Raw genomic sequence first — 115343 nt, forward strand, 5'->3', positions numbered from 1 at the left:
ATACTACATCGAACTAGGAAGGAGGACTCACTCATGAAGCAACGTGTACTTACGAGTCAACAGAGTTATACAGAAGAGCAGCTTGAGATGATTGAAGCCATCCGTGCGGTCGGTGAACTCATCCAGGACCGTCCACGCCGTACTGTCTATCGCCGTTATGCTTTAGTTAATGACTGGCCTCAGCCAGAAAACATCATCCGTCAATTTGGTTCGTGGCCAGAAGCCTTGTCTGCCGCTGGATACGAGTGGAATGTCGATCAACAGCCAGAGGAGCTTGAGCGGGCACCGAAATATACGAAAGACGAAATCTTAAAGTCATTCGAACGGTACGCACAAGACGTCGGCTCTACGATCACACTTAAGAAATATCAAATGTGGCGTAAATCTGTCCATCATGCACCGAGTCACTATCACATCGTCAAGATGTTCGGTTCGTGGCACGATGCGTGTACCGCTGCAGGACTTGAAGCAAGCGTCACTTATTCGAAAGCTGAACTTGCTGCTTCTCTGCGTCAAGCCATCGAGGAAGTCGGCTTTGCCCTCTCTTTTGAAGCGTACCGGGAATGGGCGAAACGAAACAACAAACCATCGACGAAAGCCTTACTTCATCGCTATGGTTCTTGGTCAGCCGCGATTCATGCGATTGAAAACGAGATTCGTCTCAGCAAACAACAAGCACAATGAACTTATTCTTTTTCGATCCTTCTCGTTCATCCGAACTGGGAGGATTTTTTACATCAAAAAAGAAGATAGCGTCTCTGCTACCTTCTTCTACTTGATTTAAATGACCTTCTCTTTCCACTCCTGATACGATGCGACACGGTCGCGCCCTTGGAACTTCGCTCCGACGTACATCGCACGGTCGGCATTTCGAATCAAACTCGCGAGATCACCAAGTTCCTTTAATGTATCGATGCCGATGCTAGCCGTGATCCGGAGCGTATGCCCTTCGACTAAGATCGGATTCGCATGCAACGTCTCGCGGATTCGTTCTGCGACGATTTGGGCTGAATCAAGATCCGTATTCGGTAGTAAGATGACGAACTCCTCTCCTCCGTAACGCGCGACAAGATCCGTGATGCGTGTTGCTTGCATCAATAACTTCGCCACTTCAAATAAGACGACGTCTCCAACTTCATGACCATACGTATCATTGATTTGTTTGAAGTGATCTAAGTCGATCATTAAGGCTGAGAACGGATAAAGGTCGCGTTGTTTAATACGACGATCGCCCCACTCTTGAAGGGCACGATAGTTCGGTAATTTCGTCATCGCATCCGTCCTGCTATCGGTCAACAAGCGTTCTCGCTCGTGTGCCCGTTCCACTGCCCACGACAGGACACGAAGGGCACGGTATAGCTCATATCCAAAATCCTGCGTGAATTCACCACTTGCGTTCGAGGCAAGGAGCAACGAGCAGTTGATCGTCTCCGTCGCTTCCGGTTGAATGAAGAGGACCGACTGTGTCTCTTCCGGCAAGCTATCGTAAAGACGAATATCCCACTCCTGTTGCATCCCGTAAAGAAGGACTTCTTCTTTTTCGATGATGTCTTCAATGATTCGTCCTTCGACATGATCGGCTTTTAACTTTCGTCCGTCCTTCAACGAATAGTACACGCTTTGCTTTCCTTCTTTGAAATCAAACTTAATCCAAGCGATATCCGGTTTGACGAATTGATTGAGCTGTCGTAAATACCGCTCGATGATGAACTGGGCATCACCGTCTTTCCAAGCCGCCTCTTTCAATCGCTCGATCTGCTCCCAATGTTCGATCCGGTCTGTTGCTTCAACGGAACTTCCCAGTGCACGCTTGATGATGAATAAGGCAAACGCCGCCATGACGAGTCCGCTATTCCCGTTCCCTTGAACGACGAGTGTGCTGAAGATTCCGTATAACAATTCTGCTGTGATGACGACCGCTTCGAAACGTAGCAGTTGGAACATGACGTCACTTGGAATGTTTTCTCCAAGAAGAAATCGGGATAACTGGTATTGCAATAAGAGGACGATCCAGAGAATCGCAACCATCGCCAGTAACGGTACGATGTTTTCTGTCAGCACGAATGCTTCGCCATGTGTTCCGCCGAGTGCATTATAGGCAAGACCTGCTGGAACGATTAAAAACAATTCGAGTGCGACGTTGAAGGGATAGTTATGTAACATCCGCCGACGTCCGATTGGTGTATGAATCGTTCGCAACTGATAGATGAGCATCGTCAATTGCCCGACACAAATCGCTGATAATAATCCATACGTCAAGAATGTAAAGAGGACGAATCCAAAATGGAAAGTAAAACTCATATGACGACGACGGACAGGATCGACGACGAAAATCGTCGATAAGGCGGCAATCAATAAGAACGTAAACAAATCGACGCTGAGACTATAATCTCTCGACTTCGCAAAAAGATCGATGCCTATGACGATTACGAAAAAAACGACCCAGCTTCGAAGGAGATATTGTTGAAAACGACGCACAAAACATTCCCCTTCCTTTAAGTTATGTAGTTGTATATTACTGGAAATCGATATGCCCATTATTCTACTTTTCGAGCAAAAAGTCGAACTTCGATGGTCTCCTTTGATACAATTGACGCGAGGTGATTTTTTTATGACAAATACATTCACGCAACACGCATTTGATACATTTCAGATCGATGGACTAGAACCACGGATGGAAGCGATTCGCGAACGCATCCAGCCGGTCTTTCGAGACATTGGTCAGGAAGTCGCACCTGACTTAACGGTCGCAACAGCAGAAGATGTCCATGTTCACATCGCGCAACATGCACGTCGGAAGGTCAACCCTCCGAAGGATACATGGATGGCATTCTCACCCGATAAACGTGGATACAAAAAACATCCGCATTTCCAAGTCGGTCTGTTTGATGATCATCTGTTCATTTGGCTTGCCTATATCTACGAGTTACCGAATAAACAACAATACGCATCGAAACTGTTACAGCATACAGAACTGCTGACATCCCTTCCGGATGATTTCGTCGTCTCATACGATCATATGAAAAAAGACGCCGTCTCCGTTCATGAGACGGATATCGAAAAAGGATTACAACGTTTCCACGACGTCAAAAAGGCAGAATTCCTTGTTGGTCGTCATATTCCGGCAGAACAAGTGCATCACCTGTCACGCGAAGAATTACTCGATATGATTCGAAATACCTATTCGCATCTCGTACCACTCTATAAAACGATTAAATAAAAAGGATGGCCGAATCGGTCATCCTTTTTCATTAGTTATATTTTACTAGAATTGACATGACTTGTGTACGGTCGGAATTCAAATTTAGATAAATGTTGACCTGTTTTGAGGAAACAGTCATGACGTTGAATGTTTTATCGAGTTTCGCTGTCGGATACGCTTTTTTGACTTCCTTGACCGTCACAGTCCGCTTGACCTGCTTCGGATCATAGACGATTGCACTAACTTTTGCTTTTGTGTCCTTCACCCCATACGTGGAGCAGTAATGAAGAGCGCGATCCGCTGAGGCAAGACCATTTCCGCTTTGACACCAATTCGAGTTCTTTTCCCCCTTATAGGCTTTATGTACTTGGGCAAGTGTTGTTTTTTCAAGAACAACTTTTCCATCGAGTGAACGTGCTTGTTTCGCTTGTGTTTGAATTTCTTGCAGCCATTTGACGTCTGTCTGTTTTGTTGCTTCGACCGGTTGGTTATATGAAGTGCCTGACACGATGCTGACAGTGAGTGCGGCAGTTAAGATGATTCCTAAGACTTGTTTCATGATGATATCCTCCTCTGCGCCTATAAATGGCGTTGATAATAAACTCATTCCCCTATTTCAAAAAATTATTCAGTTTTTATAGTTTTTTTCTGGGAACTTATATTTATTTTTTTGATGAGAAATAAAAAAAGAACCTAGTGTCGCCTGACACTAGGTTCTTCCTCATTTCTTATGCATCTTAAACTCTAAGAACAACTCATTGTAATGCGCGAGCATCTTTTTTCCGAGGTTCTCATAGACTTCAAGTGTATCGGTAACTTGTTTATCAGGATAGAATCGCTCATCGGTCCGAACCGATTTGTCGAGCAATTTCAAGCCTTCTTTGTTTGGTGTCGAATAGCCGACGTAGTCCGCATTTTTCGCTGAAATATCAGGACGCAGCATGAAGTTGATGAACTCGTGTGCCCCCTCGACGTTTTTAGCCGTCTTTGGAATGACGATATTATCGAACCAGACGTTTGATCCTTCTTTTGGAATGACGTAGTCGAGATTTTCGTTTTCACTCATGATCTCGTTTGCATCACCCGACCAGACGACACCGAGCCCTGCTTCTTCGTTCGCAAGCAATAACTTGATCTCGTCCCCGACGATTGCCTTGACGTTTGGTGTCAGGCGCATCAAGTTCGCTTTTGCTTCCTGTAGTTTCGACTCATCCGTTTCGTTCAGCGAATAACCGAGACTATTCAAGCTCATCCCCATGACTTCACGGGCACCGTCAGCGAGTAGAATCTGATTCTTTAGCTTCGGATCCCAGAGATCCTTCCAGCTCGTCGGTTTCTTCCCACCAATTAAGTCTTTATTGTAGACGATACCGACCGTTCCCCAGAAATACGGAATCGAGTACTTATTGTTCGGATCGAATGATAAATCTAAAAAGCGTGAATCGATGTTCTTGAGATTCGGAATTTTTTGATGATCAATCGGAACGACGAGCTTCTCATCGATCATCTTCGCAATCGCATAGTCGGACGGAACGGCGATATCGTATGTCGTTCCTCCCTGCTCGATTTTCGTCAGCATCGCTTCGTTCGAATCGAACGTTTGATAGACGACCTTGATACCGCTCTCTTTTTCAAACTGTTTGATCAGTGCAGGGTCGATGTAATCGCCCCAGTTGTAGATGTTCAGAACATTTTTCCCTGAATACCCTTGTGTCTCATTTAACTGATTCAAGGTGAACAGGATGACACCTGAAATCAAGAAAATCGCGGTGAACAATTGAATCAATTTTTTCAACGGTCATTTCACCTCCGGTCGCGAAAGCTTCGTAGCAGCTCGTTGGTTCAAGAAGTAGTAGCCGATGACGAGCAGGAACGTAAACAAGAAGATGACAGTCGACAGGGCGTTGATCTTCATCGAAATCCCTTGACGGGCGAGTGAGTAAATCTCAACGGACAACGTTGTGAAGCCATTTCCTGTCACGAAGAACGTCACCGCAAAATCATCCAATGAGTACGTCAATGCCGTGAAGAATCCAGCAAAGATACCTGGTGTAATGTACGGCAAGATGACTTTCGTCAAAACATCCCAACGGCTTGCGCCTAAGTCACGCGCTGCATCGACAAGCGTTGGACTCATCTCCTGCAACTTCGGTAAGACGAGAATGACGACGATCGGTACCGAAAATGCGATGTGGGACAGTAAGACCGACGTAAAGCCGAGCTGGATGCCAAGTAGCGTGAAGAAAATCAAGAATGATGCCCCGATGATGACATCCGGACTGACGATCAAGATGCTATTTAGCGTTAACAACGACGTCTCGACACGTTTCTTACGGACGGCTTGAATCCCGATCGCTCCGAATACGCCAAGGATCGTCGAGATCGCAGCTGACAACAAGGCAATGACGAGTGTGTTCAAGACGATGATTAACAAGCGTGAATCTTGGAAGACTTCCTTGTACCAATCCCACGTGAACGAATCGAAGTTCGTCATATTGTCAGCGCTGTTGAACGAATAGAATGCCAAGTAGAATATCGGAGCATACAAAATGATGAAGACTCCGATCAGATAAAGATTTGCTAGTTTCAGACGTTTCATCAAGTCGTCGCTCCTTTCTTCCGTTTCGTACTCGTCAAGGCAAGGATGATCGCCATTGCGATGATGAGGAAGACGGCGATCGTCGCTCCCATGCCCCAGTTTTGTGTCACGAGAAACTGCTGTTCAATCGCTGTACCGAGCGTGATGACGCGGTTTCCGGCAATCAGACGCGTAATCATGAACAGCGATAATGCCGGAATGAAGACGAGCTGACAGCCTGACTTCACACCATCGAGCGTCAACGGGAAGACGACACGCCGGAACGTCGTGAAGTTCGACGCCCCAAGATCACGTGCAGCGAAGACGAGTGACGGGCTCAGTTTTTCAATCGCGTTGAAGATCGGCAGGATCATGAACGGAATGAAGATGTACACCGAGACGAAGACGAAACTGAAATCGGTAAAGAGAATCTGTTGTCGTCCAATCCCAATCGCTTCAAGCGTTTGGTTCGCAAGACCATACGTACTGAACAACCCGATGAAGGCATAAGCTTTCAACAACAAGTTGATCCACGTCGGTAAGATGATCAAAAGTAACCACAGCTGTTTATGCTTCGTTTTCGTCAACAAGTAAGCGGTCGGATAACCGATCAAGAGCGAAAACACCGTAATCAAAAAGGCATACCAGAACGAGCTGAGTGTCATCGTCAAATAGGTCGACGTAAAGAAGTTCTGGTAGTTCTCAAATGAGAAGTTGCCGTCCAAATCAAGGAATGAATAGTAGACGACGAGTACGATCGGTGCGATGACGAACAAGGCAATCCAGAATAGATACGGGATGAGATACCAATTACGTGATTTTTGCATCATAACACCCCGTCGTAGGATTCCAGACGTTTATCGAATTCTTCTTCCGTCTCGTTCAGTCGCATGACGTGAATCGCTTCCGGATCAAATGTCAGTCCGATCTGCTCACCAACCGTCGCCTTTTTCGTACTGTGGACGAGCCATTCGTTACCGACTTCATCCATACAAGCGATTTCGTAGTGCACGCCACGGAAGAGTTGCGAATCGACGGTGACTTGCAGTTTCCCTTGTGTCACGTTCGTGATTTCAAGATCCTCCGGACGGATGACGATCTCGACCGGTTCGTTCAATTCAAGACCACGGTCGACACATTCGAATTCCTTCTCGGCGAACCAGACCCGATAGTCTTCCACCATGCGCCCTGGAATGATGTTCGACTCACCGATGAAGTCCGCGACGAAGCGGTTGATCGGTTCATCATAGATATCCGTCGGTGTGCCCGATTGTTGAATGACACCGTGATTGAGGACGAAGATTTCATCTGACATTGCCAGTGCCTCTTCTTGGTCGTGCGTGACGAAGATGAACGTGATGCCAAGACGACGTTGCAAATCGCGGAGCTCATACTGCATCTCTGTTCGCAATTTCAAGTCGAGCGCTGACAGTGGCTCATCGAGCAAGATGACTTCCGGCTCATTGACGATTGCCCGGGCAATCGCGACACGTTGCCGCTGTCCACCTGACATCTCGGTGATTTCTCGTTTTTCATAACCGGACAAGTTGACGAACTTCAACGCATCCGTCACACGTTTTGCGATTTCTGCTTCTTTCACCTTCTTGATGCGAAGACCGAAGGCGATATTTTCGAAGACGTTCAAGTGCGGGAAGAGTGCATAGTCTTGGAAAACAGTATTGACTTGACGTTTGTTCGCCGGTACATCGTTGATCCGTTTTCCGTTGAAGATGATGTCCCCTTCTGTCGCTTCCGAAAAGCCGGCAATCAGTCGTAAGATCGTCGTTTTCCCACAACCCGATGGTCCGAGTAACGTATAGAACTTCCCGCGTTCGATTTCAAAGCTGACTTGGTCGAGGACGGTCTGATCGTCATATCGTTTCGTAACGTCCTTGAATTGAATGATCGTAGTATCTGCCAATCTAGTTCCTCCTTTATAAGTATGAGTCAGTCGCGGTCACGAGGACCTTCGTCTCTTGTGTTGACTCATTGCGTAGTTGATGGATTTCTGAAGCCTTATAGTAAAGTGTCTCTCCTTGTTTCGCTACAAAAGACTGACGACCAAGCGTCAGCGTGACGTTTCCGGCGAGCACATAGACGAACGTCTCGGCACCTGATGGCTCATACGTCTTGAATGCTCCCCCTGGCGCGAGTGTCAATAGGACCGGCTCCATCTCTTTCTCGTTCGATTCCGGAATGAGCCACGTGACATGATATCCTTGTTCCTCATCGGCATACGTCGTGACATCCTCTTCCCCGTAGATGACTTTTTGATTGAGTGTATCCTCATCAAAGAAATCCTTCGGTGAGATGCCGAGAACTTCGAGGAGATGAAACAGCGTCTCGATCGACGGTGAACTGAGTTCCCGTTCGAGTTGCGAGATGTACCCTTTACTCAGGTCTGTTCTTTCCCCTAGTTCCTCTTGCGTCAATCCCTTTTGAAGACGGAGGTTCTTGATTTTTTGTCCGATTGAGTACAATCGACGTCCTCCTCTCAGCGGCTTAGTTTAGTATAAGATGACTAAAAGTTTACTAATCACGTACCGATTATAGCGTATTTCATTATTTAATCAACTAAAACGTTCAATATTTTTTAATGTTCATTTGACAGCGAGAACGCTTACACCTACAATTAATATCAGGTACTAATTTAAGGAGGAACTTGTTATGCGGATCGCTTGGATCACTGATAGTACAACGATTTTACCGGATACGATCGCTCAGCGCGATGATCTTTCGGTCGTCCCTTTACTTGTCATGAAGGATGGCGAAAGTTTCGTCGATGGTGTCGACGTTGATGCGGAGACCGTCTATAGCTGGATTGACTCAAAACACAAGGTAACGACGAGCCAACCTTCGATCGGGAGCTTCACCGAGCATTATGAACGGTTGAAAGAGGATTACGACGTCGGCTTCGCTGTTCACTTATCGAGTGAACTGAGCGGAACGTACAACGCTTCCGTTCAAGGGGCAGAGATTGCTGGCTTTCGTCTGATTGCGATTGATTCCCGTTGTGGGATTTATCCGGCTGGTCAACTTCTAGCAGAAGCGATTGAACTCGTCGAGGCGGGACACTCGATCGAATCCGTCGAACAGATCATTCTCGAGCGTCGTTTCGACCATCACATTGAATTCACGGTCGCGAACCTCGATCAATTACAAGCAGGTGGACGCATCTCTTCGACGAAGGCATTCGTCGGTAACTTGTTGCAACTTCGCCCGTTGTTCCACTTCGAAGAAGGAAAAATCGTGCCTTACCAAACCGTCCGGACGTTTAAAAAAGCGCATTCAAAGATTTTTGATCATCTTGTCGCAATCATTGAACGGGGGCAGGTCACGGATATTTCACTATTCCACGCGACAGCGTATGACCTTGCACTCGAGTGGAAACAACGACTGGAATCGCAATACGATGTGCGTGTCCGCATCGATGACTTAACACCGGTTCTCGGTTCGCATACAGGGAATCCAGCAATCGGTATGTCCTTTTTGAACCCGACACGCCGACCGTGATGACTAATGAAAATGATTTTTGGGTAAACCTTCTTTAGAGAATAAAGGAGGTTTTTTGTTTGAAAAATAATAAATGGATTTGGCTCAACTGGGTCGGCTTCATCTTCACGATTGCCGTGAACGCCCTCGATGGTGGAAAGACAGGACGAATTTCCGATTCGATCATCACATTGTTCAAACCGGCTGGGTATGCGTTTTCGATTTGGGGATTGATTTATACAATTTTACTCATCTGGTTGATTTTGCAATCGATTCCGAAATTCAAGGAACACGAACTGGCGAAGAAAATCGGACCGTGGTTCTTGATCAGCTGTCTGTTCAACGCTGGCTGGATCGTCTCCTTCACGTTTGAACTGTTCGTCGTTTCCGTCGTCGTCATCGTCGGTCTTTTGCTGTCATTGATCGTCATCTACTCAAAAATTGATCGTGAGACGAAAGGATTACGCTTCAAGCTACCGTTCTCGCTTTATCTCGGCTGGGTTTCGGTCGCGACGATCGCTGACATCTTCCTGACGATCAACGCAGAAGGTGTGACATCTTGGCTTGGAATTGGAGATGCAGGCTGGACGATGATCATGCTCGTCGTCGGAGTCGTCGTCGCTCTTCTCTTCATGTTTGCGAACCGTGATCCGATTTATCCGCTCGTCTTCGTCTGGGCGTATATCGCGATCAATTTCGAGTCCGATAACGGTCTCGTCGATACGACGGTTCTCGGTAGCGTCGTCTTATTGTTAGCCGGTTATATCTTCCTTCTCGTCCGGATGCGCCGCCAAGTCAGCGTGAGCAAGTGACGTTCCTTTCTTGTTCAAACGGCGTATACTAAAGGAAAGGAGTGAATGACCATGAATATCACATTTACACCGTCTGCTCAGGAGCGGATCCGCCAATTACGCGGTGAAGTATCCGGTCAACTGCACCTCTATTACGATACAGAGGGTTGTGGTTGCGGAAACTCTGGTATTTTCAGTATTCGCATCGTCGATGAAGCGACACCGGAAGACATGACGATTGATTCAAACGTCGGTCCCGTTCTCGTCAAGCGGTGGTCGAGTCATTTCCTCGATCAAGAAATGACACTCGATTACAACGCGGAGAAAAAAGCGCTCATCCTAAAAAGTGATGGACAATACTTTAATACGAATGTGCTCGTGACGGATCAAACAGGCTGCGTCCTAACGGTTCGTTCATAAGCGAAAATGAAAAAGGCAACTTCCATCGTGGAAGTTGCCTTTGTTTGTGTTCGAACAGACAGGTGCTGCGTCGAAAGCTGAGTTGATCGAGTATAGTCGAATGTACTGGATGTCTGTCTGCATCGTGCACGAGCTGGTGAAAACCTCCAGCGCTTTGCGTCCCCCCAGACGTCGCATGCATCATCCTCGCATGCTTATCTAGTATACGAACGGAAGTCACGTTTGGATTGCCTTATCCGACATTTAGAACCGTTTCTTCGATCGTCCGCTGGTTTAGATCCTTCACGTGCATCGGCTTACTGTAATAGTAACCTTGACCATAATCGCAACCGAGACGCTTTAAGAAAAGATGCTGTTCGAGTGTCTCGACACCTTCCGCGACGACTTCGATTCCAAGACTCTTCGCAAGCTGAATGATCATTTCTGTGATCGCTGTTCCCCGTTCGTCATGTGGGACTTCATCGATGAACGACTTGTCGATCTTCAGGATATCAATCGGGAGATGCTTTAAGTGTGTCAGTGAAGATAGACCCGTTCCGAAGTCATCGAGTGCAATCGTCAGACTGAGTTGCTTCAGTTCACCGAGCATCATCATCGCTCGGTCGAGATTCTCCATGACGGATGTTTCTGTGATTTCGAGCTGTAGTTGTAACTCGCTTCCACTCTTTAAGGAATGGTGAACGATCTCTTTAATCATCACGTTATGTGACTCGGACCGGAAGTGCATCGCGGATAAGTTGACAGAGACTTGACGAATGAAATAATCTTCCTTCTTCCAAATCTCCATCTGTGCGACGGTCTCCTTCAACACCCACTCGGTCAAACGGTGAATTAAACTGTATTTTTCAGCAAGCGGGATGAACTCCGCCGGTGAGATGAAACCAAACTTCGGATGATTCCAGCGAATCAAGACTTCCGCCTGATCGACCTTTCCTGTAGCGAGTGCGATCTTCGGTTGGTAGACGAGAGCGAACTCCTTGAAATCCGTCATCGCCCGGCGTAAGGAACCGACGATCAATTGCTCCCTGCGATCGGAGTGTAGCGCATCATCGTACACGATGAATCGATCACGTCCCTCGTTCTTACCAGCACGTAGCGCACTTTCCATCTGACCGATTCGCATTTCAAGCGATTCCTTTGTGTTCGGTAAAATGACGCCCATCGTTGCCGTCAAATGAACCGGCTGATCCTCGAGCGCAATCGGTTGACGCACGTCCTCTAAAATCTGTTCGAAGACCTCTGTCATGTCTTCTTGTGAAACACGTTTGATGAGGAAGAACTGGGTGCCGTTATAGCGAATGCACGCTTCATCTTCCTTCAACGTCCCTAGCATCCGTTCTGCGAACTGCCGGATGACCGCATCGCCCTTATCAAAACCGAATGTGTCATTGACCCACTTGTATCCATCAAGATCAAGTAAAGCCATCGCCATCTCTTGTTTCGCTCGACCGTAATGGGCATCGACCTTCGTCATGTGATGGTCAAGCCATCTCCGATTATGCAGTCCGGTCAAATGGTCCGTATACGCCATCATTTGTAGAGCACGTCGTTCCAAGTGAATATAGAGCCCAGCAATCAAGATGACAATCAAGAAGACGGGGATCGCGACTTCGTTTAAGATATTCGACGTGATTGGAGCGTCGCCGATGATCTCGGCATTAGAAGCTGGGATACAAAACGATGTACCAAGCATTCCGACATAATGCATCGAAGAGATGGCAAACCCCATCACGACCGCGATGGGAATCAAGATCCGTTTCTGATCGACATGTCTTAAGCGATGGAGCAGTAGCAAAGCGATATACGCGACGGTAACGGCAATCAGAACCGATAAGAGGAATAATCCTGTCTCATACCGAACGGTTCCACCGAACTGCATCGCCATCATTCCGAGATAATGCATCGTGGCGATTCCGCCCCCCATCAGTGCCCCCGCTAAAATCACCTTATTTCTCGTAATCGTCGACGAGTACAAGAGATGGAAGGCAATGAAAGCAGCTAAAATGGCAGGAATGACGGATAAGAACATTAAAAACCAATCATAGCGAACCGTAACCGACAGGGCGAATGCCCCCATCCCGACGAAATGCATTCCCCAGATTGATAATCCCATCGTCAATGATGAGAGGAACAAGGCACGCTTCTTCAAGGAAGTCGCCTTCGCTAGACGCCGATTTAACTCTAGTGAACCATATGATCCGATGATGGCAACGAGCACTGACACTACGACGAGTGTCACTTCATAATGTTTCGTTAAGATGATCCATTCATTCATTGTATGAGGCCTCTCCTTAATAGACTGTCATTCTCCTAACTATCGTCTGCTCGGTCTCATTTCTTCAGTAAAAATTAGAAATTCATTCGATTTCTTATCATTTCAACGCGCTTTTGCTTATTCCATTCAGCACCTTGCACAAAAAAAGCGAATCCGTAAGATACGGATTCGCTAGAGCTATCGATTATAATGCGACCGATGCGACGATTTCGCCCGTCGGTTTTTCTAAATCCGGTTCTGGTTCGACCGTGATGGCGACCGCGTCCACCTTGCCGTCTCCTTTAAGTGGGAAGACAGCTGCTGCCTCTCCATCTTTTTCGATGACACCGTTCGCAGTAGGTGTTTCGCCTTCGATCGTCCATAACTGATAAAGTTGCCCTTCTTGAAGGGGTGGTAAATCCTTCAACTGGACCAGCATGTACGATTTATCGTTTTGCGTGAAAATCATGCTTGATCCTTTGATGGACTCTGTGCTTTCGAAGTTCCCCATCCCTTTGATCTCATCCATGGCTAACGTCTCGGGTGTATCCGTGCTTTCTTCCTGTGAGAGGAAGTAGGCGTTCGCACCAAGTGAGAGAATCAAGGCAGCGGCGATACTCATCAACCAGCCGAGTGGGACACTTTTTTTCTTCGTTTGTTGCTGACGTGCTTGTTTGATGTCTACCGGAGTAGTCATCGGTGCTTCCTGAGGAGACGCCGTCTCTGCTGAACCAAGGACTTCTCCAAGAATCCGTGCTTTCATACCTGCAGGAACGGGTCGCTCCGGAAGCGATTCAGCGATGGGAAGCATGAGTTCTTCCATTTCTAAAAGCGCTTCGCGACATTCTTCACACGTCGCAAGATGCGCTTCGAACGCGTCGCGATCTGCTGCGGATAATGTTCCATTGAAATAATCGATTAAGTCATGACAACGTTCTTCCATCTCGTTCCCTCCCATCCATTCGTTTTCGTAATGCTTGAATCGCGCTCCTGATTCGCGTCTTGACCGTTCCAAGAGGTAAATCGAGTCGCTCTGAAATCTGTTGCTGCGTCATACCCTGGAAGTAAACGAGTTCAATCAGCTCTTGCTGCTCTGGCTTCAGTTCACTAACCGCCCCGCGCACTTCAGCAGCTGTTTCCCGCTGCATGACCGTTCGCTCGACCGGCTCGTCGTATCCACCATCGCGCTCCTCGACTTCGATTGTCGGTTGTCGTTTTTCACGACGGAGACAATCCAGTGCCGCGTTACGTGTAATCGTTAAAATCCACGATGAAAACTTTCCTTTTTGTGTATCAAAATCAACACGACCATTCCAAATCTTCATCCACACTTCTTGTATGACTTCTTCGGACAACCGGTCATTATTCGTAAAGCGATGGGCGAATGAAAACAATAACCGCTCGTATTTATCGTACAATGTCTCGAGGGCTTGCTCATCACCGCTACGCATCAGATGATAAAGCGATTCATCGGATTGAGTGTGCATCCTTCTCCTCCTTCTGACGTCAGCCTTATCATATAGTATACGCAAGCTGACACCAAATCGTTTTCGATTTTATTCATTTTCTAAGTAAAAATCTTCACCACATCCATATTCCCTAATTCTAATAAAAGTATAGCTTAAAATTCTGCTGAATTGACAGTTATACCGTAATGGGCATAGCATAAAGATACTACATGACGTCAGGTCAACGGGAATCGGAGGAATAAAAATGGATTATGATCGGAAGATGAAGAACCGTGTTAGTCGGATCGAAGGACAGCTACGAGGTATTTTACGGATGATGGAAGAAGGGCAAGATTGCCGCGATGTCATCACCCAGCTCTCCGCTGCCCGTTCTGCGATTGACCGGACGATCGGCGTCGTCGTCAGTTCGAATCTAATTGAGTGCGTCAAGGACGCCGAACAAAACGGCGATGGACAAACCGAAGAACTGGTCAAGGAAGCGGTCAACTTGCTCGTTAAGAGCCGCTGATATAACGCTCGTACGGATAGTCTGCTTTGATAGCAGGCTATTTTTTTAGACGTTTATTTTAGTATATCAGCCGTTTGATCCAGGTTTGATTGCGCGTCAAAACAGGTATACTAAATTGTTATTATCTGGACTGCTCGTAAAAGACGTCCACTTAGGAGGAAGAGTACTTATGACCGTTTCCCTATTCATTGATGTCGCATGTAAGACAGGCGAATCTCCTGTTTACGACGCAAAAACAAAGCGCTTTTATTTCGTTGATATTCCGAATCAACTTCTCTTCTCATATGATCTCGTCACAGAAGCACTCAAACCGTATACGTTACCAAGCGCCATCACATCGATTGCCTTGACGGATGCACCGGATTTATTACGTGTCACGGCAGAACACGGATTCGGAACGTTTGATCTCAAAGAAGGACATCTGTCTCTTGAGCATCAACTGTCGCTACCCGATTCCGACCGGATGAATGACGGAAAGCTTGATCCAACCGGACAATATGTCGCCGGTAGCATTAATGAAGAAGACGGTAAGACCGCTGGATTGTTCCGCCTGCGTCACGATGGCTCCATCGATGTCTTGCACGAAGACTTGACGAACTCGAATGGACTCGTCTGGTCAGAAGATGGCAAGACGCTCTATCACATCGATACACCGACGAAAAAAGTCTATGCCTTCGACTACGCTCCGGACGCACCACTTTCGAATAAACGTGTCGCCGTTGATCTCGAAGAAGAAGAAGGGTTCCCGGATGGTATGACGAAGGACGCGGAAGGTCACGCTTGGATCGCGCATTATGCTGGATCATGCATCACCCGTTGGAATCTTACGAATGGTGAAAAACTCGCTCATGTCGACTTCCCGGTCGCAAATCCGACGTGCCCGATTTTCTATGAAGATCGATTGCTCGTCACGACGGCTGCAAACGGAGATGATGCGCCACACGCCGGTGCCGTCTTCGCTGTAACATTTGAATGATTCGTAGAGGAGGGATCATCTTTTTAGAGGTGATGCCTCTTTTTCCACACAATTCGTCTAGACGCCTATTCAAAAACAGACGATACTAAAGAAGAAGACTATTCATTTTTTGAAGGAGTGAAGCCGATGCGCGTCACGACAATCGAACGTTTACACCAACTGCAGACGACCCCATCCTTTTTCCCGGTCAACTGCTACCTGTTTGAAGAAGCAGACAGTTTAACATTGATTGATGCTGGACTCGGAATTAACGCAAAGGCGCTCTATCACTATATTCGACAGCAAGAGAAACCACTCGGTGCAATCATCCTGACTCATGCGCACGCCGATCATGTCGGCTCACTGGATTTCCTTGCGAACGCCTTCCCTCTCGCTCAAGTCTGTATCAGTTACCGAGATGCTGCATTGCTCAGTGGGGATGAGACGCTACGCGAAGGCGAAACGACACCCTTAAAAGGGGGTATTCCGAAAAACATCAAAACACGACCGGATCGATTGCTCGAGAGTGGTCAACAAGTCGGAAGTCTCAGTGTCATCGCCTCACCCGGGCATACACCTGGTTCGATCTCGCTTTGGCATGAAGGGAGTCGGACGTTGATCGCTGGAGATGCTTTTCAGACGCAAGGGGGACTCGCCGTCTCCGGTGATGTCCGCTGGCAATTTCCGTTCCCCGCACTCGCGACATGGGATCCGGACGTCGCCCTTCGCTCGGCTGATCAACTGACGGAACTATCTCCAGATATTCTTGCCGTCGGACACGGTCCCCTCATTCTCGGACCGAGTTACGAGATGCGCCAAGCTGTCGATCGATTCGGACACGTCTTACAGACGAAAAAATCTTCTCCATTCAAATCACACACTTAAAACGGGACTGTATCATAAGTCAGTCTTTCCAAAGATAAGGATGGCAGAATGAAAATCTGCCATCCTTATCTCATAACAAAAAGAATGACGCGTCGCACGCAACTCCTACAGGAATAAGCGCATTTATGCGCTTCAGAGACAAACAAGACCCGTTTTCCTGCTTGAATGAAGCAGGAAAACGGGCTTGTGTCTCGCCTGAGGAAAGGGCGTGAAAAGACGCGTCATTCTTTTTTTGAGTTAGCCCCATTTTTTCGTCCAGTGGTTCAATTCTGTTCTGCAACAGCATAACGATAGACGCGTGCTTCGTAGGGACGCAAGATATCCGGGCTATCCGGATAGTTTGATACGAGCAATTTTTCATGCGGTAAAATGAGGGCGGTCTGCATCGGTTCATCATGTACGTTGAGGACGATCCGCCAGACTTCTCCCTCTAATTCCCGTTCATAGATATAGAGATACGGATCATGAAGCGCTAAGTCTCGGTACGTGCCGTAAACCATGATCGGATGTTGCTTTCGCATCTGAATCAGCGACTTGTAAAAAGCAAGCACGGACGATGGATCCGCTTCTGCCTGCGCGACATTGATGTCCGTATAATTCGGGTTGACGGCTAACCATGGTTTCCCACTCGTAAAGCCAGCTGCATGTGTACCGTCCCACTGCATCGGTGTGCGGGAGTTATCACGGGCAAGTAACTGCATCGACGAGAGTACGACCTCCGGGTCCTCTCCACCAGCGACGCGCTCCGCGTATCGATTTCGAAAGGCGACGTCTTGATAAAGCGACGGATCCGAGAAACGAATCCCCGTCATTCCGATTTCTTCTCCTTGATACACATATGGAATTCCGGGTAACGTATGCAACATCAAACCGAGTAGTTTTGCGCTCTCGACGCGATACCGTTCACTGCCGAAGCGGGTCACTTGTCGTGTATGATCATGGTTGTTGAGGAACTGTGAATTGACACCTAATGGGTATAAGACGTCGTACCAGCGTTTTTGAATCTCCTTGAATCGTAAGAGATCCATCGCCTCCATGTCATCCGCGATTTCGAAGTGAAATAGCGTCCGGAGTTCTTCTCGGTCCTCACTGACATATAACAGCCCATCTTCTGGACCAACGAACGGAATCTCACCGACTGTAAACAAGTCTTTACCAGCGAGAACATTCGCATGCATCTCCTGCAAAAAGTCATGCACGCCGGGCTGATTTCCAAGGTACGAGAGATCAAACGGATTGGCAACATCCTCAAGCGACGGTTTTTTGATCAAGTTGATGACATCCATCCGGAAACCGTCGATTCCTTGAGCGATCCACCAGTTCATCATATCGTAGATCGCTTGCCTCACAGCTGGGTGCTCCCAGTTTAAGTCGGGCTGTTCTTTGGCGAAGGAATGAAAATAATACTGCCCGCGTTCTTCACTCCACGTCCACGGGCTTGGCGCAAAGTACGAGCGCCAATTGTTCGGAGGCGTCTCTTTCGTGCCATCCTGCCAGATATACCAGTCATCCTTATCGTTAATCCGCTCTCGCGACTGACGGAACCAGTCATGCTGGTCACTCGTATGGTTCACGACTAAATCGAGAATGACCTTTAATCCACGGGCATGAGCGGCCGTGATCAACTCCTGGAGATCTCCCATCGTTCCCGCTTTTTCCATGATCTCGTAATAATCGGCAATATCATAGCCGTTATCGACGTCCGGGGAACGATAACACGGATTCAACCACACGACATCGACACCAAGTGAAGTGATGTAATCAAGCTTTTCGATGACACCTCGCAAATCACCAATCCCATCCCCGTTCGAATCCTTAAAGCTACGCCAGTAGACTTGATAGACGACTGCCTCTTTCCAGTTAGCTCGCTTCATCTTCCCACTCCTCTCCCTACTCTTTATTCCCGCTCCACTTATCTGTACCTGTTTATCCGACAATTTTTTTGAATTTCGAAAAAGTTCTTTTCTTTTGACTGAATATTCGTTATCCTTGACGACAATACCACGAAGGAGGCATTCATCCATGAAACATTTCGCTCCATCCATCGCCATTGATCGGCTTCCTGCTCCTGTCTTCGCTGAACTCGCGAACCGAATCGGTGCTGTAAAAGCTGCCGGACACGATGTCATCACACTTGGTCAAGGAACGCCTGACCAGACGACGCCTGTACATATTCTCGATGCCTTAAAACAAGCCATCGACGAGCCAACGAACCTTCAATATCCACCGTTTCGTGGACATGATTTTCTAAAGCAAGCCGTCGCACGCTTTTATGCGACTGAATTCGGTGTCACAATCGATCCGGCAACGGAAGTCGCGATTCTCCTCGGTAGTAAAGCCGGTATCGTCGCCTTACCGCAGACAATCGTCAACCCTGGAGAAGGTGTCATCGTTCCGGATCCAGGATACCCGGATTACCTGTCTGGCGCAGCACTTGCTGGTGCATTCCCGATCACGCTTCCGTTGCTTGAGAAAAATAACTTCTTACCGGATTACGACTTACTTGATACGACGGACGTCGAGCGTGCCCGGATGTTGTTCCTCAACTACCCGAGTAATCCGACGGGTGCGACCGCGACGGCAGAAGCCTTCGAACAGACAGTCGCTTTCGCCGATGCCCATGATATCTGTGTCGTCCATGACTTAGCATACGGCGGCATCAGTTTCGATGGTCCGACGCGAAGCTTCCTGCAGACGGAAGGGGCAAAAGACGTTGGGATCGAGCTATTCTCACTCTCAAAACGCTTCAACATGTCCGGCTTCCGGATTGCCTTCGCGATCGGAAATCCGTCCGTCATCTCAAGCATCGAAACATACCAAGAACATCTCTACGTCAGTGCCTTCACACCGATTCAGCATGCTGCGACCGTCGCCCTGTCGAGTGACCAGACATGTGTCCGCGAGTTAAGCAGTCTGTACGAAACACGACGCGATGCGTTGTTCGCAAAACTCGATGCGATTGGTTGGAGTGGACCACGACCGGGCGGTTCCTTCTTCGTCTGGCTTCCTGTTCCGGAAGGTTACACGTCCCAAAGCTTCACCGATCACCTGCTTGACGAAGCACACGTCGCCGTGACCCCTGGATCCTTCTTCGGCGAATACGGTGAAGGCTACGTCCGGATCAGCTTGATTGCTGACGTCGAACGTCTAGAAGAAGCCGTCGATCGAATTGGAACGCTCAACCTGTTCCGGACACCTGTTGCGGAATAATTCTGAAAAAACATTTGACAGATGGGAATCATTTCCGTTAAAGTAAATCCCAACAGCATAACTACTTATCGAGAGCGACCGAGGGATTAGGCCCAACGACGTCCGGCAACCACCTGTAAGGAACGGTGCCACATCCTACAGAATGATCTTCATTCTGAGAGATAAGTTACGAAATCTTACACTTTCGTCGCTTTTTTCTGGTTGCTCTGCTACTAGGAAAAAGCGACTTTTTTGTATGAGGAGATGAGCGGATGATTGAATTCAAACACATTACAAAACGGTTCGTTCGAGACCGGACCCCGATTTTTGCATTACGGGATGTCGATTTGACGATCCAAAAAGGAGAAATCTTCGGAATCATCGGTGAGTCCGGTGCCGGTAAAAGTACATTGCTTCGCCTGATCAACGGGCTTGAGCATCCGACACAAGGAACCGTCAAGGTCGACGGTGTCTCGCTCGGCGGGATGTCAAAAGCAGATTTGCGTCAACTTCGCTTGCGGACAGGAATGATCTTTCAGCATTTCCAATTGATCCAGTCGCGCAACGTCGCGGATAACATCGCTTTTGCGCTCAAGGCTGCTGGCGTCAAACGAGCAGATTTCCCGGAGCGAATTCGCGAACTCGTCTCGCTCGTCGGACTTGAAGGATTTGAGACGAACTTCCCGAGTCAATTAAGCGGTGGGCAAAAACAGCGCGTCGGGATTGCCCGGGCACTCGCGAACGATCCGACCGTCTTGTTATGTGACGAAGCGACATCAGCTCTTGACCCCGTTACGACACTACAGATCCTTGAACTGCTGAAGGATTTGAATGAACGACTCGGATTGACGATCGTCCTCATCACGCATGAGATTGATGTCGTCAAACAGATTTGCCATCGCGTCGCGGTCATGTCGCAAGGTGAAGTCGTTGAAGTCGCCTCAACCTATGACCTGTTCAGTCAAGCCAAGCATCCAGTGACGCAACATTACGTCGATACGGCACTACAAATCGAATTGCCGGAACGCATCTTACAGGCAACTCCAGGCAAGATCATCCGCTTGCAGTTCACGGGCGAGAAGACCGGTGAGAGTACGTTATCAGAAGCAATCCGCCGTTACGATATCTCAGTCAGCATCTTGCACGGCAAGGTCGACTACATTCAAGACGTCGCCTTCGGTGTCCTGATTGTCAGCTTGACGGGATCATCCGACCAAATCGCTCCTGCCCTCGACTGGCTCGCGACGGAACTTCATGCACTCGAGGTGATTCAGGATGTGGCTTGATCGTATTCAAACGATGTTACCTGAGCTCTTGAAGGCACTCGGCGAGACGGCGTGGATGGTAGGAATTTCACTTGCCTTTGCATTGGTCGTCGGGATTCCGCTCGGGATTCTCTTGTTCGTCACCGACCGGGGATTATTTTTTCAAAACCTTGCCGTCCGCCGTGTCCTTGACTTCGTCGTCAACATCGTCCGGTCGCTACCGTTCATCATCTTGCTGGTTGCCCTCATTCCGTTAACGAAGTTCTTACTCGACAATACGATTGGTCCGACGGCAGCATCCGTCAGTCTCAGTGTCGCAGCGATTCCGTTTCTCGCGCGACTCGTTGAGACGTCACTGCGCGAAATTCCGCCTGGTCTAATCGAAGCAGCGGAAGCATGTGGGGCGAAACCATTACGGATCATCGTCAGTGTCCTCTTACCGGAAGCACTCCCTGGCATCATTCAGGGCATCACATTAACGACGATCAGCTTGATCGGCTTCTCAGCGATGGCTGGTATCGTCGGCGGTGGAGGTGTTGGTGACCTCGCGATCCGTTTCGGTTATTATCGCTACGATAATCTCATCATGATCGTGACGATCGTCGTGCTCATCGTCATCGTTCAAAGTATTCAAGCACTTGGCAATCAACTGGCGCGAAAAACAGATAAACGCTAATCATACATACAAAGGGAGAGTGGAATCATGAAAAAACGATATGCCTTTTTAGCAACAGCCTTACTCGGTGCAGGAGTCCTCGCGGGATGTGGAGACAGCAGTGCTGACGAAAAAGACAAGACGATCAAGATTGGTGCGACGAGCGGTCCGTATAGCGACATGGTCAAACAAGCGATCCAGCCGCAACTCGAAAAGAAAGGCTATAAAGTCGAAATCGTCGAGTTCAGCGATTACATCCAACCGAACATCGCCCTCGGTAGCGGGAACATCGACGCCAACTTGTTCCAACACTCGATCTATCTCAAGACGTTCTCTAAAGAAAAGAACCTCGGTTTAAAAGGACTCATCACGGTTCCGACAGCACCGATGGGACTATACAGCAAGACAGCGAAGACACTCGACGACGTCAAGACAGGTGCTGAAGTCGCGACACCGAATGATCCGACGAACCAAGCACGGGCACTGAACTTGCTTGCGGAACAAGGCTGGATTGAACTGAAGCCGGACGCTGATCCACTAACCGTTTCAGAGAAAGATATCGTCAAGAATCCGAAGAAACTCGTCATTAAACCACTCGAGGCGGCTCAATTGCCACGCGCCGTCGAAAGTGTCGACATTTCAGCCGTTCCAGGAAACTTCGCACTTGCTGCGAAATTCGACTTACTTGATGCGTTAGCGCTTGAGACGATGGACGAACAATACCGTAACCTCGTCGCTGTCCAAACGAAAGATGCGGACAAGCAAGTCGCAAAAGACTTAAAAGCAGCCGTCGAATCGGACGCTTTCAATACAGTCATCGAAAAATCATTCAAAGGCTTCAGTAAACCTGAATGGGCAAACTGATGTAAAAAACGACCGGAATTCAACGAGATCACCTCTCTTTGAATTCCGGTCATTTTGTGTTAGAACCGATACCACATCAGTTCTTCATCATGATAGGTATCATCGATTTTCAGCGCCCGCGGTTCAATCGCGTATGATTCAAAACCAAGTGATCGATACAACGCTTTAGCAGCTTCATTCGTCCGGACGACCGAGAGATGGACTTGCTCGATCACAGGATGCTGCTTTAATCTACGTAATGCCTCTTCTACGAGTTGTCGTCCGACCTGTTGCTTTCGGGCGCGTGGCGTAACGTACATCGCAAATAGATTCGCTCGATGTCGCATCTTGACTGGCTCGGAGCAGACGATAGTGACGACACCGACGAGTTCATTTTCATGAAACGCACCGAACGTCATCGACTGTTCGCTTTCAAGACGAGTTGCGTACCGTTCGATGGGTCGATCTTTTTCTGCTTCATAATCAGAGCCGAATGCCTCCGGATGGTTTCGTAAGGCTTCTAACCGCAATGCTTTGTAACGAGTTGCATCTTCTGCCGTCAATTGACGTATTTTCAACTGCTCCACCCCCTACCTGTAGTATAGAACGAACTAACTCGTAAAAAAGAGGACGACATCGAGCGATATCGTCCTCCATTCTTCTATTTAAGGTGTTCGGAAATTAATCGTGAAGTACGGTGCGTTGTCTCGGAATGCTACACCGACATCCGCCTGCTTGAAGCTCTTTTGAAGGATGTTATCGCGGTGTCCTTTCGAGTTCATCAAGCCCCAATGCGCCGCAAAGACATTCGGATAGCCCATCGAGAGATTCTCACCGGCTCCCATGAACTTGATACCGCCTTGTTTCATTCGATCGAACGGGTCACGCCCTTGTGGATCCGTATGCGAGAAGAAATTATTCTTCGCCATGTTTTCGCTGTGACCACGTGTAACCGGCTTCAGTGCCGTGTACGGTGCTAATGGATTTAATTTATAGTCGGCTCGTTCCCAGTTCATCAACCGAAGCATCAGTTTCTCATCTGTCGTTCGTAACGCATTCGACGCCGTACCGTAGAAGCCTTTTTTCTTCGCTTCGACGTCTTTTGGAATCGCAAGCGTCGCTTTGACTTTATTGCCGTCATGTTGATCGAAGAAATATGTCACGTAATTGCCTTTCTTCTCATAGACGGCGGCATGATCCAGATTCAACATGTAGTTCGTATTGCCTTTACGATAGGACTTCACTGCGGTCCAACCTTTTTTCTTCAAGGAAGATTCCGTATCCTTATTCAAGACCGCGCCTTGCGTCGTCACCCCGTTCTTGAAACGATACTTCCCATAATCTTTTCCATCCTTCGTCAAGGCGACGAATTCCTCCGTTGATGTCCGTCTGACTTCCCAGTCGTATCCCGGATACTCACTGCTATATCGATCAATCAGCTTGCCGCCGCTTTTCGGGTAATCGGCTTCTGCTTGTTCCATTGGAATGTTTTCGTAGCCGAAAAAGGCTACTGCTGCTACTCCGATGATTAGCCATTTTTTCATGCCCTCGTTTCGCCTCCTTCTATTTCATTACCTTTATTTTAAAAGAAAATCATTCCTTCGAACAGTCATCGGCTCTCATTTGTCTAAATCACATCTTTCGTCCACAAATCCGACATATTTCATGAGAGCGCTACCATTTCAAAAAAGCTTTTGTTTAAACGATTCTTGAAAGTATTTAATACACATACTAAATGATTTTCCCCTTTTATTAAAATGTGTGAACATTCTTTTATTTCATTCTAAACGATTTTTGATTGCTCTCCGATTCTCGACTCGGTATCATTAGAATTCGTAAGCCAAACTTTCAATGCTTTTCCAAATAACATAATGATATGAAGGAGTTGACCTATGGTTTTACTGTATTTCATTTATGAATCCATTGCTTTTTTGCCGATTCAACAATACTTATTTTCCGGCTGGATGATTCTTGTCGCGTTGACCGTATCGTTTAGCTTGGCTAATGCACATGAAGATGTCCGACTCAATCAACGGCTCGGTTTCGAGTTACTTGTTCCTGGATCGGGTATGCTGCTCTCTAAGAAGTTCATTCCTGGTCTTGCTATCATCCTTTTTTTAATCTTGATCCACTTCACGTATATGTTCCGCGCCATCCCTCTACCGATTGCTTTAATTTCGACACTCTCGATCAGTACACTCTCACTTCTTTCGCTTTTTATACCAGCACGCAAAAAAGCGGACCGCTAAGTCCGCTTTTTAATTTATTGATATTTTGTTGTTTCAGTTAGTTTATATTTATTCGACAGTTCGAGCCAAATCGTTTTTCCTTTGATCGTTTTCACTTGAATGTATGGACGACCTTGCGAAACACGAAGTGCGAGCAATTCACCTTGTTGGTCGGCATGTGTTTCACTTGCTTTATCCCAGTTGCGTCCTAGTTTTCGTTCAATGAAGATATGTTTTCCTTTTTGGACAGCGCGCCAGATGCCGACTTCTGCTTTTCCTTTGACCGGTACGGCCGTCTCTGCACCTTGAATTGAGATGATCGCTGGGTCGTGATCACTCGCGCTACCGTCTGCTTCCATATACTCTGAGTTGATGTTGACGATATCCGACGACGTATACGACTTCAAGTTATTCGAGATTAAGATATGGTCGAGCACTTGAGCGTTTCCGTTATAGATATACGAGTACCGCTCTGATTCCGGCAAATCATCGACTGTGTTCCACAAGTTATCGCCTTTTAAGATATCAAGCGTCTTCGAGAACTGGAAGTCATTCAAGTCACCGAGTACGACGACGTTCGATCCTTTGACTTCCGTCTTCAATTCAGAGACGAAATCTTGGACGATGTTCGCGATCGCATGACGCTGGACTTCACTTTTACGTACGACCGGCTGGTTCTTACCGAAGTCAGCTCCGTCGCCACCTTTTGAGTTAAAGTGGTTGACGATGACATGATACGAATCACCGTTGAAGAGGAATTCTGCGACGAGCGGTTTCCGTGAACTCGCGAAGTTCGGATCCGTCGGTTGGATGCGACCCGGGTTTTTCGTTAACTTACCATTTTCCACCGTAACGGCTTCTGTCGCGCCACCTTTTTCACCTGGTGCGAGCGATACACGTGCTGGATTGTAGAGGAATCCGACACGGATGTTCCCGCCCGGCTGTCCACCATCCTTCTTGTCTTCTGGTGCGATGTCCGTATAGGCATAGCGGACACCCGTTTTCGCTTCGATCGCGGCGATCAATGTCTCAAATGATTTCGAAGCATCGACCGTGCCGCTATCCGTCGCACCATCGTTATCCTGCATCTCTGTCAAACCGACAATGTCCGGCGTTTTCAAGAATGTTGCGATACCTTCTGAGACACGGTCGACTTTTCCAGCGTCTGCCGTTGAAGCGAAGTTCTCGACGTTGTACGAAGCGACAGTCAAACGTGATTCACCCGTTTTGATGTTCGTCGGCTGACGATCCGCTTCGCGCGTGACGAGTTTCGGAAGGTCCGCTGCTTTTGAAAGTACTTTATATGCCGAATAGTTGTAGCTCATGACACCTTCGATCGTTCCGTTGAACGTATCACCAGCTTTCGCGCGGTAAGACGAGCTGCCCATCTCAACGAAGAGACGTTCTGGATTCACGTTGTCCTTCGTCAGGATCGGAGTTCCGCGTTTCGTGTAGACCTTATCCGCCGTCTGCGTCCGAACTGGAATCGTCCGGTTCGCTTGTGGACCTGTGACGATTGCGTTCGGTAAAGCGACACGCATACCTTCTAAGCTTTCGTATAAGTCAATCGCATCTTCTTCTGGATCAAACTGCGCGAACGAATCGTTGTCGACGACTTGCGTCGGAATCAAGACTCCTTTATCACCGAGGACGATACTTGCTGGTAATCCTTCGTTGAGTGCACCCTTCACGAGATTGACCGTACTGATTTCCGTGACCGCTAAATCTGTATCGAACTTATCGCTGTAGCCACCAAGCAACCACTCTTTGACATATCCTGTCGTCGCGACTTTTTGTCCAATGGCAGCACCATGGTTTTTCGCGTAGACGAGAATCCCTTCCGATGTCCGGCTGTCGTTATCCGGATTCGGATCTTGCATGTAGAAGTTGTTCGCATCGACGACGTACGTGACGACACCTGTCGTCCGGACGAGTTGATCTGCGTAAGGCGACGTATGCGCAACGCCTTGGATGTTGCTGATTTTCGTGATCGGTGGTGCGATATAGTACTTGAATGTCGAAACCGCTGACGTTTTACCGTCCTTGACGGCAACTGCTTGAATCGTCACTTCATCGTTGATCGTGATCGGTGACGTATACACCGGACTGTCGACAGTTGGTGTCGTGCCGTCGACTGTATAATGAATCGTTCCTTCACCTGACAATGTCACTTGATCTCCACGTTCAACTTCACCGACTGGAGAAGCTGTAGGTGCTGCAAGAACGTCGCCCGCTTCTGTCTGATGACTACCGAGATTCGTCAGTGTATCGACCGGGAAGCTCGTCCACTGTGATGGTTCGTATGTTTTAGTACCAGACGTGACGCCCGCATTCCGCACGAGTGTCGTATCTTTTGCGAAATCCGTTGATGAACCGAGTGGTCCGATGATATCAAGAACGACGTCGCCTTTTTTCAGTGCAATTGGATCATTCCCGTTGAAGTTTAATGATCCCGTCGTCAATTGTGCTTTTGCTTTGATGTCCGCATTCGCACTCGAATTCGCGATAACGAACGTTTTACCTGGATCCACTTTCCCCGATAGTGTGATTTTCGCTTCTGATGGTCCACCGTTCGTATATTGAACGAGTGTATAGTCTGCTAAATCAATGATTTGCCTCGATCCATTGTACAGCTCGATTGCCTTGTTATTGCTTGTTCCTTCTATGTATTCAGACAAGATGACGCCTTCGCCTTCTGCCCCGACAAGACCCGCTTGTGGAAGGATTCCTGCTGTTAACACTCCGGCCAATGCCCACTTTCCAAACGTACTGCCGTATTTCATGATGAGACCCCCTATTGAATTTTCTGACACTTCTTAATAATATCAGATTATATTCTCAATAGTGTATATTTTTCGTAAAAAAAGATACCATCCTTCGTAAATGAAAGAAATGGTATCGCTTACAACTTTTTATTGTTCGTCTTTGTGACTTTCGTACCATTTTTCAGCTTGCGATGTCGCGATCGGAATGGCGCGTCCCTCTTCATACCCGTCTTTTAATAACGCGTTCGCGATCTCGATTGCTTTCTTTCGAAGTGGCGGATCAAAGTTCTTGAATGACTCCGGATAGTCGTTCTCATTCCATGGCATGTCGTCACCCCCTTCTTTCAGCATTACCCGAAAAAAGGCACAAAAAAAACGCCTCATCAGCGTGTCGTTGTTTTGGTTGTCATGAGAATCGAGGATTACAGGTGATCAAAACACCTGAAACGACGAAAGCCCTACCTCTCTTTCGTTGTTACGGCTCCTTGGCCGCGCCAGCTGAATCAAGCATTTTAGCAAGAATCGTGATGCGTCTGCAACGGACGCATGATACTGGGATTTTTAGAAATAGCTCGGGAATGAGCGGAAAAGTATCGATTGGAAGGTTTATCTTGCTGGGTCAACTTCTCCTCGTAGTATGAAGAAGGACAAAATAAAAGCGATGACTTATGTCTGACTCATTTGTCAGTAGCGGTCTAAAAATCCTGACCTGTCGATTTAATTGTATGATATGGATTGAAGATTCTCACATGAGTGATCATCCCCGATTCATGACTTATATTAATCTATCACACTTTCTTTTATAAAGTCAATCTTTCTTTTGAAAAATCGTTTTCTCCTGTCTCAGAATTGGAGTTGCACCTGCCGTAAAAGCCGAGTATCGTGAAGAGGACTCATTACTATAGAAGAAACGAGGGAAATCCATCATGTCGAATCGACTTATCCATGAAACGAGTCCCTACCTATTGCAACACGCTCATCAGCCTGTCGATTGGTACCCGTGGGGCGAAGACGCCTTCACTGCCGCTCGGGAAAGCGGCAAGCCGATCTTTTTATCGATTGGTTACTCGACGTGCCATTGGTGCCATGTGCTGTCTCACGAAAGCTTCGAGGATGAAGAAACGGCACGCCTCTTGAACGAACGCTACATCGCAATCAAGGTCGACCGGGAAGAACGTCCTGACATTGACCATGTCTACATGACGGCGGCTCAAGTCATGAACGGACAAGGCGGCTGGCCACTGAGCGTCTTCATGACAGCGGACCAGCAACCGTTTTATATCGGTACGTATTTTCCGAAGACGCCTCAGTTCAACCGCCCGAGTTTTCGTCAGGTGACGCTTCAGCTAAGCGAGCAATTCCGCCGTTCACCAGAAAAAATCGCACAAGTCGGTCAGAACATGTCGCAAACGCTTCGCGACGTATTGCAGCCTACAGCGGCTACTAGTACTTGGAATGAATCCATCATTCACGAGACGTTTGATCAAGCGATGCGCCAATTTGACCGTCAACACGGTGGATTCGGCGGGGCACCGAAGTTTCCGTCGCCAGCCCTGCTTCGTTTCTTGCTTGATTATTATCAATACGCGGAAGACGAGACGGCGCTCCATATGGTCATGCGATCATTGATCGCGATGCGTGACGGTGGGATGACCGATCAAGTCAGCTACGGTTTGTTCCGCTATACGGTCGATGCCGAGTGGCAGATTCCTCATTTCGAGAAAATGCTGTACGACAATGCTTGGTTCGCGACCTTATGCATCGAGACGTATCAAGTGACCGGACAAATCCGCTTCCGACGTTACGCGGAAGAAGTCCTATCGTTCACAGAGCATGAGATGACTGCCCCGGACGGTACCTTCTACGCCGCACTAGATGCAGATAGTGAAGGCGGTGAAGGACACTATTATACGTTCACAGCAACTGAACTGACGGACTTACTCGGACCAGACGCACTGTTCCCGCACTTTTACCATGCTTCACCATCAGGAAATTTCGAAGGACGAAACGTCTTTTACCGGACGGGACGAACACTCGAGGCATTCGCACGTTCTGTTCACTTGTCGCCTGCTGAGACAGCGGCGCAACTCGAACGCGAGCGCCAGCTTCTTCTTCGTGCGCGAAATGAACGTCCGCGTCCATTTCGTGACGATAAGCGCTTGACATCGTGGAACGCGATGATGATCTCGACGTTCGCTAAAGCCGGTCGCATCTTTAATGAACCGCATTATACACGTGTCGCAACGCGTGCGATGACATCACTTGAACGATTCGTTCGTACCGAACAGCAACTTGCCGTTCATTACCGCGAAGGACAAGCGACCGGACACGGATTCCTCGATGACTATGCTTATTTGATTGACGCACATCTTGAACTGTTTCAATCGACACGACGAGCGCTTCATCTAGAGGAAGCTTTAGTACTTGCAGATGTGCTACAAGATCAGTTCCAGACAGTAGATGGCTATTTTTATCTGACATCTTCACGCTCCGACGAGCTACTCGTTCGTCCACTTGATCTGTATGATGGGGTCACACCGGCTGGAAATAGCGTTGCCTTGCATGCCTTCTTCACGCTCAGTCGCCTCACCGGGCGTCTCGTCTATCAGGAAAGTGCCGAACGGGCTCTTACGGCATTAGTAGAAGAAGTCGAGCAACAACCAACGGGCTTCGCCTCACTTGTCAGTACGTTCACCTATCGGCAGATGGAACCGAAGGAATTGATCATCTTGATTCCTGAAGAGTCGGAAATCCCAATCGAAATCAATCAACTGCAACAGATGCGCTTACCGGAAGTCGCCTTATTGATTGGGACGAAACGTGATCTTCTACCGCTTGTCCCACTGCTCGCAGATTATCCTGAACCCAACGTACCTACCGCTTATCTCTGTCATGATTTTTCGTGTGAACGACCAACGACGAATCTGACAGAACTCCTCGCTCGTCTCAACATCTGATCATTTCCCCTCTTGTTTAAACAAACAGGAGGGTTTTTCAAAAAACCAGATCCCTTTTTTCAAAATAATTCAATATCTTATTCATAAAAATCCGATATTGTCGATAGTAAGGATAGGCAATAGATTCCACAACTTAGACTTAGACATCCTAGAAGCCGATTCCGTCCATCCGGACGAATATCTACTAGGAGGAAAGATACTTTGAACACGACATCATTCTCGAAGACCTTGAAGGTGTTCGCGAGCTTTCTCATCGTTTTCAGCATCGTTTTAACATCTTTACCCGTAGCTGAAGCAGCGACGACGAAAGCGACGACCTACCGTCTGTCTACCGATAGTTATCTGTACGACAAGACGGCATCTTCTCGGAAACGCTTGTTGACGATCAAGACCGGAACTGTCGTTTCATCCACGTATGCTTCTGGCGCATTCAGAAGAGTGACATACGCTGGAAAAACGGGATATGTCGCGTCGAAATACCTCACGCTGTACGAAAAGAAACAAACCGTTTCTGGACAGCGCTACCTCGTCCTCAAAAAAACACCGATCAAAAAGACGGCAGTGGATACTGCAGTGACGATCGGTACGTTGAACGAAGAGGATGTGTACTACACGTCACAACGTGTGACAAATCCATATGGCGAAACATGGTACCGCGTCAAATATGACGGGAAGACGGGCTATGTCGCTGCTGGTGCAAAAGCAGTTGCCTATAAAAAGGTGACGAACACGACGTCAAGAACGGTCGACGCTTATATCTTGCGCCAATACGCTGGAACAGGCTATCCAAAAGTTCAGACCATTCCATCTGGAAAAGACGTCAAAATCGTCGGTCGGATCGAGGACTGGGTCAGCGTCCAGTACGATGGGAAAAAAGGTTACATGCATCAAGATGCGTTCGCCTCTTCTGAAAAGCAAAGTGTGACCCTGATCCCACAAACACGGTATCAGACGAAAAGTGCGACACCCCTTTACAATCAAGCGGAACCGAAGAACAGCTTAGCCAGTCTTCCGAAGGGCACGATTGTCACATCAAGCGCTAAGACGGCAACGTATCATCAAGTCACATACGCTGGTAAGACGGGTTATGTCTTATCCGCTACATTGGCAGAGTACACAGAAAAGACGAAGCTTCCGTCTTCACGCTTCCTGTTGACAGCATCACTCGCCATCAAGACGACACCTGCAACAAACGGAAAAACACTTGCGACACTAAGTGCCGGAAACGTCTACTACACGAAGACACGTGTGACGAATCCACTCGGTGAAACATGGTATCAAGTATCGAAGGAAGGTAAAACCGGCTTCGTATTAGCGAATCAGGCAACACCTATCGCTTACGAGTCACAATCAAACCTTTCATTGAAAACGACAGCCGCAACAACGATCCGCTCGTATGCAGGTCCATCATATGCAACAGTACAAACGATCCCGAGCAATACGGTCATCAAGATTTCCGGACGGATCGGTAATTGGTACCGGGTCAGTTATAACGGTAAAACGGGATATGCTGCTTCTAGCACCTTTACGACGCTTGCAACGAAGCAGAAAATTGCAGGGGCACGCTTTGAGCTTGAAAAAGCAGTTTCCATTAAATCTTCACCAGATGCAAAAGCATCCACGCTTGAAACACTACAGAGCGGTGACATCTACTACACGACACAACTCGTGACGTCAAACGGTCAGCAATGGCATCGTGTGAGCAAGGATGGAAAGACAGGCTACATTCCTGTCGGTCAAGGCAAGAGCGTTCGTTATCAATCGGACCGGATCGTCATGCAGACGATGACTTCGACTCCTCTACGTTCATATGCTGGAAACACTTACGCGACCGTCAAAACGATTCCTTCTGGTACGAGCATCACGGTCACTGGAATGATCGATGATTGGTATCGTGTGACGTACAACGGGAAAACAGGTTATATCGCTTCACGTTACGCTAAGGAAAAAGTCATGACGCAATCGATTCCATCTTCTTCTTATCGCCTTGGGCGTACCGTCGAAGTAAAAACATCGCACCAAGCGACAGCTGACACTCTCGTTCGCCTCTCTTCTGGAGACGTCTACACGACGAATCAAGTCGTCACGACTGGTCGTTCAGAGCAATGGCATCGCCTGACGGTTGACGGAAAAACCGGTTACATTCAAATCAATCAAGGCTCACCTGTCACATATGAAAGCGTCAATAACCACCGCTATCAAGCAACGACGGATACGACACTCCAGTCGGATGCCGGTTCAGCTTATGCGACGGTGACGAAGCTGCCAAAAGCAGCCGTCGTTCAAGTAACAGGTAGTCTCGATCAGTGGTTAAAAATCAGCTACGCTGGTAAAAACGGTTACGTCTTAAAATCAACACTGACACCGTACACGGAAACGAAAAAGATTACGGGTGCACGTTTCTTGGCGAATCAATCACTTGTCGTCAAACAAGCACCGGACGATCAAGCAGCAACTATAACGACACTCTCGTTCGGAAATGTCTATTACACATCTTCTTTGATCACATCGTACACGAACACCTCGTGGCATAAAGTGACGATTGATGGCAAAACGGGTTATATCCGGACTGGTCAAAATACGTCATCGATCAAATACGAAGCAAAACAAAAATTGTACGTACGGGCTACATCAAACGTGGCTTTACGCTCTTACGTCGGTAGCTCATACAATGTCATTAAGACGATTCCTCAAAATCTCGTCGTCACCGTCTCTGGTCAAATCGGTGATTGGTATAAGATTTCCTACGATGGCAAAAGTGGATATGCATATAAGGGGGCGTTCGTGACGACTTCTTCTAAATTAAACGTCTATAACTCCGTCGCGACACCGTATACGTTCGATAGCTTCATCAGCGCACAGATGAAACTAAATCCACCACCGCAAACGGATATCTACAAAAACAAATTGATGTACGTCAGCACGGGTTACGTCCGCCTCGGTGGTGCACTTGATCCCGTCAACGGAACGATTGCGACTGTCACAGCGACGACACCGCTCAACATTCGTTCAGGCGCTTCGACTGCCAGTCACGTCTATGGTCAATTCCAGCCTGGTCGGATGATTCGTGTCTATCAATCCGTCAGTGGCTTCTATACGACGTACCCACGTGTCTATTCGAACGCAACGAATTATTCGACGATCCAATGGTTGAATGCACTCGAAACAGATGTCCGTAACGCTGCTGATCCACTCAAGGTCGACCGAAATTCTTCAGACTTCTATCAGTTCCTTGATCTATCGAAAACAACAGGTGCGACACCTGCGACACTCGATAAGATGTTAGCGAACGTGACGAAAGGTGAAGGAATCTTCAACAAATGTAGCAATGGTAGTTGTGGTCAAGCGTTCATCGATGCTGGTCAAAAGTACAGCGTCAACGAAGCTTACTTGATCTCCCACGCTTTACTTGAGACAGGAAACGGAAAATCAACACTTGCGATGGGTGTGACATGGAATGGACGCAAAGTCTACAACATGTACGGCATTGGTGCATATGATTACGATGCAATCAACACCGGTGCTGCTTATGCGTACAGTCAAGGTTGGTTCACTCCGGAAGCCGCGATTGTCGGTGGTGCTGAATTCATCAGCACGAAGTACATCCACAATGTCTATGGACAAAATACGCTTTACAAAATGCGTTGGAGTCCGATGCGCCCTGGTAGCCATCAGTACGCAACAGACATGGGATGGGCCGTCAAACAGACGTCACGGATCTATTCACTCTATCAACAGATGGATAGCTATACAGCAACCTTCGATATTCCGGTCTTCGCTCGTTAAGGGATAGTTAAAAACATACACGCAAAGGAGTAGTTCTTCTCTTGATAGAGAAAGACTACTCCTTTTTCGTAATGTTTATTCATTGAAAAGTAAATGACGTCACTCTCGTTTTTATGACAGACGTTCCCGACATCCTCGCTTTCCACAGGCGGGAGGTAAGCCGCGACATCTCGCACTCCATGCGATTTGTCGGGTCTCACCCATCCCTGACGGAAGCGCTAACCGCACTTCCTTTTCCTGTAGGAGTCAACGATGTACGGTTGCGTCCTACTAAAACATAGCGAAATGAAATCGATAATCGCATCATTTTTACGGACAAAGTAGTCCTTTTCCTTCTTCGTTTCTACTTTCTATACCTGGAAGAAAAAAACGCTATTTGTTCACTCGACATCGCTTCCTAGGGAAAAACAAGCAAGAGCGACCCTGCAACGAAGTGAAGCGGCGCGATGCTTGTCCCAGGAAAACGATGCGAGGTGAACAAAAAAGTGCAATCTTTCTCACTAAGAGAAAAACTACACTCTGCCTTCATATGAACGGTACTCCATAATACTACGAAGTACTGTTATTCATGAATGATACGAAGAGAACCCCTGCATTTACGCGGAAGGGCTCCCCTAGCGTTCCATGTCATCGGCAACGATTTGAATATCGATCCCGCGGACATGACGCATGATTTCATTGATGATCGATCCACGCCGGACTTCCTGCCAACGGGTCCGTGCAGATTGACCGAGGACGATTTGGGTGATGCGATGATGCTTGGCAGCTGCCGTGATTGCTTGGGCGATCGAGCGCTCCCCTTGGATTCGGATCAGAACTTCTGCTCCGAACAAGGAACCACTCTCGCGTACCATCGCTAAGACTTCTTTTTGTTTCGCATTCAATTGATTTTCCGCTGCCGGTAAAATCGTCAGCACATAAAGATCCGCTTTTAGACGACTTGCCATGCGAAAGCCGCGATAGATCAACTTCCGCGCGTTGTCATTGAGCTGGATACAGACGAGAATCCGTTCTTGTAGCGACGCCGGATCCTTTTCAATCAACAAGCGTGATTGATAGACTTGATCGTCGACTTCGTCCGCGACCTGACGTAACGATAGCTCACGTAAGCTCGCAAGATTCTGAAGCGAGAAGAACGAATTTAAGCTCTGTTCAATCTTTTCCTTCTTATAGATCTTTCCTTGCTCGAGTCGTTCCCGTAACGTCTGTGGCGTGACGTCGACGAGTAGAATCTCATCGGCTTCACCGAGAAACGGATCCGGGATGCGTTCCCGAACCTCGACGCCCGTCACTTCTTTGACCTTAAAGAGCAAGCTTTCGAAATGCTGGATGTTGACGGCCGAATAGACATTAATTCCTGCTTCAAGCAGTGCTGCGACATCTTGATAGCGTTTCTTTCGTACCGATCCTGGCGCATTCGTATGCGCCAGTTCATCGATCAGTACGATATCCGGGCGACGGGCAATGATCGCGTCCACGTTCACCTCAGGGAATGTCTTGTCCTTATAGACGACTTCAAGTAGCGGAACTTGTTCGAGTTGCCCGACCATCTCCGCCGTCTCTTTTCGACCATGCGTCTCAATCAGACCGATGACGACATCCTTGCCTTCAAGCGTCAATGCTCGTGCATCGGCAAGCATCTTATACGTCTTTCCGACACCAGGAGCTGAGCCGATGTACAGCTTCAGCTTTCCTCGTGTCATGACTTACTCCGATCAAGTGCTAAGTTCAAGCGCAGGACATTAACGTAATCATGTGTTCCTGCTTCCTTCGTGATCAATTTCCGTACTTCTTCACGTGACAGGTCGCGCGCGGTTGCGATACGCTTCGCCTGAACCAAAGCATAATCGACTGAGATGTGCGGATCGAAGCCAGAACCGGATGTCACGAGGGCATCGTCCGGAAGCGAAGCGCCGTCCACTTGGTTCTGTTTCTGTAATTCCGCCATCTTCGTGCCAAGCTCCGGGTTCGATGCTGCTAGGTTATCCCCAGCAGACGCTCCCGCTAATTGATCGACCGCTGATGGACGTCCGTGAAAATACTGTTTCGACGTGAACGGCTGGGCGATCAATTCCGATCCGATGAATTTTCCGTTTTCTTGTACTAAAGAACCTTCAGCTTTATCCGGTACGAGTAGTTGACCGAACAGGGTCAATAAAGCGGGAAAGACAATCCCGCATAACGCTGCGACGAAGACCGTCACACGAATGGCTTGTTTCATGATTCGTTTTCTCCTTAGAGGATGCTTGCAAGCAAGACATCGATGATTTTAATCCCAATGAATGGAACGACGACACCGCCAAGACCATAGATCAGTAAGTTACGACCGAGTAATTGATCCGCCGTCATCGGTTTGTAGGTAACCCCTCGCATCGCAAGCGGAATCAACATCGGAATGATGATCGCATTGAAGATCAAGGCAGACAAGATTGCACTCGTCGGGGAATCAAGTCGCATGATATTGAGCACTTCCATCTGTGGAATCGCCACCATGAACATTGCTGGGATGATCGCGAAATATTTCGCGACATCGTTTGCGATCGAGAACGTCGTCAAGGCACCCCGTGTCATCAAGAGCTGTTTCCCGATTTCGACGACTTCGATGATCTTCGTCGGGTTCGAATCAAGGTCAATCATGTTCGCTGCTTCTTTTGCAGCTTGCGTCCCACTGTTCATCGCGAGGCCGACATCGGCTTGAGCGAGTGCTGGTGCATCATTCGTCCCGTCTCCTGTCATGGCGACGAGGTGACCGGCTGCTTGTTCCTGCTGGATGACACGAATTTTATCTTCCGGCTTACATTCGGCAACGAAATCATCGACGCCTGCTTCGCGGGCAATCGTTGCTGCCGTCAACGGGTTGTCACCCGTACACATGACCGTCTTGATACCCATCTCACGCAGTCGATCAAATCGTTCACGCATGCCCGGTTTCACCGTATCTTTCAAATAGATGACGCCAAGGATCGTTGCGTCGATCGCAACGACGAGTGGTGTGCCACCAAGACGAGAAACCGCATCTACTTTCTCTTGTAAATCATTCGGAATGGCGCCGCCTTGCTCCTTGACCCATTCTTGAATCGCTTGCCCTGCCCCTTTACGTACGCGGCGACCATCTCTTAAGTCGAGTCCGGACATTCGTGTCTCTGCGCGGAACGGTACGATCTCTGCGCCATCTAACCAGTGTTGTTCCACCGGCATCGCGCGAAGTTCAGCGAGTTCAAGAACAGAACGTCCTTCTGGTGTCTCATCAGCGAGTGAGGCGAGGATCGCCCCCTCGAACGCCTGCTCAGCAGTACTCTCACCGACTGGCGTGATCTCCGACGCCATCCGGTTACCGAACGTGATCGTTCCTGTTTTGTCCAGGATGATCGTCTGGATATCGCCTGCTGCTTCGACCGCTTTCCCGCTCATCGCGATGACGTTGAAGCGGGTGACTCGGTCCATCCCGGCGATTCCGATTGCTGACAGTAAGCCACCGATCGTCGTCGGAATCAAACAGACGAGTAAGGCGATCAAGATTGGACCTGACAGATCAAATCCAAGGTAGTTCGTAAAGATAGGTAGTGTCATGACGACAAGTAAGAAAATCAATGTCAAGCTCGTCAAGAGCGTTGATAACGCGAGTTCGTTCGGTGTCTTTTGACGACTTGCGCCTTCAACGAGGGCAATCATCTGATCGAGGAATGACTCACCTGGATTGCTTGTGATTCGGACTTCGATCTCGTCACTGACGACGAGTGTGCCGCCGATGACCGAGGAGAAATCACCACCCGCTTCTTTGATGACAGGTGCGGATTCACCGGTGATCGCTGATTCATCAATCGAAGCAAGTCCTTTGATGATTTCACCGTCACCCGGTACATACTCCCCTGCTCGGACGAAGACGATATCGCCCTTCCGAAGAGTCGCAGACGAAACGCTTTGAATCAGTTGTCCGACACGTTTGCGTGCCATGACATCTGCTTTTGAAGCTTTCAGTGAGTCCGCTTGGGCTTTCCCGCGTCCTTCAGCGATCGATTCCGCGAAGTTCGCGAATAAGACCGTCAGGAAGAGGATAATACTGACCGTTAAGTTAAAGCCACGCATCTCGTCAATGAAGATCGTATAGCCGATCGCGAGCAAGCAGCCGATCCAGACGACGAACATGATCGGTTGTTTGACCATATTGACGGGATTTAATTTTTTGAAGGCATCGATCGTCGCTTGACGCGCGATCGAGCCACTGATTGCTGACTTCGTTTGGTGTTCCGGCTCCCCGTTCGGTTGGTGTTCCTCGGGCGTCGGATGCATGATTCGTTCCATCATATGCTTTTATCTCCTGTTCACATCGTCAGCCAATCCGCGACTGGTCCAAGTACGAGCACTGGCAAGAATGTCAATGCACCGACGAGTACGACCGTACCGAGGAAGACTGTTCCGAAGAGTGGTGTGTCTGTCTTAAACGAAAATTCATCTTGCGGAACCGATTGCTTCGCTTTAAGCGAACCTACGATTGCAAGCATCAAGATCAATGGGATGTAGCGTCCGAAGAACAACGCGAATGACGTCGAGACGTTCCAGTAGACGTTTGCGTCGCCGAGTCCTTCAAAACCGGATCCATTATTCGCCGTCGCAGATGTGAACTCATACAAGACTTGCGACAGTCCGTGATAACCTGGGTTCGAGATGCCGGCGACGCCTGGTGCAGCGTACATCGAGATTGCCGTTCCGACGAGAATCAGGAATGGCGGCACGAGCAGCGCGATCGCGATCATCTTCACTTCGAACGTCTCGATTTTCTTCCCGAGGAACGTCGGTGTCCGACCGATCAAGAGACCTGTCAGGAAGACTGCGACGAAGGCGTAAAGCAAGACGTTCAGGAATCCCGCACCTGCTCCACCGTAAACGACGTTGAGCATCATATTGCCGAGTTGGATCAATCCAGCAAGTGGATGCAGTGAGTCGTGCATCGCGTTGACCGCACCGGTTTCAGCTGCCGTCGTAATCGAACTGTAGAGCGCCGTTCCGATTTGACCAAACCGTAATTCCTGACCATGTGCCGTTGGATTCGCAAGTAAGCTCCCTGCCATCCCGACCGTCATCATGATGAAGAGAAGCGTCATGACTCCAAGGAACAGTCGTCCTTGTTTCGCGGAACCGATGATTTTTCCGTATGCGATTGGAAGAGACATCGGAATCAGTAGCATCAAGAACATCTGGATGAAGTTGACGAATTGGTTCGGGTTCTCGAATGGATGAGCACCATTGACACCGAAGAAACCACCACCGTTGTTCCCGAGCTGTTTGATGACTTCAAACGCAGCAACCGGTCCACGGTAAATCAACTGCTTCGCTCCTTCGAGCGTCGTGACGCTGACCGCCCCTCCGAACGTCTGTGGTACACCGAAGACGATCATGACCATCCCGAACACGAGTGAAATCGGAATCAGGATCCGCAAGATGAAGCGAACGAAGTCGGCATAGAAGTTACCGAGCGGTTTGTTCGCAAGACCACGAATGACAGCGATACAAACCGTGAACGCCATCGTTGGAGCGACGAACAACATCGTTCCAAGAACGAACGTTTGCGAGAGATATGAGAGTGCCTCGCCTGAATAGTGTTGTTGATCGGTGTTCGTCATGAAACTGATCGTCGTATGCAACGCTGTCGACCAATCGAGATTCACAGCACCATTCGGATTCAAGGGTAGACTGCCTTGGAAACGAAGTAGCAAATAACCACCGATGAAGAAGAAAATATTTACAAGCAACAAACTTTTCGAGTAACCGACCCACGATTGATCGTGTTTCTTTTCATCGACGCCGAGTAACAAAAGAAGTCGTCGTTCGACCTTACCGATTTTATCGACTCGACGCTCTGCGACAGGTGCGAAGTATATCCCGATGTAGCGACCAAGCAAGACCGCCGCGCAAAGTGCGATGACGAGTAGGATCCAAAATTGGATCATGAATTGAGTCCACATGTTTTTCTTTTCTCCCTATGCGATTAGAATTTTTCTGGATACATCAGACAATAACCTAGATACAAGAAGACGAGGCAGCCCGTCGCTAGTAAAAACCATGTCATTTACGGTCACCTGCTCTCCACTGGACACGTTCGATCAGATGAATCATCCCGAACGTCGTACCGAAGAAGAAGGCAAGCAATACGATACTCCACAGCTCTCCCATTATGAAATTACCCCCATATTATTCAATATTTTTACAATTAGACACGACAAAAAGACGATGTGAGGCAATAAACGGCCCCAGCATCGCCTTTATACTTTGGCATACTGAAAAAGAGTCGTTCCCTCCTAAAAACGCCTGCGAGGTTAGCTGTCGGATTCGGGCATACCTAGGAATTCGCCCTACCTTTCCCGTTCGGAAAGGATTCACCCCGTGTCACGTGTCGTGACGGTTGGGTCCCCCGCTTCAATCATGAATTCGGCGTACTTTGAGATCGAAGCATTAACATGTTAGTGTTCGTTGATGAGATGGATATTACTCCGATTTTTTCGGGTTGTAAATAGAAAAGTTGAAAAAAAAATAGTCTGATTTTTTAATGACTTACTTTCGAAAAATAGCGTTTTTCACCTCTATGCTATAGAAGAAAAAAAACCGCAGAAATCGATTCCTTCATCTAAAATGGAGGAGCTCCATTTTAGCGAGAATCGTTCCGCGGTTTCATGAACGAACAATGATTATGATTGCTGATTCATTTTAGCATGGACCGTCAAAGGAGCTAGCATCGTCACCCATAGGGCAACCACTCCAGAAACAAGAATCACAATATCGCGTTCGAACCCAAGCGTCAGTAAGGTAATACAACTACTGACCAGGACGAGACAAAGCGTCGCGATCATAACGAACCGCGATTGTTTCAACATTTTTCTCATGTGGCATCTCTCCTTTCCTTCCATATTCCTTTTCATCGTAACAAAGATTCATCGAAAAAGCGTCGCTGACACCCGATTGTGATGTTTCTGTCATCTCGCAAGTAACGATAGAAGACGACGAGAAAACGGATTTGTTACACTGGAGAAGTACTTAAAAAGGGGGAATCGATATGTTACAAGATCATTCATTTCAACGCGTCGACGGAACGTCGGCATCCTTAAGTGACTACCCAGCTCAAGCATGGCTGATCGTCAATACAGCCAGCAAATGTGGCTTGACGCCACAGTTCGAAGGACTCGAGCAATTGCATCAAGACTATCGTTCGCAAGGGTTGACCGTACTTGGTTTCCCATGTAATCAGTTCGCGAATCAAGATCCGGGAACGGACGAGGAGATCCAGTCGTTCTGCCAAGTCAACTACGGCGTGACATTCCCCGTCTTCTCAAAAATTGATGTCAACGGTGAGCAAGCGCATCCGTTATTTGAGGAACTGAAAGCACAAGCACCAACGACGGACGGTGCAACAGACGTCGAGTGGAATTTCACAAAATTCCTCGTGACCCGTAATGGAGAAGTGACGCGGTTCTCACCAAAAACGAATCCAACTGATTTGACGGCAGCAATTGAACGATTGCTCGTTCAAGTCTAAAAAATAAGCTTCCCTCCTTCTCTCTTGAAGGAACGGAAGCTTATTTTCATGTTGTCCCCGGCTCGAGATGACGACTGATCATCTCTTCCGCCAATCGTTTGACGTCATCGATGTCGCGCATTTCCGTGAACGGATGCCCCCAGACGATCAGCTCTTCGATTTCTTCAATCGGTTGCGTCGTATAGCGTGTACCATCGGCAACGAACTCTTGCGCAATCGTAGATTCAAAAGCTGCGTATTTCAGGAGCCACGGCTTTTCACTTAAGATTTTTTGCGCATGTTTTGCTTGCTTGAACGCAACATCGCCGACGAGGACGATCGGATCGAATCGTTCATGGAGCGGATGCGTATATTGAACAGAGATCAGCAATCCATGTTGGTTCGTTTTTTCTTGTTGCCGGACATACGTCCGTGTTAAAAAGTGCGGCACGAGTGACTCCGCACTCTCCTTCGTCTGATGGATGCTCAGACCATGTTCCGTTTGGACGACTTCCGGGAGAACCGGTTCGTATCCACGGTTTGCTAATTGTTGATCGAGCTCTTTGAATAATAGCAGGGTATGTTCGACCAGTGCTCGGACTTGGCGAAACGATAATTGAATCGATTGATTGATCATACGATGACCTACCTTCTCTAAAAGTATGGCAATATACAGTTATTTACCCAAACTTTTCCGACTTCATCCCTGTTTCAGTGAAAGTTCCTCGAGCCACTTACGTGTTTGTTCGCTCATACGAGCCATTGTCTGTTCTCGCTCCAGCGTGATTGCTTGTCCGGCATGGATCGAGCGACAATCGAGTGCGTGCGGCATGTTTTCTTCGACGATTCCAGCAAGGATCAGACAAGGAACGTCAGCTGCTTTTGCCATCCGCGTGACCTCACCTGGTAACTTACCGATTTGACTTTGACGGTCGACGCGTCCTTCTCCTGTCCAAACATAATCCGCTTGCTCCATCCGCTCTGCTACGCGAAGATGTTGCAGGATCGTCTTGGCTCCCGGAACGATCGTGCCGCCCAGCGCATAGACCGCTCCCCCGAGTCCACCGGCTGCTCCAGTTCCTTTAACATTTTCTAGTCCAAGTAACCGCCCGATCCGTTCAAGTTGCTGATCGAACTTTACGATGTCTTCTAAAAGCAGTCCTTTTTGGGGACCGAACAGATACGCTGGACCATCTGGACCATGATAAAGAGCTGTCACATCGACGAGTGCTTCCAGTTGAACAGAATACGCCGGGCATTGAATAGCATGCGTCTCAAGTAACGGATTCGTTTGAAACGAAATCGGATTACCAGACGCATCTTCAAGCCGACAACCGACTTCCGCGAGCAAACCGAGTCCTCCGTCCGTCGTACCAGTCCCGCCTAAAGCCAGTCGGATCTGCGTGATTCCCTGATCGCGTAACTGCTCGATCAAACGACCAACGCCACGCGTATTCATTCGAACGGGATCATCCTCGCTTCGCCGCATCGGCAGTCCACAAATACGCGCGACTTCGATGACGGCGTCTGTCCCCTTGACAGCATATTCTACTTCACACGGACGACCTGCTAGATCGATCGTCATCGCCGTCTTCACGTCATATCCGAGTGCAAGATAGACATCGAGCGTTCCCTCCCCGCCGTCCGCAACAGGCAAGGAATCGATGATCGCTGTCGGATCATACGCCCGGATACCGGAGGCGACAGCTTCTGCCGCCTCGCTCGAAGAAATACTCCCTTTGAATGCATCCATCAAAATCAAGTGACGTCCCATCTGTACGTTCCCCCTAAAAAACTCATATCAAGTTTTGATTGCGTTTCCAATTAATGTTACGATGATACTAATTTTAAATTACCATTACCTTATCTGACATTTCATTTTACATACACAGGAGGTCTTATTTCATGGAACGCTGTTCGTTATGTGGTACACCACTTCGTCAACACGATACGACTTGTTCTCATTGCCAACATCCTGTCATTAAGAAAGAACGACCAGCTGAACCACCCGCTCCGTCCTCTTCACGCACTTGGCTCATTAGCACCTGTCTTTTGCTCTTTCTCGTCGGAGGAGCCGGTTTCCTGTGGTATTCGTTAAAAGATCCCGTTTCGCCGGAAGCCAATCAGACGCCTAGCGTCGAAGCACTCGCTCTTTCTGAATGGTCCGATGAACAAACGGCTTACAATCAAACGTATTCGAAAGATCGGCCTCCGACGTCCTATGATGTCCTTCGTTTCGTCCGCCAATACACACGAACGATTCCAGAACTAGCGACGTATTCGAAGAAATACGATTCCATCGAGACATTTTCCGCCATCCAGTTTACGACCTTGAAGGTGTTCGAATCCGAGTTCGACCATCTCGAGCGATTGACGAATGCCGCTGATGCCCCTGTCGCTCCAAGTGTTCTTGCCGTGACATTCCAAAAATTTACGTCAAAAGGTACCACGTATCACTTGCGTACACAGGAAACGTACCAAATCGCGACAGCAACGGGTTCAAAGCCTGTGACCTACCGCGTTCATTATCGTTTGAAAGTGCATACGGATCATCTGCAAATCATTGATGTCAATCGAACGGAGGTGACCTCATGAAACGAGTGTTCCTCTGTCTGCCCCTTTGTCTCCTGATGGCGTGTTCGCCCGAAACATCCAAAATTCAAGATCAGTTCGAACAGCAAACTTACACCCGCGCCGTCGAACAATCGAAACAAGACATCGACGAACCGGCTGCTCGGCTAATGGTTCAGCTTGAGCGACAGCTTGCCGGTTATCAACTGCGTGATGTCTTAAAAACGGCGGAGGCGATCGAACGTCTTCAACTCGCAACGGATCACCCTGTCCGAAAACGAGCAGAAGCCATTGCCCTCAGTGCAAGAGAGACGTTGCAACAGGTCAAACAGTTCGAAGGTACGTATGAAGTTGAACGAAGCACGCTCGAAGATGAGCCGTTCGACGGAACCGGGCGCATCCATGTCTCTTTTGACGAGCAAGATACGTTCATCGCGACGCTTCGCTTTGATCAGTTCGGTCTCCCGGACGCACTCCGAAACGACGAAGAAATCATTCGTTTTGAACCGGATCTCTCCGCTCGTGTCAGTTTATCTGGAGGACAAGTCAGCTATCGCTTCGTCCGTTCGACACTCCGCATGACGTTCGAAGGACCAGGCGGTAAGCGAATCTATCAACTCAAACAACTGTCAGATAAATAACCAGTAAAACGCCGCTTTACTTGAGACAATCCTCGAGTGAAGCGGCGTTTTTTTATGATTTAAATTTAACGTGTTGCTTGAACTTGCTCATACACCTGTTGACATAATTCATGTGTCGCGAGGCTATCAGAAGCTACGACCGACTCGGACGGTTCCCCTTTGACCGTCCGAAGGAACGCATCCAGCATATCGACGAATCCACGGCGCTTTAGCGTCGCTTCCCAGTTATCGAGCGGATACCGAAGTGTGCCTTGTTTCGTCAATTGATCGAGTGTCGTCACGTCCGTTGCGATTCGTTTTTCTTCCGGTCCCATCACTTCGACGCGTTCTTCCGTGATGCCGTTATTGCGGTTCATGACACCGATTGCCGTGATTCCGTTTGAGACGAATTGAATCGTCACGTGATGCAGACCGCTTGCGTCTTGCTTACTCTTGACGTGTAGGTCTTCGATCTCACCGCACCCTGTCAAGAAACGCAGCGTATCCGCGACATGAATGAAGTCGTCGAACAGAAACGGCTTAGCGTCCTCGATGAACGAAGTCCGATTCTTTTGCATGAGGACGAGATTCGGATCGTTGACCTCAAGCAAGCGCTGATGCGCTGAAGCGAAGCGTCGATTGAATCCCGTGATGAACGGTAGCTGTTTCTCCTCTGACAGTCGTGCTAGTTCACGAATCTCTTCGATTTCCATCGAGACCGGCTTATCCACGTAGACGGCGATTCCTGCTTCAAGCGCTTGCCGTGCTTGCTCCGCATGGACGACAGTCGCTGAATGAATCATGACCGCATCGATTCCCTCCTGTACGGCGTCAGCAAACGTCGCGTATGTTCCTGCAAAGCGATAAGCTGCTTGCAACCGTTTTGCTTTCTCTTCATCTCGCGAGATCAGATACACCTCGATATCGGATCGTTCGGCATAGACGGGTAAGTAGGCTTTTTGAGCGATGTCCCCTAGACCAATGACTGCTAATTTCATCTGAACTCCTCCTTTTCCTCTGTTGCTTACATTCCCTATGATACGTCAATTGACACGAAAAGATGGAAATCGGCTCGTTACAGGATTCGAATTCCTTTTTTTGAAAAGAAGTGAATTTCCTTTTTTTGTTTTATGATAAAACCATATTTGAACAAGGAGGGAATGAGTTTTTATGAAGCGCTTGCTCCGTACTAGTCTTACGCTCTTATTATTGTTCGCTTTATGTCTTCCTGCCATACCGGCTCAGGCAGCCAGTTACCAAGTCGTCGTCACTTCGACAATTGGGGCGAACATCCGCTCAAAGCCGAGTACAGCCTCGTCTGCGACGATTGTCCGACGTGCCGCGTACAAGGCAAAATTCACAGCCGTCTCGTATACGAATGGCTGGTATAAGATCAAGGACGGAGGTACATATCGTTATCTATCGAACCAAGTCGCTAAAAAAGTAACGAGTAGTTCCGTGAAGACGTACAAAATCGTCGTCTACTCGAAAGCTGGAGCGAACGTCCGGACATCACCAAGCACGGCCTCATCAAAAAATATCAAACGACTCGCATCCTACAATTCGAAGTTCAATGCAGTCTCGTACTCGAACGGTTGGTATAAAGTCAAAGGGAAAGTCAATTATTATTACGTCTCTAGCCAAGTCGCCCGAAAAGTGACGACGAGCAGCCCTAAACCATCGAGTGGCAGTTATCCGGTTGCATCGATGCGGTATTTCAAGCTTGGATCGTCAAGTTATCAATTGACGAAAGAAAGCTTCGTCCGCCGTTATCCAGCGAGTACGACGAAATTGTTGACGGGAATCGTCGCGTATGACGAAGCAGCACGTAAAGGTACGCTCGATCAAACGTTCACCCTGACGTCTTCAATGTTATCCGTTCCTGCAGGTAGCAGTGTCGCTGGCTTCCGTGCTGGCGATAAAGTCACGATGCGTCAACTCTTGAATGGGATGCTGATCCGCTCTGGTAATGATGCAGCAAAAGCGATCGCTGTCCGGACAGCAGGTTCTGAATCGAAGTTCGTCTCATACATGAACAGTCGCGCCCGTTCGATCGGGATGAGTGCGAGCCATTTCATGAACCCACACGGCTTCTATCATCCAAGTCATTACACGACGGCTGCTGATATGCAAAAACTCGCGAATACATATGCGAAGTACAGCGCGCTCATGACCATCAGTGGACGAAAATCATACCAGACGACTGTCAAAGGACCGTATGCACGGACATTGACGTGGTATCACACGAACACCTCACTTCCAGGTGATACGCGTGTTTATGCGAGCAAGACCGGTTACACTCCGGAATCTGGCTACACACGTGTCTTCTTCATCAAAAAAGGCTCGACGCGATATGGTCTTGTCACACTGAAAGGATCGTTGTCTCAAACCGAGACGACACTCCGTTCTGTCTTGAACCAATGATCTTTTAATCAACAACCTGATTCCCTTTCCGGGAGTCAGGTTGTTTTTCATTTTGTCTCTAAAATTATGCTTGCGCTGAAAACGAATTCATCTTAGAGTTAAGTTTAGAATCAGACGTCTGACGTCTTAATGAAGGAGAGTTTTACGTGGGAAATGTCAGTTTGTTATTTGGGGGCGTCGCGCTCTTTTTAAATAGTTTGACCTTGTTCGGAAAAGTCGATCTCCGTAGCGCGGGTGTCTTCAGTCTCATCACCGGCTTATTGCAGACGTTCATCGCAACCTATCTCGTCATCGGTGCCGCTGGTGATCCGGCGTTAACGTTCGGATACGCGAGCATCTATCTGTTTGCCTTTACGTACGTTTACGTCGGGATCACGTTCTTGTTCAATCTCAACGGGAGCGGGGTCGGTTGGTTTTCCTTGTTCGTCGCGATTGCCGCATTGTTTTATGCGTTCGTCAGCTTCACGACGAATGATATCATCGGTGGTGTGACCTGGTTGTTCTGGGCATTGCTCTGGAGCTTGTTCTTCCTCGGAATGGGAATGAATCGTCCGATTGATGCGATCACTGCCCGCGTTGCCCTCGTCTTGAGCTGGTTGACGTTGATCGTACCGGCACTGATCGGGCTTCGATTCGGCTACTTCAGTTCGGCATACCAGTGGTTATGGAGCGGCGCTGCTGTTCTGACTGTTGTCTATTTCCTTTACACGATGATGAAATTCTCGATGCTCCGGACGATCCGGTCGTCGTAATAGATACAAGGCATTAAGCCGCTAATATGAAAAGAGGTTCGTTCCCGATCATGTTTTGGGAACGGACCTCTTTTCGTTCGATGTATACAGAACGCTATCATTCATCCGCGACTCCTACAGGAAAAGAAAGTGCCATCAGCACTTTCGTCAGGGATGGATCAGACCCGGCAAATCGCATGTAGTGCGAGCTGCCGCGGCTGATTTCCCGCCTGAGGAAAGCGAGGATGATTTTAGCGTTCGTTTCGTCATCAATTAGAACTGATGTTGTTTTTTTGAGTTATTCTCATCATTCTAATGCTTCCTGCAGTTGAGCCTGAACTTCTTTCAACGACTTGTCTGTCGGATGCCAGTAGTAGATTCCGTCCGATTCGATCCCACCTTTCCCGTCGAGTGATAAGGTCTCGACATTTCGTAAAGCATCTCGGTAATCTGTCGCAACGGTCCGAGTGACGGAAAACGGGACGTTCGTCTTGACGTTTTTCCCGAGTGCTTCCAGGACGGCATTAAAGCGACGAATCGAAAAGTCCTCCGTCATCTTATCAGCGACCGCCTGAACGACTTGCCGTTGACGAATCTGTCGTCCGAAATCTCCGCGTGGATCATCATAGCGCATCCGCGCATAGGCGAGTGCTTCCTTCCCGTTCAGCGACAGTTCCCCTTTTGGAAACTGCATCTCATAGTACGAGAAATTGATATCGTTCTCGACGGTGACGCCATCAACGGCATTAACGAGATCCGTAAATCCGTCTAGATTGATTTCTGCGAAATAATCGAGTCGGATATCAAGCAGATGACTGACCGTATCGAGTGCCATCTGTGGACCACCGAAGGCATAGGCATGATTGATCTTATCGTTTGATCCATTGCCGATGATTTCGGTCTTCAAATCACGTGGGATACTGATCATCTGGCTCTTATTCGTCTTCGGATCAATCGTCACGACGATGATCGTGTCACTGCGTCCCGTCTCGTTTTTTCGTTGATCCACTCCGAGTAAGAGAAACGAGAGTCCTTTTTTCTGTTCGACGGCCTTCTCTGTCTCGACGCTCGCTTTGACGGGGACCTGTACTTGGACTTCTTGCATCGTCCGACTCGCTTTTTGATAAACGTATCCGCCTGAACCGAAGAGAAGGAGCAGGCATATCCCCGTCAGTGTCAATACGATCCATTTCCACTTCTTCATCATCCATTCTCCTTTTCTTCGATCTGAATTCAGGACGGTCGTTGTGCTTCAAGTACGAGCAACGCATTGCGCCAGCTACCGAACAAGGCGGTGATGACACCGATGCTGGGTGCATCACGACCGATGCTGAACCGTTGGTAACTTGCGATCGTCAGATTTTCCGTTTCTTGCGCGGCTGTAGCAAGTACGTCGAGTACTTCCTCTTCTCGCCAGCGTTTCCGCGGGAATTCGATGCCGATGATTTCAAGGGCGTTTGACCAAGAGCCGTACCGGCGGGCAATCGTTGCGACGGTCGGACGATTTTGACCAGCCGCCCACTTCGTGTAGGTCTGGCTCGTCAAGACCGGCAAGGCACCTTGCGCTTCAAGTAATGACTCGATGATCCGTTGTTCCATTTCCTGGACGCGTTCCTTCAAGATATCTGCTTCTGACAATGCCTGCTGCCACGAGTTGAATTGATGGACGATATCCGTCAGGCTAGGTGCTTGCTTTTGCTGCGCCCATTCGCGGTACGTCGCGCTCGTAAAAGGATTGAGTTCCTCCCGTGCCTGACGCAAAGCATCAATGATTTCCGACTTCGTGAACGTCAAGCGGGCATGTCCGATGCCAGCTCGTTCCAAGGCGATTTGCCACGACCCAAACAGCATCAGGATTTCCGCGACGCTTGGATGAGTGGTGTTTAGTTGCCAGCGGAAATAGGTATTAGCCGTCAATTCATTTTTCCCGTTCGCAGCGAGACGGAGTGCGTGGATCGCTTCCTCCATATCGCGCATGACGATGTCCCCTTCCCATATATTCATGACTGGACGTTCCGGCGTACGGTCGTCTGCAAGGCGTGACGAACGTTTCGGATGACGACGGCTTGTTCGGTGAACGTCATTTGTGAAGCAGACGGGAGGCAGATCCCGTCTTCAAACAGGCGACGGCTGATATCATCCCCTTCTGCTGTGACGAATGGTACATCGCGATAGACGGGCTGTAAGTGCATCGGTTTCCAAACCGGACGGGACTCGGCATTCGCCTGTTGTAGCGTCTGAATCATCGCGTCGCGTTGCACTTGACCACCTGGTAAGAGGAAAGCACTGAGCCAACGGTTGGCGAATGTTCCGGTCTGCTCGACTTGCGACATGACGCCGTCCGGTGCAAAGGCACGATCGTAACGATCAAAGATTTTCCGCCGCGCATCGACGCGTTGATCGATTACTTCGAGCTGTCCGCGTCCAATCCCAGCAGCGACGTTGCTCATCCGGTAGTTGTAGCCGACTTCCGTATGCTCGTAATGGAGGACCGGTTGTCGTGCCTGTGTTCCAAGATAGAAGGCGCGTTCGATCAAGGCTGGATCATGTGCGACGAGCATTCCGCCGCCTGACGTCGTGATGATCTTATTGCCGTTGAATGAGTAGATCCCGAACGTCCCGAACGTCCCCGTCATCCGTCCGTTGACGCGTGTCCCGAGTGACTCTGCCGCGTCTTCGATCAACGGAACATCGTACTCTTCACAGAGCGCAGCGATTTCCTCGATTTGCGCTGCAACGCCGTACAGATGAACGACGATGACGGCTTTCGGAAGTCGCCCCCGTGTTGCCGCTTGGATCAACGCGCGTCGGAGTGCGACGGGTGACATGTTCCACGTCTCCTCTTCCGAATCGATCAGGACGGGACGGGCACCGACGTAGCGAATCGGATTCGTCGAAGCGATGAACGTCAAGGACTGACAGAAGACGTCATCCCCCGTCGTGACACCAAGCGTCGCGAGTGCCAAGTGAATGGCTGCCGTACCACTGCTCGTCGCAAGCGCTGCGCGAGCTCCCGTGTAGGCGCGCATCTCTCGTTCGAAGGCGTCGACGTTTGGTCCAAGCGGTGCGACCCAGTTCGTCTCGAGTGCTTCCGTGACGTAACGTGCTTCTCGGCCACTTAAGTGCGGGATGGAGAGCGGGATGTGTTTCATGATGTTTCCTCCCTTCGAGGTGACAGCTGACGGAGCGGCGTCCGGTAGATCGGGAACCATTGTCCTGTCTCGACTTCCGGATGTTGTCGTTTCATTTGTTGTGCGAGTCGGTCATAAATCGTCGGATCAAGAATCGATGTCCCGAGTCCGAAAAACGTTCGATTCGCTTCACCAAAAGATCGTTTGTAGGCGAGCAAGCTATCCTCATCGGATCGTGTCGTTCCGCCACCGAGATGTAGCGCTTGAAGACCAGCTTGTTTTGCCCAGCGAATCATCTCCGCGAATAATAGGTGATTCGGGCGAAGCGACAAGTATGCAGGATCTGAAGCACCGAGATGATAATGTGCGAACTGGCGACCTGTCAAGACGATGCATCCAGCGATGATCCGTCCCTCTTGTTCGGCAAGCAACAGGACATTTTTGATCCGTCCTTCGGCGAAGTGATTGAAGTAGGTCTGATCAAAGTAATACCGCGCATCGGCTTGGTGTTTATCCATCGTCATCTGGTAGAGACGGGCGAAGTCGCGGTACTCTTCCGGACGTCCGAGGCGAATCGTGACCCCTTCGCGGCGTGCCTTCCGGATGTTGCGGCGTGTCATTTGCGAGAATCCACCTTCGATCGTCTCGAACGGATTCGTCAGCTCAAGTGTCACGGTCGGCTGCAAGATATCCGTTTGACGGCACCAGTGTTGACCAAGTTCCTGATTGTGTAGCAAGGGGTGGAAACGAACCGTCTCGGTGACGATGCCGGTCTCGTGGCAGTATTGTTCGAATCGCGCGCGGGCTTCGCGAATCTGATCGAGTGACCAGATACCCGTGAAATAAGGACCACCGTAGCCGTATGGCGTCGTGATGTCTTCAAAGAGTGTTCCTGGAATTGGTCGCCGCAAGTACGGATAGATCAATGTCCCGAACTCCGTCGGATAATAAAATAATTCAGGAATCTCGTCGTGTTCCTTCGCAAGTTCGAAGTAAGCATGTTCGTAGTAACAGTCAAGTTGATAGGTTGCGACGAGCGCGTCCCATTCTCGTGGATCTCGAATCAATCGTTCATCGCTTAGCGACATCATGCGGAACACCTCCGTCGAGACCCTTGAACTCACCCATGCCGGTCTGGTGAGCCGTCGAGTTCCCTTCTGACGAGATGACCATCTTGAACGTCTTAAGCAGGATGTAGAGATCCAGTCGGAACGTATGGTTCGCCGCATACCATTGATCTTGTTCGAGGCGTTGTTGCCACGTCGTTGCGTTGCGACCGTGAATCTGTGCCCAGCCTGTCAGACCAGGCAAGACGTCGTGACGTGTCATCTGCTCCTTCGTATAGTGGTTCAAGTAGCTGACGAGCAAGGGACGCGGTCCGACGAAACTCATCTGTCCGCGGAGGATATTAACGAACTGCGGAATCTCATCAAGGCTTAAGCGACGGATCCACTCGAGCGATGCTGGAATCCGGTCCGCATCCGGAAGGAGATTCCCCTCGGCATCCGTTTCATTCGTCATCGTGCGGAATTTATAGATTTTGAACAGCTCGCCCTTATAGCCAGGGCGGACTTGATTGAAGAAGATCGGTCGTCCGAGCTTCGTGTAAATGACTAAAGCGACGACGGCATAAACAGGAAGTAGAATGAGGATGGAGATAAGACTAACCGTGAAGTCGAATAGGCGTTTCATGATGACGTCCTCCTTTTACATAGCTGAAAAGAGATCAAGTTGTCGTTTGATGACGTCGGCTTCGTTGAAATGTTTCATGGCACGGTCAAATCCATTCCGTCCCATCTCGTTGGCACGGTCCGGGTGTTCGACAAGTGTGTTCATTCGTTTAGCAAGTTTTGCGATGTCGCGGACTTCGACGAGATATCCCGTTTTCCCCTCGACGACCTCTTCGCGGCAGCCGCGGATATTTGTTGCAATGACGGGCTTTGCGCTCGCCATCGCTTCAATGATTGATCGTGGAACGCCTTCGCGATGCGACGGTAAGACGAAGGCATCGACTTGTTGGAACAAGCTCGGTACATCTTCGACGAATCCGAGGTAATCGACGTTTGGAATCTCACGAATCCGTCGTAAGAAGAGATGCTTCGTCGTCTGATCGCGCTCGCTTGCCATCATCTCACCGGCAATGACGAGACGGGCTTCCGGATGACGATAGACGACATCCTCGAACGCATCGAGCAGTTCGAGAATCCCCTTCTCTTCGACGATCCGACCGATGAACAAGAACGTAAACGGTGCGCCTGCTTCACGCGGGCGTGGATAGAAGCGCGTTAAGTCGATGCCATTTCCAAGGTGCATTAGACGCGTATTTGCTTTGAAGCGTTTGCGCTGGGCGAGTTGATAATCTTCCTCGCTTTGAAGGAGCAGATAATCGGTTGCGAAACGCGCCAGCCACTTCTCGACGGAGTATGTCAGCTGATACGTCATCCGCCCCATCTTCTCGTGGAAGTAAAAGCCGTGTGCCGTATAGACGATATGCTTCGTTCCGGCCCGCTTCGCGGCAACGCGTCCGAGGGCGGCTGCGACCGGTGTGTGGACATGGACGGCGTCGTAGCCGTCCTCCTTCAAGATTCGTGTGATTTCACGGATCGTCCGCCAGTTACTTGTCCAGTCGATCCGGCGCTCGATCGGAATGTCATGCATCCGAAAGCCTTTCGCTGCGAGTTTTGCTGAGGCACCGGTGTCGGCACAAGCGATACCGACGTCGTGCCCAGCGTTTTGTAAAGCGAGTAAGAGTGGCTGCAACATCGTCTCTGCCGTCGTATCGAGAGCACAGACTTGAAGAATCTTTAGAGGCGCCATACGTGGACCCCCTCTGGCTGTTCTGACCGTGGCAACATCCCTTTGATGTCGACGACGATGCCGCGTCCGACTTTGAGTAGATGTTGTGCTAGATTCCAACCACCTTCGACATATTCTTCGTGCGAGACGGCGAAGATGACGACGTCCGCCGGTTTAAGTTCGCTCATTTCGAGCAAGTCGATGCCATACTCACGTTTCGCCTCACTCTTTTCGACGAGTCGGTCCGTTACTTGAACGTCGATGCCAAACTCTTCGATTTCGCGGACAAGGTTCGCGACTTTCGAGTTGCGGATGTCGCTGACGTTCTCCTTGAACGATAAGCCGAGGATCGTGACGCGAGCGCCGAGGACCGGCATGTTTTGTTTAATCAAGTTCTTGACGAGCGCTGTTGCGATGAAGCGTCCCATCGTATCGTTGATCCGGCGTCCTGCAAGGATGACTTCCGGATGATAGCCGAGTGACTCGGCTTTCATCGTCAGATAGAATGGATCGACGCCGATACAGTGACCACCGACGAGACCTGGACGGAACGGAAGGAAGTTCCATTTCGTTCCGGCTGCTTCGAGAACCTCGAGTGTATCGATGTCCATCCGATCGAAGATGATTGCTAGTTCGTTCATCAAGGCGATGTTGAGATCGCGTTGTGTGTTTTCGATGATTTTTGCCGCTTCCGCGACCTTGATCGACGACGCACGGTGGACTCCGGCTTCAACGACCGCTTCGTAGACTTCAGCGACGATGTCGAGTGTTTGTTCATCCTGGGCAGATACGATTTTTTTGATCGTCTTGAACGTGTGCTCATGGTCGCCCGGGTTGATCCGTTCCGGTGAGTAGCCGACGAAGAAGTCGACGCCAGCGCGTAAGCCGGATGCTTCTTCAAGAACGGGGATGCAATCTTCTTCCGTCGCTCCCGGGTAGACCGTCGACTCGTAGACGACGATGTCGCCTTTATTGAGCTGGCGACCAACAAGATGTGAGGCCCGTAAGAGTGGCGTTAAGTCCGGCTGGTTCTGCGCATTGATCGGTGTTGGAACGGCGATGATGATGAAGTCGCTTGCTTGCAGTGCTGCTGGATCAGAGACGTAATCGACGGTTGCGTTCTTCAACGTAAACGGACTCAGTTCGAGTGTTGCGTCGATGCCTTCTTGCAGCTCTTGGATTCGTTGTTCCTTGATGTCAAAGCCGATCACGCCTGTTTTTTCACCGAACGCGACGGCGACGGGAAGTCCGACATACCCGAGTCCGACGACGGCAATCGAACGGTTGGCAATGGGAAGTGCACCGGTATGGGCTGCTGTCGTATCTACGATGTGTTTGACTGCCTTGTTCATGGTGGGTTCCTCCTATTTCATCGACTGTTTGACGATCAACGTTTTTCCGTTCGGTTCTTGTTTGACTTGTTCGACCGGCTCGAGAACGATCTTCATCCCGGAGCCGAGCAACTTACGCATCTCGTTCAAGAGGATCTGTTCGTGTTTCGGATGGAAGCGTTTGGCGTCTGGAATATAGCGAAGTGTCACGTGATTCAACGCGTGCTGCTCGACTTGAAGTCTCAAGACTGAGTTCGGTAGTTCGCGGGCAATCGTCGTGATGTCCCCTTCGAACACTTTGCCCCGCTTTTCGCTGACGATGTAACTCGTTCCCCGACCATCGATCGAAGCGATGACCGGTCCGTTTAGTCCACAACTACATGTCTCGTCACTCAGTGTCATCCGGTCACCGATCCGGTAACGAATCAGTGGCGTGCCGCGTGTCGTAAAACACGTGACGACGACTTCGCCGTCCTCTCCATACGGTTCGATGATGCCCGTCTCATGATGCAGATGAAGTTTTCGATGACTGCATTCTGAAATGATCGGTGCGCCTTCCGATGAACCGTATTGATCAAAGACCGGTGCGTTGAAGGCTTCCTCGAGAACCGAGCGCATCTCCTCCGTCACCGTTTCCGAAGTCGGGAAGATGGCGATCAGTGGAATATCCAGTCGAATGTGATGCTTTAGCATATAGCGTGCGATTTCGACCATCGCCGTCGGTGTGCCGTCGAGCGCTCTTGGCTGAAAGCGATTCAGCTCCTCGATATAAGCTGGGAAGTTTTCTTCCTTCATGTGAAAGATGGAGACGAGCAACTGATTGAGTGGTCGGTTCATCCGCCAGAAGATTGGTTTCTTTTGATCGACGGCTGTCAGTGTCCGACCGGTGAAGCTCGCTCTGCGCATCCCGGCATGGAAGCCATGACGTTCCTTGAAGTAGTCGAGATGAGCCATTCGTTCCTGGACGTCCTCGCGCATGAACGCGACTTGGAGCGACTTTCCGCTCGTTCCGCCCGTTCGCCCTCGGACCGGCGCATCGACGCGGGACATGAATGCATCGTTATTTTGGCGGAGCGTCTCTTTTTCAAGGATCGGGATTGTCTTCAACTGCTCGAGTGACGTCAACGGTAACTGGATGTCATGTTCGTAAAAGAGTTGTGTGTAGTATGGTGTATGCGTCACGACGAAAGCGAGAAAGGCATTCAGGCGATCGAGTTGTTCCGCTTTATAATCCTGCGTCCGATCCTTCATCCGAAGTTCCTTCATCTTCTGTTCATAGAAGGGACCGTATCGTTCTTGCATTAACTTGCGACCATATAACGATGTCAGCCAATTTTGGATGAAGATCGGAGAGCGGTAGTAGAATTCCTCCTTAAGCGCCATCTTGGATTTCCCCCTTCAGCAAGTAGTGACTCTCATACCAGTCGATGAATGCGTTGACACCGGCTTCGACCGTCGTCTGTGGACGGTAGCCGATCGTCTCGAACAGTGAGGAGACGTCAGCAAAGCTTTCTGGAACGTCGCCTGGCTGTAACGGCATCCCGTTCTTGATCGCGGTCTTACCGAGGCGTCGTTCAATCAAGGCGACGAATTCATTTAAGCGAATCGGGCTGTGACTGCCGATGTTGTAGACACGATACGGAACGTTGCTGCGATCCGGTAAGGGATTCGAGGCATCGAACGCTTCGTCGACTTCCGGTTCAGTCTGGAACAGGCGATAGATGCTTTCGATGATGTCGTCGACGTAAGTGAAGTCCCGTCCCATCTCACCATAGTTGTAGAGATCAATCGGTTCGCCCTTCGCAATTGCCTCCGTGAACTTGAACAATGCCATATCCGGACGCCCCCACGGACCGTAGACGCTGAAGAAACGAAGACCTGTCGTCTTGATCCCGTAAAGGCTACTGTAGGTGTGTGCCATCAGTTCATTCGCTTTCTTTGAAGCGGCGTAAAGACTTAGCGGATGATCGACGGCATCCGTCGTCGCGAACGGCATCTTCGTATTCGATCCGTAGACGGAACTGGAGGAAGCGTAAATCAGTTGTTCGACTGGGTAATGCCGACACGCTTCTAGAATCGAGAGAAAGCCGACGATGTTTGACGTCATGTAGACGTCCGGTCGATCGATGCTGTACCGTACCCCTGCTTGTGCTGCCAGGTGGAGAACGAGATCGATCGATTCCTGTTCGAAAATCTGCGCGACAGCTGCCGTCTCTTCGAGTGAGACCCGGTAAAACGTGTAGTTCGTTCCGAGTTCAGCGAGCCGTGCTTCTTTTAACGTCGGGTCGTAATAGTCGTTCACTTCATCGAGTCCGATGACCCGGTAACCCTCCCGGATGAAACGACGTGCGGCGTGAAATCCAATGAAGCCTGCGATACCTGTAATTAAGATCGTTTTATTCGGCACGGTGTTCGACCTCCTCGAAGTAGTGGCGCGCTTGCCAGCGCATGTAGTGAACGGATGTGTAGACGATGAGTAACATCGGGAACAACTTATACCGGTGTCGGATGGCCGTTCCGACATTGCCGGTTCCAAGACCGAAGATGACGGCGTTAAGCGCAAAGAGAAGGAAAAAGAAGAAGAGGACGCTGCCGAACGGATGCTGACGGATCAGTTTAAAGGACCGGACGATCGCAAAACAGGCGATGAAGTAGAAGACGGCATCAAGGAAGAAAATCAGAATGTTCATGACGCTCGACCATTGCCACGGGAACGGTGAGAACAAGAAGTAAATCGTCCGAATCGGCGAGTAGAGAATCATGTCAGCTGGACCTGTCACCATCAATCCGTTCAGATAAGCGGAGCCGCCACGGTCGTAACTCATCCCGCTGAATAACTGTCCGTTTTCTGAGACGTGAGTGAACTTCGCGAACAAGACGTCCTGGAAGCTGTAGACGATGAAGCCGACGATCAGTACTTGAAAGATCAGTCGTTGCACCTTCGTCGGTTCAAAGTCCATTCGTCGTGTCTCATGGCTATAAAATGAGAAATAGACGAGTAAGACGATAATCCCGGCAGCAAGACCGGAGTGGAACATCGTACTGACGAAGTAGCCGAGATACGCGAGCGCCATATACCATCCGGACTTCTCTTCCGTCCAGCGCACCATGTAGTAAAGTGTGTAGACGATGCCAAGGGCGACGATCTGGTCACGCAAGAGAATCGGTGAGAGCAACAATCCTTGTGGGAAGAACGCGAAGATCAGTGTTGCTGCGAACACGTAGCGTTCCGGTAAGCGTAACCGTTGCAGCGTCTTCGCTAGGATGACGACAGCGACGACACCGAGGATGACGTTCAAGAACTGAGCGAGAATCCGTTCCGGACCGAACATCAGGTAGAAGATTCCGAGAAACTTGGAATAGGTGCCGCGAACGACATCATTGAAGGTCGACGGATTGGTGAAGATTTGGACACCTTCGAGGTGAAAGGCTTCCGTGTCGTCACCACTGTGCGGCGGTAAGCGGAACAGCTCGAGATCGATGAACATCAGGACCAGTCGGACGAAGAAAGCGGTGATGAAGACGAGAAAGAGTGGCGTCGTCTTTGCTTGACGGAGTAGATAATAGAGAAACAACACCGAGTTGATGAGCAGCAAGGCGGTCACGTAGGTGTCCGGGAAGAGCGACCGGGCGAATTGACAAACGAGCGCTTCGATGACGATGAGTAGTAGGATTGGTCGCATCTTCTTCCCTCCTTAGCTGCTTTGTTCGACGACGAGCGTGACGTCCCGTGGATATAAGGACCGATACAGTGCCGGTAAAAGTAGGACGATCTGAGTGACAGCGCAGAGGGTGTAAGCGATCGTCGCACCGTATAGACCATACAGCGGAATCAACAGGCTACAGGCGATCAGGTTGACGACGACACTGCCGAAGATCGAGATCGTCTGGATCCGGAACTGCTGGAAGCCGGTCAAGAGTGCTTGAATGACGGTCGAGTTGTAGAAAAAGAGTGAGGCGACCATCATCAAGACGAAAATCAGATGATATTGAACGAACGATGCGTTGTAGAAAATCGTCAAGCCCCACTTGCCGAAGAAGATCGCTCCGACAATCAACAGGATGCCGACGACGTTCGTCATCAGTAACATCGAACGGGTCAGCTTGCGCAGTTCCGGTAAACTTTGGCGTTCGCCCGTCTCAGACGAGAAGTTCGGTAGCAAGACGGCAATCAAGGAGTGGATGAACAGACTACCAAGTACGAGTAGATAGGCGATGCTGGCGTAATAACCGAGCTCTTCCGTTCCGATTGCGTGACCGACGAACAATCGTGGGATGTTTGCGTTCAAGGCGATCAGGAGAGCGACGAATCCGAGTGGCATCGCCTTAAGGAACAGCTCCTTACCTGATCGGTACCGTAAGTCGAGTGCTTGATTGTCAAAGCCGTGACCGACGCGGCGAATCGTCGGTAAGTCGTATGCGAGTAGCATGATCAAGTTTCCGGCGATCAAGGCGAGTACGAATCCATGAATCGAATGGGTCGTAAAGAGGACGAGTGCTGCGCCCGAGACGTTCAAGAGACTCCGGAAGATTTTCGAGACGGCGACTTCCTTGAAGGCAGTGTGTCCTTGCAGGAAACCATAAGCGAGATCAGCGAATGACTCCATGTATTTATTGAGGTAGACGAGCAGTGTCAGGAGTAAGATGTCCGCTTCACCGAAGAAATAATAGACACCAAGGAGGACGAACACACCTGCCGAGAGGAGTGAAAAACGAGTCTTGATGAAGAGCCAAAAGTTCGTCAGACCAGCCCGTTCTGCCGTCAGGATCGTACTGGCGTTCAGCCAACAGAACATGACGATCGGTGCGGTGATGGCAAGGGCGTAGTTGAAATAACCGATGTTGAGCGGTGTACTCCATTTGATCAGGAGCGTCAAAATCATCCATTGATGAAGCGAATACGCCGTATCGGCAATGAAGATGAGATTGAAGCGGGACAGCCGGGCCGTTTTCATCGTTCTCCCTCCTCTCTATTTGCGAGCGATCCGTATCGTCGGTGCGACCGGGTCGGCATCGGTTTCGTTCGTGACGTCTAACAAATACTGGCGGAGTACCTCGTCCTGTCCGAGTGCTTGGGCGATCTCACGCAAGTACGGGTCGACGGATCCGAAGGGACGTGTCTTACCGACAAGAATCTTGTCGAAGACGAGTTCGTCATGCACTTCATCGCGAGCGAGCAGTTCCTCGAAGAGTTTCTCGCCTTTTCGAATGCCGCTGTAGACGATTGGGATCTGCTCTTCCGTGAATCCACTCAAGTGAATCAAGTTCTTCGCTAGTGTCGTGATGTGGACCGGTTCACCCATATCGAGGACGAACACTTCGCCACCTTTCGCGAGGACACTCGCTTGGATGACGAGACGACTCGCTTCCGGGATCGTCATGAAGTAACGTGTCATCCGGGGATCGGTGATCGTAATCGGTCCTCCTTTCGCGATTTGTTCTTTGAAGAGTGGAATAACGGAACCGCGGCTCCCGAGGACGTTACCGAATCGGACGACAGCGAACGTCGTCTCGCTGTTACGCGCCATCTGCTGGATGACCATCTCGGCGATTCGTTTCGTCGCCCCCATCACACTCGTCGGATTGACGGCCTTATCGGTCGAAATCATGACGAAGCGTTTGACACCGGCTGCTTCCGCCGCTCGAGCGACGTTGCGTGTTCCATAGATGTTGTTCTTGACGGCTTCGCTTGGGTTATCCTCCATCAGCGGTACGTGCTTGTGGGCTGCCGCGTGATAGACGAGATCTGGTTCGAACCGTCGCATGACTTCAAGCATCCGGTCACTGTCCTGAACATCGGCGATGACGGATTCGAACTGGATGTCTCGACTGAGACACTCGAGCTCCCGGCGGATCAGGTAGATGCTGTTTTCGCCGTGTCCGAGAAGGATGAGCCGTTCAGGACGGAAGCGAATCAGTTGCCTGCAAATCTCGGAACCAATCGAACCACCAGCACCGGTGACGAGGACGGTCGCACTATGAACGCTTCGTTCGATTTCCGTAATATCGAGTTCGACCGGTTCTCGACCGAGTAAATCGGCGATTGAGACTTCACGGATTTGTTTGATCGAGACCTTTCCGGACGCCAGTTCGACGAGCATCGGTAACGTATGCGCTTCGACTTGGGTTTGTTTGATCCGGTTCAGCAATTCAACCCGCTGCGGATAAGGTAACGATGGGATTGCCAGGACGACCGCTTCAATTTTTTGTTCCTCGATGATGTATTCGAGTTGGTCGATTGCTCCGATGACGGGAACACCGTGAATCCGCATCCCGCGTAGTTCAAGCGAATCATCAAGTAAGCCAACGACGTTTAAGATGTGCGACTTCTTTTGCTTCAGTTCTTTTGTGATCATCTGACCGGAAGCACCGGCACCGATAATGAGTGTTCGTTTGCCGAGCGTCTTATTGTCAGGAACGAGTCTTAAGCTACGTCCACGAATCAACAGACGGACGAATAAGATTCCGTTCAAAACGAGACCGGTCTGCAAGAAGATTGCTCGTTCGACCGCAAAGTCGAACAACGCGTATTCAAGACCAAGTAAGACGAAACTGCTGGCGAGAACGACGACGAGGAGAACGGCGAGATCACGGAGGCTCGCGTAACGCCAGATGATTTGATAGAAGCGCATCCAGTGTGCAACGAACGTAAGGGCGACCCACTGGATGAGAGCGATTTCGAGTGCATCCTGCAACTCGAAGTTGACAGTGAGGTGGAGCGGATTAAAGAAGTAGAACGTAACGACAGTCGCGAGTGCGATGATTCCGGCGTCGATCAGGCGAAGGAGTCCGATCTTCAACTGCCGACGGTACGGGGTGAGCGGGGAATGCTGCATGACGGTGTCTCCTCTCCTCTCTCATGAATGACTGCGGGGAATCGCTTTCGGATAACTATCAGTGGATTCGCGTGTCGCTTCCTTTTTGCTTAACGAGCGAGAATAAACGATCAAGAGTCCGAGCATCAGACCAAGGACGCCACCGATGCCTGTATTCATCAGAATGTTCGGTGACACGGGTTTCGTTGGAATCCGTGCGCTCGAGAACACTTCCGTCTTACTCGTGTTGATCAGTTGCGGGAGATAATCCTGGAAGACTTCCGTCATCGTATTCGCCTGGATAGCTGCCTGCTCCGCCGAACGATCCGTTACGGATAAGGCGATGACTTGCGAATCGAGATTGCTCGAGACCGTCAGACGATCCGTCAAATCGAATAACCGCTTGTCGGTGACGTTCATCTTTTGGGCGACCTGATCGACGACCTCTGGGCTTCGTAGGATATCTTGATAGGTACTGACGAGTGTCGGCGTCGATGTCGCCTCTGCGTTCGCTTGAGGAACGACGAGGATGTAGGCTGTCGCCTCGTATGTCTTCGGGATGACATACGTGCTAAGCGCATATCCGGCTCCCGCAAAGAGAATCATGAAGAGTGCGAGTAACCACCAGCCGCGTCGGAGCGTCGTCAAATGATCTCCGAAGGTTTTTCTTTGATGCATCGAGCTCACTGTTGTTCACCTCTTTCTGACTTGACCGAATGGATGGACATTGGTTATGTCTACACCTTATTTCCAATCGGTTCCTAAAACAATTAGAGCTTGGTGGAAATGATTATATTTTTTTCGGTAGCTATCTCGCTTGCGTGACACTAGTTCACAGCATGAATTCATATCACGAAAAAAACGCGATTCACGAAAAAATGATCACGGTTTCCTTAATATTTTTTCATTTATCTGCATGATGTTTTGAAAGATAAGGGTAAATACCAATTTGATGATTAAAAAGTGCTTAAATCGGTAATAAGTCCTATATGAAGGGTGGATAGTCTTTAGAAATCATGTTAAAATCAGCCAATATACCCACATCGTTTGCCTTATCCATCCTAGTCGTTTGGATCATGCTCGATGCTTGGATTCGTCCCTTATCGTTTACGGACGAAGTGTTGCCGAAACAGTGGTCCCTTTGGTTGCTTCCCATCTATATCGTTCTGTTCAGCGTCTGTTGGTTCATCTTACGACCGTTCTATCGTGCCAATCGAGCGACTGGGCATCAAATTGCAATCATTTTTCTGATTTATCTGACATTTCATATCATTTTTTTCTTTTTTAACGCGAATACGGATCGTGTTCTCGCTTCGCTTTACCTCATCTCGACTTGGCTATTCGTTGGCATCGTCTCTTCGCTCTCGCGTACATCGATCGAACAATGGCAACGGCTTTTGTGTCACTTTCTTTATGGACAAACCGTCTTTCTCGCTTCCTATGCCCTCATCGTCTCATTTGGTTCAGAGTATATCCCGGTCGAAAACCTGCAATGGCTTCGGATCGGTCCCTTGTCGTTTCCACAATTGTACGTCGGGGAACAAGGCTCATTCCTTCGCCTCGCTGGTCTGATGAACAATCCGAATACGTTTGCAGCGTGGCTTGTTCCAGGCGGACTGTTTGCTTGGTTCTATCTACTCAAACAGTTCCCACGTCGGCAAAGCTTTCTACATGCTGTTCTCCTCCTTCTCATCACCATCGCCCTACTTCGAAGTGGTTCGCAGACAGGAATCTATTCTTTTCTCCTCCTTGCTCTCTTGACGAGTATTCGAATGGTTGAAGGAACGAGACGCAGGATGCAGGTGACAGCATGTTACGTAACGGGAAGCTTGATTCTCCTAGCTGTCTTTGCGTTTCAAGGACTGCTTCCCCGTTTGCTCAGTCTCAACGGACGATTTACGCTTTGGCAAGCAGGATGGCGCGCTTCCACTGATTCGCTTTGGTTCGGACACGGGATCGGAAGTGCCCCACGCGGCCTGCAGGAACAACTGAACGAACAAGTTCTCTATACGTTCCACAGCACACCGATCACTTATCTTTATGAATTCGGACTCATTGGTTGTTTGCTGTACGGTGCAGTCTTTCTGTATCTGTTCTATCGACTGTTTCGGATTCAGACAACGGATCTCGCGTTTCTCGCCCTGTTGCTTGCTAGCTGGCTCGGATTGCTCCAATTTACGGAAAGCATTCTCGTCAGACCGAGTGGATTTTATTTCATTTGGCTCAGCCTTCTCGCTTATACGTCGCTTCGTCGACTTCCACCTCACGACAGTACCCACACCTAGAGCACCTACACGAAAGGGGTATGACATCATGAAGAAATGGACAGAACAACAAGTCATCGATAGCCTAATCGAAGCTAGTATCGAATATCCCGCTCTCGACGCAAAGACGTATGCACGTTGGTCGATTGGAAAAGATATTCCGTCGATCACGACGATCATCAATGTATTCGGCTCTTGGCGTGAAGCACTCCAAGCGGCCGGTCTCTCATCGATTCGTCCGTACTTTTCAGATGAAGAGATCCTTGCTTTCATCAAGGAAGCATCGACACGCTTACACCCTTTCCATAGCAACAGCTACCGGGAATGGGCAAAGGCGAAACATGGACCATCCTTGACATTGATCAACTTACGTTTCGGTTCTTGGTCACGTGCGCTCGAAGAAGCACAGATCGAGATGACACGTTCCATCTCGATGACGGAAGAACGCATCATCACAGCCTTACTCGAAGCTTCCGATGTCCTCCCCCGTCTGACGACACAGACGTATGCCATTTGGGCACAGGAAAATGGACATCCGACAGTCGCGACGATTGCCCGTAAATACGGTTCATGGGCAGATGCCCTCGCTTGCCTCGACATCGCACCGCCTCGCCGGAAATGGGTCGAAGAAGATGTCCTTGAAGCACTGCGGCAGGCGCAAGAAGAATTACCTTCCCTCAGTATCATTCATTACCGGAAATGGGCAGAAGGTCGCTCGGTTCCGAGTACCTCGACGATCAACGCCCTCTTCGGTAGCTGGACCTCCGCCGTGCAATGCCTCAAGCGTGCACGCGTCTCTCTTTCTTGATTCTGCTCTTCTACCTAAAAGGAGTGACCCGGTATCACTACCAGGTCACTCCTTTTTCGCGCGCTTATGGTTTTTTAATTTGCTCAAGCAGAGACGCAGGCAACAGCGTCACCGTATCGTGTTTCAATAAATAGATGTCTTCCGCATAAGCTCCGATGCGTCGGGAATTACGTTGTCCCTGCAGATTGTTTCGGATCGCTTTCGGAAAATTGACGCCGCATTCATAAGCATGTGGATATCCCCCACCGAATCGCGGATTGATCTCTGATAAGTAGAGCGTTCCGTCAACATCAAACAGGTCGAAATCAAGCGGACCGACAAGACCGGTTCCATGTAAAACGTGCTCGACCAGTTCAAAGACATCGTCGCGTTTGATGGAGCGACTCTTATCCGTTTCCCCTGCACGCATGACGAGTTTCTCCTTAATGAAGATATCCGTCACTTCATGCGTCAACCAGTCGACATAGACGTCAACACCGAGCTCCTGCCCTCTTAAGTATTCTTGAATCAATAAATCCGGATGAACAGCAAACAGTCCTTCAACGACTTCAAGAGAGGAGACCGCCTGGACATGGAGACTGGCACTCCCATTGCGTGGTTTGACGAAGACCGGGAACTGGACCTCCCCTTGCGCAAGTGCGCTCCGGAATGCTTCGAGCGTCACATATGTCCGCGCATGCGCAATCCCTTCCGCGACACAATACGTATACATTGCGTACTTGTCGAAACAGAGACGACAGGCATCCATCGGTGAGACGAGGACCGTGACACCGATTGCTTCAAACCGTTCCGTCGCCGCTGCGAGCAATTCCAGTTCAGGATCAATCAATGACAATAGCGCCGTCACCTGTTCGCGCTGACACACCTCTAGCAAATGATCGATATAATCCGGTGCATCGATGCGGGGAACGAGATGATGGCGTTCTGTCATATAGAGACCCGGTGCGAGTGAACTACAATCCGCAGTACTGACGTGACCGTCCGGCATCTCACGGACGAAATACTCGACTAGCTTCGTCCGGCGACCGACGCTCGTCATCAACAAATGGGAAGTCTTCATAGGGCAGTCTCCTTCGTTAAAAGTGATGCCTGTTCTTTTCGTGCTGGAAGGAAACACTTCCTGCTTGGCGTCGTACTTTTTTCCTATAGATGAGTAAATAACATCCGATTCCAATCAAGGCGCCAGTTCCATCGAGTAAGACGTCTTGGATGAGTCCCGTCCGGTCCCCTGTCAAGATTTGATGAAATTCATCAAAGACAGCGACCATGATCGCTAACGAATAGGCGAACAAGACGGCAAGTCCTGGTGTCAGACGACGACGTGTCAAATCAATCAATCCGATCCCTAATACGAGAAATGTCGAGACATGGGCAGCTTTTCGGATGAAAAACTCAATGAAGCCACTTCGTCCAAGGGCAGCGACACTAACTTCTCCATGATAGGAAAAGGAGATGAAACGCAGATGATCGACGAATCCTAACGGAATGAATCGCGATAACCCTGGTTTGATGGATTGCGCTTGATACGGCATCGAACTTGAGATGAAGAGGATCAATAGAACGGCAAGGACGACGTAGCCGGACCACGTGATTTTTTTCATGAAGACACTCCTTTTTTAATATCATTTTACAATAGCATAGACCCCAGAAAATTGGCGGATTCTTTCTAAAATTCAATTTCTAGTTTAACCCATTTCATTTTTTTAGTTTCCTTGAAAAACGATATTTTACATTTCACAGGTTTCTTTTATAATGAAAGTGGTTAATTAGTACTATACACGATGACCTGAAGAATAGGAGTGGAGTGCCATGAATCGTGCACTAGGTAAAAAAATCATGCAATTGCGCAAACAACACAAGTATACTCAAAAGTTTTTAGCTGAACGGTGTGGGGAAACAGCAACGGACATCTCCGCTTACGAACGTGGTCAGCGCATGCCCTCTCCTCAAGTCTTGGAACGATTGGCTCTTGCTTTAGACACGACGGTCATTGATCTCATCGATCCGAAGTATGTACAGCATCCTTCGTTGAATGAATTCATGCAACAAGCGCTTGAACCATCACAACCGCTTGATCTGAAACTCATTCTCGAAGACTTACTCGTTCACCTCAGTCTGTCAAAGGAAATTTATTTCGATGGACGCCTCGTCTCACCGAACGTGCGGGATGAGATGGCGACGTCGATTGATCAAGCGTTACAACGCGGACTTTCTTCCATCGAGGCGTAAAAAGGGATCAAAATCAGCTGATTTTGATCCCTTTTTCTTATTCTGTTTGGACGATATGGTCGATGTACAATTGTCCCTCTTCATATGTCGCTTCTAATAGTTGACGAAAAAACGCATTTTCACTTGTTTTCTCGGATACGAATACACGTGTATAGCGCTGGTGCGCCTGCGCGAGTACACTGAATTTCAGAGTACGGGTAGATGAAGAGAAGAACAATTGTCGACCGGGATGACCAAAGGCGTCCGTTGCTTTCGATTCTTCTAAGAAGTGAAAAGATTCGTCTGGAAACAAGGTCTCAATGAACGATAGACAACTTTGCTGAAAGGTACTTCCGCTCTGATTTTCCATGATGCGTCCGGCTCCTCTTTCTCATGATGTACTTCGAATCGTGAAAAGGAAACTACTGTATCCAATTACCCAGTCTTTAGACCTATTCAAACCAGTATATTACATATACTTTTCTTTTTATTATCACATTATATTTTATACTTATTGTTTTTCGAACTCCAGCACGAGTGTCGTCTTTCCTTCGTACAAAAATTGTCCACGATAGCGCGATAGCGTCGCAAATTCAAACAGCGTGTTCGGTTCATACAAATATTCGACCGCATAACTGATTTTTTCCTCATTCCCCGATTTGAGATAGGCGTTGAACAATAAACGTTCACCGTCGACTTGATAGCCATAGAACAGCAAAGTTTTTTGAAAACGTCGCGTCGCGATCGGATGAGCGATCGATTTTAGATGATCGACGCGATACAAGGACACGAGCAAGCGTCCACTCGGCCGCAGCAATTGACGGATGTTTCGAAAGAACAACAAAAGCTCTCCGCGCGTATAACGTAAAATCGTCGTTCCCGGTAAGATGATTCGATCAAAGTACTCCGGACCGACGACGTCCGTCACATCATGACTCCAGCCATAAATCTTATGCTGATACTTCTCCGCAATCTGTTTCGTCCGCGCAGCTTCCGGTTCGATCAGATAAAGATCATACCCTTCATCCGACAAGAGATTGAAGAGCGCCGGATCAAATGTTCCGTGAAACAGGATCCGCTCCCCTTTTCGTAAATAACGCCGATACAGCATCAGCTCATCGACTTCAGTTAACTGTTGCGCTTCCTGATACAGTTGACCGAATCGTTCATCCGCCTGAACATGATTCAGCACCTCGACGCGCGAGTAGCTCCCTTTACGCAAGAATGGACCAAATAAGACATCACCCATGATACATCAACTCCTTGTAGTGCTGAATCGCTTCTGCATAATCTGCGCCGAGTCGCTCCGGTAATATGTCGAACTGTTCTTTTTGATCCGCTTCGAGAATCCAGAGAAATGCTTCGTTCGTCTCAAATAGACGCAACGTCGTCCGGTCGAACGCAAAACAACCTTCCTCGTTTTGAATGCCGATCAACGTCAACGGTCCGATCCGCCCGGACGTCCGAGGCAATTCGAGATCAGAGTACGGTGTGATGAAACGACTCGTTCCTTGAAACGTTCCGGCAAGTTGATATAGCAGCGGAAACAGCTCCAGTTCAGTTTGTGATGCCAGCGCGTCAGGTTGAGGTTGCTGTTCTCGGAAAGACTCGATATCAACAGATAGGTCTGCGCTCAACTGAATCGTCTTCTGTCGATCGGCGTAAATTCCGTCCGCAAAGAAGAACAGTCGATGCGAGACGCGTAATCCACTTAACGTCGCATAATCGAGGATCCCCATCGATTGATCGTTTTGAATCCGTCCCGTTTGTTGCCAGTCCACTAATCGCTCTGCTAGCGCGTCACGCGATAAAACCGTTAGCTGCGAATCAAGCGAGGGAGAAAGACGATCGGAAAACGTCAACAGAATCGGTGTCCGACTCATCAGTTCGATGATCGGTAGATCGTGACGCATCGGATGATCAAAATAGATGACACTGTTGATCGTCATCGCCTGGAAATTGCTTGCCGGAATCTTCTCCAGTAATGAGCTGTCTTCGATGTAGACATGACGCAACGGTTGCGGATGATGTGGCACCGACGCTGGGTACACACCTGTCATCAATGAGAGAAGCGCATGATGGACAGCTGGAACGGATGCAGAAGCAGGCATGTCTTCCTGCGGTAAGAAGAGACCATTCAGGAAATCCGGTTGTCCAAACAGGACTTCTCCATTTGGACGAATCAAGTGGAACTGAACATGCAACATCTCGTGTTGCAAATACGCGACGAGTCGTAGTGTCCGTTCGCCTTCCCCTTGGAGAACGAAGACGTAATGCTCATACTCCTGAAAATCCATATAATCGAGTAAATCATGGAACGTATGTGTGTCGTAATCAAACGCGTCGAGCGAAATACGGTGCGTCTCACAAAACGTTTGCAGATCAAGCGATGGTAGAGAACGTTGCAGCCAGCCGTCTTGTTCCGATAAAAGCGATAATCCGATCATGTCCTCTCTCCTTTCTTATCAAATGATTGAAAAAAGGGCTTCATTCTAATAGCCGAATGAAGTCCTTTTGTGTGGATTAAGCCGATTTAACGTTTTCCTTAGGTTTCGTAGCAGTCCGGTCCATTTCCCGATGAGCGAGGGGGGCGACGGAGACGGTAGCAGGATTGAGACACCAAGCGCAAGAAGTCATGTTACGTCGCGTTTCTTTTAAGATGAGTGTCATGGGTGTACCCCTTTCTGAATCAAGTGAGATGGTCGTTGAAACATTGATACGAAATCAAGTAAATCAGTAGTATCTAGCCTTGTTCGCTTCTATAATAGAAGTTGATACCCTATACCAATTCAATCTCCACGAAAGGACGAGGAGCCGATGGATCAATTCATGTCACCGCAAATCGGCTTAGCATTACGCCGATTGCGGAAGAAACACAATCTGACACAAAAAGATTTAGCACACGGAATTTGCAGTCAAGCAGAGATCAGTAAGATCGAGAGTGGTACGCATTCGCCGACGGTCGAACTATTGTATGCTTTATCAAAGCGATTACAAGTACCCATAACAATGTTTCTTAATGAGAAAAGTTCATTAGAATCATTACGAATTGTTGATGACAAACTTTTAACAAAATTTCAAAACAACGAATACTCTGAAATTCAGGCTGTATCTAAAAAACAATTAAATTCCTTAGATCCTAATAGTGAACTAGCGACACTTTACTCTTATTACATGCATCTAAGTTCTTTTAGAATAGGTAATATCGATTACCGTACCTGTATTATCGAACTACAACGTTTGGCCGAGAAATGTGTCCAGTACTTTTATTCACCTAAAATGATTTTCCGCATAAAATCCGCTATTGCTACGATTTATTATGAAAAAAATCATTTTAACTATGGTTTAAAGGTCTATGAAGAGTTACTCACATTTAGTTACGATACAGACGAGATATTAGTAGAAAAAATTCGATTATTATACAATTTATCGAAAGTACTAGTAGAACTTAAACAAAATGAGAGGGCTCTAAAACATATCGATGATGGTATCTATCTCAGTATACGCTTCAAGGATATGTCATTACTCGGACAGCTTTATTATCAGAAAGCATATTTAATGGAATATGTTTCTCCTGAATCACAAGAAGTTACAGATTCATTCGTCAAGGCATATACTATATTCGATATTTTGGGAATGACTGAGTATAAAAATTTAGTAATTAAATTCCATAAAACGCATCTTACTCATTTTAGTATAGTTTAGTTGGATCAAACTGAGTTAAGCTTTGTCGAATACCAAGTATTCTGGCGGAAGATGTCCTGCTACATCCTTAACCGAGTATTCTGGTGGAAGATGTCCTGCTGCTACATCCTTAACTGAGTACTCTGGTGGAAGATGTCCTGCTGCCACATCCTTAACTGAGTACTCTGGTGGAAGATGTCCTGCTACATCCTTAACCGAGTATTCTGGTGGAAGATGTCCTGCTACATCCTTAACTGAGTACTCTGGTGGAAGATGTCCTGCGGTAATTTGTGAAGCATTGTTTGATACTGACACACCAAGTCCTAATACTAATAAAGCACTTGTGCTTGCTACGACTAATTTATTTTTCAAGTTCATCTAAATAACCTCCTATTATTTTTCGTATGGCTTCGTAACAACATCATATAACCTTAGACCCCCTCTGAATATTCGAATACGAATAATTATGGTATTTTACACATTATTTTCACTTTACATGACTTTTGACTCGAGTCATATGTCCTGATTCCTGTTTGTTTTTTACAAATCATCCGTCAATGTGTCGAACTTGTGTATGAAAATAGATTTTTTTGAATATTCCATCATAACGAAATTCCGTAACAGACAAAAAGAGAGCCCGTCCAACTCCTACGAGTCGAACGAGCTCTCTTTATTTTGAGGATTGTCGTAACGCGATGACGTAAAAGATACCGAGGACGACAATCACACCTAGTAGTATTGAACTAATCGTCGTTCGCGTTGACGTATCCGGCATCCATATCCCAAGTCCTAAATTGATTGCTGCGATAATTAAGACGAGCCAAACAATCGTACGTGGTCGCATATCGATCTCCTTTCTGGTCTACTCTGCCGTCCGATCACCGAATATGCTATGGTGAAGATAACGAAGGAGGTTCTGTTTCATGAATAGACTTGCTGTATTTTGTGGTTCCAAAGATGGTGCTAGCCCAGTCTTTCGCGAGGCCGCGGGTAAACTTGGTCAAGCGCTCGCCGCGCGCGGCATCGGACTCGTATACGGCGGCTCCCGCGTTGGAACGATGGGCGCTGTCGCGGACGCTACGCTTGCTGCTCAAGGTCAGGCAATCGGTGTCTTGCCTCATTTTCTACAAGAAAAGGAACTTGCCCACCCCGGACTGACTGAATTGCATCTCGTTCACTCGATGCACGAGCGGAAAGCGAAGATGTCAGAGCTTGCCGACGGATTCATCATTCTCCCTGGTGGTCCCGGTACGATGGAAGAGTTTTTTGAAGTCTTCACGTGGGCGCAACTCGGTCTACACGAAAAACCGTGCGGTGTACTCAATATCGAAGGATACTATGATCCCTTGATCGCTCTATTTGACACGATGGAACGTCAAGGATTCCTGATTCCGGAACACCGTGCGATGCTTATCGTCGAGTCAAATCCTGATCGTCTACTTGAACGCTTCGCGACGTATGAAGCTCCACACGTCAAAACCTATATGGATCGCTCACAAACCTGATGCAAACGGAGTCCTCGACTCCGTTTTTTTGTATGGATTCTCAGCTCTTCCGATTCTACTTCTCTCTCGTTACTCATTTTCTCTACACTGACGTAAGAATCCTACTTTACAGAACAAAAAAACCAGATGCGAATGCATCTGGTTTAACATTAAAAGAACTTCAAGATCGCGTCGCTGAGGTTCGTTAAAGACGGGGTCTCGTCAATGACCATCAAACTCCCTGCTGCGAGAACGATGAGACCAAGACCCGACAAAATCCAACCTGGGTGTTTGACCGTGTCCGCTGAATCTGCGTTTTCTTTACCAGACCGCGCATTCGCTGCTTGTTCTTTCAAGCGATCGCGACGGTATTGATGTTGTTCCTCTTTCGACCACTTCTTATATTCAGCGAGGAACTTCTTATACTCCGGCAAGACATCCTTCGTCGTTCCGTCGAGGCGGACTTGACCGTATTCGAGCCAGACGACCCGCTCACAGAAGCTCTTGATTTGCGAGAGCGAGTGACTGACGAAGATGATTGTCTTCCCTTCCTCCTTGAATTCGTTCATCTTATCGATACAACGGTTGTAGAAAGTTTGGTCCCCGACCGATAACGCTTCATCGACGATCAGGATGTCGGCGTCGACATTAACCGCGATCGCGAAGCCGAGGCGCGACTTCATCCCACTCGAGTACTTCTTAATTGGCTGATCGATAAAGTCACCGATATCCGCGAAATCGATGATGCCGGGCATCCGACGCTCGATTTCTGCGTCGTCCATCCCAAGCATGAGACACTTCAAGCGAATGTTCTCCCGCCCCGTCAGGACGTTCTTCAACCCTTGTGAGACGGCGATGATCGCAACTTCACCATTGATCGCGACGTCTCCTTCGTTTGCATAGATGATACCTGAAATCAAGTTCGATAACGTCGATTTACCGGATCCATTGATACCAACGAGTCCGACGACTTCTCCCGATCCAATCTCGAGCGAGACATCCCGTAGTGCAGTAAATGTTTTAACGCTCTTGCTTTGATTCTTGAACAAGAGCTTGAATTTTTCTTTCGTAGTCGTGACCATGTCGAAGCGTTTCGTGACATGGTCGAGTTTAATCATAGACATGGCGATTTCCTTCCCTTAGACGAGCTCAGTGAATGATTTACGGAACTTGATGTGCAAGAATGTTCCCGCTGTGAACAACAGAAGCGTCACACTCCAGAAATACAGACCGGTCGGCCACTCCTGCCAGACCCAATGCCCTCCGAGCAAGCTCGCCCGGTATCCCTCGACGAGATAAAAGACAGGGTTCAAACGAAGGACACCGTGTAAGAAGTCCGGGAACCGTTCAATGTTCCAGAGGATTGGTGTCATATAAAAGAGCATCCGCATCATCGATTGCAAGAAGAGCTGAATGTCCTTGACGAGTGTGATAAGTGTTGAAAAACAAAGTGAGAACGCATAGACGAAAATGTACGTCGCGATCATATAATACGGCAACTGGAGTAACTTCCATGTGATCGGGATACCGTTTGCGATGATGACGATGAAGACGATCAAGAGCATCGCAAAATGTTGATACATCCGCGATAAGATGACATACGATGGAATCGCGCTCATCGGGAAACGCATCTTCGTCACCATCGCGAGACGACTGTTGATCGAGTTTGATCCACGAAGTAACGCGTCATTGATGAAGAACCAGACGACGATCCCACAAAGGAGCCAGACGATGAATGGAATATCGCCATCCACGTTCTTATTTCCTTTAAGACCGACACCGAAGACGAACCAATAAATGAAGATTTGGAGACCCGGATTGAGGAGCTCCCATAAAAGACCAAGGCGTTGCTCTGCATGCGCTGATTTGATTTCATATCGCGCCAACCGGCGAATCAAGGGGAAATTCTCCACCTGTTCCCGGATGATACTTCTCATTTCTTTCAGCATAAGTGTAAGTTCCTTCCGATTCATGATACATGTATTTTATTTTCATATTCGTTGATTCCACTCAAAAAAAGACAGATGCCGTCCGCGATTGCTCAAACGAACGCTCTCTCCGCGTGAACGGGACCTTGCCCGGTCGATTCCGACTCGCCTCCTTTGTCCACTCATTCGTGCATGGCAGAAGCAATACTTCCTATATACACTTAATCAATTCTAGCTATCGTGAAAAAGCGTGTCAATGTATTGGACGAACCGACACCAAACTGTAGTTTTTCAGGCACGACAAAAACCGGCGGGTACACCACCGGTCATCTCCTAGTTTGTTTCCTTACGCATGATTAAAATGTGGAAACTCAATCGTCGTCGGTGGTGATGCGAGCCCCCATACGAGGAGGAGCGTGATCACACAAATAATGCCGACGAGGACACCGCCTCGAATCGTATCATTCATCCATCGTTGCCTCTTTTCATCCGAACTGTCTATATACTGATATCATACAATATTTAGCAATTCAGAACCACTAAAAAATCGACATTTAATGGGAATGTTTAACGATTGGTAATATTCTTTCGTTTCATTTTTATTTAAGACAAGATATAATGAAAGCGTTATCATTTATCTATGAAGACGAACGTTCGGATTCTAAAGCTTACGAGCAAACGACTTCCGTGGGTTGTCTTGTCGTCGGACCTAAGAATTTACGTTATTTACAAAAGGTTCATCCCACGAAGCTTTCCGAACCCTTTATAGTAGAAGAAGAGGTCAACGATCGCATCGCGACCTTGCATTCATACCCCACTCTTGAAGGAGGATTTTTACGTATGTACAAATCAAAACCGCTTTACGCGGCAGCTGTTGCTGTCGCCCTGACGACATCGGCAATCGTGCCAGTTGCTCAAACGACAGTTTCGGCTGCAACACATGTCAAAGTCAAAACGGTCAAACTCAAGTCACTCGTCTTCACGAAAGGTGCTCCGGTCAAACTCCCTGCTACATATAAAGGTGAGAAGATCACGTGGAAATCTTACGATCGCCATGCGTTCAACCGTTATCAAACGGTCAAAGGCACATACGGCAAGAAAAAGAATCCAATCGAAATCAAAATCTACATTCAGAACTACGCAGTGAAGTTCGTCGAGAAGGTCGCAGATCAGACAATCTATGTCGATCAAAAACCAGAATTGCCGAAAACACTAGCTGTTCTTTATGCAACAGGTCGCATCTATGATAAGCCAGTCCGCTGGTCGAAAGTTGATACGAGCGAAGCGGGTGTGAAATATGCGGTCGCAAGTTATACGCGTCTTGGTAAGACGATTACATTAAAAGCAAAAATCACGGTGCTCGACGTCAACACGGATGACTTCTCGATTGGTTTGATGCATACGAACGATACGCATGCAAACCTCGATAAAGCACCAAAACGGGCAACTGTCATTAAAGAACTACGCTCTGCTTACCGCTCAGAAGGTAAACCATCGCTTCTTTTAGACGCTGGTGACGTCTTCTCCGGATCACTCTACTTCAACAAGTTCCTTGGACAAGCTGATCTTGAACTGATGAACTACATGAAGTACGACATGATGACATTCGGTAACCACGAGTTCGATCTCGGTGATACAGACAACAACATCGCTTTGAAAAACTTCGTCACGAAAGCGAAATTCCCATTCATCACGGCGAACGTCGATTTCAGTAAAAACGAACTCTTCAACGGTCTACAAAAGAAAACGATCACAGCCGGACCAGAGCGTGGCAAAATCTATCAAGGGATCATCAAGGAATACAAAGGACAAAAAATCGGCTTCTTCGGTTTGACGACTGAAGAAACTGCTGATATCGCAAGCCCAGGTACGGTGGCGTTCGCGAACTACATCACGAGTGCGAAAGCGGCCGTGAAGAAACTCGAAGATCGTGGCGTCAATAAAATCGTCGCCTTGACACATATCGGATTCGATGACAACGAAGCAATCGATAACGATCAACTGCTCGCACGTAACGTCGACGGGATCGACGTCATCGTCGGTGGTCACTCGCATACGAAACTTGAAAAACCAGTCGTTGTCGACGAAACGGTCGTACCAGGCAAAACAGAACCAACGATCATCGCTCAAGCATACCAATACGGTGATTTCCTCGGAAATCTTGATTTGACGTTCGACTACAAAGGGAAGTTGACGGAGTACAACGGATCACTGATCGACGTTTCAAAAGCAGCTGAAGACGTTCGTGCAGCTGAAATCCTCAAACCATATGCCGATCAAATCGCTGAATTGAAAAACGAAGAAGTCGGTGCGAACATCGTTAATGCTCTTCCAAACCCACGTGGTGAAGTCAGTGTCCGTAACAGCGAAACAGCTCTCGGAAACTTGATCACGGACGGCATGCTCAAAAAAGCAAAAGAATACAATACAGATACAGTCATCGCGATGCAAAACGGTGGTGGTATCCGTGCTGCTATCGATGCCGGACCACTCACAGTCGGTGAAGTCTTAACGACACTTCCATTCGGTAACACGCTTGCGACAGCGAAAATGACAGGAGAAGAGATCAAAGCTCTCCTCGAAATCAGTGTTGGTGTGGCACCGATCGAAAATGGCGGTTTCCTCCACGTCTCTGGGATGCAGTTCGAATACGATAGCACAAAAGCTAAAGGCGAACGCGTCACGAAGATGGAAGTCAACAACAACGGCACATTCGAAGTCATCGATCCAGCTAAGACGTATGTCATCGCAACGAATGCCTTCACAGCTAAAGGTGGCGATGGTCTCACACCATTCGAGACAGCTTACAAAGCCGGTCGCGTTACGGACCTCGGTCTCTCGGATTGGGAAAACCTACGTGATTTCACGAAATCACTTGGTCAAGTCGACTACAAGATTGAAGGTCGCATCGTCGATACATCAAAACTTCCAAACTAATACGAACAAAAAACAACCGCAGGTCTTCTCGATTCCCTCGAGAACGCCTGCGGTTGTTGTGTTATAGTGTCTGCGCTGAGTTTTGCTTCAACAGCTCAATGATTTCATCGAGTTCATACTCTTGTGCCAACATAAGTGGCGTAAAGCCATCCGCGTTTTTAATCGTCGGATCAGCACCATGCTCAAGTAAGAGTTTGACTGTCTCTTTCCCTTCCCCTTCAACAGCATGATGAAGAGGCGTGAACTTGTCGGCATCTTGTTGATTGACCTTTTCGCCTCGCTTCAAGTACAGGTCGACGAGCTCATCGTTGTTACTGAAGACTGCCGTAATGAACGGTCGCTCGCCGAACTCATTGACAGCATCGATATCACTGCCCGCTGCAAGCAATTCCTTAAATACCGATTCGAGTCCTGTGCTCGATTTCCGGTACCCGAGATAATGCAACGCCGTATCGCCATCGGCATCGACTGCCTTCATATCACTTTCCGGAATCAGTCGATGTATGTCTTCGAGCTTCCCTTTTTGAATCGCTGCCATCAACTCTGTCTCGTTAAGATCCTGACCATTCGTCTTCGCCGTGACGTTCTCGTCACTCGTTTCTTTTTTTGCCTCAATCGCCCCTCCGTCTAACAGCATACCTGCAGTCGTGCTGACAAGGAATATTGCCATTAAAATGCTACCTGCGACGACGAAGCCTTGACCATACCGCAAGAGTGGGCGCGGACGTTCGATTGGCTCACCCGTTAAGTGCAACCGTTCGAGTAAAGAAAGTTCGGTTCGTAACGCTTCATACAATAAGATGGAAAACGTCCGTAGCTGCCGTTTCTCCTCGATATAGACCTCTGTATCTGTCGTTGCTAGGAGCGTTGGTCCGAGCACATCCTCGAACATGGCTTGTCGCGCGTACGCTGTTGAAATAAGTGGTAGGACCATCTGATGACGGGTCCGAGTACATGCCCGCATGTAAGCCGGACGTAAAAACGGAATCCAGCTGCCAATCCATAGTAAGATTTGCTTTTCCTGATGGTTCCGTTTGATCCGTGCCAGTTCAAGCAGTAACCGAAAACGACGTGTTTCTGTCAATTCCAGATATGACGTCGGTAGGACGATCAAATATTTTTGGAATAGACCAATGACGTGCGGTCGTTTCACGTCATCTTGGAAATAGATTTCTGGCATCCGCCATAGTTGCAACTGTTCCGTATGTATACGGACTTGCTCGAACAACTCTGGGAACTGCTCGGCACTCAAGCGAACCCCTTCACTTCGAATCCGTGACACCCGTTGCCACTGGCGTAACCAAAGTAGTAACAATAGGATCACTAGCGCAAACATGGCATAAATACCGCTCTCGCCGGTTTCAAACACTAACCCAATGATGCCACCCACTGTCAAAATGGCGATGACTAACAACAAACTAAAGTAGACGGTTTCTTTGCGGGTCACCGCTTGCCTGATCCGGTGCGCGGGATCGATTCGTTCATGCATCTCCTGCTCCATGTGTCATCTCCCTCATCTGTCACGTAATTCATCGTTTTCTCTTCCTTCTTATCTTAACGGTTATTCCATTGAAGTTCCAAGGGAATCCTTTCCTGACATACCAAAAGACTATTCAGATAACTTATATTTTCGTCAATCTGTTGATAACGCAATATTTTTTCCTGAATATTCATTATATATGTAATAAAATTTCATATATTCTATTTTAGTGCGGTTTTTGTTGGTTTTTCAGCATTTATACGCAATTCACACAATAAAACAATCTGCCATTAGGACCACTAACATTTTATTAACAGGTAGGACAAAAGTCGCTTTTTTAGATTGCAGAAAAATTTGTAATACCATATAATAACTAACAGGAAGAAGAATATGGGAGTGGTTTTCTTGGGTTTATTTAATTTAATGAAAAAGGACTATACCGTCCAGTATCAAGTATTACGCGGAGATGAGATCGTTGATACGGATCGACTCAACATCCGGGCAGGCGATCACACGGCAGCACGAAAGAAAGCAGACAACATGTTAAGAAAAGAATTCGGACGTACTCAGTATAAGATTGAATGGGTACAACGGTTCTAATCGCTAAAATAACCCATCGCCTCAGTCATGATGATTGAGACGATGGGTTATTTTCATGCATGCTTTTGTTCTTGCTCCCGTACGATTCGATCAGCTTTTAAGTAAAGACGAATAGCTGTGTACAATACGATGCCAATCAATGCACCACTTCCATCGATCAATACATCACCGACGAGTGGGGTTCGTCCACCCGTCAATTACTGATGGAACTCATCCATGACACCAATCGTCATCGCTGCCGTAAAGGCAAAGAAGGCAACTGGTAATGCTGTGTATCCTCGTCCACGTAAGAAATGCACGATGCTGATTCCAAGAATGAAGAACAATCCAGCGTGCATCCCCTTTCGAATGAAAAACTCAAGGAACGCTGCAGGTCCAAGCGACGTGACACTGATCGGAACTTCGTAATGGAACGACACGAAGGAAAATGCATACACCCAGTCGAGTGGAATATGCTGCGTCAAAAACGGAATCAAGGATTGTTGCTGGTACGTCATCGAACTGAAGACGAATAAGGAAAGTAAGATGGCTACTCCTATATAAACGGAAATGGGTATCCGGCGCATCCTGCACTCTCCTTTCTATTAGTACATCCTATCATGGATGCTCATCGTGAACATACGCCAAAAGGCGGACTTATCTTACTCTCGTTACCTGTTGATTCCCTCTTTTGCTTCCACCACAACAAAAAACACCCCATCCAAGTGGACGAGGTGCAGTTCCTTACAACGATGACGTCTTTGGTTCGCGTAAGAGGTGTTTGATGTCGTGGAACGTCACGAACGTTCTGTTCTTCGCATCGTATAGTTTATAGCGAAGCGACTTCAGGCTCGAGAATAAACCGATCTTCGTCGCCTTCTGAAGTGGTGGTGTCGAGACATGTGCTTTTTCGAGATGATAGTTCGGGACACGTGGGCTGAGATGGTGGACGTGGTGGAAGCCGATGTTTCCTGTCACCCATTGCAAGACCTTCGGCAACTCGTAATACGAACTACCTTCGATTGCCGCCTTGACGTAATCCCATTCACTCTCATCCTCGAAGTACGAGTCTTCGAACGTATGTTGAACGTAGAATAACCAGATTCCAAGGACGCCTGCTGTGAACATCGTCGTTCCTTGGATGATCAAGAAGGCTTGCCAGCCGATGAAGTAAATCAGGATACCGTACAGGACGATCAGCGACGCATTGATGACATGTGTGTTGATGCGTTCTTTTTTGCGAGCATCCTTCCGATTGAAGCGGCTCGAGACGAGAATCAACAAGAGCGGTCCAAGACCGAACATGACGAGTGGATTCCGGTACAGACGATACTTGAGGCGTGTGAAGCGTGACGCTTCGATGTATTCCTCAATCGTCATGACCCAGATGTCACCGACACCGCGCTTATCAAGATTTCCACTTGATGCATGGTGGATTGAATGCTCTCGCTTCCATTTCTCATACGGGAATAACGTCAAAATACCAGTGATCGTTCCGACGATCGCATTCGCTTTCTTATTCTTGAAGAATGAACCGTGCGTACAGTCATGGAAGATGATGAACATCCGGACGACGAATCCAGCGGCAAGGATCGCCAAAGGAATCGCGAGAAACACAGATAGCTTCAGGGCCTGATATGCCAGAAACCATAGGACGAGAAATGGCAGGATCGTGTTGATCATCTGCCGGACGCTGGCTTTGATGTCCGCCTTTTCAAACGGCGACACATGTTTGCGCAGCTGGGCAATCTTTTCTTTACTCATAGTGGTGCTTCCTCCTCGGGTTGTTTCAGCGTTCACGACGCTAAGTAAAATAGTGAAACTAAAATATGAAACCAGTGAGCGGTGGTCGTGACGGTGCCTCTACAACACGATTCAAAAGCGGCACTCTAATTGTTTAGCGCTAAAATATTTTTGTTACCAGGTAATTATAGCACATATTATAAATCGACTTCGGATTATTTTTAAAATAAAAAAAAGCAGAGACAAAAATGCCTCTGCTTACTCGATTGATTTAAGTGGATTGACAGCTGGTCCTTCTAGCACCTTTCCTGTCGGACCAAATCGTGAACCATGACACGGACAATCCCATGATCGTTCCGCCTCATTCCATTTCGTATCACATCCCATATGGGTACAGGTCGTCGAGACGAGATGAAGGTTCCCTTCCAAATCGCGATATCCACCGACCGTCTTCCCGTGATGGGTAACGAGTCCTCCCTCGTCTGGCTGTAACTCGTCAGCACGACGACGTGCTTTCGTCAGCTTCCCTTTGACGAGCTCGATGGCGACGTCCGCGTTGTTCTTGACGAACTGCGTTGCGTCCTTCGTCTTTAGCTTCGAACGGTTTGGGTCAAACAAATGACGATAACGGTTAGCTGTTCCCGTCAATAAATCGCTCAGCAACAATCCGGCTGCGATACCGTTCGTCATCCCCCACTTCGCAAAGCCGGTCGCAACAAATACGTTCGGATCATCCGCCGTCATCTGTCCGATATAGGGAATCTTATCGAGTGTGATCAAGTCTTGCGCTGACCAAAACTGCTCGAACGCCTCGACATGAAACTCACTTCTCGCAAAGTCAGCAAGGTGCTCATAGCGTTGCATCGTCTCCGTCTCGTGACCGGACAAATGATTCTCACCACCGAACAGACCAAGCAGACGACCATCTTCTGTTCGCGTGTGACGCAGAGAACGACTCGGTTGATCGGCACTCATGAACATACCGTCCGGAAACGTCTCATCGACCTGACCCGACACGATATACGAGCGATGGACTTCGAGTTTTGAGAAGTATAAGCCCTTGAAGTCATGAAACGGAAAATGGGTCGCGATGACGACCTTCTTCGCCTCGATCCGGTGACCGTTCTCAAGGATGACAGTTGGCGTTCGATTTGATTCGAGCGATACGGCACGTGTCTGTTCATACACTTTCCCACCTTGGTGGACGATTTGTTGCGCAAGTCCTTGAAGATATTTCACAGGATGGAACTGCGCTTGATTGCGCAGGACGACAGCTCGTTTGACATCGTACGGCAACTTACTTCGGACTTCTTCCGTCGCCTCGCCACCGTTTAATCTCAACCGTTCATAGGCACGAACTTCCCGTTCCATCGCTTGCTCTTTTGATGTTGCAGCGTAGAGATAAGCGTCTTGTGTTTCGAGTTCGCAGGCAATGTCGAGTCGTTCCACCTGATGACGTAAAAAAGTGATCGCTTCCTCGTTCGCTTCATAATACAGTCGCGCTGACTCCTCACCGACGGTTCGAATCAGCGTGTCGTAGATCAAACCGTGTTGTGAGGAAACTTTAGCTGTCGTATAACCCGTCGTACCGGCAGCAACGTCACCTGCTTCGATCACGGCGACATCATATCCCCGTTCCGTCAATTGCATTGCCGTAACAAGTCCAGCAATACCAGCCCCAATGACGACAACATCATGCTTAGCATCTTGATTCAAAGCGGGATAGGTAGTAGCAGGTGCGCTTTGTTTCCAATAAGATGATGGAAATCCAGATAAGTAAGGCATCAAAAAACTCCTTTCGAAAAAATACGACAGATTGACATGGTTAATCGTTCCCTGAACGACGCAAAAACATGCATAAATCATATTTTTTTAAAAAGAAGCTCTAATTCAAAGGAATTAATTTACTTTAATAAAAAATAATATGGAATAATTAGGTTCATCATTGTTTATACTACAGTTAACAAGCATAAGAGAGGAGTTTACTTCATGAAACTGGGGCGCCATATAATTGAGACCTTCCGTCGTTTTACGCTTGCAGCAAGTATTGATGAATACGATCTTGTAAGTGTGCTGACAAAGGAAATTCCAGAACTGACAGATATCTGCGTCACGATTCGACCGACTCACCTTCACCTTCAAGCCGCTGTACCGTTGACACGTTATGGTCTAGAGCGTGACTTACCGGTCGAATTGACGCTCCAATTGCGGGTAGTCGATAAACGCACCATCACGTTCGAAGTCTTTGATGTCTGTCCTCATGATACCGAATCCTTTAATGAAACCTACCTCATTCGTCCACCTTATCTGCGTTATGCAAATCGACTTCTGACTGTCGATTTTTCCTTCTATTTTCCTTTCCGTCATGCCCGTTACCGTTCGATTCGTCACGTTAAACTGGAAGAAGGTTTTCTACTTGCTTATTTGTCTCATTAATAGAGCACCCTCTCCTACATTAGGCGAGGGTACTCATGTTTGTTACGAACTCAACTTATCCGCTTGACGCTCTAGCAATCCGAGGCGACGAATCTTTTTCTCTTCGACGACGGCGACGATCGCGAGGGCGATCAAACCGAACAGTAACGCCGCATTGAAGATGACAAATGTGTCGCTCCAGCCGTGTAACGTAACCGAACCAATCGTTAGACCGTTCGTCTCCGGGTCAGCGATTTTCGCTAGACCGACTTTTGCGATTGAATCACCGAACAAGTAACCGAACGTACCGACCATCCCGTTCGTGACCGTCGTCGCTTGTTTTGGTGCGAAGCTGATGACGGAGACACCGATCAAGAGCTGTGGTCCGTAGATGAGCGCACCAAGTGCGAACAGTGACGCATAAATCATAAGTTCACTCGTACCGTAACGATAACCGAGAACCGCGATAGCCGTCAGTAAGAGACAAATCGCTGCGACGAACGCCCGGCGTCCCTTGAGTAAATCGGACACGTAACCCCAAATCATACTGCCGCATAATGCGCCGATCTCAAAGAAGAAGATCGTATTGACGGCACTCTCTGTGCTGAAGTGCAAGTGTTCCGTGACGTAGAGTGGTGCCCAGTTATCAATCCCAATTCGGACGATGTAAACGAAGACGTTCGCGATACAGAGCGTCCAGATCCAGGGGTTCGAGATGACGTACGTTTTGAAGATTTGCCATTTCGTCATACTTTCAGCAGCGATGTTTTCCGGTTCAATCGGTTCCTCGAAGATTTCTTCACTTCGATTCCACCCGAGTTCCTCCGGATCATCCTTCCCGATGAACAGACCGACAATCCCAATGACGAGTGCGATCGCAGCTGGGAAGATGAACATTCCGACGACACTTCCGTTGAAGAAGACGTTCGCTCCCCATAGTGCGAGACCACCGGCAATTGCTCCACCGATGTTGTGCGAAACGTTCCAGAAGCCGAGGTAGCGTCCACGTTTTTCAAACGGTGTCCAGCGAGCGATTGTCGAATACGACGATGGTCCCCCGACCGATTGGAAGAACCCACTGAGTCCCCATAAAACCATCAATAAACCGACTGGACTTCCGCCGGCACTCATCAAGAGTCCCATCGCGGTGACGATTAAGGACGAGAGAATCAATAAGAATGAGATGACACGTTTCGTATTTTTTCCGTCGACGAAATAACCGAGCAATGTTTTCCCGATTCCGTATGTAATCGAGAAGGCGAAGCCGATATAACCGAGTTCCGTCGTCGTAAAACCTAGTTCTTCCTTCAAGAGCGGTTGCGCTGCCTTGAAGTTGTTCCGGATGAGATACATCGCCATATATGAGAAGAAGACGACTAAGAATGCCTTTAAGAATTGTTGTAACCATTGTTTCCGTTGTACTTCGATTGGTATGCCGGCATTCGGCAATTTTTTGATGCTGAAGAAGCCCATCTTCCATTTCCCCTATCTGAATCAGAGTCTTCGCATCATTTGTCCTGGAGCTGATTGAATCGACGAAGATAGTCGCGGTAATCGGCGACAATGTCCTGCCCGACGTTCTGCTGGATCGGTTGTGTCTTCGCGATCGCATAGGTCGGCGTACCGAATGAGACCTTCCGCAAAATCGCCTGACCGTCAGCTGAGAGCACGAAACGCATGAAGGCATTCGCCTGCTTTTGTTGCGTCCGTCCTTTCAGCTTTGAGATCGCGTTGATCGAGTACGTATCGAGTGGAATGCTTTTGACCGGATAATACTTTTCGCGTAGCGATTGTTGATCCCCGATGAAATTAACCCCAAGCATCGCTTCCCCACTGGCGACATACGACGTCGGTGCAAAGCCGTTCGCCGTGAATAGTCGTGTTCGCTCGATGAGCTCGCGTAAGACATCTTCCGCCTTCGTTCCGTATCCGTCAAAGACCGCTTGCAGGATCGTCGCACCGGTACCGGAATGGTTCGGATCCGGCAAAATCAACGCGTCCTGATACTGCTTCGCCGTCAAGTCAGCGAGCGTCTTCGGATATGGTGCCGCCCCGAATCGGTTGTTCCAGACGTCCGTATTGATGACGATCGCGAGGCGTTCGACTTCGTAGCCGATCCAGTAGCGATCCGGATCCTGTAGTTCCGCTTGATCCATGTCGCTCGGGAACGGTGTCGACAACCCGCGTTGCTTGAGCGTCTGGTGAGCATCCCACGTTCCGCCGATGATGACGTCGGCGCGCGGATGATCCGCTTCCTTCGTCACACGCCGGACGAGTTCTTCTGTCGAGAGACGCACGAACTCATACGTACACCCCGCCTGCTCACAATACGATGATAGCAAGGCGCGACCGATATCCTCTTTCGCGGAGACATACGCCGTCAAATGCGGAACGGTTTCCCGTGCAGCTGTTCCCTGCTTCGTCTGTTCATTGTTGCGGACGACCCAAATGCTCATGAGACAAATGATACTCAGCAAGAAGAGCATTCCTTTTCTCATCGATCTGCCTCCTTCCCGGTCGGCAGGAGTTGTCCTTTTAAATAGAAGGTGTTTCCATTGTCATCATCCATGTACTGGACGCTGAACAATGTCTCATACACAGTAATATTCATTAAGTTGGCACGCGTATTCTGCTCATTCTTGAACCGCTGGAGCTTGAGAATGCGCGGCTGCCGCTGACTCGCATCGAGTGCTTGACCGACTTCTTCATAGTCCGTCATCGGCTCCGCTTGCGTCAGGCGACGCTTGACGTCTTCTCGCTCATGTGCAGTCAAAGAACGAGACCGTCCTGCTGCATAAACGGTTACGACTTCCCCCTCAGCGAACTGACGCGCGAGCTGTTCTGGTTCGTGATAGGCGTTCAAGAAGCGTGCTTTTAATGTCGTCGTCTGAGTGCTAGGACGTTGTGCGACACATTTTCCATTCAGCGTCATACTTTCTCCGAGCGAGAACGTCCATGTCGTTCCGTTCAAGAAACGGAGCGTTCCGGTAAACGTCGCCGTACCCGCCGGACAAGTCCCGTTTGTCACCGTCTTCATTTGCTTCAATAGCGTCGTGATGCGCTGGACTTCCGTTCCGTCTTCTACCGTCTGCTCCCCCCATGCCCGGTGACGTAACGTCAACTCGGTCGGGAGCGAGTCATCGGAAGCATTCAGTCGTTTCGGTCCATCAAGGACGTGTAAGCGTCCGAAGACCGTCTGCTGAAGCAAAAGAAGACCGAGGGCAAACAAGATGCCCATCAGGAAGAGATAAGCGATAGTCGATGCTTTCATGATTCCTCTCCTTGCTTGATTCTTAGATTACGGGGCAATTGTTTCGTAAATCCGGTCGAATTGTTTCGTAAATGCATCATTTGTAAGCGATTACATTAAGTCTGATTCGCTAATCGGAAAGTTAATGTGATACGTGTGCCGCTTACATCACTTTCAAGTGCAAAATCGCCACCTTGTTCCTGCATCAGACGTCGGCAGAGCGGTAGACCGAGTCCATTCCCACTCGCCGTCGTCAGACTATGCTGCTCCTTCTCCCATTCGGCAAGCACTGCTGGATCAACACCAATTCCGTCATCTGTCATGAGGAGTCGTAGGGTCGTAGCTGTACTGACGGTCGAAAACGTCACCGTCATCGCGTCACTGTATTTGACGGCATTCTCGAGAAGATTCAACAAGACTTGTTTCGTCTGATCGGGTTGCCCAAGCACGTAGATCGGTGGAACATCTTGTTCAACTTGAATCCCTTGTCCTTCAAGACGCAATTGCATGATGAATAAGGCGTCGGCAAGCAAGGCGTCGAGCGCGAACATCGTCGACGTCACGTGACGTTCGTTGCGCTGTTGTTTCGCCTGTTCGAGATTATGCGAGACGAGTCGTAACAAGCGCTGGCTCTCGACTTCGATGTAGTGATAACAATGCGCCGCTTCATCTGGGGGTAGCTTGGGGATCAACTCGACATAGCCCATGATCGCCGTCATCGGTGTCCGAAGTTCATGAGTGATGTGATCGATGAACGTCTGTTGGTCGCTTCGTTGTTGTTCGAGCTGTCCGATGTTGTGCTGAATTGCGTCAGCAAGCGTCGAGAAGTCTGCCGCTAGTCGATTCAGTTCCTCATATGGATAGGCCGGTAGCGCGTTTGCATAGTGCCCTTTCGTCAAGGCGTGCGAGACACTCCGTAAATCATCGATCGGTCCGATTAACGTCTTTGCCATCCGACGCGCTGTCCAAACGGCAATTACGATCAAGATCAGAAACACGCCCGTGAAGACATAAGTGAATTGCCGCAGCAGTTCGGCTTCCGTCCGCAGATCAACAAGAAAACGGACCGAGCCGATGACGTCCGTTTTGCCATACAGCGGACTCGAGAAAAACAGCACCGGAACATCGGTTTCTTTCAGAAAGAGATAACTCGACTTCCCTTTTAACGCTTGATCGATGTCTCCCGCGAGGAGCGGCAATTGATCGCGTTCCGAATCAGCGAGTAGTTCTGCGTTTGGTCCAAACAGCTGGACACGCGCGTCGAATCGGTCTGCGAGATAGGAAGCGATCGGGACTGCCGTATCGGCAAGTGAATCCGTCTCTTCACTTGCGAGGTAGTTCATCGTGTAGAGCTCCGCTTCCCGACTCAGTTTTTGGACGGACTCGACGGCGTTCTCGTATAGGTTCGATTGGATGAAGGCATAGAGAATCAAGAAGAGGACGAGCAATGCCGGAACGAGGAGCAAGACGAAGTTTTCCGTGATGACCTGGCGTAGTTTCATGCGTCGACCCACTTGTAGCCGACACCGTAAATCGTCTTGATCCGTTCGCCTTGTGCTCCGAGTTTCTTCCGTAAGCGCTGGACCATGATATCGACAGCGCGGGTCTGACCGGAGAAGTCAAAGCCCCAGACTTGTTCGAGCAGTTCATCTCGCTCGAAGACCCGTTTCGGATGCGTCAGGAAGAGTGCGAGCAATGCATACTCCCGGTACGTCAGTGGCAATGGCTGACCGTCGAGTCGAATGACCCGTTCTTCGGGATCAACAGATAAGAATGGATCACTTGCGACAGGTACCGGTGGCGCGACCGTCTTCGTGCGTTTCAATAGATTTTTGACACGCAAGACGAGTTCCGTTCCGTTAAACGGCTTCGTCATATAGTCATCTGCTCCGAGCTGCAGCCCGATAATTTTATCGTTCATCTGATCACGCGCTGTCAGCATCAAGATCGGTAAGTCAGGCGTCGTCTGTCGAAGTTTTGGAATCAAATCGAAACCGGTCGTATCCGGTAGCATCAAATCGAGGACGATCAAATCAAATGTCTGCGTCGCCTGCAAGGCGAGTGCTGCTGCTCCATCGGCTGCCGTCTCGACCGTCTGACCATCAAGTTCGAGTTGCAATTTGACGAGATGCCGGATGCTCGCCTCATCATCGATGACAAGAATATGCATGGGAATTCCTTCTTTCTGAACAAGTTTTTCTGTTCCCTAGCGTATCATGAAATCGTTTGCAATCACACCGAGAGAACAAATGCAAAAACAACAAACAGTATTACAGACGATGAATCTGTCATTTGAAGCGATTCGAGATTTATTCTTATCAGATTATGACAAAAGAACTTTAGCTACAGAATCGAATTTTGATGACATCCATCCTCAATGATCGTATCAGCATAAAAAAATACCCCTTGATCATTAAATGACCAAAGGGTATCAAAAAACCTTCTTATTCCATTACAAAATAAAATATTAAACTACTCTATCTCTTACGGTATGTGGAACAACTTCAGTTTCTCAACTGGGAGACGATGTTGTCGTTAGATAACTCTTTCTTCATTTTCCGAGTAATCAATAGCTTCACGAATCGTTTGTTCAACATGATCAAGAGTGACAATAGAACGACTAATCCGGCGACCATTATCAGCAGTGGCTGCATCCCCGTGTATTTCCACATCCCTACTGCAAATAATGCAATCAGAGCATAGGAGTACATATATATTTTTTTATTCATGGATTCGATGGTGGAGTAAAATTGTCGAGTAATTTCTTTACTTGATAATCCGTTGATATACAACGATAACAAGTCTCTGTTTAACGTCTTGATCAGTGCATTCAAGCTATTTCTATAGAATACAAAGACGATAGCAAGCAACACTACTTGGAAGAGGATCAACAGATACATCGACATTTTTGAACCCGTTACCAGCTCTTCTAATCCTTCCGCCTGATAATATACATATGCTTTTTCTTCATCAAACATGCTATTAAAATCTTGTACGAAATCATAGATATACTCTGTTTTCGTGATGTTGACTAATAGCGACTTCGTACTTGAGTAGTTATCTGATTTACTTATTTCCTCTGCCAATTTTGCGCTAGTTTGAGGCGCTAAATAGCATTTATCCTTTAAAAAGAAAATACCTGACCCTTTATAGTAGGATTGTTTTAAGGACAACGGCTTGTTCTTCATATCAGTGAACTTCAACTTACTTCCTTTAAAAGAGTCAGGTAGTATGATTTCGTTCCCTTTAACCGATTTATGATAATTGATGGCATCTCGCGTCGTAGGACTCAGCGTCAGACAGTTCATGAAATCCTGATCCCCATTACCATCTGAATACGATAATGGGATCTCATATTCGTACGATAAATCTTTAACATGATCCATCTTCTTTATCTTTTCTGTATCATATGTAAATTCACCGGTTTTAGTGTAACCGTTGATGAGTACCATTGAAAGTCGCTCATTATTTAAAATGTTATTTCGAATATTTTCTGTTGAGATAAAGATTGTAAAGACAGAAAACAACAGTAAAATGATGAGCAGAAAATTTAAAGTAGTTAATTTTTTCAACTGTTTCATATACTTCTTCTTCATATAATGAAAAACGGTCATTTTCATACTGCAATTCCTCTATTCAATTCAGTGAAATTAAATGTTTGATCTGATTGACTAACCACATAATTAGAATGCGTAACGATTAAGATGATTTTATCGGATTTAATTTCTTTTAGTAAATTCATGATCATTTCAATGTTTTCCTTGTCTAGATTATTTGTTGGTTCATCTAACAAAATCAATTTGTATTCAAAAATCATGACTTTTAAGAAAGCAGCCCGTTGCCGTTCTCCTCCTGAAAGATGATTGACAGGGACATCCAGCTTCTTCGACATCCCGATTTTTTCACTGTATCGCTTTAATCTTTCTTCATCGATGTTTTGATGATTAATTAACGATATGATTTCAAGGTTTTCACGTACGGTTAATGCTTCAATGAGATTTAAATCTTGAAAGAAATAAGCGATTTGTTTACGTGCCTCATCAATCTTTCCTTTATTTGAAAAATCTAGCGTTTGGTCGAACAATACTACTTCTCCATGCGTAGGAGCCTGTATCAACGACAAGATATTAATTAAAGTCGTCTTACCACAACCACTTTTACCAAAGAGTGAATAAATGCCTGGCTTTTGTATTTCTAAAGAGAAGTCATCTAGAATCTTTTGACTTCCATAGCTGAAACTTATGTCATTTACGTTTATTGATATCATCGATTTATCGAAACCTCCTAGCAATTTTGTCACCCTCTAAAATATTTAAAACATTATTTAAATAGACACTCGTTTCGAATGAATAGTTTCCCGCTTTCTCACAGTAACCAAGACCGCATTCCTTCTTCTTTAGATGGTTTTTGATTTCCTCTACATCCACCTTGAGTTCATACTCCATGGCCAAACTGCTATACAAATTCAAAACGACATAATCATCTTTACCGTCATATTTCAAAACATTTGGTAATAATGACGTCACTTCCTTTTTTTGCGAAGAGGTCAATGTTAAGCTATCATAAATCAACAACTTTGTTAATAATTCATTTTCTTGCAAAAGTGTTTCCTTCTTAAAAAGTGCTTTATCATCTTGGTTTTTTCCACAATAGTATCGTTCCGATAGATTATGTAATGTTTCACAATTAATATCTGGAAACGCACTTAAATCTCGGTTCTCATTTTTAAAGATTCGATCTATAAAGGATATGTAATAAAGATTTTGCTGTGTCTTTTTTTCACTTTCTAAGAGACTATCTAGACGCGAATTAATCACTTCGATATATTGTTCCGGATGCTTCAATTGGTTACTAGCGAATAAGTTAGACATCAGATATAGATTTCGAATACTGTCTAAGGAATGATAAAAGCTAGTATATGGCTTATTTTGATTTAATAAGTTTACGAATGCCTCTTTTTCTTCCCTTTTCATAACCATCTCAGCAATATTTAATTGAGTCCAGTATGTGATTTCATCACAAAAAAGTAGTGTAATCTGATTTTGCTCATTTTGATAGAGCGATTGAAGATCATCTACCTTTATTCCCCATTTATGAATATCGTTTAATTTTAATGCTGCATACAATAAGATTGGCTGATTCGGATCCATCAAGTCTTGATTAGAGTATTCGTCAATGATTGTTTTTATCGATTCTTTTGTCGGAGAAGTGCTTTTATTAGAATCAAGTTCAAGCGAAAGAAGTGAAAAATATAAATATTCGATTTGATCGCTTTGAACGGGTTTTCTCATTTGATGTAGATGCTCTTTTATATCTTGATTCATCCCTGCTTCTTTGATTGAATCAATAGTTTCATACAAAAAATAGAGATCAAAAAATGAATCGATTTTTGATATTTGTTTCCGATTCAATGTAGCTTCACCTTTAAGTTGCATAACGATCAAGTCACAATAAAATTTATTAATTTTTTTATTACATTTTTGAATCGAATAGTTCTGTGATTTCTTATCAACAAAACGATAGGTGCTGTTATTTTTTATGGCTGATGATTCACTGAACTGACTATCGACTTCAAAGACAGATCCTCCATCTGATGACTTTAGATAAGACGAGGCTGTTTTTATTAAGTTTGAATTATGTATATCTCGATTGAGGAACGCTTCACCTTGACTACAACCAGCTAATATGAATAAAAAACTGATACAAAGAAAGGTTAATTTTTTCATATGATATCGATCTCCTGTTCATAATGCGGAAGGTTGGTGTAAAAGGAATGATTAGATTATGTGTGAATGATTAAATTTTTGCAGTAGCTGTATACGTTCGGTTGCTATGCTCCACATGTGTAGTTGTTGACATTCCTAAATACATGATAAATCCACTACCGCATACATTTCCCGAACTATAATATGTTTTACTTTTTGTTGACTTTGAATATCCTGGACTTGTTCCACTACCGCTAACACCGACACCACCGAAAGAAACACTACCTCCCGTTGCATTAAACGTGACGTGATGTTGTAATTTTTTAAAGTCCTTCCGTGTCGTAGAGCTGTACGCTTTATAATTTCCGCAATTATTAAAATCAGAGAAATAAGGTAAGTCTGCTTTTGCCGTGACACTATTTAAAGTTTTGGTAGCTCTATACGCATCTGCTTGTGGTGCAAAAGCAAGCGTACAAGAGAGTGTTGATATTGCTGTTAACGTAAGTACTTTTTTCATTTACATTTCCTCCTAATTTTTCATTCTCTTTTACACTTAATCTTCCATAAAAAAAATCCTATCATAACTTTTCAAATAATAAAGTGTAAATTAGAAAAAACTTCCATTTTTCATTTTTCTATCACTATTATTAACTTTTATAATTTATTTATTTTTATATAATATTTTGAAATGTTTTTTGCGACCCTACTCACAACCAATCCTGCTGATAAACGATGACTATATAAAAATGAAAAAGAGGATTCCGGCACAATACCGGAACCCTCTCGTATGTCTAACATAAATATCATCGATCCGTCGCAGAAACACCAATTGCGCGGACATATCCTTTTGTATCGTAGTCGAACCAAAGCAGTGCTTTTTTGCTGACGTTATAATAGTAGGTACCTTCTTGCTTGAAGTTGAGATACTTTTCTTTTTTGATCAGGAAAATCATCTTCGTCGGAACTTCGCCTTTTTTCAGCTTCTCATGCTCATCCGGTTTACCGAGTGCTTTCTTGACCTCACTTAACTTGATCTTCCGATCGTCGAGCTTCGGTAACGTCATCAAGACACCGACATGCTCCGGATACTTCGCGCTAAAACGAAAATCCGAGTACAGATTCTTTCCTTTCAACTTCCCGAACACACAGCAGTCCGTTTCGTCGACCCCATAACTGGCGTCTTTTCCTTTGATGGTGAAGCGATCATACAGTTTTGCTTTCGCATCCAGCAATGTTCCTTTTTCCGCTGCTGCGAATTGTTTCTTTAAGTACTTGGCGTTTGACATGGTTTTGGCATCAATCGAAGTTGGGACGAGCAAAACCAACATCATGACGAGCACGACGAGCCCTTTCATCCATTTCATTTGACGATTCCTCCTTTGTCACGGATTACGCTTACTGTAACATTTATCCATTTTCATTTCATCATTCTATTTCAAAAAACATCAATCTATTTTTGAAATTTATTTTCTGGAATTTGATGTCCGATTATCCCGAACACCCCAGCGGATAAGTAGAGTTATCCTGAAAGTGATCGCGCTAGAATGCGGGTTTATCTGAAGCGAATGGACGGAAGGATGGAAAATCACACGGCTTACGCTCATCGAAAGTTAAAGAAACCGTTGGCATGATTGAAGAAATAGAGCGTTGCGCCCAGCGGATAACTCTACTTATACTAAAACTACCGCGGAATACATAACAGATATGCATATCTGAAGAAACGGATACTCATGAACGACTTACTACGTAACTGGATTCCCCTCGTCAACTCCCTCCTGTCCCGCCTCTCGATCCACCCGAATGAACATGATGAATGCCGGCAAGCAGCCCTCCTCCGACTTTGGAAATCAATCGAAGAAGGAAAGGTCATGACCGTCACCTTCGCCCGGATTCGGGCAAAAGGAGCGATGCTCGACTACTTAGCGACCCGCAACCGGACGCTTGCGACTGAAGTCGCGGTCGAGACGATGCCGGAGCTTCCTCGGACACCGAACGTCTCCTTTCATTATCTCCTCAGTGAACTCAAACGGGATTTGTCGAATAAAGAGTACACGTTTCTCGAAGCCTTGATGCACGGCACGGAAGAGACGCTCGGTTACTCACCAGCGCGACTCCGTTCATTGAAGTCGGAACTTCGACAGAAAGTCCAGTTCCTCCTCGGATGATGACTTACTATCAAGAACGCTTACTCGCGATCATCGAACAGGCGGACTATCGTCCCTTGACGAAAAAAGCCTACCGCTCCGACGTACGGCATCTCTGTCGTCACGTCGAACGAATCGACGTCCCGTCGCTCCAACGCTATGGTAAGTTCCTACGCGACACTTATGCTCCAGCAACTGCCGCTCGACGACTACATGCGCTCTCCATCCTGTTCGATCAACTGGTCGCGGAACGTTCACTCCCGACAAATCCGTTGGCTCGCGTCAAAAAACCGATTCCTGCACCCTACCGACGACTTTCCTTCACGTACGACGACGTCCACCGTGTCCTCGAGACGATTCGTGATGAGACCGTCTATGCCTTTAGCTTTCTTCTTTTGCACACGGGACTGCGGTTTTCGGAAGCCCGTGACTTACAGCTCGCAGATGTCGACTTTGCGCGCGATCAGTTGCTCGTCCGAAGTGGTAAAGGCGATCAATCCCGTCAAGTTCCACTGCATCATGTGTTGCGCGATGTCCTGAATCGTTACATCGAGACGATTCGTCCTGATGTCCTGCCGCTGTTTTGTGAAGACAGCGGACGGCCGGTCAATCCGGCAAAGTTTCGCCGTGTCTTAAAAGAAGCAAGTGAACGATGTCTCGGACGGATTTTGCGACCGCATGACATCCGAGTCACGTTCGCGACGACACTTTATCACGTGCATCAGACGGACATTCTAACGATCATGCGATTACTCGGTCACAGCGATGTTCGGACGACTCAGCACTACGTCCTACCGTCGCACGACATTGCCCATACGTCGGTCAATCGTCTCAAGCGGACAGACGATTAAGAACGTCCCGGACGTGATTGGTCTGGCTACGGATGTATCCTTCCGTCGTTGAGATGCTGGCGTGACCAAGCAAACGCTTTATATCAAGTAACTTTAACCCTGCCTGCTGATAGAGATAGGTTGCATAGGCAATCCGTAACATATGCGGACGGACGTGACGCTTCAAGGACGTAAATCCGACCTCGCGAAGCGCCTTCCTTGCCGCATGTTCATTGATCACCCGTCCCGTGACGGACTGAAACAAATAGCCGGTCGTGCGACCTGCTAGAAACAGAACGATCTTGTCGCAAAGGGTCTCCCCGATTGGAACGATCCGTGTTCGACCGCCTTTCCCGTGACGCACGTACAGTTCATTCTTCGCTAAATCAAAATCCTGCACCGTCAACAAACGGGCCTCCATAAAGCGGAGGCCCGTTTGACTGAGCACCTCGAAGAAGAGGCGATAGGTTGGATCTTGAATCTGTCGAATCACCGGGATTAACTCTTCACTATCATGATAGGTCTCATCTTGGAGACGTTGATGGACGATCGGACGGATCTCGACCATCGGGTTCTTTTTGATTCGTCGTCGCTCGACGAGGACGTTTCCGAGCCGGTGTAAAACATGATACCGTCGCAGGATCGTCGACGGCTTATAATGTGCTTTCATCCAGTGAAAGTAGCGTCGTAAGGACGCGACTGACCAATCAATCTGATGCAAGCGCATTTGCCGAAGATCACTCCGGTATGCCTTGATCGTATGGGCTGACCGCGAGTAGTCGGTCAATAAATACTGATCGAGATAGTCATAGTGGGTCATAGCTGGTTCCTCCTTTTATAGGGACTGACATGACAGCCTGTGGAGTACACGATTGATTTTCGATGAAATATCAAGAATCGCTTTCCCTAAACAATCAATGCACGAAAAACAAAAATAAGGAAAAAAGTTACAATCATATTGAATCGATGTTCTGTAGAGCAGGAGAGAACACATACCTTTCTTTACCCTGAACAACAGTACATTGATTCCCTCCACTAATCGATAAAGGAGATTACATATGAATATGGATAACGACTATCTTGGCAATCCATCAGATATTCTCGTCACGACGTATGTGACGGAAGAAGACTTGCGCGACATCATCGCAACCGAATTTAAAGATTTTTGGCACCCGAAACTACGCATCACGCCACATGAGCTCGTGATTACCGGATCGACCGTCTCAACAGAACATCGATTTGCCCATCATAAACCGTTCACCCTCACGATTGCCCCGTTTCGCATCCGTCATAACATCATCTCGTTTCATATCTATGACATCAGCCCAGCGTCTCAAGAACAGACGATTTTGAATCTGCTAAAGGCAAACCCAAACTTGTCTTACAGCTATCACATGATTCATGTCCATCTTCAACCATGCGACTTCGGAAATCCGTTTTTCCATACGCTCCAGTATACGAAATTAATGGATCATAAAATCTTCGTCGGTCTCCATCTATAGTCGATAAGCTTTGATTTTTCCTCACCCGTCAGATGTTATTTGAAAAAAATGTATATGATTGAATGAAAAAGGGTATCTAGATTACACCTTTATCTTTGATTAAACATTTCATTCTGCCGAGGTGACTCCATCCATCATGCCAAACCATACGATGCATGCTCATACTGACTTTTTACTTGTCACGTTATCTTATCTGATTGCCGCAACATCCGCCTACATCGCAATTGAACTCGCGGGACGCGTCAAAACGGCGACCGATCGTTCGAAACATCTTTGGTTGATTGCTGGTGGCTCGATTTTAGGTCTTGGCATCTGGTCGATGCATTTCGTCGCGATGCTTGGTCATGGTACCTTGAAGGATGCGACCTACTCGTTCCCGCTCGTCTTTCTGTCGGTCATCATCGCGATGACGGGATGTATCCTTGGCTTTTATCTCGTCGCCCGTCGCATGTCCCGTGAATCGTTCGTTCTTGGTGGTTTTTTGATGGGAAGTGCGATTGCCGGCATGCATTATGTCGGGATTGCTGCTTTACAGGGGATGACCCTGCAGTATCATACAGGATATGTGTTGCTCTCGATCTTGATTGCGATTGCTGCTTCTTGGACCGCACTCTGGATTGGTTTCTTTTCGCGTTACGCAAAGCAACAGATGTTGGTGCAAACGAAAGTCTTCTTTGCTCTCATCATGGGCATCGCGATCTCTGGGATGCACCACGTTGGAATGCTCGGTTTAGAGTTTCAGATGATTCCATCATTCACGAGTGATCAAGTCATCGAACCAGCGATGCTGTTGACACTTGTGTCGATCGTCACGCTGTTTTTGTTCATCGTCTTCTTCGCTTCCGTCTTGTTTGACCTCCAGTTACGTAAACGTGACTTCATCCAAGCGACGATTCTTGAATCAACTGAAGATGGTGTCGTGACGACGAATCCTGATGGTCTAATCCAATATGCGAACTCGCTGTTCCATGATTTTTTCCCGGAACGTCACCCATACTTAACGGAGCATGACGTATCCTTACGTCTTGATGTGCCCGATCATACGAAACAGATGCTACACGTCGACGAACTCATCCTTGAAGTCGTCAATCATCCGCTAAAAGGGGAGAACTTGAATCAGACACTGTGGTTCTTCCGCAATGTCACCGATCAAGTCTCGTCCCAGCAACAACTCGAACATCTCGCCTTTCATGACCGGTTAACGGATTTACCGAATCGAGACAAAATCACGCTGTTCATCGAGGATCAGATCAGACAAGGAATTCCGGTATCCTGTCTATCGCTCAGTATGGACCGTTGGCGTTCTCTGAGTGATATGCTCGGTCATAAAGGTATCGAGAGATTGTTGCTGCAGATTGCAGAACGTCTCCAAGCGACGATTCACGCGCGTGATGTCCTAGCACGCCTTGATTCATCAGAATTTCTTGTTCTCCTCGTTGACGAACGCAGTCAGCTGGCGACACAAAAAGCGGAGAAGTGTTACGCTGCCTTATCGCAACCATTTGATATCGATGGGACTGTCATTACGCTGACGATGCGCGCTGGGATCAGTCATTACCCGGAAGACGCCACAACAGCCGAAGAACTGATTGAGTATGCGAAACTGGCACTACATGCCTCATTTGACGAAGCGCAAAACACGATCAAGGAATTTAAGGTTGAGAATCGAAACGATATCTTACGGACCGTACAGATTGAAAAATTCATGACCGAGGCACTCGAAGCAGAAGCATTTGAGCTTGTCTATCAACCAAAGATTGCAGTGGCTACGGAACGCATGACCGGTGTTGAAGTGTTAGCACGCTGGACGCACGATGAGCTTGGCTTCGTCTCACCGGCAGAATTCATTCCCGTCGCTGAAAATACCGGAGCGATTCATGCCTTAGGTGACTGGGTGTTACGTACCGCTTGCCTACGTTGGGTCGAATGGCAAGTCCTGACACCGGAACCGTTTTCGATTGCTGTTAACGTCTCGCCACTTCAGTTCGCGAGTCAAAAGTTCTTACGTCGCGTCGAAACAATTCTCGAGGAGACAGGAATGAATCCAGCATACCTCGAGCTCGAAATCACGGAGTCCGCCGCCTTATCGTATGAGACGGCGACCTATGAAAAATTAGCACGACTGCAAGAACTCGGTCTTCGTGTTTCCCTCGACGACTTCGGTACTGGTTACTCGTCCTTTAAACAACTTCGTTCATTACCAATCCAGTTGTTGAAGATTGATCGTTCATTTATCAGTTCGTTATTTGACGGTAAGAATCAACAAGCAATCGTCCAATCGATGATTCAACTCGGTCATAATTTAGAGATGGAGGTCTTGATTGAAGGAGTGGAGACAGTCGAACAGGCAGACTGGCTTGCGCGCGAAGGCTGTGATTATTTCCAAGGCTATTATTTCAGTAGACCATTAAGGGAAAAAGATATATTTATATTTTTAGGATTATCTTAATGAGGGATAATGAATTGTAAACTGCTTTTATTCACGTGTGCAAGAAAAAAATTAAATGCTTAAACTCTTAATTTTTAAAGATTTCAAATAGTTTAGATATCTTAACCCTAGTCGCTATAAAATTAAGCGCACTAAATAGACATTATTAAATACTTCGTTAAAATTAACCATTTTTATGTAGTCTATAACTTTGGTTTACGCTTAAATGCGCTTCAGAAAGTTTAAAGTTTACCATCAGCGATATGTTTTCTGACATGAACATGTTTTTTTGATAATGCCTATTACTTTTTATCATTTAAACATAGACAGTTTTATTATTTCAATTGTTTACTTTTATGGGAAGATAATGCGATATCTCGCTATAGATTGACCGTATTTATGAAATTAGAGTTTGATAAAAAAATTCAAATACTAAAGTATTTAAAAAAACTAATTTTAAATCCCTTCAGGCGTATCTATAGAAAAAAATATTGGTCAATTCATATAGTATAGATTTGCTTAAATATAAATTTGAGGTGAAGAAAAAGTGACTACTCATTAAAAAAATGTATTTGATAAGTCGTACAATATTTAATAATAATAGTGATGTTTTTGAAAGACAAAAGTAAAAGTGATTAACTAGTTCAAAAACACTTAAAGTATTTTTTTAATTCTTATATTGGTAAAATTTATATTGATTTGTGTATTTATCCAAAATCAAAGTATATTTAAATTTGATAGAAAAGCAGATATTAAAGGTTATAATTTTATTTGAAACTTTTTTACATTTGTACACAATTAAATTAAAGATCACCATTCTTATAAAAGGTTAATATTTCATCTACGTTTTGTTGATTCAATTCTTTGTAGAAATCTTCAACATTTTTTTTAATATGGTTGATATCTAAATTTTCGTAATCAAAGTGTAGTAAGGCATTGATTACTTCTTGATCAAATCTATATTTCAATACTTTACCTGCAGCAAATATAGCGTAGGGAGGAATGTTTTTTGTGACAATTGATCCAGCTGCAATGATTGCTCCTTGTCCAATTTTCACTCCGGATAGTATTAAAGAATTCTCACCAATCCATACATCGTCTTCTATAACTATAGGACCTTTTGTTGCAGTATTTTCGTCTATTCCACAAATATATTTTCGAAAGGGATATGTAGAAAATCCTTTATATGGATGCTCGCCTCCTAACAAAAATATAACGTTTCCTGCAATTGAACAATAAGATCCAATAGATAACTTTTCTTCTGAATTACCATATGACTGTACGTTTAAAGTTCCGTATGTCATTTTACCAATACTGACAATTGAAGTATCATCAGGAAACCTTCTTCCTATATTAGTAAAGTTATTTGAGTTTTCTTTTCTCCATTTTTTTTTCTTAAAAAAATACTTTATAATATTTATTATTTTTCTCATTTCAATCTCCTCATTAAAATTTAATTAGTAGTCAATTTTCTAACTTTTTTCGCTGGAATACCTGCATATAAATAGTTATCTTCACAATCGCTAGTAACAACAGAATTTGCTGCTATAATACATCCTTTTCCGATCCTCACACCTGGTAAGATCGTGACTCTAGCTCCAACCCAACAACCGTCTTCTACAACTATATCTTTCCCAAAAGCTTTCCCAGCTCTTTTATATTGATCACCTATTTCATGAGTTGAAGTACAAAATAAAACCTCCATTGCAATATCGCAATTTTCTCCAATTTTTATTAACGAAAGATTCTCGAAATAACATGAACCATTAATTGTAGTATTTTTTCCTATAACAACTTTATTATTCCCAAAATAACAGTTTGGTCTTATTGATCTAGTCTGAGTTTTGATCCCATAAAATGTATACATATATTTTCTTATAATTTGTGGTGTCACATTTGATGAAGCGATTGAATTTATAAATATATCTCTAAAATAATTTTTTATAATTCTCATCATTTTACATTCTCTTTTCTTTTTAAATTATAATTTTCAGAAACAATCAATCCAAAACCTAGAAATAGATATAGCATAAAAAGTTTGGTTCCAAAGTTTGGTTCAAATAACCCGTGCAATAAAACTGCAGTATAACCTCTTCTAAATCCTATAACAAAATTAATATTTTCATTTGTTTCCTTTATAACTTTGTTTAAATAGATATACATATAAATAATCAAAGTTATAAAAAGTACCCCAAACAAAAATCCAGCGTCCCCAAAAGCTTGTAGTATAAAATTATGTGCTAAATAATTTTGATTAAGTCCATTTACATTCATCAAACCATTTCCTATAATAGGATGATTTAAAAAGGCGTTATAATAATCTTCAAATATTTGAAATCTAGAAAGTGCATTTGATTGATTAGATAAGTTATCAAATCTTCCCACTTCAATCATTTGCTTTATAAATTTCCCTGTAAACAAATATATAATAAAAATCGCTAGTAAAGATAAGGAAAGATACTTGAACTTATTTCGAAATTTTATTTTGAAATTAAAAAGCGTTTCTTTCATTAGAATTACAATTGATAAAATTATTAAAAGGATTAATGCTGTTCTAGATCCCGTCAAAATTATAGATGTTCCAATGATACAAAGAAAAGCAACATTTAAAAATGAATTTTCTTTATTAAATACAAAAGTCAAAGCAATGAAAAATGGAATCATTAGTATGGTAGCTAAGTAGTTACTCCCACCTAATTCTAAAACTATTTTATTTCCTATGAGGAAATCACCATCATTTACAATTAAAGCTTTGTATAGTATTTGAACACACAGAAAGATACTAGATATTAAATAATATTTTTTTAGTTTCTTAATACTTTCATCACTGTAAAATATATTTGAAAAAACAAGTATGATTAGTGTTATTTCAATGTATGTAGACAATCCGATGAAGTATCTACCGTAGTCATCAGCGTTTAAAATAGAAATAAATCCTACAAAAAGCAATGAAATCAAAATAAAAAATAATTTATTAATTATTATTTTATTAAATTTAAAAATCAATGTTATTGCTACTAAGAAAAGTCCGTAAAAAGTAATCTCTCCATAATATAAAATTAGAGTTGAACTACTGATAGGGATAAAGATTGGTGGTAAAAATACTGTTAAAATACTTATGACTGTCATAGCATATGGTATTCTGTCGATTGAAATTGCTTTATTATTCATTATTTGGACACCCTGTCTTAAAACTTAATCTATTGTTAACATTAGTTTTCTAAGGTAAATAAAACATTAATATTATCCATTTCTTTTAACACAATTTGATCTTTTACTTTTTCAGAGTTTTTAATTTTTATTGACATTTTTTTGTTTTTTTTTGAATAATTCCCTCCATAAACTAAAATGCCTCCACCTTCATTATTCATAATATAGGGGTTTTCAATCGTTATCTTTTCAATACGATCTTTATTTGAATTTGGTTCAATATCAATTCCAAATGCTGGTGGAGTTCCTTCTGTATTAAAAATCAGCGGATTTATTATTTTTATGTCTTTACCTGAAATTATTGATATACCTTGTCTTCTGTTATTAATTAATTTCAGATTTTTTAAGATAATGTTTTCACTGTAATCTTTTATCGAACTACTAATGTATATTCCATCACCCCAACATTTTGTTACTACTATGTTTTCTATCAATATTTTAGAAGATCCTAAGATACTGACACCCATTCCCCATTCTCCATTTCCATTTTTATGAAGATACCTTTCACCATCAATCAATAAATTTCCTTTTAACGAAACATTATGAACATCTTGGATGTTTATTACTTTGTAACCAACAGATGAATTTGGTATAACCTGAAAAGTAACATTATTAAAATAAATATCAATGTTACTTCTTAGGTTTATGTTCGAAACAATGTATTTTCCTTTCGGAAAATATATTGTTTTTATTTTATGTTCTTTAGCATATTCTATTGATTTTTGTATAGCTAATGTATCATCTATTTTATCGTTAGGAATTGCATTAAAGCTGTATACATTAATTTGCTCTATATCTTTATTCTCTATATCTTTATTGTAGTTCGTTTTCACAAAAAATATTCCGACTAGAATTGTCACTAATAATAAAAGACCTATATATGTTTTTTTAATCACGACTATATAAATCTCTTGTGTAGACCTTTTCCTCCACATCACTCAACTCTGGATGCATCCGATTCGAAATAATGATGTCCGATTCTTGCTTAAACGCTTCAAGATCACGAATGACACGTGAGTTGTAGAACGTATCTTCCGTCAAGACTGGCTCAAAGACCGTCACTTCGATTCCTTTTGCCTTGATCCGCTTCATGATACCTTGAATCGATGACGCACGGAAGTTATCCGAATCCGTCTTCATCGTTAAGCGATAGACGCCAACGACTTTTGGATTTTGTTTGATGATTGTATCCGCGATGTAGTCTTTACGCGTCCGGTTTGCTTCGACGATTGCTCCGATGATGTTGTTCGGCACATCCTCATAGTTCGCAAGTAGCTGCTTCGTATCTTTCGGTAAGCAATATCCACCGTATCCAAACGAAGGATTATTATAGTGATTCCCAATCCGGCTATCGAGACCGACACCTTCAATGATTTGTTTCGTATCTAAATTCCGTACTTCCGCATACGTATCAAGTTCATTAAAGAATGCGACACGCATCGCAAGATAAGTGTTCGAAAAGAGCTTGATCGCTTCTGCTTCCGTCGAATCAGTCAATAAGACAGGAACGTCTTTCTTCACTGCTCCTTGCAGTAATAAATCAGCGAACTGTTGCGCGCGCTCTGAACGTTCGCCCACGACGATACGCGATGGATAGAGATTGTCATGCAACGCTTGCCCTTCACGCAAGAACTCTGGTGAGAAGACGATGTTCGGTGTATCAAATTTTTCTTTTAACTCTTCTGTATAACCGACTGGTACGGTCGACTTGATGACCATCGTCGCATCTGGGTTAATCGCAAGGACCGTTGCGACGACGCTTTCGACTGTCCGTGTGTTGAAGTAATTGCGTACTGGATCGTAATCGGTTGGTGTCGCGATGACGACGAACTCTGCTTCCTTGTAGGCTTCGAAGTTGTCCGTCGTCGCGTGTAAGTTCAATTCCTTATGTTGAAGGAAGTTTTCGATTTCTGCGTCAACGATCGGTGACTTACGATTATTGACAAGTTCGACTCGTTCTTTAATGATGTCGATTGATGTGACTTCATTATGCTGAGCGAGTAATACGGCCATTGAAAGACCGACGTATCCAGTTCCTGCTACTGTGATTTTCAATGCTCTCATCCTTTTCACAACTTTACATTGTAATATTCTTTATACCAATCGACGAATTTCCCAAGTCCATCCTCGATACTTGTACTCGGCTTGAATTCAATATCTCGTTCTAGCTCCGAGACATCAGCGTATGTACGAAGAACATCCCCTGGTTGCATTTCCATGTATTGTTTGTTCGCTTCTTTTCCAATCTTCTCTTCCAACACATTAATGAATTTCATGAGTTGAACGGGTTGATTATTCCCGATATTGTAGACACGATATGGAGCAAAGCTCGCACCTAATTCATCCGTACTTTCATCCCACTCCGGATTCGGTTCCGGTGCTCGCGGAATTAATTTTGTAATTCCTTCTACGATGTCATCGATATACGTGAAATCGCGTTCCATTTTCCCGTGATTAAAGACCTTAATTGATTTTCCTTCAATAATATCTTTTGTAAAGGAAAAATACGCCATATCTGGGCGCCCCCACGGTCCATAGACCGTGAAGAACCGAAGACCCGTTGTTGGAATACCGTATAAATGACTATATGTATGAGCCATTAGTTCGTTCGATTTCTTTGTCGCTGCATACAGACTAACAGGATGATCGACGTTATGATTAGTCGAAAATGGCGCTACTTTATTTCCACCGTATACAGAGCTAGAGGAAGCATATAATAGATGCTGGACTGGATAATGACGACATGCTTCTAAAATATTTAAGAACCCTGTTAAATTTGAGTCGAGATACGCATATGGATTCTCAATAGAATAACGCACACCCGCTTGAGCAGCTAAGTTAATAACATATTGAGGGTGATATTGTTTGAAGATTTCATCCAACTTATTTTTATCTATTAAATCGCATTCGATGAAGGTAAAATTGTCTAAACGCTCTAATTGTTGAAGACGATCTTTTTTCAATTGTAGCTCATAATAGTCATTTAAATTATCCAGCCCAAGTATTGTATGTCCGAGACTCGTCAACCGATTCGTTAGATGCATCCCAATGAACCCTGCTGCACCAGTTATAAGAATTGTACTTTGATTCATCGTATCTCACCCGCTTATTTGATTTTTAAACCGTTCTAACGCATTACTCCAAGTTGGAATATCATAATCAATTTTTTGAGCTGAAGACAGGTCTAAAATTGAATGTTTCGGACGTAGCGCTTTTTGAGGGAATTCATCTGATGTACATTCGTGAATGACCGTCTGTTTTTCTTTTAATATCTCTTTCGCGAATGTATTCCATGAACATACATCGTCATTTGAGAAGTGATAAATCCCACCACTTACATTTTGATTTACGATAAACCACATGAAATGTGCTAGGTCTTCTGAAAATGTAGGTCTTCCGAGCTGATCAGAAACAACCTTCAACTCATTTCGGGTTTCTGAAAGTTTCAACATTGTGTATACAAAATTATGACCATGGATTCCGAATACCCACGATGTCCGAATAACAAATCCATCTTCTCCCAAAACCTCTTGAACAGCTTTTTCTCCAGCCAATTTTGCTTTGCCGTACTCGTTCAATGGATTGACAGCGTCTGTAGTTTCATAAGGCGTTTCTTTTGTACCATCAAAAACATAGTCCGTACTCACGTAAATCATTTTTGCATTGACTGTTTTAGCAGCTTTTACAATAACCTCAGTTCCTATAGCGTTCACTAACCAGTTCTGTTCCTTCCCCTCATCCTCTGCTGCTTCGACATTCGTATATGCAGCAGCATGAAGAATCCAGTCTGGTTGAATCGAGTTCACGATGGTTTGAACTGCGCTCTCATTTGTGATATCAAGTTCTGATTTTGTAAAAGCAAAGACCTCAAAAACTGAAGCGTCGATTAACTCAACAAGATCTTTTCCTAATTGACCATTGGCACCTGTTATAATGACTTTCTTCATTTAACTAGTGTCGCTTTTTCTTTGAGTGGACGCCACCAAGCTTCGTTTGCTAGATACCAGTCGATAGTTTCGATAATTCCTGTATCAAATGTGTATTTTGGTTTCCAGCCGAGTTCTGTTTCTAATTTAGCTGGATCAATCGCATAACGACGATCATGTCCTAAACGATCTTCTACATACTTCACTAGGTCAGAAGAAACATTCAAACGTTCCACAATCAAGTCTACGATTTGGTTGTTTGTTCGCTCGTTATGACCACCCACATTGTAGACTTCACCCGATTTTCCGTTGTGGAAAACTAAATCGATTGCCGCACAATGATCGGTTACATGCAACCAATCTCGAATATTTTCACCATCACCGTAAATCGGTAATTCTTTTTGATCCATCGCATTGGTAATCATCAATGGAATGAGTTTTTCAGGGAAATGGAATGGACCATAGTTATTCGAACAGCGTGTAATATTGACATCCATGCCGTATGTTTCAAAGTAAGACCGTACTAACATATCTGCCCCTGCTTTAGAGGCCGAGTAAGGACTATTTGGTGCAAGCGGCGTATCTTCAGTAAAGTATCCTTCTGCACCTAAAGAACCGTACACTTCGTCTGTCGATACTTGTACATATTTTTTTAGATTATGTTTCCGCGCAGCGTCGAGTAACGCAAGCGTTCCTTGAATGTTTGTTTCAACAAAAACTTCTGGATTCAAAATACTGCGATCAACGTGCGACTCAGCTGCAAAGTTGATGATTCCATCTATATCATGCTCTTGAATCAATTGATCTAATAATTGACGATCAGTGATGTTTCCTTCTACAAACACATGATTTGGATTGTCCATAATATCAGCTAGGCTGTTTTTATTGCCTGCATATGTAAGCAAGTCTAGGTTAATGATTTTATAAGTAGGATATGTATGTAACATATGACGGACAAAGTTACTTCCAATGAATCCAGCTCCACCTGTAACGATAATCTTCATTGTATTATTTCCCACTCCATTCAAAGTTGTTTTCTGACTGTTCAAACGTCGGATGTTTTGTATCCTTATCTGAAAGTATCGGGCTAGTAACTGGCCAATTAATGTTTAGTGCCGGATCATTCCATTGAATCCCCCGATCGTGTTCAGCTGAATATAATTCGTCAACTTTGTAGAAAACATTTGCGTCTTCAGTCAATGTACAAAAACCATGTGCAAATCCTTTTGGAACCAATAGTTGCCGTTTATTATGTTCGCTTAAGATAAAGCCTTCCCATTCTCCGTACGTAGGAGAATTTTTACGCATGTCTACAACGACGTCATAGATGGCCCCTGTACCTACACGAACCAGCTTCGTTTGTGCTTTAGGATTTAATTGATAATGCATTCCTCGTAAAACACCAGCTTCTCTCGATAATGAGTGATTATCTTGAATAAAGTTTTGCTTAATACCAGCTGCCTGAAATACTTCTTCGTTATAACTTTCCATGAAAAAACCACGGTGATCACCAAATACTTTTGGTTCAAGTAATAATACGCCTTCTAATTTACTTTTAATTACTTTCATAATTGCACACCTTCTTCCTGAGCAAATCGATCATTTACCGTATTAGCAACATGTAAAAGATATTGTCCATATGCATTTTTTTTCAAAGGTTGTGCTAAATCAATCAATTGTTCTTTTGAAATGTAACCCATGCGATACGAGATTTCTTCTAAACAAGCAATCTTTAATTTTTGTCTACGCTCAATAGTTTCGATGAAAGTAGAAGCTTCGAGAAGTGATTCATGAGTTCCTGTATCAAGCCATGCAAAACCACGTCCAAGAAGTTCGACGCGTAATGAATTGTCCTCTAAGTAACGTTTGTTTAAATCTGTAATTTCTAATTCACCACGGGGAGACGGTGTTAGCGACTTGGCAAATTCAACAACACGGTTATCGTAGAAATACAGTCCAGTAATAGCATAGTTACTTTTAGCGACATTTGGTTTTTCTTCGATAGAAATAACATTTTGCTGTTGATCAAATTCAACAACACCAAAACGTTCAGGGTCGTGTACATGATACCCAAATACTGTAGATCCTGTATCTAATGACGCTGCTTTTTGAAGCAAATCGGTGAACCCATGACCATAATAAATATTATCTCCTAAAACAAGTGCAACTGAATCATCCCCAATAAATTCCTCACCTATGATAAAGGCTTGTGCTAAACCATCCGGTGATTCTTGTACCTTATAGGAAAGAGTTAGTCCGAGCTCTTTACCATCTCCAAGCAGTTGTTCGAAGCGAGGTGTATCTTCTGGTGTTGAAATAATTAAGATTTCTTTTATGCCTGCTAACATCAACGTCGACATCGGATAGTAAATCATTGGTTTATCGTAAACAGGTAAAAGTTGTTTTGAAATTGATTTTGTAAGTGGATAAAGTCTTGTTCCACTTCCACCAGCTAAAATAATGCCCTTCATAATTTAGCACTCCTCATTTTTCCTCTTGTAAATATTTTTAAAAAAAATATAGATAGTATTAAGTAGCTCACATAGAACAATAATCCTAAATACCAAACTTCTTTACTCAAAATATAGAAAATTATTAGTGTAGTTATTATATACATCCATTTTTTAGTGCTTAAACTAAAAATTTTCAAATCAAAAAATGTTACATAAACATTTAATAAAATAGAACTTAACAACGAACAAAAAGCAATTAAACTAATATTTTCAAAGCTAATTGAGAATAAAATACTTAATATCACGTTAAACACACTCACATAAAGAATCGATTTTAACATTTTTAAATTTAAAGAATGTTTTTTATAATAGTTAATAAATGAAATATTATAGACCATCGTAAATGGTAAACACATGATTAAAAATATTAAAATACTTAGAGATAGCTCATACTCAATAAAAAATGTGTCTATAATTGCTTTTAAGATAAAGAAAGAAGCAAGTGAAATCAAACCAAAAATCAACAACATTTCATTTATCTTTTTTATTTTCTCATCGTTATCTTCAGAAAAAATGTATTTAAAAAATACGACACTTGCGCTATTTACTACTAGTAAAATTATATTTTGCATAGAATTTGCTAATGAGTAATTTGCAAAATCACTATTTGAGAACATTAAATTTACAACCCATAAACCGATATTGTAAAAAAATAAAATTGCCAAATTAGATAATAAGACAATGTAACCTGTTGAGAATACATTTTTAATTGTATAGTTTGTATCTAAGTTATAAGTGAAATTGTTTTTTGAATATTTAATTATGCTAAATTGCGCAATAATATAAACTAACCAATAGCTTAATAAAGTAACAACTATTAATGCTTTATATCCGTGTACTCCAATATAAATTACAAAACAAATTGACAGTGTATTAATGACTGAATATATTATATTAAGAAAAGAATATTGTTTATATGAACCTATTGCTTGATAGATCATTTTAATATACGCAGTCATGTTTATTGGGAAAATAACAAGCGCTAAAAAAAATAGTGTGAAATCTTTAGAGAATAAAGATATAAGTATAAAAATTAATGAAATGATTAATTGAAATTTCAAGAAAAAACTATAATCTCTTTTCATTGATAATGTTTTGTTTTCTAAATAAAAATGACCATACTTTAACAAAGAACCATCTAAAAAGCCAAAACTAAAAAGACCTATATAGGATATATACAATATATATTTTCTATATTCTCCGTAATCATTTACTGAAAGATAGATAGGAACTAAAAAAGTTAATATTAAACTACCAGCTAGCATTATAAAATTTGAATTTAAAACAACAAGTATATTTTTAATTTTCAACTTTAATCTTCCTTAGTGTATTTTTTAATATATATAGCATTAGAACATGAATTTTTGTAAATGACTTAATCAATAATATCTCTACATAGTTTGATAAATTATTTTTCTTAATTACATAAAAATAATTATTTTTCTCTTTAAACATTTTTCTTAAACTTAATTTTTTTTTATTTGTAGATCCACCGTGTAAATGATAAATCTCAGTTGTATCTAAAACGAAATTTTTTAATCCTATATTATTTATTCTTATTGATAAATCTAGGTCCTCAGAGTACATAAATATTTTTTCATCAAAACCATTTACTTTTTCGAAATTTTCTTTAAGTACTAAAAAGAAACACCCAGATACCCAATCTACATTAAACAATCCTTTATTTTTATAATTCCGATATCTTATTTTTTTCATAAAATTAAAGTTCCAAAATAGAAAACTTAGTAAAAAATCGTTTTTTACACTTGGATTATTAAATCCTAAACTTTGAATACTTCCATCTTTATTGAGTACTTTTGTTCCTAATAGTCCTATTTCTTTATTTCTTTCTAATTCATTTAGTAACTTTTGATAATCGGTTTTTTTTGAAATCGTATCACTATTAATGCAACACAAATACTTTCCTTTGCTATAAAAAGAACCTAGGTTATTTCCTTTTCCAAATCCGTTATTTTCTCCAGAATCTACTATTATTACGTTTTTATGATTTATATATTTTTCAGATAAAAAATAGACCGAATCATCTTTTGATTTATTATCTATGACAATTACTTCGAATTTTATATTATTTTTTAAAGAACTGTTTTCTAGTAATGAATCAATACATTCTTCTACTAATAATGGAGTATTATAGTTCACTATAATAAAACTTAGATCCAATTCTTTTATCCTCCTTTACTACGTTTATAAATATTCAAATAATTACTCATCATATATTCAATACTTAAATTTTTCTTTACGTAGTCGATATTTACTTCTTCTCTTTTATTCTTTAGAGCAGATATTGCTTTATTGATTGCTTTAGACAACTCGATTTTATTTTTTGGATCAAAGAATATTGCTTCTTCCGTTACTTGATTGATCATGTCTTTTAACCCGTCTATATTTGAAAGTACTAATAAATTTCCTGATACTGCTGCCTCTAAAGCCGATAAGCCAAAGCCTTCCCATAGCGAAGGTAAAATAAAAATATCACTTGCGTTTAAGAAAATATTCACATCACTTCTATTTTCAAGCAAAGTAATTTTATCTGTTATTCCTTTTGTTTTTATTTTTTCAACTATTTCTGTTTTCAGACTTCCATTTCCAATCAAAATTAGCTTTAAGTTTGGATTCTGAATCTCTGAAAAGACATCAATTAAAAATAATTGATTCTTAACTGGTTCAAGTCTACCAACAGATATTAGTACAATGTCTTTCTTTGAAAATCCTATATCACTTTTTTCTATTTTTTTTTCATTGAAATATTTATTGACTTCAATTCCATTATTAATTACTTGAAATTTTTTGGGAGAATTAAAAATAATCCACTGTTTTAAATTTTTTTCTACGCTTTCAGTTATTGATATAATTTTAAAATGTCTAAAATACATAAAACTATCGATTATTTTAAAAATCTTTAAATTTCTTCTATTATTCTGTGTGCTATGTTCGGTGGTGATTAATTTTCTTTTTTTAACAAAAAAACTTGAATATATTTGTGCATAATAAGTGTGTGTATGAACAATATCAAACTCTTTCGAAATTTTCTTTATCGCAAATGGTATTTTCAAGCTAAACAAAGTGCGAGACCTTAAATTTATAACTTTAATATTATTTTCTTGTAATTTTTGATATGGTATCCCTTTCCGATCTAAAATCATTATTACTGTTACTTCAAAGCCCTCGTTCTTGCTATATATAGCCATATCAGCTACTAAGTTTTCTGCTCCACCATTATCTAAATGTGTAGTAACATACAAAATTCTCATACTATTTCTCTTCCTACATAACTAGAAGCTGTAATACGATTTACTTCATACATATATTTTTTAACTATGATGTTACGATCATATTCTTTATTAATTTTATATCTTGAATATAAAGACATTTTATTAATAATATCAGGAGTAATACCCATCAATTTGTCTATACTTTCACATAGACTTTCCACATTTTTTTTATTGAAAATATATCCGTTTTTCCCAACTTCTATTGTTTCTTTACAACCTGGAATATTGGATGCTAACAATATTCTCCCTAGTGCACCGGCTTCTAATAAAACATTTGAAAGACCTTCACCACCATGTGATGGTTGAATCAAACAGTGTACATTTTTAACGTAATTTTTTACATCATTTTGATATCCGTGGTACAATACGATCTTTTCATCTGTTAACATATTGATTTTTCGATTTAAATACATTTCTGTAGGTTCTACAAAACCAACGATATGAAATTCAATTTTCTCACCATATTTATTTTTACTTTTAATCGCTGCTTCTAAAAATTCGTCTATTCCTTTATCTTTCATTATTCTTCCGACAAATATAAACTTCATAACAGATTTTGAAGGCATTTCTTGATATAAAAATTCTTTTAAATTTACTCCAGATCCAGGTATTACTTCAAAATTACTATTTACAATTTTCTCGTCGATTAAAATTTTTTTATCGTGTTCATTTTGAAAAAATACTTTAGAAGAATTTTTAAGGGCTACTTTATACAATTTTTTTATAATTGTTTTTAGTAGTCCTTTTTTATTAAATCCGCTACCAAGACCAGTTATATTATTTATATAAGGTATTTTGCTTATTCTACAGGCAATTCCCCCATATAAATTAGGCTTTATAGTATATGTAAATACAACATCCGGTTTATAATTTCTTAAAATTTTAATATAGTGCATAAGTAGCTTAGAGTCTTTAATAGGGTTAGTACCTCTTCTATCAACATTCGTTTCAATATATTTGCATCCCCATGATTCCATCAAAGGAACTTTTTCATCGTCATACGGCATTGATAAATACACTTCATATCCATCTTTTAATAACTGTTGAATTAATTCTTTGCGAAAGTTATAAATGACAAAAGCATGATTTCCAAGTAGCATTATTCTTTTTTTCTTCATATTTGTTCATCCTCACCTAGTTATAGCTATGATTAATACTATTTTTTATAGATGTCTCGAAATCACAAACTCTGTAATCATCAGAGTTTGATAGCACTTTTTTGTACATTTTATTTCCGAATATTTTATTAATTATATTGATCTTCTTACTAATGAGTTTTAATCCATAGTTAAATGAGGAACTAAAATAAACTTTGTGTCCACTGTGTTTTGCAACGATTTCAATAATTTCTTTTGTGCTCACATATTCTGTGTTTTGTGGATAAAATACTCCTACTTTTTCGTTTAAAATGATTTGTTCAATTAAGCAGTTCAAGTTATCAATATAAATCATGCTTCTTTTGTTATCTAAATCAAAAAAAACAGGTGTAATTTTTGCTAGCTTTATCAATTTTTTAAAGTTTCCCTTACAGCCCGGTCCATATACAACTGGTGTACGGATTACTGATGTCTTAAAATCCTTACTATTCATTGATTGAATTTTTAGGTCGGCCTGTAACTTACTATCCCCATAAAAATCAGCAGGAATTGGTACTGTATTTTCATCAATTACGCTGTATTCACCGATCTTATTATCTAATCCATAAATAATAATACTGCTCATAAAAATAAACTGTTTTACATTTTCTTTTTTCGCTTTCTCGGCTAAATTTATCGTCAAATCTCTATTAATTTGATAGTACATCTCTTTAAATTTAGGATTGCGAGATACATGTGCAATTCCTGCAAGGTGTAAAATAGTATCGTAACCATTAAAGTCAATTTCGCGCCAGTTTTCTCCTCGTACAGATATATACTTCAATTCAATTTCTTTATTACTTGACTGAATCCACTCTTTGAATTTCGTTCCAATATATCCGTTCTCACCTGTGACAAGTACCTTTTTCATTAGTGTTTACTCCTTTGTACTTGCTGCTTCTTTTGCCGTAATCGTTCCAGTTCCACCTTCAACTACTCCATCACTTTTCAATACACTAAAGACTGTAGCAATGAAACAGCGTGAGTCCATAATAATTCCCATACGTTGAACATATTCTCCATCAAGTTTTGCTTTTACTTCAATCGGTAATTCATCACGCCCATTGATTTGAGCCCATCCTGTTAATCCAGGTAATGTATCGTTCGCTTTATATTTATCGCGCTCATCAATCAAATCATATTGATTCCATAACGCAGGACGCGGTCCGACAAAGCTCATCTCACCCTTTAAGATGTTAAACAGTTGTGGTAGTTCATCTAAACTTGTTTTACGTAAAAATCTTCCCACACGCGTAATATAAACATCCGGATCAGCAAGCAAATGAGTCGGTGTATCTTGTGGTGTTTCAATATACATGGTCCGGAACTTTAAAATGTTGAAATGACTTTTCTTCAACCCAACTCGTTTTTGTTTGAAGAAGACAGGTCCTCTTGATTCAATCTTTATCGCTCCCATGATGCATAAAAACACTGGTATCAATACGATACATGCCACAAGTGCTAGGATGAATCCTAACAACCGTTTCACTTTCATATAACTCATTTGCTTTAGCTCCTTATGTTCATACTAATTTTTGTTGTTTCATCGCAACGTCATTGGCGATATCCAGTAACGTATTGCGTAACTGCAATGGATTTAGTTGATGATTTTCTACCATCCGTAATATTTCTTCGATTGGTTCAGCTTGTTTCGTTCGACCGACGAAAATTTTCGGATAAATCGCTTCTGGATCGACTTCTCCATCTT

At 45.7% G+C, this 115343-nt stretch carries 114 protein-coding genes and 2 riboswitches (1 of these 116 only partly in view); of the genes, 33 read left to right on the top strand and 81 right to left on the bottom strand.

Going from position 1 to position 115343, the window contains the following annotated elements; genetic code table 11:
• Positions 1-33 precede the first annotated feature (33 nt).
• Positions 34-684: a homing endonuclease associated repeat-containing protein gene (locus tag KNQ09_RS10230; RefSeq protein ID WP_047393045.1), complete on the top strand. Its 651-nt coding sequence runs from the start codon at positions 34-36 to the stop codon at positions 682-684.
• Positions 685-780: 96 nt separating this feature from the next.
• On the opposite strand, the gene KNQ09_RS17595 is transcribed toward KNQ09_RS10230, so the two are convergent.
• Positions 781-2478 (bottom strand): GGDEF domain-containing protein, encoded by a 1698-nt coding sequence (locus KNQ09_RS17595; RefSeq protein ID WP_064299360.1) that lies wholly within the window; start codon positions 2476-2478, stop codon positions 781-783.
• A gap of 133 nt (positions 2479-2611) precedes the next feature.
• Between KNQ09_RS17595 and KNQ09_RS10240 the strand changes: the two genes are divergently transcribed.
• Positions 2612-3220 carry a YktB family protein gene (locus KNQ09_RS10240; RefSeq protein WP_064299359.1) on the top strand — a complete coding sequence of 203 codons (609 nt, stop codon included), beginning with the start codon at positions 2612-2614 and terminating at the stop codon, positions 3218-3220.
• 31 nt (positions 3221-3251) lie between these two features.
• Here KNQ09_RS10240 and KNQ09_RS10245 read toward each other — a convergent pair whose 3' ends face one another.
• The 6 genes from KNQ09_RS10245 to KNQ09_RS10270 form a co-directional block, all read right to left on the bottom strand.
• Positions 3252-3761 carry a hypothetical protein gene (locus KNQ09_RS10245; protein ID WP_064299358.1) on the bottom strand — a complete coding sequence of 170 codons (510 nt, stop codon included), beginning with the start codon at positions 3759-3761 and terminating at the stop codon, positions 3252-3254.
• A gap of 162 nt (positions 3762-3923) precedes the next feature.
• Positions 3924-4997 (bottom strand): ABC transporter substrate-binding protein, encoded by a 1074-nt coding sequence (locus tag KNQ09_RS10250; RefSeq protein WP_214858294.1) that lies wholly within the window; start codon positions 4995-4997, stop codon positions 3924-3926.
• Between the two features lie 3 nt (positions 4998-5000).
• Positions 5001-5801, bottom strand: coding sequence for an ABC transporter permease (locus KNQ09_RS10255; RefSeq protein WP_029342587.1), 801 nt, complete (start codon positions 5799-5801; stop codon positions 5001-5003).
• On the bottom strand, positions 5801-6610 hold the full coding sequence (locus KNQ09_RS10260; protein ID WP_029342588.1) for an ABC transporter permease: 810 nt from the start codon (positions 6608-6610) through the stop codon (positions 5801-5803). Before KNQ09_RS10260 ends, KNQ09_RS10255 begins: the two co-directional genes overlap by 1 nt.
• Positions 6607-7701 carry an ABC transporter ATP-binding protein gene (locus tag KNQ09_RS10265; protein WP_023469351.1) on the bottom strand — a complete coding sequence of 365 codons (1095 nt, stop codon included), beginning with the start codon at positions 7699-7701 and terminating at the stop codon, positions 6607-6609. Before KNQ09_RS10265 ends, KNQ09_RS10260 begins: the two co-directional genes overlap by 4 nt.
• Before the next feature lie 13 nt (positions 7702-7714).
• Positions 7715-8260: a helix-turn-helix domain-containing protein gene (locus tag KNQ09_RS10270; protein WP_064299356.1), complete on the bottom strand. Its 546-nt coding sequence runs from the start codon at positions 8258-8260 to the stop codon at positions 7715-7717.
• 187 nt (positions 8261-8447) lie between these two features.
• Between KNQ09_RS10270 and KNQ09_RS10275 the strand changes: the two genes are divergently transcribed.
• The 3 genes from KNQ09_RS10275 to KNQ09_RS10285 are packed head-to-tail and all read left to right on the top strand — an operon-like array spanning position 8448 to position 10483.
• Complete coding sequence (locus KNQ09_RS10275; RefSeq protein WP_023469353.1) at positions 8448-9293, top strand: DegV family protein; 846 nt, start codon at positions 8448-8450, stop codon at positions 9291-9293.
• 59 nt (positions 9294-9352) lie between these two features.
• Positions 9353-10084 (top strand): tryptophan-rich sensory protein, encoded by a 732-nt coding sequence (locus tag KNQ09_RS10280; RefSeq protein ID WP_214858295.1) that lies wholly within the window; start codon positions 9353-9355, stop codon positions 10082-10084.
• A gap of 51 nt (positions 10085-10135) precedes the next feature.
• The gene (locus KNQ09_RS10285; RefSeq protein ID WP_050678117.1) at positions 10136-10483 is read left to right on the top strand and encodes an iron-sulfur cluster biosynthesis family protein; all 348 of its coding nucleotides are present in this window, start codon (positions 10136-10138) and stop codon (positions 10481-10483) included.
• 232 nt (positions 10484-10715) lie between these two features.
• Here KNQ09_RS10285 and KNQ09_RS10290 read toward each other — a convergent pair whose 3' ends face one another.
• The 3 genes from KNQ09_RS10290 to KNQ09_RS10300 all read right to left on the bottom strand — a co-directional run bounded on the left by KNQ09_RS10290 (position 10716) and on the right by KNQ09_RS10300 (position 14224).
• Positions 10716-12758 (bottom strand): bifunctional diguanylate cyclase/phosphodiesterase, encoded by a 2043-nt coding sequence (locus tag KNQ09_RS10290; protein ID WP_064299354.1) that lies wholly within the window; start codon positions 12756-12758, stop codon positions 10716-10718.
• Positions 12759-12942: 184 nt separating this feature from the next.
• Positions 12943-13680: an anti-sigma factor gene (locus KNQ09_RS10295; RefSeq protein WP_064299353.1), complete on the bottom strand. Its 738-nt coding sequence runs from the start codon at positions 13678-13680 to the stop codon at positions 12943-12945.
• Positions 13661-14224 carry an RNA polymerase sigma factor gene (locus KNQ09_RS10300; protein ID WP_058703803.1) on the bottom strand — a complete coding sequence of 188 codons (564 nt, stop codon included), beginning with the start codon at positions 14222-14224 and terminating at the stop codon, positions 13661-13663. The genes KNQ09_RS10295 and KNQ09_RS10300 overlap by 20 nt, the downstream gene beginning before the upstream one ends.
• 226 nt (positions 14225-14450) lie before the next feature.
• Between KNQ09_RS10300 and KNQ09_RS10305 the strand changes: the two genes are divergently transcribed.
• The 3 genes from KNQ09_RS10305 to KNQ09_RS10315 all read left to right on the top strand — a co-directional run bounded on the left by KNQ09_RS10305 (position 14451) and on the right by KNQ09_RS10315 (position 16554).
• The gene (locus tag KNQ09_RS10305; protein ID WP_023469359.1) at positions 14451-14714 is read left to right on the top strand and encodes a metal-sensitive transcriptional regulator; all 264 of its coding nucleotides are present in this window, start codon (positions 14451-14453) and stop codon (positions 14712-14714) included.
• A gap of 169 nt (positions 14715-14883) precedes the next feature.
• Complete coding sequence (locus KNQ09_RS10310; protein ID WP_214858296.1) at positions 14884-15690, top strand: SMP-30/gluconolactonase/LRE family protein; 807 nt, start codon at positions 14884-14886, stop codon at positions 15688-15690.
• A 126-nt stretch (positions 15691-15816) separates the two neighbouring features.
• Complete coding sequence (locus tag KNQ09_RS10315; protein ID WP_064299351.1) at positions 15817-16554, top strand: MBL fold metallo-hydrolase; 738 nt, start codon at positions 15817-15819, stop codon at positions 16552-16554.
• 263 nt (positions 16555-16817) lie between these two features.
• Here the strand turns inward: KNQ09_RS10315 and KNQ09_RS10320 are convergent, their stop codons facing one another.
• Positions 16818-18428: a glycoside hydrolase family 13 protein gene (locus KNQ09_RS10320; protein ID WP_214858297.1), complete on the bottom strand. Its 1611-nt coding sequence runs from the start codon at positions 18426-18428 to the stop codon at positions 16818-16820.
• Positions 18429-18576: 148 nt separating this feature from the next.
• Here KNQ09_RS10320 and KNQ09_RS10325 point away from each other — a divergent pair, with 148 nt between their 5' ends.
• The 4 genes from KNQ09_RS10325 (at position 18577) to KNQ09_RS10340 (ending at position 22527) form a co-directional block, all read left to right on the top strand.
• Positions 18577-19764 (top strand): aminotransferase class I/II-fold pyridoxal phosphate-dependent enzyme, encoded by a 1188-nt coding sequence (locus tag KNQ09_RS10325; protein WP_214858299.1) that lies wholly within the window; start codon positions 18577-18579, stop codon positions 19762-19764.
• A 62-nt stretch (positions 19765-19826) separates the two neighbouring features.
• Positions 19827-19932: riboswitch (SAM riboswitch) on the top strand.
• Between the two features lie 83 nt (positions 19933-20015).
• On the top strand, positions 20016-21029 hold the full coding sequence (locus tag KNQ09_RS10330; protein WP_050678124.1) for a methionine ABC transporter ATP-binding protein: 1014 nt from the start codon (positions 20016-20018) through the stop codon (positions 21027-21029).
• A complete protein-coding gene (locus tag KNQ09_RS10335; protein ID WP_023469366.1) occupies positions 21019-21684 on the top strand; it encodes a methionine ABC transporter permease in 666 nt (221 codons plus the stop codon). The genes KNQ09_RS10330 and KNQ09_RS10335 overlap by 11 nt, the downstream gene beginning before the upstream one ends.
• Before the next feature lie 27 nt (positions 21685-21711).
• Positions 21712-22527 carry a MetQ/NlpA family ABC transporter substrate-binding protein gene (locus tag KNQ09_RS10340; RefSeq protein WP_214858301.1) on the top strand — a complete coding sequence of 272 codons (816 nt, stop codon included), beginning with the start codon at positions 21712-21714 and terminating at the stop codon, positions 22525-22527.
• Between the two features lie 59 nt (positions 22528-22586).
• On the opposite strand, the gene KNQ09_RS10345 is transcribed toward KNQ09_RS10340, so the two are convergent.
• Entirely contained in the window at positions 22587-23084 is a 498-nt protein-coding gene (locus KNQ09_RS10345; protein WP_064299346.1) for a GNAT family N-acetyltransferase, read from the bottom strand.
• An 87-nt stretch (positions 23085-23171) separates the two neighbouring features.
• Positions 23172-24050 (bottom strand): CAP domain-containing protein, encoded by an 879-nt coding sequence (locus KNQ09_RS10350; RefSeq protein WP_064299345.1) that lies wholly within the window; start codon positions 24048-24050, stop codon positions 23172-23174.
• A gap of 348 nt (positions 24051-24398) precedes the next feature.
• Here KNQ09_RS10350 and KNQ09_RS10355 point away from each other — a divergent pair, with 348 nt between their 5' ends.
• The gene (locus tag KNQ09_RS10355; RefSeq protein WP_064299344.1) at positions 24399-24755 is read left to right on the top strand and encodes a hypothetical protein; all 357 of its coding nucleotides are present in this window, start codon (positions 24399-24401) and stop codon (positions 24753-24755) included.
• Positions 24756-24769: 14 nt separating this feature from the next.
• Here the strand turns inward: KNQ09_RS10355 and KNQ09_RS10360 are convergent, their stop codons facing one another.
• Both KNQ09_RS10360 and KNQ09_RS10365 read right to left on the bottom strand, forming a co-directional pair.
• Complete coding sequence (locus tag KNQ09_RS10360; RefSeq protein ID WP_214858303.1) at positions 24770-27517, bottom strand: chitobiase/beta-hexosaminidase C-terminal domain-containing protein; 2748 nt, start codon at positions 27515-27517, stop codon at positions 24770-24772.
• Between the two features lie 129 nt (positions 27518-27646).
• Complete coding sequence (locus KNQ09_RS10365) at positions 27647-27826, bottom strand: DUF2188 domain-containing protein (RefSeq protein ID WP_035396111.1); 180 nt, start codon at positions 27824-27826, stop codon at positions 27647-27649.
• 599 nt (positions 27827-28425) lie between these two features.
• Here KNQ09_RS10365 and KNQ09_RS10370 point away from each other — a divergent pair.
• Both KNQ09_RS10370 and KNQ09_RS10375 read left to right on the top strand, forming a co-directional pair.
• Complete coding sequence (locus KNQ09_RS10370; RefSeq protein ID WP_251138123.1) at positions 28426-30456, top strand: thioredoxin domain-containing protein; 2031 nt, start codon at positions 28426-28428, stop codon at positions 30454-30456.
• A gap of 201 nt (positions 30457-30657) precedes the next feature.
• A complete protein-coding gene (locus tag KNQ09_RS10375) occupies positions 30658-34242 on the top strand; it encodes an SH3 domain-containing protein (RefSeq protein WP_214858305.1) in 3585 nt (1194 codons plus the stop codon).
• Positions 34243-34856: 614 nt separating this feature from the next.
• On the opposite strand, the gene KNQ09_RS10380 is transcribed toward KNQ09_RS10375, so the two are convergent.
• The 6 genes from KNQ09_RS10380 to KNQ09_RS10405 all read right to left on the bottom strand — a co-directional run bounded on the left by KNQ09_RS10380 (position 34857) and on the right by KNQ09_RS10405 (position 41120).
• Positions 34857-35945: a universal stress protein gene (locus KNQ09_RS10380; RefSeq protein WP_214858307.1), complete on the bottom strand. Its 1089-nt coding sequence runs from the start codon at positions 35943-35945 to the stop codon at positions 34857-34859.
• Positions 35942-36463: a K(+)-transporting ATPase subunit C gene (gene kdpC / locus KNQ09_RS10385; protein WP_034786102.1), complete on the bottom strand. Its 522-nt coding sequence runs from the start codon at positions 36461-36463 to the stop codon at positions 35942-35944. The genes KNQ09_RS10380 and kdpC overlap by 4 nt, the downstream gene beginning before the upstream one ends.
• 14 nt (positions 36464-36477) lie before the next feature.
• The gene (gene kdpB, locus KNQ09_RS10390; protein ID WP_214858310.1) at positions 36478-38547 is read right to left on the bottom strand and encodes a potassium-transporting ATPase subunit KdpB; all 2070 of its coding nucleotides are present in this window, start codon (positions 38545-38547) and stop codon (positions 36478-36480) included.
• A 17-nt stretch (positions 38548-38564) separates the two neighbouring features.
• On the bottom strand, positions 38565-40205 hold the full coding sequence (kdpA, locus tag KNQ09_RS10395; RefSeq protein WP_064299336.1) for a potassium-transporting ATPase subunit KdpA: 1641 nt from the start codon (positions 40203-40205) through the stop codon (positions 38565-38567).
• A 23-nt stretch (positions 40206-40228) separates the two neighbouring features.
• Positions 40229-40309: a potassium-transporting ATPase subunit F gene (locus KNQ09_RS17600; protein WP_071908832.1), complete on the bottom strand. Its 81-nt coding sequence runs from the start codon at positions 40307-40309 to the stop codon at positions 40229-40231.
• A gap of 221 nt (positions 40310-40530) precedes the next feature.
• A riboswitch (cyclic di-AMP (ydaO/yuaA leader) is annotated at positions 40531-40684 on the bottom strand.
• A gap of 241 nt (positions 40685-40925) precedes the next feature.
• Positions 40926-41120 carry a hypothetical protein gene (locus tag KNQ09_RS10405; RefSeq protein ID WP_029342614.1) on the bottom strand — a complete coding sequence of 65 codons (195 nt, stop codon included), beginning with the start codon at positions 41118-41120 and terminating at the stop codon, positions 40926-40928.
• Between the two features lie 170 nt (positions 41121-41290).
• Here KNQ09_RS10405 and KNQ09_RS10410 point away from each other — a divergent pair, with 170 nt between their 5' ends.
• Entirely contained in the window at positions 41291-41770 is a 480-nt protein-coding gene (locus KNQ09_RS10410; RefSeq protein ID WP_214858312.1) for a glutathione peroxidase, read from the top strand.
• 46 nt (positions 41771-41816) lie between these two features.
• On the opposite strand, the gene KNQ09_RS10415 is transcribed toward KNQ09_RS10410, so the two are convergent.
• Together KNQ09_RS10415 and KNQ09_RS10420 are read right to left on the bottom strand one after the other, a co-directional pair.
• Positions 41817-42386 (bottom strand): hypothetical protein, encoded by a 570-nt coding sequence (locus tag KNQ09_RS10415; protein ID WP_214858314.1) that lies wholly within the window; start codon positions 42384-42386, stop codon positions 41817-41819.
• 63 nt (positions 42387-42449) lie between these two features.
• On the bottom strand, positions 42450-43523 hold the full coding sequence (locus KNQ09_RS10420) for a glycerate kinase (protein ID WP_214858316.1): 1074 nt from the start codon (positions 43521-43523) through the stop codon (positions 42450-42452).
• A gap of 131 nt (positions 43524-43654) precedes the next feature.
• Between KNQ09_RS10420 and KNQ09_RS10425 the strand changes: the two genes are divergently transcribed.
• Together KNQ09_RS10425 and KNQ09_RS10430 are read left to right on the top strand one after the other, a co-directional pair.
• Entirely contained in the window at positions 43655-44344 is a 690-nt protein-coding gene (locus tag KNQ09_RS10425; RefSeq protein ID WP_064299334.1) for a hypothetical protein, read from the top strand.
• A complete protein-coding gene (locus KNQ09_RS10430) occupies positions 44341-44961 on the top strand; it encodes a hypothetical protein (RefSeq protein WP_214858319.1) in 621 nt (206 codons plus the stop codon). The genes KNQ09_RS10425 and KNQ09_RS10430 overlap by 4 nt, the downstream gene beginning before the upstream one ends.
• A 65-nt stretch (positions 44962-45026) precedes the next feature.
• On the opposite strand, the gene KNQ09_RS10435 is transcribed toward KNQ09_RS10430, so the two are convergent.
• Positions 45027-45938 carry a Gfo/Idh/MocA family protein gene (locus tag KNQ09_RS10435; protein ID WP_214858321.1) on the bottom strand — a complete coding sequence of 304 codons (912 nt, stop codon included), beginning with the start codon at positions 45936-45938 and terminating at the stop codon, positions 45027-45029.
• A gap of 172 nt (positions 45939-46110) precedes the next feature.
• On the opposite strand from KNQ09_RS10435, the gene KNQ09_RS10440 reads away from it, so the two are divergent.
• Entirely contained in the window at positions 46111-47364 is a 1254-nt protein-coding gene (locus KNQ09_RS10440) for an SH3 domain-containing protein (RefSeq protein ID WP_214858324.1), read from the top strand.
• 146 nt (positions 47365-47510) lie between these two features.
• Entirely contained in the window at positions 47511-48116 is a 606-nt protein-coding gene (locus tag KNQ09_RS10445) for an AmiS/UreI family transporter (protein ID WP_214858326.1), read from the top strand.
• Positions 48117-48402: 286 nt separating this feature from the next.
• Here KNQ09_RS10445 and KNQ09_RS10450 read toward each other — a convergent pair whose 3' ends face one another.
• The 13 genes from KNQ09_RS10450 to KNQ09_RS10510 are packed head-to-tail and all read right to left on the bottom strand — an operon-like array spanning position 48403 to position 62846.
• Positions 48403-49299, bottom strand: a complete 897-nt coding sequence (locus KNQ09_RS10450; protein ID WP_214858327.1) for an LCP family glycopolymer transferase — start codon at positions 49297-49299, stop codon at positions 48403-48405.
• 29 nt (positions 49300-49328) lie between these two features.
• Positions 49329-50099 (bottom strand): hypothetical protein, encoded by a 771-nt coding sequence (locus KNQ09_RS10455; RefSeq protein WP_251138124.1) that lies wholly within the window; start codon positions 50097-50099, stop codon positions 49329-49331.
• Positions 50096-51247, bottom strand: coding sequence for an aminotransferase class I/II-fold pyridoxal phosphate-dependent enzyme (locus KNQ09_RS10460; protein ID WP_251138125.1), 1152 nt, complete (start codon positions 51245-51247; stop codon positions 50096-50098). Before KNQ09_RS10460 ends, KNQ09_RS10455 begins: the two co-directional genes overlap by 4 nt.
• The gene (locus KNQ09_RS10465; RefSeq protein ID WP_214858328.1) at positions 51244-52317 is read right to left on the bottom strand and encodes a lipid II:glycine glycyltransferase FemX; all 1074 of its coding nucleotides are present in this window, start codon (positions 52315-52317) and stop codon (positions 51244-51246) included. The genes KNQ09_RS10460 and KNQ09_RS10465 overlap by 4 nt, the downstream gene beginning before the upstream one ends.
• A complete protein-coding gene (locus tag KNQ09_RS10470) occupies positions 52298-52918 on the bottom strand; it encodes a sugar transferase (RefSeq protein ID WP_214858329.1) in 621 nt (206 codons plus the stop codon). Before KNQ09_RS10470 ends, KNQ09_RS10465 begins: the two co-directional genes overlap by 20 nt.
• A gap of 15 nt (positions 52919-52933) precedes the next feature.
• Positions 52934-54043: a glycosyltransferase family 4 protein gene (locus tag KNQ09_RS10475; RefSeq protein WP_064299325.1), complete on the bottom strand. Its 1110-nt coding sequence runs from the start codon at positions 54041-54043 to the stop codon at positions 52934-52936.
• Complete coding sequence (locus KNQ09_RS10480; RefSeq protein WP_050678148.1) at positions 54031-55374, bottom strand: nucleotide sugar dehydrogenase; 1344 nt, start codon at positions 55372-55374, stop codon at positions 54031-54033. Before KNQ09_RS10480 ends, KNQ09_RS10475 begins: the two co-directional genes overlap by 13 nt.
• A 12-nt stretch (positions 55375-55386) precedes the next feature.
• Positions 55387-56736 (bottom strand): phenylacetate--CoA ligase family protein, encoded by a 1350-nt coding sequence (locus tag KNQ09_RS10485; protein ID WP_214858330.1) that lies wholly within the window; start codon positions 56734-56736, stop codon positions 55387-55389.
• Positions 56726-57760 carry an NAD-dependent epimerase gene (locus KNQ09_RS10490; protein WP_064299322.1) on the bottom strand — a complete coding sequence of 345 codons (1035 nt, stop codon included), beginning with the start codon at positions 57758-57760 and terminating at the stop codon, positions 56726-56728. The genes KNQ09_RS10485 and KNQ09_RS10490 overlap by 11 nt, the downstream gene beginning before the upstream one ends.
• Complete coding sequence (locus KNQ09_RS10495) at positions 57750-59036, bottom strand: glycosyltransferase family 39 protein (protein ID WP_214858331.1); 1287 nt, start codon at positions 59034-59036, stop codon at positions 57750-57752. The genes KNQ09_RS10490 and KNQ09_RS10495 overlap by 11 nt, the downstream gene beginning before the upstream one ends.
• A gap of 12 nt (positions 59037-59048) precedes the next feature.
• Positions 59049-60308, bottom strand: a complete 1260-nt coding sequence (locus KNQ09_RS10500; RefSeq protein WP_214858332.1) for an oligosaccharide flippase family protein — start codon at positions 60306-60308, stop codon at positions 59049-59051.
• A gap of 15 nt (positions 60309-60323) precedes the next feature.
• Positions 60324-62189 (bottom strand): polysaccharide biosynthesis protein, encoded by a 1866-nt coding sequence (locus KNQ09_RS10505; RefSeq protein ID WP_214858333.1) that lies wholly within the window; start codon positions 62187-62189, stop codon positions 60324-60326.
• 21 nt (positions 62190-62210) lie between these two features.
• Positions 62211-62846 carry a YveK family protein gene (locus KNQ09_RS10510; RefSeq protein WP_231681773.1) on the bottom strand — a complete coding sequence of 212 codons (636 nt, stop codon included), beginning with the start codon at positions 62844-62846 and terminating at the stop codon, positions 62211-62213.
• A 338-nt stretch (positions 62847-63184) separates the two neighbouring features.
• On the opposite strand from KNQ09_RS10510, the gene KNQ09_RS10515 reads away from it, so the two are divergent.
• Together KNQ09_RS10515 and KNQ09_RS10520 are read left to right on the top strand one after the other, a co-directional pair.
• The gene (locus KNQ09_RS10515) at positions 63185-64453 is read left to right on the top strand and encodes an O-antigen ligase family protein (protein WP_214858334.1); all 1269 of its coding nucleotides are present in this window, start codon (positions 63185-63187) and stop codon (positions 64451-64453) included.
• Positions 64454-64481: 28 nt separating this feature from the next.
• Positions 64482-65240: a homing endonuclease associated repeat-containing protein gene (locus tag KNQ09_RS10520; RefSeq protein ID WP_029342637.1), complete on the top strand. Its 759-nt coding sequence runs from the start codon at positions 64482-64484 to the stop codon at positions 65238-65240.
• 64 nt (positions 65241-65304) lie between these two features.
• Here the strand turns inward: KNQ09_RS10520 and KNQ09_RS10525 are convergent, their stop codons facing one another.
• Together KNQ09_RS10525 and KNQ09_RS10530 are read right to left on the bottom strand one after the other, a co-directional pair.
• A complete protein-coding gene (locus KNQ09_RS10525) occupies positions 65305-66300 on the bottom strand; it encodes an ATP-grasp domain-containing protein (RefSeq protein WP_214858336.1) in 996 nt (331 codons plus the stop codon).
• A 16-nt stretch (positions 66301-66316) separates the two neighbouring features.
• Positions 66317-66841 carry a VanZ family protein gene (locus tag KNQ09_RS10530; protein ID WP_050678156.1) on the bottom strand — a complete coding sequence of 175 codons (525 nt, stop codon included), beginning with the start codon at positions 66839-66841 and terminating at the stop codon, positions 66317-66319.
• Between the two features lie 208 nt (positions 66842-67049).
• On the opposite strand from KNQ09_RS10530, the gene KNQ09_RS10535 reads away from it, so the two are divergent.
• Positions 67050-67469: a helix-turn-helix domain-containing protein gene (locus tag KNQ09_RS10535; RefSeq protein ID WP_133207765.1), complete on the top strand. Its 420-nt coding sequence runs from the start codon at positions 67050-67052 to the stop codon at positions 67467-67469.
• 37 nt (positions 67470-67506) lie between these two features.
• On the opposite strand, the gene KNQ09_RS10540 is transcribed toward KNQ09_RS10535, so the two are convergent.
• The 4 genes from KNQ09_RS10540 to KNQ09_RS10555 all read right to left on the bottom strand — a co-directional run bounded on the left by KNQ09_RS10540 (position 67507) and on the right by KNQ09_RS10555 (position 70118).
• Complete coding sequence (locus KNQ09_RS10540) at positions 67507-67818, bottom strand: hypothetical protein (RefSeq protein ID WP_133207766.1); 312 nt, start codon at positions 67816-67818, stop codon at positions 67507-67509.
• Positions 67819-67959: 141 nt separating this feature from the next.
• Entirely contained in the window at positions 67960-68697 is a 738-nt protein-coding gene (locus KNQ09_RS10545; RefSeq protein ID WP_251133278.1) for a class I SAM-dependent methyltransferase, read from the bottom strand.
• The gene (locus tag KNQ09_RS10550) at positions 68690-69895 is read right to left on the bottom strand and encodes a hypothetical protein (RefSeq protein WP_214858337.1); all 1206 of its coding nucleotides are present in this window, start codon (positions 69893-69895) and stop codon (positions 68690-68692) included. Before KNQ09_RS10550 ends, KNQ09_RS10545 begins: the two co-directional genes overlap by 8 nt.
• Positions 69896-69971: 76 nt before the next feature.
• Positions 69972-70118, bottom strand: coding sequence for a hypothetical protein (locus KNQ09_RS10555; protein WP_214858338.1), 147 nt, complete (start codon positions 70116-70118; stop codon positions 69972-69974).
• A 147-nt stretch (positions 70119-70265) separates the two neighbouring features.
• Here KNQ09_RS10555 and KNQ09_RS10560 point away from each other — a divergent pair, with 147 nt between their 5' ends.
• Entirely contained in the window at positions 70266-71153 is an 888-nt protein-coding gene (locus KNQ09_RS10560; protein WP_214858339.1) for a helix-turn-helix domain-containing protein, read from the top strand.
• A gap of 15 nt (positions 71154-71168) precedes the next feature.
• Here KNQ09_RS10560 and KNQ09_RS10565 read toward each other — a convergent pair whose 3' ends face one another.
• The gene (locus KNQ09_RS10565) at positions 71169-71510 is read right to left on the bottom strand and encodes a hypothetical protein (protein WP_214858340.1); all 342 of its coding nucleotides are present in this window, start codon (positions 71508-71510) and stop codon (positions 71169-71171) included.
• Positions 71511-71802: 292 nt separating this feature from the next.
• Positions 71803-71976 carry a hypothetical protein gene (locus KNQ09_RS10570; RefSeq protein WP_023469413.1) on the bottom strand — a complete coding sequence of 58 codons (174 nt, stop codon included), beginning with the start codon at positions 71974-71976 and terminating at the stop codon, positions 71803-71805.
• A 79-nt stretch (positions 71977-72055) separates the two neighbouring features.
• On the opposite strand from KNQ09_RS10570, the gene KNQ09_RS10575 reads away from it, so the two are divergent.
• Complete coding sequence (locus tag KNQ09_RS10575) at positions 72056-72637, top strand: LOG family protein (protein WP_214858341.1); 582 nt, start codon at positions 72056-72058, stop codon at positions 72635-72637.
• 149 nt (positions 72638-72786) lie between these two features.
• Here the strand turns inward: KNQ09_RS10575 and KNQ09_RS10580 are convergent, their stop codons facing one another.
• The 3 genes from KNQ09_RS10580 to KNQ09_RS17545 form a co-directional block, all read right to left on the bottom strand.
• The gene (locus KNQ09_RS10580; RefSeq protein WP_058705433.1) at positions 72787-73740 is read right to left on the bottom strand and encodes an ABC transporter ATP-binding protein; all 954 of its coding nucleotides are present in this window, start codon (positions 73738-73740) and stop codon (positions 72787-72789) included.
• A gap of 15 nt (positions 73741-73755) precedes the next feature.
• Positions 73756-74553 (bottom strand): ABC transporter permease, encoded by a 798-nt coding sequence (locus KNQ09_RS10585; protein WP_230088492.1) that lies wholly within the window; start codon positions 74551-74553, stop codon positions 73756-73758.
• Between the two features lie 337 nt (positions 74554-74890).
• Positions 74891-75013, bottom strand: a complete 123-nt coding sequence (locus KNQ09_RS17545; RefSeq protein ID WP_262415762.1) for a hypothetical protein — start codon at positions 75011-75013, stop codon at positions 74891-74893.
• A gap of 371 nt (positions 75014-75384) precedes the next feature.
• Here KNQ09_RS17545 and KNQ09_RS10590 point away from each other — a divergent pair, with 371 nt between their 5' ends.
• Positions 75385-77481 (top strand): 5'-nucleotidase C-terminal domain-containing protein, encoded by a 2097-nt coding sequence (locus tag KNQ09_RS10590; RefSeq protein WP_214858342.1) that lies wholly within the window; start codon positions 75385-75387, stop codon positions 77479-77481.
• Between the two features lie 61 nt (positions 77482-77542).
• Here the strand turns inward: KNQ09_RS10590 and KNQ09_RS10595 are convergent, their stop codons facing one another.
• Complete coding sequence (locus KNQ09_RS10595) at positions 77543-78982, bottom strand: ankyrin repeat domain-containing protein (protein WP_214858343.1); 1440 nt, start codon at positions 78980-78982, stop codon at positions 77543-77545.
• A gap of 384 nt (positions 78983-79366) precedes the next feature.
• On the opposite strand from KNQ09_RS10595, the gene KNQ09_RS10600 reads away from it, so the two are divergent.
• Positions 79367-79561: a hypothetical protein gene (locus KNQ09_RS10600; RefSeq protein ID WP_214858344.1), complete on the top strand. Its 195-nt coding sequence runs from the start codon at positions 79367-79369 to the stop codon at positions 79559-79561.
• A gap of 53 nt (positions 79562-79614) precedes the next feature.
• On the opposite strand, the gene KNQ09_RS17460 is transcribed toward KNQ09_RS10600, so the two are convergent.
• From KNQ09_RS17460 to KNQ09_RS10615, 4 genes are all read right to left on the bottom strand, one after another.
• Positions 79615-79758, bottom strand: coding sequence for a VanZ family protein (locus tag KNQ09_RS17460; protein ID WP_251138126.1), 144 nt, complete (start codon positions 79756-79758; stop codon positions 79615-79617).
• A complete protein-coding gene (locus tag KNQ09_RS10605) occupies positions 79759-80127 on the bottom strand; it encodes a VanZ family protein (protein ID WP_251138127.1) in 369 nt (122 codons plus the stop codon). It lies immediately after the preceding gene.
• A 157-nt stretch (positions 80128-80284) separates the two neighbouring features.
• Positions 80285-81304: a Delta(5) desaturase DesA gene (desA, locus tag KNQ09_RS10610; protein ID WP_149427860.1), complete on the bottom strand. Its 1020-nt coding sequence runs from the start codon at positions 81302-81304 to the stop codon at positions 80285-80287.
• Between the two features lie 237 nt (positions 81305-81541).
• Positions 81542-83068, bottom strand: coding sequence for an FAD-dependent oxidoreductase (locus KNQ09_RS10615; protein ID WP_214858345.1), 1527 nt, complete (start codon positions 83066-83068; stop codon positions 81542-81544).
• A gap of 204 nt (positions 83069-83272) precedes the next feature.
• On the opposite strand from KNQ09_RS10615, the gene KNQ09_RS10620 reads away from it, so the two are divergent.
• Complete coding sequence (locus KNQ09_RS10620) at positions 83273-83719, top strand: hypothetical protein (RefSeq protein WP_214858346.1); 447 nt, start codon at positions 83273-83275, stop codon at positions 83717-83719.
• A gap of 42 nt (positions 83720-83761) precedes the next feature.
• Here the strand turns inward: KNQ09_RS10620 and uhpT are convergent, their stop codons facing one another.
• The 5 genes from uhpT to KNQ09_RS10645 all read right to left on the bottom strand — a co-directional run bounded on the left by uhpT (position 83762) and on the right by KNQ09_RS10645 (position 89118).
• The gene (gene uhpT, locus KNQ09_RS10625) at positions 83762-85171 is read right to left on the bottom strand and encodes a hexose-6-phosphate:phosphate antiporter (protein ID WP_214858347.1); all 1410 of its coding nucleotides are present in this window, start codon (positions 85169-85171) and stop codon (positions 83762-83764) included.
• 35 nt (positions 85172-85206) lie between these two features.
• Positions 85207-86196 carry an ABC transporter substrate-binding protein gene (locus KNQ09_RS10630; RefSeq protein ID WP_214858348.1) on the bottom strand — a complete coding sequence of 330 codons (990 nt, stop codon included), beginning with the start codon at positions 86194-86196 and terminating at the stop codon, positions 85207-85209.
• Complete coding sequence (locus KNQ09_RS10635) at positions 86193-86969, bottom strand: DUF3919 family protein (RefSeq protein WP_214858351.1); 777 nt, start codon at positions 86967-86969, stop codon at positions 86193-86195. The genes KNQ09_RS10630 and KNQ09_RS10635 overlap by 4 nt, the downstream gene beginning before the upstream one ends.
• A 95-nt stretch (positions 86970-87064) precedes the next feature.
• Entirely contained in the window at positions 87065-88450 is a 1386-nt protein-coding gene (locus tag KNQ09_RS10640) for a sensor histidine kinase (RefSeq protein ID WP_214858353.1), read from the bottom strand.
• Positions 88447-89118 carry a response regulator transcription factor gene (locus KNQ09_RS10645; protein ID WP_149427868.1) on the bottom strand — a complete coding sequence of 224 codons (672 nt, stop codon included), beginning with the start codon at positions 89116-89118 and terminating at the stop codon, positions 88447-88449. The genes KNQ09_RS10640 and KNQ09_RS10645 overlap by 4 nt, the downstream gene beginning before the upstream one ends.
• Positions 89119-89164: 46 nt before the next feature.
• Between KNQ09_RS10645 and KNQ09_RS10650 the strand changes: the two genes are divergently transcribed.
• Complete coding sequence (locus KNQ09_RS10650) at positions 89165-89329, top strand: hypothetical protein (protein ID WP_214858355.1); 165 nt, start codon at positions 89165-89167, stop codon at positions 89327-89329.
• 123 nt (positions 89330-89452) lie between these two features.
• On the opposite strand, the gene KNQ09_RS10655 is transcribed toward KNQ09_RS10650, so the two are convergent.
• The 5 genes from KNQ09_RS10655 to KNQ09_RS10675 all read right to left on the bottom strand — a co-directional run bounded on the left by KNQ09_RS10655 (position 89453) and on the right by KNQ09_RS10675 (position 94017).
• Positions 89453-90529 (bottom strand): hypothetical protein, encoded by a 1077-nt coding sequence (locus KNQ09_RS10655; protein WP_251138128.1) that lies wholly within the window; start codon positions 90527-90529, stop codon positions 89453-89455.
• A 35-nt stretch (positions 90530-90564) separates the two neighbouring features.
• Positions 90565-91215, bottom strand: a complete 651-nt coding sequence (locus KNQ09_RS10660; protein WP_064299297.1) for an ATP-binding cassette domain-containing protein — start codon at positions 91213-91215, stop codon at positions 90565-90567.
• 4 nt (positions 91216-91219) lie between these two features.
• The gene (locus KNQ09_RS10665; protein WP_064299296.1) at positions 91220-92674 is read right to left on the bottom strand and encodes a hypothetical protein; all 1455 of its coding nucleotides are present in this window, start codon (positions 92672-92674) and stop codon (positions 91220-91222) included.
• Between the two features lie 70 nt (positions 92675-92744).
• The gene (locus tag KNQ09_RS10670; protein WP_064299295.1) at positions 92745-93170 is read right to left on the bottom strand and encodes a hypothetical protein; all 426 of its coding nucleotides are present in this window, start codon (positions 93168-93170) and stop codon (positions 92745-92747) included.
• 286 nt (positions 93171-93456) lie between these two features.
• Positions 93457-94017, bottom strand: coding sequence for a hypothetical protein (locus KNQ09_RS10675; RefSeq protein WP_064299294.1), 561 nt, complete (start codon positions 94015-94017; stop codon positions 93457-93459).
• Between the two features lie 366 nt (positions 94018-94383).
• Between KNQ09_RS10675 and KNQ09_RS10680 the strand changes: the two genes are divergently transcribed.
• Positions 94384-94818, top strand: coding sequence for a sigma factor (locus KNQ09_RS10680; protein WP_029342674.1), 435 nt, complete (start codon positions 94384-94386; stop codon positions 94816-94818).
• Entirely contained in the window at positions 94815-95648 is an 834-nt protein-coding gene (locus tag KNQ09_RS10685; RefSeq protein ID WP_214858357.1) for a tyrosine-type recombinase/integrase, read from the top strand. Before KNQ09_RS10680 ends, KNQ09_RS10685 begins: the two co-directional genes overlap by 4 nt.
• Here KNQ09_RS10685 and KNQ09_RS10690 read toward each other — a convergent pair.
• On the bottom strand, positions 95629-96447 hold the full coding sequence (locus tag KNQ09_RS10690) for a tyrosine-type recombinase/integrase (RefSeq protein ID WP_214858358.1): 819 nt from the start codon (positions 96445-96447) through the stop codon (positions 95629-95631). The two genes, KNQ09_RS10685 and KNQ09_RS10690, sit on opposite strands and share 20 nt — an antisense overlap.
• Positions 96448-96685: 238 nt before the next feature.
• Between KNQ09_RS10690 and KNQ09_RS10695 the strand changes: the two genes are divergently transcribed.
• Together KNQ09_RS10695 and KNQ09_RS10700 are read left to right on the top strand one after the other, a co-directional pair.
• Positions 96686-97129, top strand: a complete 444-nt coding sequence (locus tag KNQ09_RS10695; protein ID WP_214858360.1) for a hypothetical protein — start codon at positions 96686-96688, stop codon at positions 97127-97129.
• A gap of 136 nt (positions 97130-97265) precedes the next feature.
• The gene (locus KNQ09_RS10700) at positions 97266-99578 is read left to right on the top strand and encodes a bifunctional diguanylate cyclase/phosphodiesterase (protein WP_251138129.1); all 2313 of its coding nucleotides are present in this window, start codon (positions 97266-97268) and stop codon (positions 99576-99578) included.
• Positions 99579-100360: 782 nt separating this feature from the next.
• Here the strand turns inward: KNQ09_RS10700 and KNQ09_RS10705 are convergent.
• The 17 genes in view from KNQ09_RS10705 to KNQ09_RS10785 are tightly spaced (at most 41 nt apart) and all read right to left on the bottom strand, a layout consistent with a single transcriptional unit that may run on beyond the window.
• Entirely contained in the window at positions 100361-100990 is a 630-nt protein-coding gene (locus tag KNQ09_RS10705; RefSeq protein ID WP_214858361.1) for a CatB-related O-acetyltransferase, read from the bottom strand.
• Positions 100991-101010: 20 nt separating this feature from the next.
• The gene (locus KNQ09_RS10710; protein ID WP_214858362.1) at positions 101011-101514 is read right to left on the bottom strand and encodes an acyltransferase; all 504 of its coding nucleotides are present in this window, start codon (positions 101512-101514) and stop codon (positions 101011-101013) included.
• Positions 101511-102728 (bottom strand): O-antigen ligase family protein, encoded by a 1218-nt coding sequence (locus tag KNQ09_RS10715; RefSeq protein ID WP_214858363.1) that lies wholly within the window; start codon positions 102726-102728, stop codon positions 101511-101513. The genes KNQ09_RS10710 and KNQ09_RS10715 overlap by 4 nt, the downstream gene beginning before the upstream one ends.
• Positions 102729-102769: 41 nt before the next feature.
• On the bottom strand, positions 102770-103663 hold the full coding sequence (locus KNQ09_RS10720) for a glycosyl hydrolase family 28-related protein (protein ID WP_214858364.1): 894 nt from the start codon (positions 103661-103663) through the stop codon (positions 102770-102772).
• Positions 103656-104822: a nucleotide sugar dehydrogenase gene (locus KNQ09_RS10725; RefSeq protein ID WP_214858365.1), complete on the bottom strand. Its 1167-nt coding sequence runs from the start codon at positions 104820-104822 to the stop codon at positions 103656-103658. The genes KNQ09_RS10720 and KNQ09_RS10725 overlap by 8 nt, the downstream gene beginning before the upstream one ends.
• A gap of 14 nt (positions 104823-104836) precedes the next feature.
• Complete coding sequence (locus tag KNQ09_RS10730) at positions 104837-105859, bottom strand: NAD-dependent epimerase (RefSeq protein ID WP_214858366.1); 1023 nt, start codon at positions 105857-105859, stop codon at positions 104837-104839.
• Between the two features lie 6 nt (positions 105860-105865).
• Positions 105866-106714, bottom strand: a complete 849-nt coding sequence (gene rfbD, locus KNQ09_RS10735; protein WP_214858367.1) for a dTDP-4-dehydrorhamnose reductase — start codon at positions 106712-106714, stop codon at positions 105866-105868.
• Positions 106711-107697 carry a dTDP-glucose 4,6-dehydratase gene (gene rfbB / locus KNQ09_RS10740; RefSeq protein ID WP_214858369.1) on the bottom strand — a complete coding sequence of 329 codons (987 nt, stop codon included), beginning with the start codon at positions 107695-107697 and terminating at the stop codon, positions 106711-106713. The genes rfbD and rfbB overlap by 4 nt, the downstream gene beginning before the upstream one ends.
• A 4-nt stretch (positions 107698-107701) precedes the next feature.
• Positions 107702-108262, bottom strand: coding sequence for a dTDP-4-dehydrorhamnose 3,5-epimerase (gene rfbC, locus KNQ09_RS10745; protein ID WP_214858371.1), 561 nt, complete (start codon positions 108260-108262; stop codon positions 107702-107704).
• The gene (gene rfbA / locus KNQ09_RS10750) at positions 108259-109164 is read right to left on the bottom strand and encodes a glucose-1-phosphate thymidylyltransferase RfbA (protein WP_214858373.1); all 906 of its coding nucleotides are present in this window, start codon (positions 109162-109164) and stop codon (positions 108259-108261) included. The genes rfbC and rfbA overlap by 4 nt, the downstream gene beginning before the upstream one ends.
• Complete coding sequence (locus KNQ09_RS10755; protein ID WP_214858375.1) at positions 109161-110516, bottom strand: MATE family efflux transporter; 1356 nt, start codon at positions 110514-110516, stop codon at positions 109161-109163. Before KNQ09_RS10755 ends, rfbA begins: the two co-directional genes overlap by 4 nt.
• On the bottom strand, positions 110506-111387 hold the full coding sequence (locus KNQ09_RS10760) for a glycosyltransferase family 2 protein (RefSeq protein ID WP_214858377.1): 882 nt from the start codon (positions 111385-111387) through the stop codon (positions 110506-110508). Before KNQ09_RS10760 ends, KNQ09_RS10755 begins: the two co-directional genes overlap by 11 nt.
• 5 nt (positions 111388-111392) lie before the next feature.
• On the bottom strand, positions 111393-112478 hold the full coding sequence (locus KNQ09_RS10765; protein WP_214858380.1) for a glycosyltransferase: 1086 nt from the start codon (positions 112476-112478) through the stop codon (positions 111393-111395).
• Positions 112475-113617: a glycosyltransferase family 4 protein gene (locus KNQ09_RS10770; RefSeq protein WP_214858382.1), complete on the bottom strand. Its 1143-nt coding sequence runs from the start codon at positions 113615-113617 to the stop codon at positions 112475-112477. The genes KNQ09_RS10765 and KNQ09_RS10770 overlap by 4 nt, the downstream gene beginning before the upstream one ends.
• A 16-nt stretch (positions 113618-113633) precedes the next feature.
• Entirely contained in the window at positions 113634-114506 is an 873-nt protein-coding gene (locus tag KNQ09_RS10775) for an NAD-dependent epimerase/dehydratase family protein (RefSeq protein ID WP_214858383.1), read from the bottom strand.
• A gap of 6 nt (positions 114507-114512) precedes the next feature.
• On the bottom strand, positions 114513-115139 hold the full coding sequence (locus tag KNQ09_RS10780; protein ID WP_214858384.1) for a sugar transferase: 627 nt from the start codon (positions 115137-115139) through the stop codon (positions 114513-114515).
• Between the two features lie 19 nt (positions 115140-115158).
• Positions 115159-115343, bottom strand: partial view of a polysaccharide biosynthesis protein gene (locus KNQ09_RS10785; protein ID WP_214858385.1) — the 3' end only. 1666 nt of this gene lie beyond the right edge of the window; the window shows 185 of its 1851 coding nt (coding positions 1667-1851); its start codon lies beyond the right edge, outside the window — the gene reads right to left on this strand; it ends in the stop codon at positions 115159-115161.

Origin of the sequence: Exiguobacterium sp. s191 (assembly GCF_018618955.1) — a bacterium.
Taxonomy (GTDB): domain Bacteria; phylum Bacillota; class Bacilli; order Exiguobacteriales; family Exiguobacteriaceae; genus Exiguobacterium_A; species Exiguobacterium_A abrahamii.

Excerpts from the sequence above, each read along its gene's own strand:
- KNQ09_RS10255 (WP_029342587.1), bottom strand. The coding sequence starts at position 5,801 with ATGAAACGTCTGAAACTAGCAAATCTTTATCTGATCGGAGTCTTCATC.
- KNQ09_RS10705 (WP_214858361.1), bottom strand. The coding sequence starts at position 100,990 with ATGAGAAAAATAATAAATATTATAAAGTATTTTTTTAAGAAAAAAAAA.
- KNQ09_RS10680 (WP_029342674.1), top strand. The coding sequence starts at position 94,384 with ATGAACGACTTACTACGTAACTGGATTCCCCTCGTCAACTCCCTCCTG.
- KNQ09_RS10440 (WP_214858324.1), top strand. The coding sequence starts at position 46,111 with ATGAAGCGCTTGCTCCGTACTAGTCTTACGCTCTTATTATTGTTCGCT.
- KNQ09_RS10240 (WP_064299359.1), top strand. The coding sequence starts at position 2,612 with ATGACAAATACATTCACGCAACACGCATTTGATACATTTCAGATCGAT.
- kdpC (WP_034786102.1), bottom strand. The coding sequence starts at position 36,463 with ATGAAACAAGCCATTCGTGTGACGGTCTTCGTCGCAGCGTTATGCGGG.
- KNQ09_RS10435 (WP_214858321.1), bottom strand. The coding sequence starts at position 45,938 with ATGAAATTAGCAGTCATTGGTCTAGGGGACATCGCTCAAAAAGCCTAC.
- KNQ09_RS10310 (WP_214858296.1), top strand. The coding sequence starts at position 14,884 with ATGACCGTTTCCCTATTCATTGATGTCGCATGTAAGACAGGCGAATCT.
- KNQ09_RS10380 (WP_214858307.1), bottom strand. The coding sequence starts at position 35,945 with ATGACACGAGGAAAGCTGAAGCTGTACATCGGCTCAGCTCCTGGTGTC.
- KNQ09_RS10700 (WP_251138129.1), top strand. The coding sequence starts at position 97,266 with ATGCCAAACCATACGATGCATGCTCATACTGACTTTTTACTTGTCACG.
- KNQ09_RS10275 (WP_023469353.1), top strand. The coding sequence starts at position 8,448 with ATGCGGATCGCTTGGATCACTGATAGTACAACGATTTTACCGGATACG.
- KNQ09_RS10690 (WP_214858358.1), bottom strand. The coding sequence starts at position 96,447 with ATGACCCACTATGACTATCTCGATCAGTATTTATTGACCGACTACTCG.
- rfbA (WP_214858373.1), bottom strand. The coding sequence starts at position 109,164 with ATGAAGGGCATTATTTTAGCTGGTGGAAGTGGAACAAGACTTTATCCA.
- KNQ09_RS10325 (WP_214858299.1), top strand. The coding sequence starts at position 18,577 with ATGAAACATTTCGCTCCATCCATCGCCATTGATCGGCTTCCTGCTCCT.
- KNQ09_RS10695 (WP_214858360.1), top strand. The coding sequence starts at position 96,686 with ATGAATATGGATAACGACTATCTTGGCAATCCATCAGATATTCTCGTC.
- KNQ09_RS17600 (WP_071908832.1), bottom strand. The coding sequence starts at position 40,309 with ATGACATGGTTTTTACTAGCGACGGGCTGCCTCGTCTTCTTGTATCTA.
- KNQ09_RS10770 (WP_214858382.1), bottom strand. The coding sequence starts at position 113,617 with ATGAAGAAAAAAAGAATAATGCTACTTGGAAATCATGCTTTTGTCATT.
- KNQ09_RS10510 (WP_231681773.1), bottom strand. The coding sequence starts at position 62,846 with ATGCATCAAAGAAAAACCTTCGGAGATCATTTGACGACGCTCCGACGC.
- KNQ09_RS10335 (WP_023469366.1), top strand. The coding sequence starts at position 21,019 with ATGTGGCTTGATCGTATTCAAACGATGTTACCTGAGCTCTTGAAGGCA.
- KNQ09_RS10560 (WP_214858339.1), top strand. The coding sequence starts at position 70,266 with ATGGATCAATTCATGTCACCGCAAATCGGCTTAGCATTACGCCGATTG.
- KNQ09_RS10480 (WP_050678148.1), bottom strand. The coding sequence starts at position 55,374 with ATGAACAAGGCAGTCAAACACATCGTAGATACGACAGCAGCCCATACC.
- KNQ09_RS10640 (WP_214858353.1), bottom strand. The coding sequence starts at position 88,450 with ATGAAACTACGCCAGGTCATCACGGAAAACTTCGTCTTGCTCCTCGTT.
- KNQ09_RS10685 (WP_214858357.1), top strand. The coding sequence starts at position 94,815 with ATGATGACTTACTATCAAGAACGCTTACTCGCGATCATCGAACAGGCG.
- KNQ09_RS10615 (WP_214858345.1), bottom strand. The coding sequence starts at position 83,068 with ATGCCTTACTTATCTGGATTTCCATCATCTTATTGGAAACAAAGCGCA.
- KNQ09_RS10415 (WP_214858314.1), bottom strand. The coding sequence starts at position 42,386 with ATGATCAATCAATCGATTCAATTATCGTTTCGCCAAGTCCGAGCACTG.
- KNQ09_RS10605 (WP_251138127.1), bottom strand. The coding sequence starts at position 80,127 with ATGCGCCGGATACCCATTTCCGTTTATATAGGAGTAGCCATCTTACTT.
- uhpT (WP_214858347.1), bottom strand. The coding sequence starts at position 85,171 with ATGGGCTTCTTCAGCATCAAAAAATTGCCGAATGCCGGCATACCAATC.
- KNQ09_RS10230 (WP_047393045.1), top strand. The coding sequence starts at position 34 with ATGAAGCAACGTGTACTTACGAGTCAACAGAGTTATACAGAAGAGCAG.
- desA (WP_149427860.1), bottom strand. The coding sequence starts at position 81,304 with ATGAGTAAAGAAAAGATTGCCCAGCTGCGCAAACATGTGTCGCCGTTT.
- KNQ09_RS10450 (WP_214858327.1), bottom strand. The coding sequence starts at position 49,299 with ATGAAGAAGTGGAAATGGATCGTATTGACACTGACGGGGATATGCCTG.
- KNQ09_RS10595 (WP_214858343.1), bottom strand. The coding sequence starts at position 78,982 with ATGGAGCAGGAGATGCATGAACGAATCGATCCCGCGCACCGGATCAGG.
- KNQ09_RS10355 (WP_064299344.1), top strand. The coding sequence starts at position 24,399 with ATGGTTTTACTGTATTTCATTTATGAATCCATTGCTTTTTTGCCGATT.
- KNQ09_RS10285 (WP_050678117.1), top strand. The coding sequence starts at position 10,136 with ATGAATATCACATTTACACCGTCTGCTCAGGAGCGGATCCGCCAATTA.
- KNQ09_RS10565 (WP_214858340.1), bottom strand. The coding sequence starts at position 71,510 with ATGAACTTGAAAAATAAATTAGTCGTAGCAAGCACAAGTGCTTTATTA.
- KNQ09_RS10465 (WP_214858328.1), bottom strand. The coding sequence starts at position 52,317 with ATGATGTCGCTAAGCGATGAACGATTGATTCGAGATCCACGAGAATGG.
- KNQ09_RS10360 (WP_214858303.1), bottom strand. The coding sequence starts at position 27,517 with ATGAAATACGGCAGTACGTTTGGAAAGTGGGCATTGGCCGGAGTGTTA.
- KNQ09_RS10290 (WP_064299354.1), bottom strand. The coding sequence starts at position 12,758 with ATGAATGAATGGATCATCTTAACGAAACATTATGAAGTGACACTCGTC.
- KNQ09_RS10430 (WP_214858319.1), top strand. The coding sequence starts at position 44,341 with ATGAAACGAGTGTTCCTCTGTCTGCCCCTTTGTCTCCTGATGGCGTGT.
- KNQ09_RS10340 (WP_214858301.1), top strand. The coding sequence starts at position 21,712 with ATGAAAAAACGATATGCCTTTTTAGCAACAGCCTTACTCGGTGCAGGA.
- KNQ09_RS10730 (WP_214858366.1), bottom strand. The coding sequence starts at position 105,859 with ATGAATCAAAGTACAATTCTTATAACTGGTGCAGCAGGGTTCATTGGG.
- rfbC (WP_214858371.1), bottom strand. The coding sequence starts at position 108,262 with ATGAAAGTAATTAAAAGTAAATTAGAAGGCGTATTATTACTTGAACCA.
- KNQ09_RS10370 (WP_251138123.1), top strand. The coding sequence starts at position 28,426 with ATGTCGAATCGACTTATCCATGAAACGAGTCCCTACCTATTGCAACAC.
- KNQ09_RS10555 (WP_214858338.1), bottom strand. The coding sequence starts at position 70,118 with ATGACACTCATCTTAAAAGAAACGCGACGTAACATGACTTCTTGCGCT.
- KNQ09_RS10330 (WP_050678124.1), top strand. The coding sequence starts at position 20,016 with ATGATTGAATTCAAACACATTACAAAACGGTTCGTTCGAGACCGGACC.
- KNQ09_RS10530 (WP_050678156.1), bottom strand. The coding sequence starts at position 66,841 with ATGAAAAAAATCACGTGGTCCGGCTACGTCGTCCTTGCCGTTCTATTG.
- KNQ09_RS10460 (WP_251138125.1), bottom strand. The coding sequence starts at position 51,247 with ATGAAACACATCCCGCTCTCCATCCCGCACTTAAGTGGCCGAGAAGCA.
- KNQ09_RS10775 (WP_214858383.1), bottom strand. The coding sequence starts at position 114,506 with ATGAAAAAGGTACTTGTCACAGGTGAGAACGGATATATTGGAACGAAA.
- KNQ09_RS10300 (WP_058703803.1), bottom strand. The coding sequence starts at position 14,224 with ATGCACACTCAATCCGATGAATCGCTTTATCATCTGATGCGTAGCGGT.
- KNQ09_RS10405 (WP_029342614.1), bottom strand. The coding sequence starts at position 41,120 with ATGAGAAAAATGTTGAAACAATCGCGGTTCGTTATGATCGCGACGCTT.
- KNQ09_RS10550 (WP_214858337.1), bottom strand. The coding sequence starts at position 69,895 with ATGATCGGATTATCGCTTTTATCGGAACAAGACGGCTGGCTGCAACGT.
- KNQ09_RS17545 (WP_262415762.1), bottom strand. The coding sequence starts at position 75,013 with ATGAATGATACGATTCGAGGCGGTGTCCTCGTCGGCATTATTTGTGTG.
- KNQ09_RS10505 (WP_214858333.1), bottom strand. The coding sequence starts at position 62,189 with ATGCAGCATTCCCCGCTCACCCCGTACCGTCGGCAGTTGAAGATCGGA.
- KNQ09_RS10410 (WP_214858312.1), top strand. The coding sequence starts at position 41,291 with ATGTTACAAGATCATTCATTTCAACGCGTCGACGGAACGTCGGCATCC.
- kdpA (WP_064299336.1), bottom strand. The coding sequence starts at position 40,205 with ATGTGGACTCAATTCATGATCCAATTTTGGATCCTACTCGTCATCGCA.
- kdpB (WP_214858310.1), bottom strand. The coding sequence starts at position 38,547 with ATGATGGAACGAATCATGCATCCGACGCCCGAGGAACACCAACCGAAC.
- KNQ09_RS10245 (WP_064299358.1), bottom strand. The coding sequence starts at position 3,761 with ATGAAACAAGTCTTAGGAATCATCTTAACTGCCGCACTCACTGTCAGC.
- KNQ09_RS10485 (WP_214858330.1), bottom strand. The coding sequence starts at position 56,736 with ATGGCGCTTAAGGAGGAATTCTACTACCGCTCTCCGATCTTCATCCAA.
- KNQ09_RS10620 (WP_214858346.1), top strand. The coding sequence starts at position 83,273 with ATGAAACTGGGGCGCCATATAATTGAGACCTTCCGTCGTTTTACGCTT.
- KNQ09_RS10320 (WP_214858297.1), bottom strand. The coding sequence starts at position 18,428 with ATGAAGCGAGCTAACTGGAAAGAGGCAGTCGTCTATCAAGTCTACTGG.
- KNQ09_RS10540 (WP_133207766.1), bottom strand. The coding sequence starts at position 67,818 with ATGGAAAATCAGAGCGGAAGTACCTTTCAGCAAAGTTGTCTATCGTTC.
- KNQ09_RS10675 (WP_064299294.1), bottom strand. The coding sequence starts at position 94,017 with ATGAAATGGATGAAAGGGCTCGTCGTGCTCGTCATGATGTTGGTTTTG.
- KNQ09_RS10660 (WP_064299297.1), bottom strand. The coding sequence starts at position 91,215 with ATGATATCAATAAACGTAAATGACATAAGTTTCAGCTATGGAAGTCAA.
- KNQ09_RS10635 (WP_214858351.1), bottom strand. The coding sequence starts at position 86,969 with ATGAAAGCATCGACTATCGCTTATCTCTTCCTGATGGGCATCTTGTTT.
- KNQ09_RS10260 (WP_029342588.1), bottom strand. The coding sequence starts at position 6,610 with ATGATGCAAAAATCACGTAATTGGTATCTCATCCCGTATCTATTCTGG.
- KNQ09_RS10645 (WP_149427868.1), bottom strand. The coding sequence starts at position 89,118 with ATGCATATTCTTGTCATCGATGATGAGGCGAGCATCCGGCATCTCGTC.
- KNQ09_RS10525 (WP_214858336.1), bottom strand. The coding sequence starts at position 66,300 with ATGAAGACTTCCCATTTGTTGATGACGAGCGTCGGTCGCCGGACGAAG.
- KNQ09_RS10710 (WP_214858362.1), bottom strand. The coding sequence starts at position 101,514 with ATGATGAGAATTATAAAAAATTATTTTAGAGATATATTTATAAATTCA.
- KNQ09_RS10765 (WP_214858380.1), bottom strand. The coding sequence starts at position 112,478 with ATGAGAATTTTGTATGTTACTACACATTTAGATAATGGTGGAGCAGAA.
- KNQ09_RS10655 (WP_251138128.1), bottom strand. The coding sequence starts at position 90,529 with ATGAAACAGTTGAAAAAATTAACTACTTTAAATTTTCTGCTCATCATT.
- KNQ09_RS10420 (WP_214858316.1), bottom strand. The coding sequence starts at position 43,523 with ATGGGACGTCACTTGATTTTGATGGATGCATTCAAAGGGAGTATTTCT.
- KNQ09_RS10365 (WP_035396111.1), bottom strand. The coding sequence starts at position 27,826 with ATGCCATGGAATGAGAACGACTATCCGGAGTCATTCAAGAACTTTGAT.
- KNQ09_RS10585 (WP_230088492.1), bottom strand. The coding sequence starts at position 74,553 with ATGAGAAGTATCATCCGGGAACAGGTGGAGAATTTCCCCTTGATTCGC.
- rfbD (WP_214858367.1), bottom strand. The coding sequence starts at position 106,714 with ATGAAGAAAGTCATTATAACAGGTGCCAATGGTCAATTAGGAAAAGAT.
- KNQ09_RS10475 (WP_064299325.1), bottom strand. The coding sequence starts at position 54,043 with ATGGCGCCTCTAAAGATTCTTCAAGTCTGTGCTCTCGATACGACGGCA.
- KNQ09_RS10580 (WP_058705433.1), bottom strand. The coding sequence starts at position 73,740 with ATGTCTATGATTAAACTCGACCATGTCACGAAACGCTTCGACATGGTC.
- KNQ09_RS10670 (WP_064299295.1), bottom strand. The coding sequence starts at position 93,170 with ATGAAAAAAGTACTTACGTTAACAGCAATATCAACACTCTCTTGTACG.
- KNQ09_RS10780 (WP_214858384.1), bottom strand. The coding sequence starts at position 115,139 with ATGAGTTATATGAAAGTGAAACGGTTGTTAGGATTCATCCTAGCACTT.
- KNQ09_RS10500 (WP_214858332.1), bottom strand. The coding sequence starts at position 60,308 with ATGAAAACGGCCCGGCTGTCCCGCTTCAATCTCATCTTCATTGCCGAT.
- KNQ09_RS10425 (WP_064299334.1), top strand. The coding sequence starts at position 43,655 with ATGGAACGCTGTTCGTTATGTGGTACACCACTTCGTCAACACGATACG.
- KNQ09_RS10590 (WP_214858342.1), top strand. The coding sequence starts at position 75,385 with ATGTACAAATCAAAACCGCTTTACGCGGCAGCTGTTGCTGTCGCCCTG.
- KNQ09_RS10630 (WP_214858348.1), bottom strand. The coding sequence starts at position 86,196 with ATGAGAAAAGGAATGCTCTTCTTGCTGAGTATCATTTGTCTCATGAGC.
- KNQ09_RS10350 (WP_064299345.1), bottom strand. The coding sequence starts at position 24,050 with ATGAAAAAATGGCTAATCATCGGAGTAGCAGCAGTAGCCTTTTTCGGC.
- KNQ09_RS10305 (WP_023469359.1), top strand. The coding sequence starts at position 14,451 with ATGGATTATGATCGGAAGATGAAGAACCGTGTTAGTCGGATCGAAGGA.
- KNQ09_RS10570 (WP_023469413.1), bottom strand. The coding sequence starts at position 71,976 with ATGCGACCACGTACGATTGTTTGGCTCGTCTTAATTATCGCAGCAATC.
- KNQ09_RS10715 (WP_214858363.1), bottom strand. The coding sequence starts at position 102,728 with ATGAATAATAAAGCAATTTCAATCGACAGAATACCATATGCTATGACA.
- KNQ09_RS10535 (WP_133207765.1), top strand. The coding sequence starts at position 67,050 with ATGAATCGTGCACTAGGTAAAAAAATCATGCAATTGCGCAAACAACAC.
- KNQ09_RS10495 (WP_214858331.1), bottom strand. The coding sequence starts at position 59,036 with ATGCGACCAATCCTACTACTCATCGTCATCGAAGCGCTCGTTTGTCAA.
- rfbB (WP_214858369.1), bottom strand. The coding sequence starts at position 107,697 with ATGAAGATTATCGTTACAGGTGGAGCTGGATTCATTGGAAGTAACTTT.
- KNQ09_RS10455 (WP_251138124.1), bottom strand. The coding sequence starts at position 50,099 with ATGAATATATGGGAAGGGGACATCGTCATGCGCGATATGGAGGAAGCG.
- KNQ09_RS10520 (WP_029342637.1), top strand. The coding sequence starts at position 64,482 with ATGAAGAAATGGACAGAACAACAAGTCATCGATAGCCTAATCGAAGCT.
- KNQ09_RS10515 (WP_214858334.1), top strand. The coding sequence starts at position 63,185 with ATGTTAAAATCAGCCAATATACCCACATCGTTTGCCTTATCCATCCTA.
- KNQ09_RS10650 (WP_214858355.1), top strand. The coding sequence starts at position 89,165 with ATGAAATCGTTTGCAATCACACCGAGAGAACAAATGCAAAAACAACAA.
- KNQ09_RS10315 (WP_064299351.1), top strand. The coding sequence starts at position 15,817 with ATGCGCGTCACGACAATCGAACGTTTACACCAACTGCAGACGACCCCA.
- KNQ09_RS10665 (WP_064299296.1), bottom strand. The coding sequence starts at position 92,674 with ATGAAAAAATTAACCTTTCTTTGTATCAGTTTTTTATTCATATTAGCT.
- KNQ09_RS10470 (WP_214858329.1), bottom strand. The coding sequence starts at position 52,918 with ATGAAACGCCTATTCGACTTCACGGTTAGTCTTATCTCCATCCTCATT.
- KNQ09_RS10545 (WP_251133278.1), bottom strand. The coding sequence starts at position 68,697 with ATGGGTGATGTCTTATTTGGTCCATTCTTGCGTAAAGGGAGCTACTCG.
- KNQ09_RS10575 (WP_214858341.1), top strand. The coding sequence starts at position 72,056 with ATGAATAGACTTGCTGTATTTTGTGGTTCCAAAGATGGTGCTAGCCCA.
- KNQ09_RS10295 (WP_064299353.1), bottom strand. The coding sequence starts at position 13,680 with ATGGAAGAACGTTGTCATGACTTAATCGATTATTTCAATGGAACATTA.